Annotated in this window: 102 protein-coding genes and 4 tRNA genes (2 of these 106 only partly in view); 69 read left to right on the top strand and 37 right to left on the bottom strand. The window is 70.4% G+C overall.

The features are described 5' to 3' along the window. The 4 genes from RLT58_RS14925 to RLT58_RS14910 form a co-directional block, all read left to right on the top strand. Window positions 1-786, top strand: the 3' portion of a protein-coding gene (locus tag RLT58_RS14925) for a menaquinone biosynthetic enzyme MqnA/MqnD family protein (protein ID WP_311310860.1). The gene continues 93 nt to the left of window position 1, outside the view; the window shows 786 of its 879 coding nt (coding positions 94-879); the start codon falls outside the window, past its left edge; it ends in the stop codon at window positions 784-786. Between the two features lie 271 nt (window positions 787-1,057). Then, complete coding sequence (locus RLT58_RS14920; RefSeq protein WP_311310859.1) at window positions 1,058-2,773, top strand: serine/threonine-protein kinase; 1,716 nt, start codon at window positions 1,058-1,060, stop codon at window positions 2,771-2,773. A gap of 72 nt (window positions 2,774-2,845) precedes the next feature. Continuing rightward, a complete protein-coding gene (mqnC, locus tag RLT58_RS14915; protein ID WP_311310858.1) occupies window positions 2,846-4,045 on the top strand; it encodes a cyclic dehypoxanthinyl futalosine synthase in 1,200 nt (399 codons plus the stop codon). 7 nt (window positions 4,046-4,052) lie between these two features. Further along, window positions 4,053-4,697, top strand: a complete 645-nt coding sequence (locus RLT58_RS14910) for a hypothetical protein (RefSeq protein WP_311310857.1) — start codon at window positions 4,053-4,055, stop codon at window positions 4,695-4,697. Between the two features lie 13 nt (window positions 4,698-4,710). Here RLT58_RS14910 and RLT58_RS14905 read toward each other — a convergent pair whose 3' ends face one another. Beyond that, window positions 4,711-5,403: a DUF3152 domain-containing protein gene (locus RLT58_RS14905; RefSeq protein ID WP_311310856.1), complete on the bottom strand. Its 693-nt coding sequence runs from the start codon at window positions 5,401-5,403 to the stop codon at window positions 4,711-4,713. Window positions 5,404-5,568: 165 nt separating this feature from the next. Here RLT58_RS14905 and RLT58_RS14900 point away from each other — a divergent pair, with 165 nt between their 5' ends. Further along, window positions 5,569-6,261 (top strand): demethylmenaquinone methyltransferase, encoded by a 693-nt coding sequence (locus RLT58_RS14900; RefSeq protein WP_311310855.1) that lies wholly within the window; start codon window positions 5,569-5,571, stop codon window positions 6,259-6,261. 142 nt (window positions 6,262-6,403) lie between these two features. Beyond that, a complete protein-coding gene (locus RLT58_RS14895; RefSeq protein WP_311310854.1) occupies window positions 6,404-7,687 on the top strand; it encodes a geranylgeranyl reductase family protein in 1,284 nt (427 codons plus the stop codon). A 92-nt stretch (window positions 7,688-7,779) separates the two neighbouring features. Here the strand turns inward: RLT58_RS14895 and RLT58_RS14890 are convergent, their stop codons facing one another. Next, on the bottom strand, window positions 7,780-8,625 hold the full coding sequence (locus RLT58_RS14890; RefSeq protein WP_311310853.1) for a C40 family peptidase: 846 nt from the start codon (window positions 8,623-8,625) through the stop codon (window positions 7,780-7,782). A 781-nt stretch (window positions 8,626-9,406) separates the two neighbouring features. Between RLT58_RS14890 and RLT58_RS14885 the strand changes: the two genes are divergently transcribed. From RLT58_RS14885 to recQ, 15 genes are all read left to right on the top strand, one after another. After that, on the top strand, window positions 9,407-9,766 hold the full coding sequence (locus RLT58_RS14885; RefSeq protein ID WP_003992243.1) for an NADH-quinone oxidoreductase subunit A: 360 nt from the start codon (window positions 9,407-9,409) through the stop codon (window positions 9,764-9,766). A 17-nt stretch (window positions 9,767-9,783) separates the two neighbouring features. Further along, the gene (locus RLT58_RS14880) at window positions 9,784-10,338 is read left to right on the top strand and encodes a NuoB/complex I 20 kDa subunit family protein (RefSeq protein ID WP_311310852.1); all 555 of its coding nucleotides are present in this window, start codon (window positions 9,784-9,786) and stop codon (window positions 10,336-10,338) included. Then, on the top strand, window positions 10,335-11,048 hold the full coding sequence (locus tag RLT58_RS14875) for an NADH-quinone oxidoreductase subunit C (RefSeq protein WP_311310851.1): 714 nt from the start codon (window positions 10,335-10,337) through the stop codon (window positions 11,046-11,048). The genes RLT58_RS14880 and RLT58_RS14875 overlap by 4 nt, the downstream gene beginning before the upstream one ends. Beyond that, a complete protein-coding gene (locus tag RLT58_RS14870; protein WP_311310850.1) occupies window positions 11,048-12,370 on the top strand; it encodes an NADH-quinone oxidoreductase subunit D in 1,323 nt (440 codons plus the stop codon). Before RLT58_RS14875 ends, RLT58_RS14870 begins: the two co-directional genes overlap by 1 nt. 29 nt (window positions 12,371-12,399) lie before the next feature. Then, a complete protein-coding gene (nuoE, locus tag RLT58_RS14865; RefSeq protein WP_311314524.1) occupies window positions 12,400-13,215 on the top strand; it encodes an NADH-quinone oxidoreductase subunit NuoE in 816 nt (271 codons plus the stop codon). Beyond that, on the top strand, window positions 13,215-14,579 hold the full coding sequence (nuoF, locus tag RLT58_RS14860; RefSeq protein WP_311310849.1) for an NADH-quinone oxidoreductase subunit NuoF: 1,365 nt from the start codon (window positions 13,215-13,217) through the stop codon (window positions 14,577-14,579). Before nuoE ends, nuoF begins: the two co-directional genes overlap by 1 nt. Next, window positions 14,576-17,080, top strand: a complete 2,505-nt coding sequence (locus tag RLT58_RS14855) for an NADH-quinone oxidoreductase subunit G (protein ID WP_311310848.1) — start codon at window positions 14,576-14,578, stop codon at window positions 17,078-17,080. Before nuoF ends, RLT58_RS14855 begins: the two co-directional genes overlap by 4 nt. Beyond that, window positions 17,077-18,480, top strand: coding sequence for an NADH-quinone oxidoreductase subunit NuoH (gene nuoH, locus RLT58_RS14850; protein WP_311310847.1), 1,404 nt, complete (start codon window positions 17,077-17,079; stop codon window positions 18,478-18,480). Before RLT58_RS14855 ends, nuoH begins: the two co-directional genes overlap by 4 nt. After that, window positions 18,473-19,096 carry an NADH-quinone oxidoreductase subunit NuoI gene (nuoI, locus tag RLT58_RS14845; protein WP_311310846.1) on the top strand — a complete coding sequence of 208 codons (624 nt, stop codon included), beginning with the start codon at window positions 18,473-18,475 and terminating at the stop codon, window positions 19,094-19,096. Before nuoH ends, nuoI begins: the two co-directional genes overlap by 8 nt. After that, window positions 19,093-19,923 (top strand): NADH-quinone oxidoreductase subunit J, encoded by an 831-nt coding sequence (locus tag RLT58_RS14840; RefSeq protein ID WP_311310845.1) that lies wholly within the window; start codon window positions 19,093-19,095, stop codon window positions 19,921-19,923. The genes nuoI and RLT58_RS14840 overlap by 4 nt, the downstream gene beginning before the upstream one ends. Then, window positions 19,920-20,219 (top strand): NADH-quinone oxidoreductase subunit NuoK, encoded by a 300-nt coding sequence (nuoK, locus tag RLT58_RS14835; protein ID WP_018101339.1) that lies wholly within the window; start codon window positions 19,920-19,922, stop codon window positions 20,217-20,219. The genes RLT58_RS14840 and nuoK (RLT58_RS14835) overlap by 4 nt, the downstream gene beginning before the upstream one ends. 16 nt (window positions 20,220-20,235) lie before the next feature. Continuing rightward, window positions 20,236-22,137, top strand: coding sequence for an NADH-quinone oxidoreductase subunit L (gene nuoL, locus RLT58_RS14830; RefSeq protein ID WP_311310844.1), 1,902 nt, complete (start codon window positions 20,236-20,238; stop codon window positions 22,135-22,137). A gap of 4 nt (window positions 22,138-22,141) precedes the next feature. Continuing rightward, window positions 22,142-23,713, top strand: coding sequence for an NADH-quinone oxidoreductase subunit M (locus tag RLT58_RS14825; protein ID WP_311310843.1), 1,572 nt, complete (start codon window positions 22,142-22,144; stop codon window positions 23,711-23,713). Beyond that, window positions 23,710-25,374, top strand: coding sequence for an NADH-quinone oxidoreductase subunit NuoN (gene nuoN, locus RLT58_RS14820; protein ID WP_311310842.1), 1,665 nt, complete (start codon window positions 23,710-23,712; stop codon window positions 25,372-25,374). The genes RLT58_RS14825 and nuoN overlap by 4 nt, the downstream gene beginning before the upstream one ends. A gap of 136 nt (window positions 25,375-25,510) precedes the next feature. Further along, window positions 25,511-27,553: a DNA helicase RecQ gene (gene recQ / locus RLT58_RS14815; protein WP_399131533.1), complete on the top strand. Its 2,043-nt coding sequence runs from the start codon at window positions 25,511-25,513 to the stop codon at window positions 27,551-27,553. A gap of 34 nt (window positions 27,554-27,587) precedes the next feature. Here the strand turns inward: recQ and RLT58_RS14810 are convergent, their stop codons facing one another. The 4 genes from RLT58_RS14810 to RLT58_RS14795 form a co-directional block, all read right to left on the bottom strand. After that, on the bottom strand, window positions 27,588-28,229 hold the full coding sequence (locus tag RLT58_RS14810) for a GOLPH3/VPS74 family protein (RefSeq protein ID WP_311310841.1): 642 nt from the start codon (window positions 28,227-28,229) through the stop codon (window positions 27,588-27,590). Beyond that, a complete protein-coding gene (gene fahA, locus RLT58_RS14805) occupies window positions 28,226-29,455 on the bottom strand; it encodes a fumarylacetoacetase (RefSeq protein WP_311310840.1) in 1,230 nt (409 codons plus the stop codon). The genes RLT58_RS14810 and fahA overlap by 4 nt, the downstream gene beginning before the upstream one ends. Before the next feature lie 110 nt (window positions 29,456-29,565). Further along, window positions 29,566-31,560 (bottom strand): CocE/NonD family hydrolase, encoded by a 1,995-nt coding sequence (locus RLT58_RS14800; RefSeq protein WP_311310839.1) that lies wholly within the window; start codon window positions 31,558-31,560, stop codon window positions 29,566-29,568. Between the two features lie 8 nt (window positions 31,561-31,568). Continuing rightward, window positions 31,569-33,068, bottom strand: coding sequence for a peptide MFS transporter (locus RLT58_RS14795; protein WP_311310838.1), 1,500 nt, complete (start codon window positions 33,066-33,068; stop codon window positions 31,569-31,571). Between the two features lie 156 nt (window positions 33,069-33,224). Here RLT58_RS14795 and RLT58_RS14790 point away from each other — a divergent pair, with 156 nt between their 5' ends. The 5 genes from RLT58_RS14790 to RLT58_RS14770 all read left to right on the top strand — a co-directional run bounded on the left by RLT58_RS14790 (window position 33,225) and on the right by RLT58_RS14770 (window position 38,442). Continuing rightward, on the top strand, window positions 33,225-34,235 hold the full coding sequence (locus tag RLT58_RS14790) for a polyprenyl synthetase family protein (protein WP_311310837.1): 1,011 nt from the start codon (window positions 33,225-33,227) through the stop codon (window positions 34,233-34,235). 217 nt (window positions 34,236-34,452) lie between these two features. Continuing rightward, window positions 34,453-35,676: a LolA family protein gene (locus RLT58_RS14785; protein ID WP_311310836.1), complete on the top strand. Its 1,224-nt coding sequence runs from the start codon at window positions 34,453-34,455 to the stop codon at window positions 35,674-35,676. A gap of 88 nt (window positions 35,677-35,764) precedes the next feature. Then, window positions 35,765-36,754, top strand: coding sequence for an ABC transporter ATP-binding protein (locus tag RLT58_RS14780; RefSeq protein WP_311310835.1), 990 nt, complete (start codon window positions 35,765-35,767; stop codon window positions 36,752-36,754). Next, window positions 36,741-37,631: an ABC transporter permease gene (locus RLT58_RS14775; protein WP_311310834.1), complete on the top strand. Its 891-nt coding sequence runs from the start codon at window positions 36,741-36,743 to the stop codon at window positions 37,629-37,631. The genes RLT58_RS14780 and RLT58_RS14775 overlap by 14 nt, the downstream gene beginning before the upstream one ends. Before the next feature lie 220 nt (window positions 37,632-37,851). Beyond that, the gene (locus RLT58_RS14770) at window positions 37,852-38,442 is read left to right on the top strand and encodes a TetR/AcrR family transcriptional regulator (RefSeq protein ID WP_311310833.1); all 591 of its coding nucleotides are present in this window, start codon (window positions 37,852-37,854) and stop codon (window positions 38,440-38,442) included. Window position 38,443: 1 nt separating this feature from the next. Here RLT58_RS14770 and RLT58_RS14765 read toward each other — a convergent pair whose 3' ends face one another. From RLT58_RS14765 to RLT58_RS14755, 3 genes are all read right to left on the bottom strand, one after another. After that, on the bottom strand, window positions 38,444-39,250 hold the full coding sequence (locus tag RLT58_RS14765) for an HAD family hydrolase (RefSeq protein ID WP_311303825.1): 807 nt from the start codon (window positions 39,248-39,250) through the stop codon (window positions 38,444-38,446). A gap of 209 nt (window positions 39,251-39,459) precedes the next feature. Beyond that, window positions 39,460-40,014: a GNAT family N-acetyltransferase gene (locus RLT58_RS14760; RefSeq protein WP_311310832.1), complete on the bottom strand. Its 555-nt coding sequence runs from the start codon at window positions 40,012-40,014 to the stop codon at window positions 39,460-39,462. Window positions 40,015-40,063: 49 nt separating this feature from the next. Next, window positions 40,064-40,843 (bottom strand): NAD(P)H-dependent oxidoreductase, encoded by a 780-nt coding sequence (locus RLT58_RS14755; RefSeq protein WP_311303824.1) that lies wholly within the window; start codon window positions 40,841-40,843, stop codon window positions 40,064-40,066. A 156-nt stretch (window positions 40,844-40,999) separates the two neighbouring features. On the opposite strand from RLT58_RS14755, the gene RLT58_RS14750 reads away from it, so the two are divergent. After that, on the top strand, window positions 41,000-41,887 hold the full coding sequence (locus RLT58_RS14750; RefSeq protein WP_311303823.1) for a helix-turn-helix transcriptional regulator: 888 nt from the start codon (window positions 41,000-41,002) through the stop codon (window positions 41,885-41,887). Window positions 41,888-41,904: 17 nt separating this feature from the next. Here RLT58_RS14750 and RLT58_RS14745 read toward each other — a convergent pair whose 3' ends face one another. Then, window positions 41,905-44,742: an eCIS core domain-containing protein gene (locus RLT58_RS14745; RefSeq protein WP_311310831.1), complete on the bottom strand. Its 2,838-nt coding sequence runs from the start codon at window positions 44,740-44,742 to the stop codon at window positions 41,905-41,907. Window positions 44,743-45,108: 366 nt separating this feature from the next. Between RLT58_RS14745 and RLT58_RS14740 the strand changes: the two genes are divergently transcribed. The 3 genes from RLT58_RS14740 to RLT58_RS14730 all read left to right on the top strand — a co-directional run bounded on the left by RLT58_RS14740 (window position 45,109) and on the right by RLT58_RS14730 (window position 48,633). Next, the gene (locus tag RLT58_RS14740) at window positions 45,109-45,549 is read left to right on the top strand and encodes a hypothetical protein (protein ID WP_311310830.1); all 441 of its coding nucleotides are present in this window, start codon (window positions 45,109-45,111) and stop codon (window positions 45,547-45,549) included. 133 nt (window positions 45,550-45,682) lie between these two features. Then, complete coding sequence (locus RLT58_RS14735; protein WP_311303819.1) at window positions 45,683-46,366, top strand: ABC transporter ATP-binding protein; 684 nt, start codon at window positions 45,683-45,685, stop codon at window positions 46,364-46,366. Beyond that, on the top strand, window positions 46,363-48,633 hold the full coding sequence (locus RLT58_RS14730; RefSeq protein WP_311310829.1) for an ABC transporter permease: 2,271 nt from the start codon (window positions 46,363-46,365) through the stop codon (window positions 48,631-48,633). The genes RLT58_RS14735 and RLT58_RS14730 overlap by 4 nt, the downstream gene beginning before the upstream one ends. An 84-nt stretch (window positions 48,634-48,717) precedes the next feature. Here RLT58_RS14730 and RLT58_RS14725 read toward each other — a convergent pair whose 3' ends face one another. The 6 genes from RLT58_RS14725 to RLT58_RS14700 all read right to left on the bottom strand — a co-directional run bounded on the left by RLT58_RS14725 (window position 48,718) and on the right by RLT58_RS14700 (window position 55,007). Continuing rightward, the gene (locus tag RLT58_RS14725; protein ID WP_311303817.1) at window positions 48,718-49,176 is read right to left on the bottom strand and encodes a VOC family protein; all 459 of its coding nucleotides are present in this window, start codon (window positions 49,174-49,176) and stop codon (window positions 48,718-48,720) included. Next, window positions 49,157-49,837, bottom strand: coding sequence for a class F sortase (locus tag RLT58_RS14720; RefSeq protein ID WP_311310828.1), 681 nt, complete (start codon window positions 49,835-49,837; stop codon window positions 49,157-49,159). The genes RLT58_RS14725 and RLT58_RS14720 overlap by 20 nt, the downstream gene beginning before the upstream one ends. Next, a complete protein-coding gene (locus RLT58_RS14715) occupies window positions 49,834-51,300 on the bottom strand; it encodes a hypothetical protein (RefSeq protein WP_311310827.1) in 1,467 nt (488 codons plus the stop codon). The genes RLT58_RS14720 and RLT58_RS14715 overlap by 4 nt, the downstream gene beginning before the upstream one ends. Before the next feature lie 56 nt (window positions 51,301-51,356). Beyond that, window positions 51,357-52,928: an FAD-dependent monooxygenase gene (locus RLT58_RS14710; RefSeq protein ID WP_311310826.1), complete on the bottom strand. Its 1,572-nt coding sequence runs from the start codon at window positions 52,926-52,928 to the stop codon at window positions 51,357-51,359. Between the two features lie 65 nt (window positions 52,929-52,993). Then, entirely contained in the window at window positions 52,994-53,998 is a 1,005-nt protein-coding gene (rarD, locus tag RLT58_RS14705; protein WP_311310825.1) for an EamA family transporter RarD, read from the bottom strand. Window positions 53,999-54,146: 148 nt separating this feature from the next. Next, window positions 54,147-55,007: an SDR family oxidoreductase gene (locus tag RLT58_RS14700; RefSeq protein ID WP_311310824.1), complete on the bottom strand. Its 861-nt coding sequence runs from the start codon at window positions 55,005-55,007 to the stop codon at window positions 54,147-54,149. Between the two features lie 110 nt (window positions 55,008-55,117). Between RLT58_RS14700 and RLT58_RS14695 the strand changes: the two genes are divergently transcribed. Further along, window positions 55,118-55,504 carry a winged helix-turn-helix transcriptional regulator gene (locus RLT58_RS14695; protein WP_311303811.1) on the top strand — a complete coding sequence of 129 codons (387 nt, stop codon included), beginning with the start codon at window positions 55,118-55,120 and terminating at the stop codon, window positions 55,502-55,504. Window positions 55,505-55,567: 63 nt separating this feature from the next. Here RLT58_RS14695 and RLT58_RS14690 read toward each other — a convergent pair whose 3' ends face one another. From RLT58_RS14690 to RLT58_RS14670, 5 genes are all read right to left on the bottom strand, one after another. Continuing rightward, window positions 55,568-56,626, bottom strand: coding sequence for a 2-oxoacid:ferredoxin oxidoreductase subunit beta (locus RLT58_RS14690; protein ID WP_311310823.1), 1,059 nt, complete (start codon window positions 56,624-56,626; stop codon window positions 55,568-55,570). Beyond that, a complete protein-coding gene (locus RLT58_RS14685; RefSeq protein ID WP_311310822.1) occupies window positions 56,619-58,574 on the bottom strand; it encodes a 2-oxoacid:acceptor oxidoreductase subunit alpha in 1,956 nt (651 codons plus the stop codon). Before RLT58_RS14685 ends, RLT58_RS14690 begins: the two co-directional genes overlap by 8 nt. 293 nt (window positions 58,575-58,867) lie before the next feature. Continuing rightward, window positions 58,868-59,527: a response regulator AbrC3 gene (locus RLT58_RS14680; protein ID WP_311314522.1), complete on the bottom strand. Its 660-nt coding sequence runs from the start codon at window positions 59,525-59,527 to the stop codon at window positions 58,868-58,870. Window positions 59,528-59,686: 159 nt separating this feature from the next. Further along, window positions 59,687-61,042 (bottom strand): sensor histidine kinase AbrC2, encoded by a 1,356-nt coding sequence (locus RLT58_RS14675; protein ID WP_311310821.1) that lies wholly within the window; start codon window positions 61,040-61,042, stop codon window positions 59,687-59,689. Between the two features lie 245 nt (window positions 61,043-61,287). Further along, window positions 61,288-62,454, bottom strand: a complete 1,167-nt coding sequence (locus RLT58_RS14670) for a sensor histidine kinase AbrC1 (protein ID WP_311310820.1) — start codon at window positions 62,452-62,454, stop codon at window positions 61,288-61,290. Between the two features lie 169 nt (window positions 62,455-62,623). Between RLT58_RS14670 and RLT58_RS14665 the strand changes: the two genes are divergently transcribed. The 14 genes from RLT58_RS14665 to RLT58_RS14600 all read left to right on the top strand — a co-directional run bounded on the left by RLT58_RS14665 (window position 62,624) and on the right by RLT58_RS14600 (window position 74,773). After that, window positions 62,624-63,025, top strand: a complete 402-nt coding sequence (locus RLT58_RS14665; RefSeq protein ID WP_311310819.1) for an NADH-quinone oxidoreductase subunit A — start codon at window positions 62,624-62,626, stop codon at window positions 63,023-63,025. Beyond that, window positions 63,016-63,687 carry an NADH-quinone oxidoreductase subunit B gene (locus RLT58_RS14660; protein ID WP_311310818.1) on the top strand — a complete coding sequence of 224 codons (672 nt, stop codon included), beginning with the start codon at window positions 63,016-63,018 and terminating at the stop codon, window positions 63,685-63,687. Before RLT58_RS14665 ends, RLT58_RS14660 begins: the two co-directional genes overlap by 10 nt. Further along, the gene (locus RLT58_RS14655; protein ID WP_311310817.1) at window positions 63,684-64,691 is read left to right on the top strand and encodes an NADH-quinone oxidoreductase subunit C; all 1,008 of its coding nucleotides are present in this window, start codon (window positions 63,684-63,686) and stop codon (window positions 64,689-64,691) included. Before RLT58_RS14660 ends, RLT58_RS14655 begins: the two co-directional genes overlap by 4 nt. Next, window positions 64,688-65,656, top strand: coding sequence for a complex I subunit 1/NuoH family protein (locus tag RLT58_RS14650; RefSeq protein WP_311310816.1), 969 nt, complete (start codon window positions 64,688-64,690; stop codon window positions 65,654-65,656). The genes RLT58_RS14655 and RLT58_RS14650 overlap by 4 nt, the downstream gene beginning before the upstream one ends. Beyond that, on the top strand, window positions 65,656-66,213 hold the full coding sequence (locus RLT58_RS14645) for a NuoI/complex I 23 kDa subunit family protein (RefSeq protein WP_311310815.1): 558 nt from the start codon (window positions 65,656-65,658) through the stop codon (window positions 66,211-66,213). The genes RLT58_RS14650 and RLT58_RS14645 overlap by 1 nt, the downstream gene beginning before the upstream one ends. Continuing rightward, entirely contained in the window at window positions 66,210-66,854 is a 645-nt protein-coding gene (locus RLT58_RS14640; protein WP_311310814.1) for an NADH-quinone oxidoreductase subunit J family protein, read from the top strand. The genes RLT58_RS14645 and RLT58_RS14640 overlap by 4 nt, the downstream gene beginning before the upstream one ends. Beyond that, window positions 66,854-67,285, top strand: coding sequence for an NADH-quinone oxidoreductase subunit NuoK (nuoK, locus tag RLT58_RS14635; protein WP_311310813.1), 432 nt, complete (start codon window positions 66,854-66,856; stop codon window positions 67,283-67,285). The genes RLT58_RS14640 and nuoK (RLT58_RS14635) overlap by 1 nt, the downstream gene beginning before the upstream one ends. Beyond that, window positions 67,282-69,282 carry an NADH-quinone oxidoreductase subunit 5 family protein gene (locus tag RLT58_RS14630; RefSeq protein ID WP_311310812.1) on the top strand — a complete coding sequence of 667 codons (2,001 nt, stop codon included), beginning with the start codon at window positions 67,282-67,284 and terminating at the stop codon, window positions 69,280-69,282. Before nuoK (RLT58_RS14635) ends, RLT58_RS14630 begins: the two co-directional genes overlap by 4 nt. A 27-nt stretch (window positions 69,283-69,309) precedes the next feature. Further along, entirely contained in the window at window positions 69,310-70,860 is a 1,551-nt protein-coding gene (locus RLT58_RS14625) for a complex I subunit 4 family protein (RefSeq protein ID WP_311314521.1), read from the top strand. Then, entirely contained in the window at window positions 70,857-72,383 is a 1,527-nt protein-coding gene (locus RLT58_RS14620; protein WP_311310811.1) for an NADH-quinone oxidoreductase subunit N, read from the top strand. The genes RLT58_RS14625 and RLT58_RS14620 overlap by 4 nt, the downstream gene beginning before the upstream one ends. A gap of 94 nt (window positions 72,384-72,477) precedes the next feature. Further along, complete coding sequence (gene mscL, locus RLT58_RS14615) at window positions 72,478-72,942, top strand: large conductance mechanosensitive channel protein MscL (protein WP_311310810.1); 465 nt, start codon at window positions 72,478-72,480, stop codon at window positions 72,940-72,942. A gap of 193 nt (window positions 72,943-73,135) precedes the next feature. Beyond that, on the top strand, window positions 73,136-73,999 hold the full coding sequence (htpX, locus tag RLT58_RS14610; RefSeq protein ID WP_311310809.1) for a zinc metalloprotease HtpX: 864 nt from the start codon (window positions 73,136-73,138) through the stop codon (window positions 73,997-73,999). Further along, a complete protein-coding gene (locus RLT58_RS14605; protein ID WP_311310808.1) occupies window positions 73,996-74,388 on the top strand; it encodes a YccF domain-containing protein in 393 nt (130 codons plus the stop codon). The genes htpX and RLT58_RS14605 overlap by 4 nt, the downstream gene beginning before the upstream one ends. 112 nt (window positions 74,389-74,500) lie before the next feature. Beyond that, window positions 74,501-74,773, top strand: coding sequence for a GlsB/YeaQ/YmgE family stress response membrane protein (locus tag RLT58_RS14600; RefSeq protein ID WP_311310807.1), 273 nt, complete (start codon window positions 74,501-74,503; stop codon window positions 74,771-74,773). Between the two features lies 1 nt (window position 74,774). Here RLT58_RS14600 and RLT58_RS14595 read toward each other — a convergent pair whose 3' ends face one another. From RLT58_RS14595 to RLT58_RS14585, 3 genes are all read right to left on the bottom strand, one after another. Then, a complete protein-coding gene (locus RLT58_RS14595) occupies window positions 74,775-75,446 on the bottom strand; it encodes an alpha-ketoglutarate-dependent dioxygenase AlkB family protein (RefSeq protein ID WP_311310806.1) in 672 nt (223 codons plus the stop codon). After that, a complete protein-coding gene (locus RLT58_RS14590; protein WP_311310805.1) occupies window positions 75,446-75,955 on the bottom strand; it encodes a methylated-DNA--[protein]-cysteine S-methyltransferase in 510 nt (169 codons plus the stop codon). Before RLT58_RS14590 ends, RLT58_RS14595 begins: the two co-directional genes overlap by 1 nt. A 146-nt stretch (window positions 75,956-76,101) precedes the next feature. Next, the gene (locus RLT58_RS14585; protein ID WP_311310804.1) at window positions 76,102-76,590 is read right to left on the bottom strand and encodes a YajQ family cyclic di-GMP-binding protein; all 489 of its coding nucleotides are present in this window, start codon (window positions 76,588-76,590) and stop codon (window positions 76,102-76,104) included. 214 nt (window positions 76,591-76,804) lie between these two features. Here RLT58_RS14585 and RLT58_RS14580 point away from each other — a divergent pair. Further along, a tRNA-Tyr gene (locus tag RLT58_RS14580) sits at window positions 76,805-76,886 on the top strand. A gap of 105 nt (window positions 76,887-76,991) precedes the next feature. On the opposite strand, the gene RLT58_RS14575 is transcribed toward RLT58_RS14580, so the two are convergent. Both RLT58_RS14575 and RLT58_RS14570 read right to left on the bottom strand, forming a co-directional pair. Continuing rightward, window positions 76,992-77,648: an SDR family oxidoreductase gene (locus RLT58_RS14575; protein ID WP_311310803.1), complete on the bottom strand. Its 657-nt coding sequence runs from the start codon at window positions 77,646-77,648 to the stop codon at window positions 76,992-76,994. Between the two features lie 34 nt (window positions 77,649-77,682). Beyond that, complete coding sequence (locus RLT58_RS14570; protein WP_311310802.1) at window positions 77,683-78,954, bottom strand: amidohydrolase family protein; 1,272 nt, start codon at window positions 78,952-78,954, stop codon at window positions 77,683-77,685. A 244-nt stretch (window positions 78,955-79,198) separates the two neighbouring features. Between RLT58_RS14570 and RLT58_RS14565 the strand changes: the two genes are divergently transcribed. The 8 genes from RLT58_RS14565 (at window position 79,199) to RLT58_RS14530 (ending at window position 83,986) form a co-directional block, all read left to right on the top strand. Then, a tRNA-Thr gene (locus RLT58_RS14565) sits at window positions 79,199-79,271 on the top strand. Window positions 79,272-79,316: 45 nt separating this feature from the next. Continuing rightward, window positions 79,317-79,389: transfer RNA gene (locus RLT58_RS14560), tRNA-Met, on the top strand. Window positions 79,390-79,477: 88 nt separating this feature from the next. Further along, window positions 79,478-79,642, top strand: coding sequence for a 50S ribosomal protein L33 (rpmG, locus tag RLT58_RS14555; protein ID WP_003956487.1), 165 nt, complete (start codon window positions 79,478-79,480; stop codon window positions 79,640-79,642). 102 nt (window positions 79,643-79,744) lie between these two features. After that, window positions 79,745-80,197 (top strand): FAS1-like dehydratase domain-containing protein, encoded by a 453-nt coding sequence (locus RLT58_RS14550; RefSeq protein ID WP_311310801.1) that lies wholly within the window; start codon window positions 79,745-79,747, stop codon window positions 80,195-80,197. Then, window positions 80,197-80,625 (top strand): MaoC family dehydratase, encoded by a 429-nt coding sequence (locus RLT58_RS14545; protein WP_311310800.1) that lies wholly within the window; start codon window positions 80,197-80,199, stop codon window positions 80,623-80,625. Before RLT58_RS14550 ends, RLT58_RS14545 begins: the two co-directional genes overlap by 1 nt. A gap of 132 nt (window positions 80,626-80,757) precedes the next feature. Beyond that, a complete protein-coding gene (locus RLT58_RS14540) occupies window positions 80,758-81,306 on the top strand; it encodes a TetR/AcrR family transcriptional regulator (protein ID WP_311310799.1) in 549 nt (182 codons plus the stop codon). A 76-nt stretch (window positions 81,307-81,382) separates the two neighbouring features. Next, a complete protein-coding gene (locus RLT58_RS14535) occupies window positions 81,383-82,837 on the top strand; it encodes an MFS transporter (protein WP_311310798.1) in 1,455 nt (484 codons plus the stop codon). A gap of 93 nt (window positions 82,838-82,930) precedes the next feature. Beyond that, entirely contained in the window at window positions 82,931-83,986 is a 1,056-nt protein-coding gene (locus RLT58_RS14530; protein WP_311310797.1) for a UDP-N-acetylmuramate dehydrogenase, read from the top strand. Between the two features lie 19 nt (window positions 83,987-84,005). Here RLT58_RS14530 and RLT58_RS14525 read toward each other — a convergent pair whose 3' ends face one another. Continuing rightward, window positions 84,006-84,641, bottom strand: a complete 636-nt coding sequence (locus tag RLT58_RS14525; RefSeq protein WP_311310796.1) for an NAD(P)-dependent oxidoreductase — start codon at window positions 84,639-84,641, stop codon at window positions 84,006-84,008. Between the two features lie 86 nt (window positions 84,642-84,727). Between RLT58_RS14525 and RLT58_RS14520 the strand changes: the two genes are divergently transcribed. After that, window positions 84,728-85,333 carry a TetR/AcrR family transcriptional regulator gene (locus tag RLT58_RS14520; RefSeq protein WP_311310795.1) on the top strand — a complete coding sequence of 202 codons (606 nt, stop codon included), beginning with the start codon at window positions 84,728-84,730 and terminating at the stop codon, window positions 85,331-85,333. Between the two features lie 22 nt (window positions 85,334-85,355). Here RLT58_RS14520 and RLT58_RS14515 read toward each other — a convergent pair whose 3' ends face one another. Next, window positions 85,356-86,378 carry an adenosine deaminase gene (locus RLT58_RS14515; protein WP_311310794.1) on the bottom strand — a complete coding sequence of 341 codons (1,023 nt, stop codon included), beginning with the start codon at window positions 86,376-86,378 and terminating at the stop codon, window positions 85,356-85,358. Between the two features lie 120 nt (window positions 86,379-86,498). Beyond that, window positions 86,499-87,725 (bottom strand): pyridoxal phosphate-dependent aminotransferase, encoded by a 1,227-nt coding sequence (locus RLT58_RS14510; RefSeq protein ID WP_311310793.1) that lies wholly within the window; start codon window positions 87,723-87,725, stop codon window positions 86,499-86,501. 236 nt (window positions 87,726-87,961) lie between these two features. On the opposite strand from RLT58_RS14510, the gene RLT58_RS14505 reads away from it, so the two are divergent. The 10 genes from RLT58_RS14505 (at window position 87,962) to RLT58_RS14460 (ending at window position 101,264) form a co-directional block, all read left to right on the top strand. After that, window positions 87,962-88,034, top strand: a tRNA-Trp gene (locus tag RLT58_RS14505). Between the two features lie 106 nt (window positions 88,035-88,140). Next, window positions 88,141-88,428, top strand: a complete 288-nt coding sequence (gene secE / locus RLT58_RS14500) for a preprotein translocase subunit SecE (protein WP_037687986.1) — start codon at window positions 88,141-88,143, stop codon at window positions 88,426-88,428. A 75-nt stretch (window positions 88,429-88,503) separates the two neighbouring features. Next, window positions 88,504-89,400, top strand: a complete 897-nt coding sequence (gene nusG, locus RLT58_RS14495) for a transcription termination/antitermination protein NusG (RefSeq protein WP_311310792.1) — start codon at window positions 88,504-88,506, stop codon at window positions 89,398-89,400. Between the two features lie 176 nt (window positions 89,401-89,576). Next, complete coding sequence (gene rplK, locus RLT58_RS14490; RefSeq protein WP_311310791.1) at window positions 89,577-90,011, top strand: 50S ribosomal protein L11; 435 nt, start codon at window positions 89,577-89,579, stop codon at window positions 90,009-90,011. A 79-nt stretch (window positions 90,012-90,090) separates the two neighbouring features. Next, on the top strand, window positions 90,091-90,813 hold the full coding sequence (gene rplA / locus RLT58_RS14485) for a 50S ribosomal protein L1 (protein ID WP_311310790.1): 723 nt from the start codon (window positions 90,091-90,093) through the stop codon (window positions 90,811-90,813). Between the two features lie 157 nt (window positions 90,814-90,970). Next, entirely contained in the window at window positions 90,971-91,879 is a 909-nt protein-coding gene (locus RLT58_RS14480; protein WP_311310789.1) for an SCO4651 family lipoprotein, read from the top strand. A gap of 250 nt (window positions 91,880-92,129) precedes the next feature. Then, window positions 92,130-92,660 carry a 50S ribosomal protein L10 gene (gene rplJ, locus RLT58_RS14475; RefSeq protein ID WP_311310788.1) on the top strand — a complete coding sequence of 177 codons (531 nt, stop codon included), beginning with the start codon at window positions 92,130-92,132 and terminating at the stop codon, window positions 92,658-92,660. A gap of 111 nt (window positions 92,661-92,771) precedes the next feature. Then, window positions 92,772-93,155 (top strand): 50S ribosomal protein L7/L12, encoded by a 384-nt coding sequence (gene rplL / locus RLT58_RS14470; protein ID WP_311310787.1) that lies wholly within the window; start codon window positions 92,772-92,774, stop codon window positions 93,153-93,155. A 594-nt stretch (window positions 93,156-93,749) separates the two neighbouring features. After that, window positions 93,750-97,235, top strand: a complete 3,486-nt coding sequence (gene rpoB, locus RLT58_RS14465) for a DNA-directed RNA polymerase subunit beta (protein ID WP_311310786.1) — start codon at window positions 93,750-93,752, stop codon at window positions 97,233-97,235. A 129-nt stretch (window positions 97,236-97,364) separates the two neighbouring features. Beyond that, a complete protein-coding gene (locus RLT58_RS14460) occupies window positions 97,365-101,264 on the top strand; it encodes a DNA-directed RNA polymerase subunit beta' (RefSeq protein WP_311310785.1) in 3,900 nt (1,299 codons plus the stop codon). 90 nt (window positions 101,265-101,354) lie between these two features. Here RLT58_RS14460 and RLT58_RS14455 read toward each other — a convergent pair whose 3' ends face one another. From RLT58_RS14455 to RLT58_RS14430, 6 genes are all read right to left on the bottom strand, one after another. Beyond that, on the bottom strand, window positions 101,355-102,398 hold the full coding sequence (locus RLT58_RS14455; RefSeq protein ID WP_311310784.1) for a M48 family metalloprotease: 1,044 nt from the start codon (window positions 102,396-102,398) through the stop codon (window positions 101,355-101,357). A gap of 25 nt (window positions 102,399-102,423) precedes the next feature. Then, window positions 102,424-102,963 carry a Pycsar system effector family protein gene (locus tag RLT58_RS14450; RefSeq protein WP_311310783.1) on the bottom strand — a complete coding sequence of 180 codons (540 nt, stop codon included), beginning with the start codon at window positions 102,961-102,963 and terminating at the stop codon, window positions 102,424-102,426. Further along, the gene (locus RLT58_RS14445) at window positions 102,960-104,291 is read right to left on the bottom strand and encodes a hypothetical protein (RefSeq protein WP_311310782.1); all 1,332 of its coding nucleotides are present in this window, start codon (window positions 104,289-104,291) and stop codon (window positions 102,960-102,962) included. Before RLT58_RS14445 ends, RLT58_RS14450 begins: the two co-directional genes overlap by 4 nt. 31 nt (window positions 104,292-104,322) lie before the next feature. Beyond that, window positions 104,323-106,509: a hypothetical protein gene (locus RLT58_RS14440; protein WP_311310781.1), complete on the bottom strand. Its 2,187-nt coding sequence runs from the start codon at window positions 106,507-106,509 to the stop codon at window positions 104,323-104,325. After that, complete coding sequence (locus RLT58_RS14435; protein WP_311310780.1) at window positions 106,506-107,294, bottom strand: hypothetical protein; 789 nt, start codon at window positions 107,292-107,294, stop codon at window positions 106,506-106,508. The genes RLT58_RS14440 and RLT58_RS14435 overlap by 4 nt, the downstream gene beginning before the upstream one ends. A 108-nt stretch (window positions 107,295-107,402) precedes the next feature. After that, window positions 107,403-108,152 (bottom strand): Crp/Fnr family transcriptional regulator, encoded by a 750-nt coding sequence (locus RLT58_RS14430; RefSeq protein ID WP_311303768.1) that lies wholly within the window; start codon window positions 108,150-108,152, stop codon window positions 107,403-107,405. Between the two features lie 381 nt (window positions 108,153-108,533). Between RLT58_RS14430 and rpsL the strand changes: the two genes are divergently transcribed. The 4 genes from rpsL to tuf all read left to right on the top strand — a co-directional run bounded on the left by rpsL (window position 108,534) and on the right by tuf (window position 112,901). Continuing rightward, window positions 108,534-108,905 carry a 30S ribosomal protein S12 gene (rpsL, locus tag RLT58_RS14425; protein WP_003948652.1) on the top strand — a complete coding sequence of 124 codons (372 nt, stop codon included), beginning with the start codon at window positions 108,534-108,536 and terminating at the stop codon, window positions 108,903-108,905. A 2-nt stretch (window positions 108,906-108,907) separates the two neighbouring features. Further along, on the top strand, window positions 108,908-109,378 hold the full coding sequence (gene rpsG, locus RLT58_RS14420) for a 30S ribosomal protein S7 (RefSeq protein WP_014047773.1): 471 nt from the start codon (window positions 108,908-108,910) through the stop codon (window positions 109,376-109,378). 38 nt (window positions 109,379-109,416) lie between these two features. Further along, window positions 109,417-111,546, top strand: a complete 2,130-nt coding sequence (gene fusA / locus RLT58_RS14415) for an elongation factor G (protein ID WP_311310779.1) — start codon at window positions 109,417-109,419, stop codon at window positions 111,544-111,546. 161 nt (window positions 111,547-111,707) lie between these two features. Beyond that, a complete protein-coding gene (tuf, locus tag RLT58_RS14410) occupies window positions 111,708-112,901 on the top strand; it encodes an elongation factor Tu (protein WP_250299265.1) in 1,194 nt (397 codons plus the stop codon). Between the two features lie 93 nt (window positions 112,902-112,994). Here tuf and RLT58_RS14405 read toward each other — a convergent pair whose 3' ends face one another. Both RLT58_RS14405 and RLT58_RS14400 read right to left on the bottom strand, forming a co-directional pair. After that, complete coding sequence (locus RLT58_RS14405) at window positions 112,995-113,465, bottom strand: GNAT family N-acetyltransferase (protein ID WP_311310778.1); 471 nt, start codon at window positions 113,463-113,465, stop codon at window positions 112,995-112,997. 12 nt (window positions 113,466-113,477) lie between these two features. Beyond that, window positions 113,478-114,805, bottom strand: the 3' portion of a protein-coding gene (locus RLT58_RS14400) for a poly(A) polymerase (RefSeq protein WP_311310777.1). It continues 946 nt past the right edge of the window; only the last 1,328 of its 2,274 coding nucleotides appear in the window; its start codon lies off the right edge, out of view — the gene reads right to left on this strand; the stop codon is at window positions 113,478-113,480.

Raw genomic sequence — 114,805 nt, 5'->3', positions numbered from 1 at the left:
TACTGGGGGCTCGCACGGACCGGAACCCTGCTCGACCTGGAGCTGTCCAAGGACACCCCGGAGAAGCTCAGCGAGCAGCTGATCAGGGGCGATCTCGACATCGGCCCCGTCACCCTGGTGGAGTACCTGCGCAACGCCGACGACCTGGTCGCCTTCCCCGACATCGCGGTCGGCTGCGACGGGCCCGTCATGTCGTGCGTGATCGTCTCCCAGCGCCCGCTGGAGGACCTCGACCGGGCCCGGGTCGCCCTCGGATCGACCTCCCGCACCTCCGTACGGCTGGCGCAGCTGCTGCTCGCCGAGCGGTACGGGGTCACCCCCGACTACTACACGTGCCCGCCCGACCTCGGCGTGATGATGCAGGAGGCGGACGCCGCCGTCCTCATCGGAGACGCCGCCCTGCGCGCCAACCTGCACGACGCCCCCCGCCTCGGGCTCCAGGTCCACGACCTGGGCGCCATGTGGAAGGAGTGGACGGGGCTCCCCTTCGTCTTCGCCGTCTGGGCCGCGCGCAAGGACTACCTGGCCGCCGAGCCCACCGCCGTGGCGAAGGTCCACGAGGCGTTCCTCGCCTCACGGGACCTCTCGCTGGAGGAGGTCACCAAGGTCGCGGAGCAGGCCGCGCGCTGGGAGGCCTTCGACGCGGAGGTACTGGAGCGCTACTTCACGACCCTCGACTTCCGCTTCGGGCCCGCGCAGCTCGCCGGCGTCCGCGAGTTCGCCCGCCGGACCGGCCCGACGACGGGCTTCCCGGCGGACGTCACCGTGGAGCTGCTCGGGGGATGAGGGGGGCGCGCGGGAATGCCCGGCCATTCCGGCGCGGATACGGATTCGGGTGAACGCGTGCCGAATGGCCGATTGCGGGAGCGCCGGGGACAGGTCTCCGACGCCTCCCGCAATCGCCCCGGGGAGGGCGCATTCACGCCTTTTGTTGCGGTGAATGACGTCATTCGTTCCCTTGGGGCCGAAATCGGCGGATGGTTTCCTCTGTGACCCGATGACCTTCGCCTCTAGGCTTCGGTCGGAGGTCCGGCCGGTCCACAGGGGGAGTCCTTATATGCAGCCGCTGGAAGCCGGCGAACCGCTGAGCATCGGTGCCTACCGGCTGCTCGGCAGACTCGGTGCCGGCGGCATGGGCCGCGTCTATCTCGGGCGCAGCGCCGGCGGCCGTACCGTCGCCGTCAAGGTCGTCCATCCGCACTTCGCGCTCGACGAGCAGTTCCGGGCCCGGTTCCGGCGCGAGGTGGACGCGGCCCGGCGGATCGGTGCCCAGTGGACCGCGCCCGTCCTGGACGCCGACCCGGACGCCCCGGTGCCGTGGGTGGCCACCGGCTATGTGGCCGGGCCGCCGCTCTCGTCCGCCGTCACCGAGCACGGCCCGCTGCCCGAGCACGCGGTACGCACCCTGGGCGCCGGGCTCGCCGAGGCGCTCGCCGCCGTCCACCGGCAGGGCCTGATCCACCGGGACGTGAAGCCGTCCAACGTCCTGCTCGCCCTCGACGGCCCCCGCCTGATCGACTTCGGTATCGCCCGGGCCGTCGACGCGACCGCCTCGCTCACCTCCACCGGCGTCTCCGTCGGCTCGCCCGGCTACATGGCGCCCGAGCAGATCCGGGGCCTGGAGATCTCCGGCGCGGCCGACATCTTCTCGCTGGGCGCGGTCCTCGCGTACGCGGCGACCGGTGCCGCGCCCTTCCTGGGCGACTCCTCCGCCGTCCTCCTCTACAAGGTGGTGCACGAGGAACCGGAGCTGGGCGACCTGGAGGGCGGGCTGCGCGAGATCATCGGCTCCTGCCTGGCGAAGGACGCGGCGCTGCGGCCGACCCCGGCGGAGCTCGCCCGGGAGCTGGCACCCGACGGGGCGGCGGTCGCGGTGGCGGCGGGCTGGCTGCCCGGACCCCTGGTGCGCGAGGTCAGCCGCTCGGCGGTCGCCCTGCTGGACCTGGAACCGCAGGACGCGCCGCTGCGGTCCGGGCCGGTGCCCTTCAGCAACGCCTCGTTCGGCGCGGGCGCGCCGGCCGGAGCCCTCGGCGTCTTCGGGCCGCCGCCCGAACCGCTCCCGCAGACCCCGCCCCCGCCGGGCCGGCCGCCCGCCACCGGGACGGACGGGGTGCCGGGGCAGCGCACCGGCGACTCCCGGTTCGCCGTCACCATGAGCGCCGACTCCCGGCCGGGCGAGCACCGGGGGCGCCGGCTGAGCTGCACCGTCGCCCTCGCGGTGGCCGGGGCGCTCGCCGCGGTGACCGTGGGCAGCGCCTTCCTGTTCGACCTGATGCCGGGCGGCGGCGGGAGCGACCACGCCGAGGGCGGGGCCGCCCAACCCCCGCCCGCCGCCACCTCCTCCGCCGGTCCGTCGGCGCCCTCGGACACCGCGACCGGGGAGCCGGAGCGGGGCGCCGAGGTCCCCGCCGACTTCGTCGGGACCTGGCGGGGGCCGCTCACCGAGAAGTCCAACGGCAACCCGCACGGCACGCTCACCGCCGTCTTCGTCAAGGGCGGGAAGGGCGCCGACGTGGTCCGGATGACCACCTCGCTCTCCACCCTCGGCGTGGACATCGACTGCTACAGCGTCGCCACCCTCACCTCCGCCACCGACAGGGAACTGACGCTCCGGGAGCGCGCCGACCCCGACCGGAGCAGCACGGAGGGGCTCTGCACCACCACGCCCGCCGACATCCACTTCACGCGGGCGGCGGACGGCACCCTGCGGTTCCGGTCCGAGGAACGGGGCGCCGGACTTCCGTACGGCACGCTGACCCGGTCCGGCGGCTGACCCCTGCCGGGGCTGGCGTACGCTGAACCGGTCCGTAGATCCGTTGAAAAACCGCCGAAAGGTGACAGCCCGGTGACCGAGAAGGCCGACCTCCAGCCCATCCTCGACCGAGCCGCCGAAGGCGGCCGGATCACTCCGGCGGAGGCCCTCGACCTCTACCGGTCGGCGCCCCTGCACGCCCTGGGCGCGGCTGCGGACGCCGTGCGCCGGCGCCGGTACGCGGGCACGGAGCACATCGCGACGTACATCATCGAGCGCAACATCAACTACACGAACGTCTGCGTCACGGCGTGCAAGTTCTGCGCGTTCTACGCCGCGCCCAAGGACACCGCCAAGGGCTGGTCCCGCGACCTCGACGACATCCTGCGCCGCTGCGCGGAGACGGTCGAACTGGGCGGCACGCAGATCATGTTCCAGGGCGGGCACCACCCGGACTACGGCGTGGAGTACTACGAGGAGCACTTCTCCGCGATCAAGAAGGCGTTCCCGCAGCTGGTCATCCACTCCCTCGGCGCCTCCGAGATCGAGCACATGGCCCGGATCTCCAAGGTCTCCGCCGAGGAGGCCATCAGCCGTATCCACGCAGCGGGCCTCGACTCCTTCGCGGGCGCCGGCGCCGAGCTGCTGCCGGCCCGGCCGCGTACCGCCATCGCCCCGCTCAAGGAGTCCGGCGAGCGCTGGCTGGAGATCATGGAGATCGCCCACGGCCTCGGGGTCGAGTCGACCTCCACCATGCTGATGGGCACCGGCGAGACCAACGCCGAGCGCATCGAGCACCTGAGCATGATCCGCGACGTGCAGGACCGCACCGGCGGCTTCCGGGCGTTCATCCCGTACACCTACCAGCCGGAGAACAACAAGCTGAAGGGGCAGACGCAGGCCACGCTCTTCGAGTACCTGCGGATGATCGCCATCGCCCGGCTCTTCCTCGACAACGTCGCCCACATCCAGGGCTCCTGGCTGACCACCGGCAAGGAGGTCGGCCAGCTGTCGCTGCACTACGGCGCGGACGACCTCGGCTCGATCATGCTGGAGGAGAACGTCGTCTCCTCCGCCGGTGCCAAGCACCGCTCCAACCGGCTGGAGATCATCGACCTGATCCGCAAGGCGGACCGGGTCCCGGCCCAGCGCGCCACCACCTACGAACACCTCGTCGTCCACGACGACCCGGCGAACGACCCGGTCGACGAGCGCGTCGTCTCGCACATCTCGTCCACCGCGATCGAGGGCGGCACCGCCCACCCGGAGCTCAAGCTCCTCAACGCCAACTAGGCGCGCCTTGCTGACGATCCATGCCGCCGCCCTGCTGCTGCCGGGCGGCGGTCGCGCACCCGTGCCCGGCGGGGCGGTCGCCGTGCGGGACGCGGTGGTCGAGGACTTCGGACCGTACGGCGAGCTGTCCGGCGCCCATCCCTCGGCCAGGGTGCGGCGATGGCCCGGGGTGCTGACCCCGGGCCTGCTCCAGCGCGACGCGGTCCGGCTGCTGGAGGAGTCCTACTTCCCCGATCCGCGCGAGGCGGACACCCTGGGCACCGAGCCGCTGACCGGCGCCGCGCTCGCCGCGCTCGGTCCCGACGACACCTGGCGGGCGGGCAGTGTCCGGCGCGGGCTGCACCGGATGCTCCGGCACGGCACGACCGCCGTCACCGCCGCTCCCGGCACCTCGCCCGCCCTGCTCACGGCCGTGCGCCGGTCCGGGCTGCTCGTCATCGGATCCGCCGCGCCCGCCGGCGACGGGCCGTGGATCGATCCGCTCGCCGGGGCCGCGTCCGCGGCCGACGCGATGGCGGCGCCGCTCGCCGCCGGGGCACGGGCGGACCTCGCCGCCTTCGACGCGCCGGACGAGGCCGCGCTGCTCGCGTCGGGCGGGGCGAGCTGTGTGGCGACGGTGGCCGGGGGCCGGCTGGTGTACCGGGGCCGGTAGCCGGACGCGGGGGCTACGGCACCGAAGGGCCGCCCAGGTAGCGGCCCTTGGCGTCGTACGGCCAGGCGTTGGCGACGCAGCCCTTGAGGCCGTCGATCTGCTGCATCATCGCCGGCGCGGGCCGGCCCCTGCCGGGGCAGGTCTCATGGCCGTGGCCCAGCCAGTGCCCGACCTCGTGATTGATGATCAGGGCGCGGTAGTCGGCCAGCGGGCCGTCGAACTCCGTCGAACCCGTCCGCCAGCGCTTGAGGTTCACCATGACGTCCGCCCCGACCCGGCAGTTCACCTCGCCATGGGTGTTGAGCCCGCTCTTCCCGCAGATGCGGTCGGTGGTCTCGGGGGTGGCGATCCGGATGACCAGACCCGCAGGGCCCTCGGCGACCTGCCGGAAGGTGTGCTCGCCGTGGTGGGACCAGCCCCGGGGCGCGGCCAGGATGCGCGCGACCTCGGCGGCGGCCTTGTCCGCGTCCAGCCCCGAGCCCTCCTCCACCTCGACCCGGTAGGCGTTCCCGCTCCCGGAGCCCGTCGCGCCCGCCCGCGCCACGGTGAAGGACCCCGAGGGGCCGTGGCCGTCCGCCTGGTCGCCGTGCCACCGCAGCCCCACGACGGCCGCCGCGACCAGCACGACCGGGGTGACGGCCATGACGAACAGCCGGTTCCGGCCGCCCTCCCGTTCCCCGCGCCGGCGCACACCTCGTCCGCTCATCCCCGCCCCTCCCCAGTCCTCACGTGTTCCACTCCCCGCTGTAAGGACCGGCGCCGGGACCAATTGGTTCAGTCCACATGCATATGAGGTCGCCGGGCGGGGAGCGCCGCACCGGAATCCGGGCCCGCCCAGGTGCCTTCCGGCCGGGCTGCTTGAATGGGAGGCGTGACCCGAGCCTCCCTGGACAAGCAGCCGCACGAAGTCGCCTCGATGTTCGACGACGTGGCGGCGAACTACGACCTCACCAACGATGTGCTCTCGCTCGGCCAGGCCCGGCTGTGGCGCAAGGAGGTCGCCAGGGCGGTGCACGCCCGCCCGGCGGAGAAGGTCCTCGACCTGGCCGCCGGGACGGCGACGTCCTCGCTGCCGTTCGCCGCGACCGGGGCGTACGTCGTGCCGTGCGACTTCTCCATCGGCATGCTCCGCGAGGGCAAGAGGCGCAACTCCTGGCTGCCGTTCACCGCGGGCGACGCCACCAGGCTCCCGTTCCGCGACGAGACCTTCGACGCGGTGACCATCTCCTTCGGGCTGCGCAACGTCCAGGACACGGACGCGGCGCTGCGCGAGCTGTACCGGGTGACCAAGCCGGGCGGCCGGGTCGTCATCTGCGAGTTCTCCCAGCCGGTCCTGGCACCGTTCAGGACCGTCTACACCGAGTACCTGATGCGGGCGCTGCCGCCGGTCGCGCGCGCGGTGTCGTCCAACCCCGACGCGTACGTCTACCTCGCCGAGTCGATCCGCGCCTGGCCGGACCAGCCCGGCCTCGCGGCCAGGCTCCAGCGGGCCGGCTGGTCCCAGGTCGCGTGGCGCAACCTCACCGGCGGCGTGGTCGCGCTGCACCGGGGCGTACGCGCCTGACGCCGGGGTGGACCGCGAAGACGGGGGCCGGCCTCCGCCGACTTCGGGGGAGCCCTTCTGGGAGTTGGGCGACGGGCCCCCATAGACTGCACGGGACATGTGCCGCGCGGCACACGAATTCGAGTCTTCGGGAGAGCCGACCGTGTCCGAGCCCCTGTCCGAACACAGCGCGGACGTGATCGTCGTCGGGGCGGGCCCAGCCGGCTCCACCACCGCGTACTACCTGGCCAAGGCCGGACTCGACGTCCTCCTGCTGGAGAAGACCGCCTTCCCGCGCGAGAAGGTCTGCGGTGACGGCCTCACCCCGCGCGCCACCAAGCAGCTCGTCTCCATGGGCATCGACATCTCCGAAGAGGCCGGCTGGCTGCGCAACAAGGGCCTGCGGATCATCGGCGGCGGCGTCCGGCTCCAGCTGGACTGGCCGGACCTCGCCTCGTACCCGGACTACGGACTGGTCCGCAAGCGCGACGACTTCGACGAGCAGCTCGCCCGCCAGGCGCAGAAGGCCGGTGCCCGGCTGTACGAGCGCTGCAATGTCGGCGCCCCCGTCAAGGACGACCGCACCGGCCGGATCACCGGGGTGCACGCGAAGCTCGGCGAGGAGAAGACCCCGGTCACCTTCCACGCCCCGCTCGTCGTCGCCGCCGACGGCAACTCCACCCGGCTCTCCCTCGCGATGGGCCTGCACCGCCGCGAGGACCGCCCGATGGGCGTCGCGGTCCGTACGTACTTCACCTCGCCCCGCCACGACGACGACTACCTGGAGTCCTGGCTGGAGCTGTGGGACCGGCGCGGCGCCGAGGACCGGCTGCTGCCCGGCTACGGCTGGATCTTCGGCATGGGCGACGGCACCTCCAACGTGGGCCTCGGCATCCTCAACTCCTCGTCCGCCTTCAAGGAGCTGGACTGGCGCGAGGTGCTCAAGGCGTGGTGCGCCTCGATGCCGGAGGACTGGGGCTACACCCCGGAGAACATGACGACGCCGATCCGCGGCGCCGCTCTCCCGATGGCCTTCAACCGCCAGCCGCACTACACCAAGGGCCTGCTGCTCGTGGGCGACGCGGGCGGCATGGTCAACCCGTTCAACGGTGAGGGCATCGCGTACGCCATGGAGTCGGGGCAGATCGCGGCGGACGTCATCGTCCAGGCGCACGCCCGCGCGACCCCGGCCCAGCGCGAACTGGCCCTGAACAACTACCCGAAGGTGCTCAAGGAGACCTACGGCGGCTACTACACGATGGGCCGCGCCTTCGTGAAGCTGATCGGCAACCCGAAGGTCATGAAGATCGCCACCCAGCGCGGTCTGACGCACCCGCTGCTGATGAAGTTCACGCTGAAGATGCTCGCCAACCTCACCGACCCGGCGGGCGGCGACGCGATGGACCGCATCATCAACGGTCTGGCGAAGGTGGCCCCGAAGGCCTGACCCGGGCGCACCGCACACGCCGAAGGGCCGTCACTCCCGAGCGGGGGAGTGACGGCCCTTCGTGGTGCGCCGGGGCGCTTGTGAATCCGTGCTCAGAGGACGCGGACCGCGCCGGTCGGCATGTCGTAGTCCAGGGGGCGCTGCACCACACCGGTGGAGGAGTTCTGCGCTCCGACGAACTGGCCGCCGCCCACGTAGATCCCGACGTGGTACGCGCTGCCCGCGCCGCCCCAGTACAGGATGTCGCCCGGCTGGAGGTTGCTCAGCGAGACCTGGGTGCCGGCGGTCGACTGGCTCTGCGAGACACGCGGCAGGTCGACGCCCACCGTGCGGAACGCGGCCTGGACCAGGCCCGAGCAGTCCCAGGAGTTGGGGCCGGTGCCGCCGGACACGTACGCGTCGCCGACCTGCGCCTGCGCGAACGCCACGACGGAGGCCGCGGAGCCGGTGGCGTTGGAGGAGTACGACGGCGTGGCGGACGACGAGGAGCCCGTGGAGGAGCCGGAGGACGAGGAGCCCGACGTGGTGCTCAGCGTCGTGCGTGCGGCGCTGCGGGAGGCGCGCGCGGCGGCCTCCGCCTTGGCCTTCGCGGCGGCCTCGGCCTTCTTCTTGGCCTCTGCCTTGCGGACGGCCTCGGCCTTGGCCTTCTTGGCGGCCTTGGCGGCCGTCGTGGCGGCGGCCTCCTCGTGGGCCTGCGTCTCCAGGTCGAGGGCGACCTGCTGCGTGGCCTCGGCGGACGCCGCGACAGTGGTGGAGAGACCCGCCGTGATGGTGGGCATCTCGATCGTCTGGGTCACCGGCTCGGCCTGGGCCGGACCGGCGGCGCCTGCGACCGCGATGGTGCTGAGGACGCCACCGGCAACTCCGGCCCGCAGCGCCGTCTTCGAGGCGTTTCGGCGGGGCTTCCGGTGGCTGGGTATGAGAGCGGTGTGGGACATGGGTACTAGCGCTATCAGGGCCTCCCGGGTCCCATCAAGAAACGTGTGTTGCGACACAGTTACGTCCGGAATCTGTGAATCCGCTTTCTGGGCGCCTTTATTGACGCCGTAACGGGCAAATCGGGCAGGCGTGATCACGGCCTTGATCATGGGTTTTCAGCAATACGCCCGAATTGCCCGCCACTTACCATCCGTTCACACGGATGGCCAAGCCCGCTTGTGTGGCGGGTTGAGCGACGTGACGCAGGTCACAGCATGGTCTCGCTGTGACGGGCATACGAGCACCCTGCGCGCGGGACGGGGTGCGCGTGCGGAACTCGCGGTGGGCGGCGGCCCATTCGCCCGATAGGGCGTGTATGCCGGAATGCGTCCACTTCATGCACCGGCACTCCCCGAGCGGGTGACCCCGGGCGGCCCCAGAGTGGGGCAGATTCCTTTATCACCCCATCGCGTCCATCGCCAATTTGGCGCGGTGCCCTGCGGCTTGATAGGGCGACACCTCTTTGACCAGCGGTAACAGCGCTGGATGTCACCTCTCGTGATCACTCGGCCGCTTCGTGTACGAAGATCACCGCTCATCCGACTTCATGATCGTTCGTCAGGTGGTGGAGATCACAAAGTCGTTGTCGTACCCCGTGTCGCAGATCACAGGACGGCGGGCATAGGATGCGGGGCAGTCGGGCTTGTGAACTGCCTCACATGTGCACGATCTTGGTGAGGCGGCGAGCCAGGTCGCCCGATGCGGTCCAACGGTCAAGGACGACTGGAAGGAGCGAGGAGCGTGAATGCCTACGCGCCCATCCTCGTGCTCGGCGCCCTCGGGGCAGGGTTTGCGATCTTCTCCGTGGTCATGGCCACGCTTATCGGCCCCAAGCGCTACAACCGGGCAAAGCTCGAAGCGTACGAGTGCGGTATCGAACCCACACCCACGCCGGCCGGTGGCGGCCGCTTCCCCATCAAGTACTACCTGACGGCGATGCTCTTCATCGTCTTCGACATCGAGATCGTCTTCCTCTATCCCTGGGCGGTCACCTTCGACGCCCTGGGCATCTTCGGGCTCGTCGAGATGCTGCTCTTCGTGCTCACCGTCTTCGTCGCCTACGCGTATGTATGGCGTCGCGGCGGCCTGGAATGGGACTGAGGGGCTGAGGGGCACACATGGGACTCGAAGAGAAGCTGCCCAGCGGCTTCGTGCTGACCACTGTCGAGCAGGCCGCCGGCTGGGTGCGGAAGTCCTCCGTCTTCCCGGCCACCTTCGGCCTCGCCTGCTGCGCCATCGAGATGATGACGACCGGGGCCGGGCGCTACGACCTGGCCCGGTTCGGCATGGAGGTCTTCCGCGGCTCGCCGCGGCAGGCGGACCTGATGATCGTGGCGGGGCGGGTGAGCCAGAAGATGGCGCCCGTCCTGCGGCAGGTCTACGACCAGATGCCGAACCCCAAGTGGGTCATCTCCATGGGCGTCTGCGCATCATCGGGCGGAATGTTCAACAATTACGCCATTGTTCAGGGTGTTGATCATATTGTTCCGGTTGATATCTATTTGCCGGGCTGCCCCCCGCGGCCCGAGATGCTGATGGACGCGATTCTCAAGCTCCACCAGAAGATCCAGGGCTCCAAGCTCGGGGTCAACGCGGAGGAGGCCGCCCGCGAGGCGGAGGACGCGGCGCTCAACGCACTGCCCCTGATCGAGATGAAGGGGCTGCTGCGATGAGCGACCAGGAGCAGAACGGCAGCGGCGTCCCCGCCCCGCGCGACGAGCACGGCGAGGTCATCGGCGTACGCAAGGGCATGTTCGGCGCCAACAACGGCGGCGACACCTCCGGCTACGGCGGGCTGATCCGTACCGTCGCCCTGCCGGGCGCCACCGCGCGCCCGTACGGCGGCTGGTTCGACGAGGTCGCCGACGAGCTCGAAGGGGCCCTGGAGGAACAGGGCCTGCTGCCCGGCAACGCCATCGAGAAGACGGTCGTCGACCGCGACGAGCTCACCTTCCACATCGCCCGCGAGCACCTGCCCGCCGTCGCGAAGACGCTGCGCGACGACCCGGCCCTGCGCTTCGAGCTCTGTACGGGGGTGAGCGGCGTCCACTTCCTCGGTGACAAGGGACGCGAGCTGCACGCCGTCTACCACCTGCGCTCGATCACCCACGGCCGGCTGATCCGGCTGGAGGTCTCCGCGCCGGACAGCGACCCCCACATCCCGTCCCTCGTCGCGGTCTACCCGACCAACGACTGGCACGAGCGCGAGGCCTACGACTTCTTCGGGCTCGTCTTCGACGGGCACCCGGCCCTCACCCGGATCATGATGCCGGACGACTGGCAGGGCTTCCCGCAGCGCAAGGACTACCCGCTCGGCGGCATCGCCGTCGAGTACAAAGGCGCCCAGATCCCGGCTCCGGACCAGCGGAGGTCGTACTCCTGATGACCACTCCCCATGCGACACCACGCGCCACGACCGAGGGGACTGTATATACAGTCACCGGCGGCGACTGGGACGAGGTAGTCGAATCGGCGGCCGCCTCCGACGACGAGCGCATCATCGTCAACATGGGCCCCCAGCACCCGTCCACGCACGGGGTGCTCCGGCTGATCCTGGAGATCGACGGCGAGACCGTCACCGAGGCCCGCTGCGGCATCGGCTACCTCCACACCGGCATCGAGAAGAACCTCGAATTCCGGAACTGGACGCAGGGCACCACCTTCGTCACGCGCATGGACTACCTGACGCCGTTCTTCAACGAGACGGCGTACTGCCTGGGGGTCGAGAAGCTCCTCGGCATCGAGGACCAGATCCCCGACCGGGCCGGCGTCCTGCGCGTGCTGCTGATGGAGCTCAACCGGATCTCCTCGCACCTGGTGTGCATCGCCACCGGCGGCATGGAGCTCGGCGCCACGACGATCATGATCTACGGCTTCCGCGATCGTGAACTCGTTCTCGATCTCTTCGAGCTGATCACCGGCCTGCGGATGAACCACGCGTTCGTGCGCCCCGGCGGACTGGCCCAGGACCTGCCCCCGGGCGCGGTCGACCAGTTGCGCGAGTTCGTGAAGACCATGAAGAAGAACCTGCCGGAGTACGACGCGCTCGCCACCGGCAACCCCATCTTCAAGGCCCGTATGCAGGACGTCGGCTACCTCGACCTGACCGGCTGCATGGCGCTCGGCGCCACCGGCCCGGTCCTGCGCTCCGCCGGACTCCCGCACGACCTGCGCAAGACCGACCCCTACTGCGGGTACGAGAACTACGAGTTCGACGTCCCCACGGCGGACAGCTGCGACGCCTACGGCCGCTTCCTCATCCGTCTGGAAGAGATGCGCCAGTCGCTGCGGATCATCGAGCAGTGCATCGACCGGCTCGCCCCGGGCCCGGTCATGGTCGCCGACAAGAAGATCGCCTGGCCCGCGCAGCTCGCGCTCGGCCCGGACGGCCTCGGCAACTCGCTCGACCACATCAAGAAGATCATGGGCACCTCCATGGAGGCCCTGATCCACCACTTCAAGCTGGTGACCGAGGGCTTCCGGGTCCCCGCCGGGCAGGCGTACACCGCCGTCGAGTCGCCCAAGGGCGAACTCGGCGTGCACGTCGTCTCCGACGGCGGCACCCGCCCCTACCGGGTCCACTTCCGCGACCCGTCCTTCACCAACCTCCAGGCCATGGCGGCGATGTGCGAGGGCGGCCAGGTCGCCGACGTCATCGTCGCCGTCGCATCCATCGACCCCGTGATGGGAGGCGTCGACCGGTGACCGAAGCACGTCAGGAAGTCAGTCTGGGGATGCCGCAGCTCCCCGCCCCCGCCTACCCGGCCGAGGTGCTCGCCAGGCTCGAGACGGATGCGAAGGAGGTGATCGCCCGCTACCCCGGCAGCCGCTCCGCGCTGCTGCCGCTGCTGCACCTCGTGCAGTCCGAGGAGGGGTACGTCTCCCGTACGGGCATGGCCTTCTGCGCCGAGCAGCTCGGCCTCACCACCGCGGAGGTCACCGCGGTCGCCACCTTCTACACGATGTACCGGCGCAAGCCCAGCGGCGACTACCAGGTCGGCGTCTGCACCAACACGCTCTGCGCGGTGATGGGCGGCGACGCCATCTTCGACCGGCTCAAGGACCACCTCGGCGTCGGCAACGACGAGACGACCGAGGACGGCAAGGTCACCCTCGAACACATCGAGTGCAACGCGGCCTGCGACTTCGCGCCCGTCGTGATGGTCAACTGGGAGTTCTTCGACAACCAGACCCCGGAGAGCGCGACCCGGCTCGTCGACGACCTGATCGCCGGCCGCACCGTCGAGCCGACCCGCGGCGCCCCGCTGTGCACGTACAAGGAGACCGCCCGCATCCTGGCCGGCTTCCCCGACGAGCGCCCCGGCGCCGTCGCGGCCACCGGCGGGGCCGGTCCCGCCTCGCTGATCGGCCTGAAGCTCGCCAAGGGCGAGGCCGTGCCGCAGGCCCGCGTGGTCGGCCCGCGCGGTGAGGCACCGCGCGACGAACCGCAGAAGGGCGCCGAGCACCTCAGCTCCCATGACGCGCCACAGCAGACCTCGGCATCAGACCCGGACCACCCGGCCGGTCCCGCCGCCGAGGAGGGGGAGTGATGACGTTGGCCGCCGAAATCGACAAGAACGGGACCAGTCCCGAGAAGCTTCTCGCGCCTGTCCTGTCCGCCTTCTGGGACCAGCCGGAATCCTGGACCCTGGAGACCTACCGCCGCCACGAGGGGTACGAGGGGCTGCGCAAGGCCCTCACCATGTCCCCGGACGACCTCATCGCGTACGTCAAGGACTCCGGTCTGCGCGGCCGGGGCGGCGCCGGCTTCCCGACCGGGATGAAGTGGCAGTTCATCCCGCAGGGCGACGGCAAGCCGCACTACCTGGTGGTCAACGCCGACGAGTCGGAGCCGGGGACCTGCAAGGACATCCCGCTCCTGTTCGCCAATCCGCACAGCCTCATCGAGGGCATCGTGATCGCCTGCTACGCGATCCGCTCCTCGCACGCCTTCATCTATCTGCGCGGCGAGGTCGTCCCCGTCCTGCGGCGGCTGCACGAGGCCGTGCGCGAGGCGTACGAGGCGGGCTACCTCGGCACGAACATCCTGGGCTCCGGACTCGATCTGGAACTCACCGTGCACGCGGGCGCCGGCGCGTACATCTGCGGTGAGGAGACCGCGCTGCTCGACTCGCTCGAAGGACGCCGCGGCCAGCCCCGGCTGCGCCCGCCCTTCCCCGCGGTCGCCGGTCTGTACGCCTGCCCCACCGTGGTGAACAACGTGGAGTCCATCGCCTCGGTTCCCTCGATCCTGAACAAGGGCAAGGACTGGTTCAAGTCGATGGGCAGCGAGAAGTCCCCGGGCTTCACGCTCTACTCGCTCAGCGGCCATGTCGCGGGACCCGGCCAGTACGAGGCCCCGCTCGGTATCACCCTGCGCCAGCTCCTCGACATGAGCGGCGGGATGCGCCCCGGCCACCGGCTGAAGTTCTGGACCCCGGGCGGCTCCTCCACCCCGATGTTCACCGACGAGCACCTCGACGTGCCCCTCGACTACGAGGGTGTCGGCGCCGCCGGGTCCATGCTCGGCACCAAGGCGCTCCAGTGCTTCGACGAGACGACCTGCGTGGTGCGGGCCGTCACCCGCTGGACCGAGTTCTACGCGCACGAGTCCTGCGGCAAGTGCACGCCCTGCCGCGAAGGCACCTACTGGCTCGTCCAGTTGCTCCGTGCCATCGAAAGCGGGGCCGGCACCCTCAGCGACCTCGACAAGCTGAACGACATCGCCGACAACATCAACGGCAAGTCCTTCTGCGCCCTCGGCGACGGCGCCGCCTCGCCGATCTTCTCCTCGCTGAAGTACTTCCGCGAGGAGTACGAGCAGCACATCACCGGCAAGGGCTGCCCCTTCGATCCCGCCAGGTCGACCGTCTGGGCCGATGACAAGAACGCATCCCAGGGGGTGAACGCATGACAGTCACCACGAGTGCGCCCTCCGGGGGCGGCGAGGCGGCGCTCCCGCCCGAGGACCTCGTCACGCTGACCATCGACGGCATCGAGATCAGCGTGCCCAAGGGCACCCTGGTCATCCGCGCCGCCGAACTCCTCGGCATCGAGATCCCGCGCTTCTGCGACCACCCGCTCCTCGACCCGGCCGGCGCCTGCCGCCAGTGCATCGTCGAGGTCGAGGGCCAGCGCAAGCCGATGGCGTCCTGCACCATCACCTGCACCGACGGCATGGTCGTCAAGTCGCAGATCACCTCGCCGGTCGCCGACAAGGCCCAGCGCGGCGTGATGGAGCTGCTGCTCATCAACCACCCGCTGGACTGCCCCGTCTGCGACAAGGGCGGCGAGTGCCCGCTCCAGAACCAGGCGATGTCGCACGGCGACGCGACCTCCCGCTTCGACGGGAAGAAGCGGACGTACGAGAAGCCCGTCCCGATCTCCACCCAGGTGCTGCTGGACCGCGAGCGGTGCGTGCTCTGCGCGCGCTGCACCCGGTTCTCCAACCAGGTGGCGGGCGACCCGATGATCGAGCTGATCGAGCGCGGCGCGCTCCAGCAGGTCGGCACCGGCGAGGGCGACCCGTTCGAGTCGTACTTCTCCGGCAACACCATCCAGATCTGCCCGGTCGGGGCGCTGACCTCGGCGGCCTACCGGTTCCGCTCCCGCCCCTTCGACCTGGTGTCCTCGCCGTCGGTCTGCGAGCACTGCGCCGGCGGCTGCGCCACCCGCACCGACCACCGGCGCGGCAAGGTCATGCGGCGCCTCGCCGCCAACGAGCCCGAGGTCAACGAGGAGTGGCTCTGCGACAAGGGCCGCTTCGGCTTCCGCTACGCCCAGCAGCGCGACCGGCTCACCACCCCGCTGGTCCGGGGCGAGTCCGGTGAACTGGAGCCGGCGAGCTGGCCGGAGGCGCTGGCCGCGGCGGCGGCCGGACTCGCGGCGGCACGCGGCAGGACCGGTGTCCTCACCGGCGGCCGGCTGACCGTCGAGGACGCTTACGCGTACAGCAAGTTCGCGCGGATCGCCCTGGACACCAACGACATCGACTTCCGGGCCCGGGTGCACAGCGACGAGGAGGCCGACTTCCTGGCCGCCCGCGTCGCGGGACGCGGCCGGGACCTGGACGGTTCGGGTGTCACCTACACCTCGCTGGAGAAGGCGCCGACCGTGCTGCTGGTCGGCTTCGAGTCCGAGGAGGAGGCCCCCGGCGTCTTCCTGCGGCTGCGCAAGGCGAACCGCAAGCACGGCCAGCGCACCTTCTCCGTCGCCTCGCACGCCACCCGCGGCCTCACCAAGGCGGGCGGCACGCTGCTGCCCGCCGCACCCGGCACCGAGACCGAGTGGCTGGACGCCATCGCGGGCGGTGTCGGCCTCGACGGCGACGGAGCCGCCGCGGCCGAGGCGCTGCGCGGCGAGGGCGCGTTGATCGTGGTCGGCGAGCGGCTGGCCGGGGTGCCCGGCGGGCTGAGCGCCGCCGTCCGTACGGCGACCGCGACCGGCGCCGCCCTGGTGTGGATCCCGCGCCGGGCCGGCGAGCGCGGCGCGGTGGAGGCGGGTGCGCTCCCGTCGCTGCTGCCCGGCGGCCGGCCGGCCACCGACCCGCGGGCCCGGGACGAGGTGGCGGCCGTCTGGGGCGTCGCCGAACTCCCCTCCCGCTTCGGCCGCGACACCGGCCAGATCATCGAGGCCGCGGCCACCGGCGAACTGGGCGCCCTGCTCGTCGCGGGCGTCGAGGCCGCCGACCTGCCGGACCCGGCCCGGGCCCTGGAGGCCCTGGACCAGGTCGGCTTCCTGGTCTCGCTGGAGCTGCGGCCCAGCGAGGTCACCGACCGCGCCGACGTGGTGTTCCCGGTCGCCGCGGTCGCCGAGAAGTCCGGCACCTTCCTCAACTGGGAGGGCAGGGCGCGGATGTTCGAGGCCGCGCTCAAGCCCGAGCAGATGACCCGCAACCTGGCCCCGGGCGACGCCCGGGTGCTGCACATGCTGGCCGACGCCCTGGACGTCCACCTCGCGCTGCCGGACCTGCGGTCCGCACGCCGGGAGCTGGACCGGCTCGGCGGCTGGCAGGGCTCGTACGCCGACGACCCGCGCGCCTCGGCGCGCCCGCTGCCCAGGCCCGGTGACGGCGAGGCGATCCTCGCGGGCCACCGGATGCTGCTCGACCTGGGCCGGCTCCAGGAGGGCGACACCGCGCTGGCCGGCACCCGGCACGCCGCGGTCGCCCGGCTCTCCGCCGCCACCGCGGCCGAGACCGGCGTCAAGGACGGCGATCTGCTGGCCGTCACCGGCCCGGCGGGCAGTGTCGAACTCCCGCTCCGGGTCACCGAGATGCCGGACCGGGTGGTCTGGGTGCCGCTGAACTCCGTCGGGCGGGGCGTGCCGGCCGACACCGGGGCCCACCCCGGCGGTCCGGTCCGGATCGGCCCCGCCGCCGGTACTCCCGACGTCACACCGGAGGTGCGGGCGTGACCGCCTTCGCTCAACTGGCCGCGGCCCCGCACGGTGCGGTGCTCGCCGCCGAGGACCTGTCGATGTTCGGCAACGACCCCTGGTGGCTCGTCGTCATCAAGGCGGTCTTCTGCTTCGCGTTCCTGATGCTGACCGTGCTCTTCTCCATCGTGTGGGAGCGCAAGGTCGTCGCCTGGATGCAGTTGCGCATCGGCCCCAACCGGCACGGCCCCTGGGGCATGCTCCAGTCGCTCGCCGACGGCATGAAGCTGATGCTGAAGGAAGACGTCGTCGTCAAGCGGGCGGACAAGGTCGTCTACATCCTCGCCCCGATCGTCGCGGCGATCCCGGCGTTCATGGCGATCGCGGTGATCCCCTTCGGCCCGTCCGGCAACGAGGTCTCGATCTTCGGACACCGTACGGCGATGCAGCTCACCGACCTGCCGATCGCGATGCTCTACATCCTCGCGGTCGCCTCGGTCGGGATCTACGGCATCGTGCTGGCCGGCTGGTCCTCCGGATCGACGTACCCGCTGCTCGGCGGACTCCGCTCCTGCGCGCAGATGATCTCCTACGAGATCGCTATGGGCGCCGCCTTCGCCTCGGTCTTCCTCTACTCCGGGTCGATGTCGACCTCGAAGATCGTGGAGGCGCAGCAGGACCGCTGGTTCATCATCCTGCTGCCGGTCTCCTTCATCATCTACATCGTCACGATGGTCGGGGAGACCAACCGCGCCCCGTTCGACATGCCGGAGTCCGAGGGCGACCTCGTCGGCGGCTTCAACACCGAGTACTCGTCGATCAAGTTCGCGATGTTCATGCTCGCCGAGTACGTCAACATGGTCACCGTCTCCGCGGTCTCCACGACCCTGTTCCTGGGCGGCTGGCGGGCCCCGTGGCCGATCAGCACCTTCTGGGAGGGGGCGAACCACGGCTGGTGGCCGATGCTCTGGTTCGTCATCAAGGTCCAGCTGCTGCTGTTCTTCTTCATCTGGCTGCGCGGCACGCTGCCCCGCGTCCGCTACGACCAGCTGATGAAGCTGGGCTGGAAGGTCCTGATCCCGGTCTCCGTCGTCTGGCTGATGCTGGTCGCGACGGTGCGGGCGCTGCGCAACGAGGGCTACGACTTCTCGAAGATCCTGCTCTATGTGGCCGGGGCCGTGATCGCGGTGCTCCTGATCTCCTTCGTCGTGGACATCTTCCGCGACAAGAAGGTGAAGGCCGCCGCCGCGAACGCGGAGCCGGAACCGGCGTTCGACCCGATGGCGGGCGGATTCCCGGTGCCGCCGCTGCCCGGACAGACCCTGCCGCCCGTGCCCCGGCGCAGGCCCCGCCGTGAGCGTGAGCTCGTTGTCAGTGGCGGAGTGGATACTCAGAGTGACGGAATCCCGAGTGACGGAAAGGAGGCCGACGGTGTCTGAACAGTCCCCGGAGGACAAGTTCCAGAATCCGGTGGCCGGCTTCGGCGTGACCTTCAAGGCCATGTTCAAGAAGCGGCTGACCGAGCAGTACCCGGAGACGCCGAAGGTGACGGCGCCGCGCTTCCACGGCCGGCACCAGCTCAACCGTCACCCGGACGGTCTGGAGAAGTGCGTCGGCTGCGAGCTGTGCGCCTGGGCCTGTCCCGCCGACGCGATCTACGTGGAGGGCGCGGACAACACCGAGGAGGAGCGCTACTCCCCGGGCGAGCGCTACGGCCGCGTCTACCAGATCAACTACGCGCGCTGCATTCTCTGCGGACTGTGCATCGAGGCGTGCCCGACCCGGGCGCTCACGATGACCAATGAGTTCGAGCTCGCCAACACCACCCGCGAAAGCCTCATCTACACCAAGGACGAGCTGCTCGCGGGCCTGGAGGAAGGCATGGTCGACAGCCCGCACGCGATCTTCCCCGGCACGGACGAGCAGGACTACTACCGGGGCCTGGTCACCGAGGCCGCCCCCGGTACGGAACGCCAGCTCGCCGTCTCCAAGGGCGAGAAGCCCTCCGACGAGGCCGGCGAGAGCAACGGCGCGGCACGGGAGGTGGACGCATGACCGGCCTGGCCGCAGCGGCCTCGCAGACCTCGACGGGTGAGGCCTTCCAGTTCTGGGTGCTCGGCACGGTCGCGGTGATCGGCGCCCTGTCCACGGTGCTGATGAAGAAGGCGGTGCACAGTGCGCTGAGCCTCGCCGGGACCATGATCATCCTGGCGGTCTTCTACCTCGCCAACGGCGCCTACTTCCTGGGCATCGTCCAGATCGTCGTCTACACCGGCGCGATCATGATGCTGTTCCTCTTCGTGGTCATGCTCGTCGGTGTCACGGCGGCGGACTCGCTGAAGGAGACGCTCAAGGGCCAGCGCTGGCTGGCGGCTGGCTGCGGGGTCGGCTTCGGCGTCCTGCTGATCGCCGGCATCGGCAACGCCTCGCTCACCAGCTTCAACGGCCTCGGCACCGCCAACGCCGAGCACGGGGGAAACGTGGAGGGGCTCGCCAGCCTCATCTTCACCAAGTACGTCTTCGCCTTCGAGATCACCGGCGCCCTGCTGATCACCGCGACCGTCGGCGCGATGGTGCTCACGCACCGCGAGCGCACCGAACGGGCCAAGACCCAGCGGGAGATGTCCGAGGAGCGCGTACGCAGCAGCCATCTGCCGCCGCTGCCCGCCCCCGGCGTCTACGCCCGGCACAACGCGGTGGACATCGCCGGGCTGCTGCCCGACGGCACACCGTCCGAACTCACCGTCATGCAGACGCTGCGCAAGCGCGGCCAGATGCGCGACGTGTCCCACGAGTCCCTGGCCGGCCTCAAGGCGCTGGAACAGCGCTCCGAGGAGCGGCTCGGCCGGGCCGACGCGGATGAAGAGGAGGTCGCCAAGTGAATCCGGTCAACTACCTCTATCTCGCCGCTCTGTTGTTCACCATCGGCGCGGCCGGGGTCCTGATCAGGCGGAACGCGATCGTGGTGTTCATGTGCGTGGAGCTGATGCTCAACGCCTGCAACCTCGCGTTCGTCACCTTCTCCCGTATGCACGGCAACCTCGACGGCCAGATCATCGCCTTCTTCACGATGGTCGTCGCCGCCGCGGAGGTCGTGGTCGGGCTGGCGATCATCGTGTCGCTGTTCCGTTCCCGTCACTCGGCCTCGGTCGACGACGCCAGCCTGATGAAGCTGTAGAGGGGCGCTGGACCCAATGAACGCAGAGAACCTGATTGCGCTGCTCGTCGCGGCGCCCCTGCTCGGAGCGGCGGTGCTGCTCTGCGGCGGCCGGCGGCTCGACCGCGCGGGCCACTGGCTCGGCACCGTGCTCGCCGCCGCCTCGTTCGTCGTCGCCGTGGTGCTCTTCACCGACATGCTCGGGAAGGGCGCCGAGGACCGCGCGCTGCACCAGAAGCTGTTCAGCTGGATCCCGGTCGAGGGCTTCCAGGCCGATGTGGCCTTCCAGCTCGACCAGCTGTCGATGACGTTCGTCCTGCTGATCACGGGTGTGGGCACGCTGATCCACATCTACTCGATCGGCTACATGGAGCACGACGAGCGCCGGCGCCGCTTCTTCGGCTATCTGAACCTGTTCCTCGCGGCGATGCTGATCCTGGTCATCGCCGACAACTACCTGCTGCTGTACGTCGGGTGGGAGGGCGTCGGTCTGGCGTCGTACCTGCTCATCGGCTTCTGGCAGCACAAGCCCAGCGCGGCCACCGCCGCCAAGAAGGCGTTCCTGGTCAACCGGGTCGGCGACATGGGCCTGTCGATCGCGATCATGCTGATGTTCACCACCTTCGGCACCTTCGCGTTCGGCCCGGTCCTGGAGGCCACCGGCGGGACGAGCGAGGGCAAGCTGACGGCGATCGGCCTGATGCTGCTGCTCGCCGCGTGCGGCAAGTCCGCCCAGGTCCCGCTGCAGTCCTGGCTGGGTGACGCGATGGAGGGCCCGACCCCGGTCTCGGCCCTGATCCACGCCGCCACCATGGTCACCGCGGGCGTCTACCTGATCGTCCGGTCCGGCGCGATCTTCAACGCCGCCCCGGACGCCCAGCTGGTCGTCGTGGTCGTCGGAGCGGTCACGCTGATCTTCGGTGCGATCGTCGGTTGCGCCAAGGACGACATCAAGAAGGCCCTCGCCGGGTCGACGATGTCGCAGATCGGCTACATGATCCTGGCCGCCGGGCTCGGCCCCATCGGCTACGTCTTCGCGATCATGCACCTGGTGACGCACGGCTTCTTCAAGGCCGGGCTCTTCCTCGGCGCCGGTTCGGTCATGCACGGCATGAACGACGAGGTGGACATGCGGAAGTTCGGCGGCCTGCGGAAGTACATGCCGGTCACCTTCGTCACCTTCGGGCTCGGCTACCTCGCGATCATCGGCTTCCCCGGCCTGTCCGGCTTCTTCTCCAAGGACAAGATCATCGAGGCGGCCTTCGCCAAGGGCGGCACCGAGGGCTGGATCCTCGGCGCGGTCACCCTGCTGGGCGCCGCGATCACCGCGTTCTACATGACGCGCGTGATGCTGCTGACGTTCTTCGGCGAGAAGCGCTGGCAGCCGGACGCGGAGGGACACGAGCCGCATCCGCACGAGTCCCCGAAGTCCATGACCATCCCCATGATCGTCCTGGCCTTCGGCTCGGTGTTCGCCGGCGGGTTCTTCTCCATCGGGGACCGCTTCCTGCACTGGCTGGAGCCCGTCACGGGACACAGCCACGGGGACGCCCCGGTCAGCGCGACCACGGTCACCGCCGCCACCATGGTGGTGCTCGTCATCGGTGTCGCCGTCGCCTGGCTGATGTACGGGCGCAGGCCGGTGCCCGCGGTCGCCCCGCGCGGCTCGCTGCTCACCCGGGCGGCCCGCCGCGACCTCCTCCAGGACGACTTCAACCACGTGGTCCTGGTCCGCGGCGGCGAGCACCTCACCCGCTCCCTGGTCTACGTCGACCACACCCTGGTCGACGGCGTCGTCAACGGCACGGCCGCGTCCATGGGCGGGCTCTCCGGCCGGCTGCGCAAACTGCAGAACGGCTACGCCCGCTCCTACGCGGTCTCGATGTTCGGCGGTACGGCGGTTCTCATCGCCGCGACCCTGCTGATGAGGGCGGTCTGATCACATGTCCTTTCCCCTCCTGACAGCGACGGCGGCGCTCCCGGCGATCGGCGCGATCGCCACCGCCGCGGTCCCGGCCGCCCGGCGCACCGCCGCCAAATGGCTGGCGCTGGCCTTCTCGCTGGCCACGCTGGTCCTGGCGGGCATCGCGCTCGCCCGCTTCGAGCCCGGCGGCAGCCGCTTCCAGCTCACCGAATCGCACGCCTGGATCAAGGACTTCGGCGTGCGGTACGAGCTGGGGGTGGACGGCATCGGGCTGGCGCTCATGGCGCTCACCGCCCTGCTGATCCCCTTCGTCATCCTGGCCGGCTGGCACGACGCCGACCCCCTGGAGACGAACTCCTCGCGCTGGCGGCCCACCCAGGGCTTCTTCGCCCTGATCCTGATGGTCGAAGCGATGGTGATCCTCTCCTTCGAGGCCACCGACGTCTTCCTCTTCTACATCCTCTTCGAAGCCATGCTCATCCCGATGTACTTCCTCATCGGCGGCTTCGGGGACCGGGCGCACGCCGGCAGCGACGAGAACGCGGCGGCCCAACGCTCGTACGCGGCCGTCAAGTTCCTCCTGTACAACCTGGTCGGCGGGCTCATCATGCTGGCCGCGGTGATCGGGCTCTACGTGGTCGCGGGGACGTTCTCGCTCTCCGAGATCGCCGAGGCCCGGGCCAACGGCACGTTCTCCATGGCGACCGGCACCGAGCGCTGGCTGTTCCTCGGGTTCTTCTTCGCCTTCGCGGTGAAGGCCCCGCTGTGGCCGCTGCACACCTGGCTGCCCAACGCGATGGGGGAGGCGACCACCCCGGTCGCCGTGCTGATCACCGCCGTCGTCGACAAGGTCGGCACCTTCGCGATGCTGCGCTTCTGCCTCCAGCTCTTCCCGGAGGCCAGCAAGTGGGCCACCCCGGTGGTCCTGGTCCTGGCGCTGATCAGCATCGTCTACGGGGCGCTGCTCGCCGTCGGCCAGCGCGACATCAAGCGGCTCATCGCCTACGCGTCGATCTCGCACTTCGGCTTCATCATCCTGGGCATCTTCGCGATGACCAGCCAGGGCCAGTCGGGCGCGACGCTGTACATGGTCAACCACGGCATCTCGACGGCCGCGCTGATGCTGGTGGCGGGCTTCCTGATCACCCGGCGCGGCTCCCGGCTCATCGCCGACTACGGGGGAGTGCAGAAGGTGGCCCCGGTGCTGGCCGGCACCTTCCTGATCGGCGGTCTGGCCACGCTGTCGCTGCCCGGACTCGCCCCGTTCGTCAGTGAGTTCCTGGTCCTGGTCGGCGCGTTCGCCGCGTATCCGGTGGTCGGCATCATCGCCACCACCGGGATCGTGCTCGCCGCGATCTACGTCCTCGTCCTCTACCAGCGGACGATGACGGGCCCGGTCAAGGCCGAGGTGCAGGGCATGGCGGACCTCAAGGTCCGTGAGCTCGCGGTGGTCGTCCCGCTGATCGCTCTGCTGATCTTCCTGGGCGTCTACCCGAAGCCGCTGACGGACATCGTCAACCCGGCGGTGCGCCACACCATGTCGGACGTACAGAAGAAGGACCCCCAGCCCGAGGTGGAGGCCGCCAAGTGAGCGCAACAGCTGTCCACAGCCTGTGGACAATGGCGGGCGGGGTGACATCCGCCGCCCCGGACGAGAAGTTCAAGGCGCCGGTCATCGAGTACGCCCAGCTGACCCCGGTCCTCATCGTGATCGGTGTCGCCGTCCTGGGCGTGCTCGTCGAGGCCTTCGTGCCGCGCCGGGCCCGCTACTACACGCAGGTCTTCCTGACCGTCGTCGCCCTGGTCGCCGCGTTCGCCGCGGTGATCGGCCTGGCGGCCGGCGGATACGGTACGACAAAGGCGCACATCGCCGCGATGGGCGCCATCGCCGTCGACGGACCGGCCCTGTTCCTCCAGGGCACGATCCTGCTGACGTCGCTGGTCGCCGTCTTCACCTTCGCCGAGCGGCGGCTCGACCCCGAGTCGCACGGCAACCGCGTCGACTCGTTCGCCGCGCAGGCCGCATCGGTGCCCGGCAGCGACAGCGAGAAGGCCGCCGTCCGGGCCGGGTTCACCACCACCGAGGTCTTTCCGCTGGTCCTGTTCTCGGTGGCCGGCATGCTGGTCTTCCCGGCGGCCAACGATCTGCTGACGCTCTTCGTGGCCCTGGAGGTCTTCTCGCTCCCGCTCTACCTCCTGTGCGCCGTCGCCCGCCGCAAGCGGCTGATGTCGCAGGAGGCCGCGGTGAAGTACTTCCTGCTCGGCGCCTTCTCCTCGGCGTTCCTGCTCTTCGGGATCGCCCTGCTCTACGGCTACGCGGGCTCCGTCTCGTACGCGAGGATCGCCGCCGTCGTCGACGGGTCCGTCCAGCAGATCGACCCCGCGCTCGCCGACACCATGGGCAACGACGTGCTGCTGCTCATCGGCGGCGCGATGATCCTGACCGGCCTGCTCTTCAAGGTCGGCGCCGTCCCGTTCCACATGTGGACCCCGGACGTCTACCAGGGCGCCCCGACCCCGGTCACCGGCTTCATGGCCGCGGCCACGAAGGTCGCCGCGTTCGGCGCGCTGCTGCGCCTGCTGTACGTGGTGCTGCCGGGCCTCACCTGGGACCTGCGGCCGGTCATGTGGGGCATCGCGATCGTCACGATGGTGGGCGGCGCGGTCGTCGCCATCACCCAGACCGACATCAAGCGGCTGCTGGCCTACTCCTCGATCGCGCACGCCGGATTCATCCTCGCCGGTGTCATCGCGGCCACCCCGCAGGGCATCTCCTCGGTGCTCTTCTACCTCGGGACGTACTCCTTCGTGACGGTCGGCGCCTTCGCCGTCGTCACGCTGGTGCGGGACGCGGGCGGCGAGGCCACGCACCTGTCGAAGTGGGCCGGGCTGGGCCGGCGCTCGCCGCTGGTCGCCGCGGTCTTCGCGGTGTTCCTGCTGGCCTTCGCCGGTATTCCGCTGACCTCGGGCTTCTCCGGGAAGTTCGCGGTGTTCAAGGCGGCGGCCGAGGGCGGCGCGGGAGGCCTGGTCGTCGTCGGTGTGATCTCCTCGGCGATCGCCGCGTTCTTCTACATCCGGGTCATCGTGCTGATGTTCTTCAGCGAGCCGAAGGCGGACGGCCCCACGGTCGCCGTCCCGTCCCCGCTGACGATGACCACCATCGCGGTCGGTGTCGCGGTGACGCTGGTGCTGGGCCTGGCCCCGCAGTACTTCCTGGACCTGGCGAGCCAGGCGGGAGTGTTCGTGCGGTAGGCGGACGCACCACCGTTTCGACGGCGCCGGACGGGCTTGGAAGTCAAGCCCGTCCGGCGTTGTCGTAGGCGGCGCCTATCGTGGCAGGGGAGAGCACAGGGACAGAAACGGGACCAGCCGTCGGGGGAACAGCGCGATGAGCATGACGGGCGGGACAGGCGTGACGGACATGACCACGGGCGTGACGGAGAGCGAGGCGCGGCGGACGCTGCACCGGGTCTTCGGGTACGAGACGTTCCGCGGCGAGCAGGAAGCGGTCGTCGACCATGTGGTGGCCGGCGGGGACGCCGTCGTGCTCATGCCGACCGGTGGCGGGAAGTCCCTCTGCTACCAGATCCCGTCCCTGGTCAGAAGGGGCACGGGCATCGTGATCTCCCCGCTGATCGCCCTGATGCAGGACCAGGTGGACGCCCTGCGGGCGCTCGGTGTGCGGGCCGGTTTCATCAACTCCACGCAGGACTTCGACGAGCGGCGCTCGATGGAGTCCCAGTTCGTCGCCGGCGAGCTCGATCTGCTCTATCTGGCCCCCGAGCGGCTCCGCCTGGACTCCACGCTGGGCCTGCTCTCCCGGGGCGAGATCTCCGTCTTCGCGATTGACGAGGCGCACTGCGTCGCCCAGTGGGGCCACGACTTCCGCCCCGACTACCTGGCCCTGTCCGTGCTGGGCGAACGCTGGCCGGACGTCCCCCGCATCGCCCTGACGGCGACGGCGACGGACGCCACGCACCGCGAGATCACCCAGCGCCTGGGCATGCCCGACGCCGAGCACTTCGTGGCCAGCTTCGACCGGCCCAACATCCAGTACCGCATCGTGGGCAAGTCCGATCCCAAGAAGCAGCTGCTGACCTTCCTCAAGGAGGAGCACGCCGGCGACGCGGGCATCGTCTACTGCCTCTCGCGCGCCTCCACGGAGAAGACCGCCGAGTACCTCTGCCGCAACGGCATCGAGGCCGTCCCGTACCACGCGGGGCTGGACGCGGGCACCCGCGCGATCCACCAGTCCCGCTTCCTGCGCGAGGAGGGGCTCGTCGTCGTCGCGACGATCGCCTTCGGCATGGGCATCGACAAGCCGGACGTCCGCTTCGTCGCCCACCTCGACCTGCCCAAGTCCGTCGAGGGGTACTACCAGGAGACGGGCCGCGCCGGCCGTGACGGAGCCCCGTCCACGGCCTGGATGGCGTACGGCCTCCAGGACGTCGTCCAGCAGCGCAAGCTCATCCAGGGCGGTGAGGGCGACGAGGCGTTCCGCCGCCGGGCCGCCGCGCACCTGGACTCCATGCTGGCGCTCTGCGAGACGGTCCAGTGCCGCCGCGCCCAGTTGCTGACGTACTTCGGCCAGGAGCCCACCGCGGCCTCCTGCGGCAACTGCGACACCTGCCTCGCCCCGCCCGAGACCTGGGACGGCACGGTGGTCTCCCAGAAGCTGCTGTCCACGGTGGTCCGGCTGAAGCGGGAGCGCGGCCAGAAGTTCGGCGCCGGCCAGATCATCGACATCCTGCTCGGCCGCAAGACGGCCAAGGTCATCCAGTTCGACCACGACCAGCTCTCGGTGTTCGGCATCGGCGAGGAGCTGGCCGAGGCGGAGTGGCGCGGCGTGGTCCGCCAGCTGCTGGCCCAGGGCCTGATCGCCGTCGAGGGCGAGTACGGCACGCTGGTGCTCACGGAGGAGAGCGGCTCCGTCCTCGGCCGGGAGCGCGAGGTGCTGCTGCGCAAGGAGCCCAAGAAGCCCACGTCGTCCCGCTCCTCCGCCCGGGGCGAGCGCAAGGGCAAGGCGGCCGCGGCCGCCGACCTCCCCGAGAGCGCCGTCCCGGTCTTCGAGGCCCTGCGCGCCTGGCGCGGCGCCCAGGCCAAGGAGCTGGGCCTCCCGGCGTACGTGATCTTCCACGACGCGACGCTCCGCGAGATCGCGACCCTGCGCCCGGCGTCGCTCACCGAGCTGGGCGGCATCAGCGGCCTCGGCGAGAAGAAGCTGGCGACGTACGGAGAGGGCGTCCTGGAGGTCCTGGCGGGCCTCCCGGCCGAGGCGGACGCCGGGGCCCCCGCAGAGCCCCCAGCGCCCCGGGCAGCGGCCCCGGCCGGCCTTCCCGCTCCGTCCGCCCAGGCCGCGCCACCGGCCCCCGCCGCCCCGCCCGCCGACCCGGAGTTCGGCTGGGACGAGGAGCCGCCGGAGTACGAGTGAGGCGGGGACGGGGGAGGGGGAGGGGCGACAGGCCCTAGTTCCCCGCCTGGTTCGCCCGGTCCTGGCGGATGTTGCGCTGCACCGCGAAGGCCGGCCAGCTCTCCCGGATCACGCGCCGCATCACACCCCGGTCGGCCCGGCCGCCCCCGGCGTTGCGGGTCAGGCCGACCGCCCCGACGAGCGCGGCGAGCGCCCGGCTTCGGGGGTCGGGGAAGCCCGCCTGCTCGGCGGCGGTGTAGCGCCAACGGGCCTGCGCGGCCAGGTCCTTGGCCACCACCGGATGGCGGTGGTAGGGCAGGAGGCCGAGGAAGCGTCGGGTCTCCCGGCGCAGGATGCCCCGCTGCACCAGGGACTCCAGATACATGCCCCCGACCTGCCGTGCGGCGCGCCGCACCCAGCTCTTGGCCGAGGCGCCGCGCCCGCCCTTGTCCGGCGGGGGCAGGCTCCGCATCAGGGCGGCCAGCAGCGGATCCGGCGGCTCCAGCGGGTTGACCACCTGGATCCGCCCGCGCTGCTCGGTGACGCGGCCCTGGAGCTCCAGCTCCGCGAGGGCCGCCCCGGCCATTGCGTACTCCAGGAAGCGGTTGCGGCAGTACGGCCTGCCGCGCTGCGGGTCCAGCGCGAGCAGGAGCAGTTCCTCGGGCAGCGTCGGCCCGGCGGCGGGAGGCTGGGTCACGGCGCCGGCACGATCCGTCCGGTCACCTCGCCGAGACCGACGCGGGTGCCGTCCGGCCCCGGGGCCCAGGCGGTGATGGTCACCGTGTCGCCGTCCTCCAGGAACGTCCGCTTGCCCTCGGGGAGTTCCAGCGGGTCGCGGCCGTTCCAGGTGAGTTCCAGCAGGGAGCCGCGCTGGCCCGGCTCGGCGCCGCTGATGGTGCCGGAGCCGTAGAGGTCGCCGGTGCGCAGCGAGGCGCCGTTGACCGTCATCTGCGCCAGCTGCTGGGCGGCCGTCCAGTACATCGTGGTGAACGGCGGCTCCGCGACGACCTGGCCGTTGATCGCGACGGAGAGCCGCAGGTCGAAGCCGCCGGGCTCCTCCTCGTCCGTGTCGTCGAGGTAGGGCAGGAGCGGGAGGTCCCGGGCGGGCGGCGCGGTGCGGGCGGCGTCCAGGGCCTCCAGCGGGGTCACCCACGCCGAGACGGAGGTGGCGAAGGACTTGCCGAGGAACGGGCCCAGCGGGACGTACTCCCAGGCCTGGATGTCGCGCGCCGACCAGTCGTTGAGCAGCGACAGACCGAAGACGTGCTCGCGGAAGTCGGCGAGCGGCACGGGCCGGCCCTGCTCGGAGCCCGTACCGACGACGAAGCCGACCTCGGCCTCGATGTCCAGCTTCACGGACGGGCCGAAGACCGGCGCCGGGTCCGCGGGCGCCTTGCGCTGGCCGGACGGGCGCACCACGTCCGTACCGGAGACGACGACCGTGCCCGCCCGGCCGTGGTAACCGATCGGCAGGTGCTTCCAGTTGGGGGTGAGCGCGTCGCCGTCGGGGCGGAAGATCCGGCCGACGTTGGTGGCGTGGTGCTCGCTGGCGTAGAAGTCCACGTAGTCCGCGACCGTGTACGGCAGATGGAGCGTCACCGACTCGACGGGGTGCAGCAGCGGTTCGATGTCCGCGCGGTGGGCGGGGACCGTCACCCACGCGGTCAGCGCCCGGCGCACATCGCTCCAGGCGGTGCGGCCGGCGGCGAGCAGGGCCGTCAGGTCGGGCTGGGCCAGCAGTTGCGCGTACGGGGAACCCAGGGTGAGGGCCGCCGCACCCGCGTCCAGGACGTGGTTGCCGATGCGGACGCCGACACGTCGCTCACCGGGCCGGTCGGACGCGGAGAAGACACCGTACGGGAGGTTGTGCGGACCGAAGGGATCGCCCTCGGCCAGATCGAGCGGGCTGCTCTGCTCGGGCATCTGTTGCTGCCTCGCTTTCCAGGTCGCTTGGGGGACACGTTACGTGGGGGACACCACCTGGCGGCAGTGCCCCAACCATCCCCGATGCCCCGGAAAGTGCGGCGGCAGCCCTATCCCGCCGTGCGCGGAATGCGCTTCTCCCAGGTGCGGTGGAAGACGACCTCGCCGCCCTCCTTGCAGACCACCTCGTTGGAGGTGATGAAGTCGGTGGCGTCGGCGGAGATCTCGGAGCGCGTCTCGACCAGCACGTCCCAGGACATCTCCGGCCGGTGCAGCCTGATCGTCCAGTCGGAGCGGGTGCGCGCGGACAGCGGGTCGCTCTCCTGGATCGTGTACGTCTCCACCGCGTCCTCGGTGAACTCCAGACCGTCCGGGTAGACCCGGGTGCCGCCGTAGCGCGGGTCCACCTCCATCCGCCACTCGCCCTTGGCGACATCGCGGACGACCAGGCGCTCGGGGCGCTGCTCGTCGAGCGTGACGGGATAGACGACACCGAGCGGCTCGGACTGCTCGGGCTCCTCGAAGTGGATCGAGGGGTCCTCGGTGTGCCGGCGCACCGGCAGCTCGACGAAGCTGCCGTCGGCGTCCAGGGTGAATCCGTCCGATCCGGCCTGCGGCCAGACCCACGGCCAGTACGAGGACGAGACGGCGAGCCTGATCCGGTGGCCGGGCGGGAAGGTGTGGCCGATGCCGTTCAGGTCGAAGGTGACGTCCTCGGTCGCACCGGCCGGCCAGTCCTCGGTGCGGTCCCGGCCGTGCCGGGCGGCCAGATTGAGGACGCCCCGGGTGACGAGGGTGGAGGAGCCGTCCGGGGCGACGTCGCAGAGCCGGGCGACGGCCTGGCCGCGCGGCACGTCCATCGAGATCCGCAGCCGGACCCGGGGCCGCCCCAGGATCTCGATCGGCGCGGCCTCGACGGGGAACTCGAAGCACACCGACTTGGCGTCCTCGTCGCGCTGGTCCGGCGGCAGGTCGGCGTCGTTGCCGAACGGGAAGAAGCGCCCCGCGTCCACCCCGGTCTGCTGCGGCGAGCGCACGATCTGCGGCCCGCCCTGGAGGGCGTACGCGACCGGCTCGACGTTCTCCGACGGCCAGCTGGTGTCCCCGACCCAGCGCCCCGGCAGCGTCTCGTAGACCGTGGCGGGCCGGTGCGACTCGCTGATCCAGGACCGCAGCAGCGGCTCCGCCATGACGCCGGTGTCCTCGTCCTTGAGATGCTGGTCCCACCAGCGCAGCGTCTCCTGGAGGAAGCCGATCCCCGGTCCGGGCGGCAGCCCCCGGTCGGGGTACTGGTGCGACCAGGGCCCGATCAGCCCGCGCACCCGCGCCGGATCGAGGTGCTCGACCAGCCGGAGCACGGTGTCGCGGTACGGGTCGTGCCAGCCGCCGACCGCGAGGACGGCGGCCTTGATCGCGGAGTAGTCCTCGCAGACGCTGCCGTGCTTCCAGTAGGCGTCGCGGCTCTGGTGGGCCAGCCAGGTGTGGATGAAGGGGTCCACGGCCTCCAGCCGGGTCAGCCACATCTCCCGCCAGTCGTCCCCGACGTCCGCCGGGTCCGGCGGCCGGCAGACGAAGGCGAGCATCGTCGCCGCCCAGGCGTGCATGTCCACGGCGAGGACCGAGCCGCCCATGTAGTGGACGTCGTTGTCGTAGCGGTCGTCGGCCGAGCACACGGTGACGATCGCCTTCAGCGGCTCGGGGGCGAGCGCGGCGATCTGGAGCGAGTTGAAGCCGCCCCAGGAGATCCCGAACATGCCGACCCGGCCCGAGCACCACTCCTGCTGGGCCAGCCAGTGGATGACGGCTACCCCGTCGGCCAGCTCCTGCGCGTCGTACTCGTCGCCCGGCAGCCCCTCGCTGTTGCCGTGCCCGCGCACATCGACCCGGACCGAGGCGTAGCCGTGACCCGCGTACCAGGGGTGGCGCTGCCAGTCCCGGGGCGCGGTCCAGTCGCTCAGCCGGTAGGGCAGGTACTCCAGCAGCGCGGGGACGGGCTCGTCCGTGACCGGCCGCCAGATCCGGGCGTACAGCTGGGTGCCGTCCGGCAGCGGGATGTAGAGGTCCTCGCGGGTCGTCTCGTACGGGAACGCGGTCTCGATGTGCATGGGCTACCTCAGTGGACGGGGTGCATGGTGCGCCTGAGCCAGGGGGCGGCGGCGATGACGGCCACACCGGCCGCCACCGCGATGGCGCCATTGACACCGAAGTAGGCGGGGTTGGAGACCTCGCCGTACAGCTTCACGATCTGTGCCTGGATGCCGTTGGCGAGGGCCAGCGAGAGGAACCAGAGCGCCATCGTCTGGCTGGCGAACGCCTTGGGGGCGAGCTTGGTGGTCGCGGACATGCCGGAGGTCTCCAGCAGGATGTCGCCGAGCCCGAGCAGCAGGTACGAGCCGACGATCCACCAGGCGGCCATCTTGTACGTGTCCGAGGAGTGCCCGGAGGTGGGCAGGACCATCAGCAGGAACGAAAGACCGCCGAGGATCACCCCGATCGCGATCTTGTTGGACGCGTGCGGCTGGCGGGGCCCCATCTTCGCCCAGACGGCCGCCACCACCGGGGCGAGCGCCACCTCGAAGGCGCCGAGCGCGGAGGCGTACCAGCTGGCCGGGAAGTGGAAGCCGAAGATCTCGGTGCGGGCGTTGGTCGACGCGAGCAGCATCATCGTCGAGTACGCCTGGAAGAGGATGAAGTTGAACACGACGGAGGCCAGGAACAGCACCACGTACGGGCGCAGCCTGCCGCGCTCCTCCGGGGTGACCCGGGGGCTGCGGAACATCACCACGAAGTAGACGACCGGCGCGATCACCGAGATGAGGGTGAGCAGGTCGACGAAGCGGTCCATGGTGAGCCAGCCCGCCAGGGCCAGGGCGGTGGCGAGCGCGGCGACGACGAGGGCGCCGAGCACGATGAGCCGGACCGCCCGGCGCATGGCGGCGGGGGCCAGCGCGAATTCGGCGGCGCCCTTTCGCCCGGCCAGGTGACGGCGGCCCAGGACGTACTGGATCAGGCCGAGCGTCATACCGAAGGCGGCGGCCGAGAAGCCCCAGTGCCAGCCGGCGTGGTCGCCGAGCCAGCCGGTGATCAGCGGGCCGAGGAAGGCGCCGATGTTGATGCCCATGTAGTAGAGGGCGAAGCCGGCGTCCCGGCGCTCGTCGTCGGTGCGGTAGAGCTTGCCGACCATGGTGGCCACATTGGGCTTGAGCAGGCCCGTTCCGGCGCTGATCAGGCCCAGGCCGACCCAGGTCATGGCGTCGGTGGGCACCGCCATGGCGTAGTGCCCGCAGGCGATGAGGATGCCGCCGTACAGGACGGCCCGGTACGAGCCGAGGATCCGGTCGGCCAGCCAGCCCCCGGCCACGGAGACCAGGTAGACCAGCGTGCCGTAGGCGGCGGAGACGGAGGCGGCGGTCCCGGCCTCCATGCCCATGCCGCCGTGGGCGACGGTGTCGGCGAAGTAGAGGACCAGGATCGCCTGCATGCCGAGGAACGAGAACCGCTCCCAGACCTCCAGGCCGGAGAGGGTCATCAGGCCCCGCGGCTGGCCGAAGAAGGCGTGGTCGTCGCCCGGCGGCGGCTGGGCCGGTTCGGTGTCTGTCGCGGTGTGGGACAAAGGGGCAACTCCTGATCGTATGAGCTGATCCCGAACATACCGGCGGTGGCGGGAAGGCGCCCACGGTGATCCAAAGGGGACCGGATACGCTGACTTGAGTGATGACAGCGACACATCGACATTCCGTGTGATCGTCAGCAGACAGGAGATCCCCTCGTGACCGTCGTCGGGCCGTTCGGACTGAGCGTGCGGGACCAGGCTCTTGAGGCCGGTGTCCAGGCCGGTTTGGCTGCTGTCGAGTCGGGGCTGCTCGATGCCACCAAGAGCGACGTGCCCTTCATCACGGAGGCCGCACAGCACCTGGTGCGCGCGGGCGGCAAGAGGTTCCGCCCGCTGCTGGCGATGCTCGCCGCCCAGTTCGGTGACGCCGACGCCCCGGGCGTGGTGCCCGCCGCCGTCGTCGTCGAGCTGACCCACCTGGCGACGCTGTACCACGACGACGTGATGGACGAGGCCGACGTGCGCCGCGGGGTGGCCAGCGCCAATTCCCGCTGGGGCAACTCGGTGGCCGTGCTGACCGGCGACTTCCTGTTCGCGCGCGCGTCGCACATACTGGCCGACCTCGGCCCGGAGGCCGTCCGGATCCAGGCCGAGGCGTTCGAGCGCCTGGTCACCGGCCAGATCCTGGAGACCGCAGGCCCGCGCGACGGCCGGGACCCGGTCGAGCACTACCTCGACGTGATGCGCGGCAAGACCGGCTCGCTGATCGCGGTGGCCTGCCGGTTCGGCGCGATGATGGCCGGGGCCGACGAGTCGGCGACCGACATCCTCACCCAGTACGGGGAACGGCTCGGCGTCGCCTTCCAGCTCGCCGACGACGTCCTGGACATCGCCTCCGACTCCCACGAGTCCGGCAAGACCCCCGGCACCGACCTCCTCGAAGGCATCCCGACCCTGCCCGTCCTGCACCTGAGGGCGCAGGCGGCGGCCGACGGCAAGCCGGACGACCTGGAGCTGGTCGAGCTGCTCGACGGGGACCTGAGCGACCCCGGCACGCTCTCCGAGGCCCTGCGCCGGCTGCGCGCCCACCCCGCGCTCGCCCAGGCCCGCCGCGACACCGTGCGGTACGCCCAGGAGGCGCGGGCCACGCTGCGGCCGCTGCCCGAGTGCTACGCCAAGCTCGCGCTGGAAGAGATGTGCGACGCCGTGGTGCACCGCGCGGGCTGAGCCGCCGGCCGCCCAACCCCTACTGGACGGCGGAGGAATGCCCCCTCGGTGTCATACCGAAGAGGTAGGCGGAGTTGCACCCGGGGGCTGACGCCTGAAGCCGCCCGATTTGGTCAGATGGAGAACAACCACTCCTGACCAAAACGGGTGAGAATGGCGGCACGGAGTGGACGAGTGCATCCGGACGGAAGCCGCCGACCACGGAGGTAGGGCACACATGGCACCGAACGACAGCGCAGAGACCAACGGCACGGCCGCGACCGCGGCCACCGGCGCGGGCCGCCGCAAGGCGGTGCGCTACATCGTCCCGGTCGCGGTGGCGGGGGTGGCGGCCGCGACGATCGGCCTGGTCCCGGCGCTCGCCAGCTCGGGCGACCCCGATCTGCCGAAGATCACCGCACAGGAACTCATCGAGAAGATCGCCGCCTCGGACACGCAGCAGCTGTCCGGCACGGTGAAGATCAGCACCGACCTCGGCATCCCGTCGATGGGCGGGCTGGCCGGCTCCCTCGTCCCGGACGCGGGCGGCAAGGACGGCGCGAGCGCCGACCCGCAGACCAAGCTCACGGAGCTGGTGTCCGGCACGCACACCCTGCGGGTCGCCGCCGACGGCCCCGACAAGCAGCGCGTCTCGGTCCTGGACCAGGCGTCCGAGTACAGCGTCATCCACAACGGCGACCAGGTCTGGGCGTACGACAGCAAGTCGAACGAGGTCTACCACGCCGAGCAGAGCGCGGCGGACCACGCGAAGCGCGGCGAGCACCCGGCCGCGCCCGAGGGCGTACCCACCACCCCCAAGGCCCTCGCCGAGCAGGCCCTGAAGGCCGCCGACGGCACCACGTCCGTCACGGTGGACGGCACCGCGCGGGTCGCGGGCCGCGATGCGTACCGGCTGGTCCTCAAGCCGGAGCAGAGCGGTTCCACGATCGGCTCGATCACCGTCGCCGTGGACGCGGAGAACGGCGTGCCGCTGAAGTTCACCCTGCAGCCCAGCAGCGGCGGCAAGGCGGCGGTCGACGCCGGGTTCACCTCGGTGGACTTCAAGAAGCCCGCCGCGTCCTCCTTCGCCTTCACCCCGCCCAAGGGCGCGAAGGTGACCGAGGCGGACGAGGCCGGGGGCCACGGAAAGGCCGAGGCCGAGAAGGCGAAGGGCGGCCTGAGCGCGTTCGAGGGGACGAACGTGATCGGCAAGGGCTGGAACACGATCGCCGAGATCAAGGCACCCGGCGGCGCGGCCCTCCCGTCGAAGGATTCGGCCGACGTCCCGGCCGAGGCGCAGCAGTTCCTGGACGCGCTCGGCGACAAGGTCACAGGGAAGTTCGGCTCGGGCACGGTCTTCAAGACCCGCCTGGTCAACGCCCTGATGACCGACGACGGCCGGGTGTACGTGGGCGCGGTCACCAAGGACGCGCTGGTGAAGGCCGCGGACAACGCGGGCTGAGCCACGCCCGTACGCCATCGCGTGACGTATCCGCCCGCCCCGCCGTAGCCTCCGTACGGCGGGGCGGGCGCGATTGTGGGGAGCAGACATGACAAGGGCGGACACCGTGCCCGTGAGCGGGCCCGTTCCGGTGGGCGGGCCCGCGCCCGTGATCGAGACGCGGGGGCTGACCAAGCGCTACCGGGGCGGCCAGCTCGCCGTGGACGGGCTCGACCTCACGGTCCCCGGCGGCAGCGTCTTCGGGTTCCTCGGGCCCAACGGCTCCGGGAAGACCACCACCATCCGGATGCTGATGGGCCTCATCGAGCCGACGTCCGGCACGGCGAGCGTCCTCGGCAGCCCCATGCCGCGCGCGGCGCGCACGGTGCTCCCGCAGGTCGGGACGCTGATCGAGGGGCCCGCGCTGTACGGGTTCCTGAGCGGCCGGGACAACCTGGTGCGCTACGACTGCGCCGACCCCACGGCGGACCCGCGCACCCGCCGTACACGCGTCGGGGACGCCCTGGAGCGGGTCGGGCTCGCCGCCGCGGCCGGCAAGAAGGCCCGGGCGTACTCCCTGGGCATGAAGCAGCGCCTCGGCCTCGCCGCCGCCCTGCTCCGGCCCCGCCGGCTGCTCGTCCTGGACGAACCCACCAACGGCCTGGACCCGCAGGGCATGCGCGAGATCCGCGCCCTGGTCCGCGAGCTGGCGGCCGACGGTACCACGGTCTTCCTCTCCTCCCACCTCCTGGACGAGATCGAGCAGGTCTGCACGCACGCGGCGGTCATGGCCCGGGGCCGGCTCATCACCCAGGGCCCCGTCGCCGACCTCGCCGCCGGCACCCGGGGCCGGCTGGCCGTCACCACCCCGGACCCGGGCGAGGCCGCCCGCATCCTGAAGGAGCACGGGATCACGGGCATCACCCAGGACGGCGACCGGGTGCGGGCCGACGCCCCGCCGGGGACCGTGGAACCGGCGGACCTGACGGCCGCGCTCGTCCGGGGCGGCGTCCGGGTCCGCTCCTTCGGCGTCGAACGGGCCTCGCTGGAGGACGCGTTCGTCGCCCTGACCGGAGAGGGATTCGATGTCGCAGGCTGAACTCGCCCCCGCCGGGGCCCGTCCGCTCCGGCGCAACCCGCTGTGGACCCTGGGCATCCTCCGCTCCGAACTCCTCACGACCCTGCGCCGCTGGCGCACGCTGGCCCTGCTCGGGGTGCTGGCGGCCGTGCCCGTACTGATCGGGATCGCGGTCCGGATCGAGACGGCGGACGGCTCCGCTGCCGGTCCGGGCGGCGGCGGGGGCGGCCCCGCGTTCCTCTCCCAGGTGACCAACAACGGTCTCTTCCTGGTCTTCGCCTCCCTCGCCGCGACGCTCCCGGTCTTCCTGCCGATGGCCGTCGGCGTCATCGCCGGCGACTCGATCGCGGGGGAGGCCAACGCGGGGATGCTGCGCTATTTGCTGGTCGCCCCGGCCGGCCGGACCCGGCTGCTGCTCGCCAAGTACGCCTCCACGCTCGCGTTCTGCCTGATCGCGACGCTCGTGGTGGCGGCCTCGGCACTGGCGGTGGGGGCGCTGCTGTTCCCCGTGGGGGAGGTCACCACGATCTCCGGGACCCGGATCGGCTTCGGCGAGGGGCTGGTGCGGGCGGGACTGATCGCGGTGGCGGTCGCGGTCTCCCTGACCGGTTTCGCGGCGCTCGGACTCTTCGTCTCGACGCTCACCAACAGTGGGATCGCGGCGATGGCCGCGACGGTCGGGGTGCTGATCACCGTACAGATCCTGGACACCATCCCGCAGCTGAGCGGAATCCACCCCTACCTGTTCCCGCACTACTGGCTGTCCTTCGCGGACCTGCTGCGCGACCCCGTCTACTGGGACGAGGTCATGAAGAACCTGGGGCTTCAGGCGTTGTACGCGGCGGTGTTCGGCTCGGCGGCCTGGGCACGGTTCACCGCGAAGGACATCACGGCCTGAACGGTTCGCACGGGCCGGCCGCTCCGGTACGGGAGAGGCACCCGCACCGCCGGCCGGGCGAGCCGTCCCCCGATCGGCTCGTCGCGGCACGAACGGCGCGAACGGTGCGAAAGCGAAAGAACGAGCCGACACGCTACGTTCCGTTTCCGCCTGTGCATTGTTCGACTTCTGGCGACGGACTGTCAACAAGGATTGGCTCGAACAGCCCTATGCTCACCGAATGATCACATCGCCGAGTTCGCTGCGCCGCAGTGAGAGCTCACGCAGGGCGACGCTGGAAGCCGCCCTCGACCTGTGCACGGAGAAGGGATACGGCCGGGTGACGGTCGAGGCGATCGCGGCCCGGGCGGGGGTCAGCAAGAAGACGATCTACCGCTGGTGGCCCTCGAAGAGCGCGGTCCTGCTGGAGGCGTTCACCGAGGCGTTGGTCACAGCGACGCCGTTCACGGACACCGGGGACATCGCCACCGACCTGCGGACGCACGTCACGGGCGCGGTCAACGTCCTGTCCATCCCGCCCTACGGCCCGGCCTACGCCGGCATACTCTCCGAGATCCACCACGACGACGCACTGGCGGAGACGGTACGCACCCAGCTGATCGAGCCCCGCGTCCAGGAGGCGGTCGACCGCCTGCGCAGCGCCCAGGACCAGGGCCAGATCCCCCCGGGCGCGGACCTGGGCCTCGCGGTGGAGATGCTGTACGGCCCGGTCTACTACCGTCACGTCCTGCGCAAGCCCATGCAGGACGAGGAAGCGGTGGCCAAGCTGGTCGACCACGTACTGCGGTCATTGGGGGCGGCGCCCGCCTGAGTCAGCCGAAGACCCGCTCCAGCACCGCGGCAACCCCGTCGTCCTCATGGGACGACGTCACCTCGTCGGCGGCGGCCCGCAGCTCCGGGTGGGCGTTGCCCATGGCCACGCCGTACCCGCACCGCCGGAACATCGGCAGATCGTTGGGCATGTCACCGAACGCGATCGCCTCGCCCGGGTCCACCCCCAGGTACTCCCCGGCCAGAGCGATCCCGGCGCCCTTGTCCACCCCGTACGGCTGGAGTTCGACCATCCCCGGACCGGAGTGCGTCACGGTGGCGAGATCCCCGACGACCGTCCGGGCGGCCGCCGCGAGCGCGTCGTCGCCCAGCGAGGGATGGCGCAGGAGCACCTTCACGACCGGCGCCGCCCACAGCTCGTCCCGGTGCCGGGTCCGCTGGGCGGGCAGGGACGCGTGCGGCATCAGATACCCGGGCTCGATGAGCGTGCGCCCCTCGTCCCCGCCCTGGTCGACCGCCGCGAAGACGGACCCCACCTGCGCCTCGATCTTCCCGAGCGCGGCCTCGGCCGCCTCCCGGTCGAGCGCGACCGCCCGGACGGTGCGCCCCGCCCCGGCGTCGTACAACTGAGCCCCCTGCCCGCACACGGCCAGCCCGTCGTACCCCAGCCCCGCCAGCAACCCCCGCACCCCCGGCACGGCCCGCCCGGTCACCACGAGATGCCGTGCCCCGGCCGCCCCGGCGAGCCGGAGCGCGGCCCGGGTCCGGGGACTCACGGTGTCGTCGCGGCGCAGCAGCGTGCCGTCGAGATCGGTGGCGACGAGGGCATATGCGGGAGGCGGGAGCATGCGGCAAGGGTAGGGCCCGCCCATTGGACGATGACTGGACGGTGCCTGGAGGGGTCTGGCCGGCCTCCCCCGGGCACCGCGACGCCGCGCGGAAGTCGTCGAGGGCGGGGACCGGTTCGTGGGCCGCGAGGCGGAAGGCGGAGCGGTCCAGCAGACCATGCCGTTCGTCCTGCGGAAAGGCCCTCCGACCTGTCACGACGGGTGTGACATCAGCGCGCCGGGCCCGGGGCGGGGCCCGGCTTCCACTCCTGGGCCAGGAGGCCGAGCAGCACCTCGTCCACGAACTCGCCCAGCACCCATCCCGAGGAGCGCAGGACGCCCTCGCGGACGAAGCCGTTGGTCTCGGCGGCGCGGAGCATCGCGGGGTTGTCCGCCAGGGTCTCGATCTGCAGACGGTGCAGGCCGCGCACGGTGAAGCCGTAGTGGCACAGCACCGCGACCACGTCCGTGCCGTAGCCCTTGCCGCGTGCGGACGGGAGCAGGCCCGGACCGATGTGCGCCGAGCGGTTGTGCGTGTCGATGCCCCACAGGCTCGCGACGCCGATCAGCGTGCCGCCGTCCCGCTCGATCACGGAGAACGGGACACGGTCCTGCTTCTCGTCGTCCACCGTGAACGGGGGATTCGAGGAGTTCGCCGCGACCGGGCGCCATGGAGCGCCCCCGGAGCGCGAGGCGTTGACCACGTCGTTGTAGAGCTCGGCCGTCAGGACCGGGATGTCGTCCTCGTGACGGGCCCTGAGCCCGACCTTGCTGCCTCTGAGCATGCGAGCTTCCTACCCGACCGGTCCGGACGGCGGCAATCGAAATACGCGGTCAGGCGCGGACGTGCAGTCCGAATCCCGTGCGGCCCTCGGCCTCCAGGCCCTCCTTCAGGTGCAGCGAGGGGATCTCGTAGTCGCCGAAGTTCTGCCGGCGGAACGCGATCGGCTCCGTCGACTCCAGCGTGAGCAGCCGCTGTTGCCACGCCTTGGCGGCGTCCTGGAAGTCCTCGCCGGTCATCCGGTCGGTGCCGTACAGCACGAACGGCGGCAGCACCTCGATCCCCGGGTAGTAGAGGATGCCGTGCTGGATCGGGAACAGCAGGTCGTCGATGGGGCCGTTGATGCCGCGCGCGGCGTAGTGCGACTCCTGGCCGCCGACCGTCACCGACAGCAGGGCCCTGCGGCCCGCGAGGGTGCCTTCGCCGTAGCGCTCGCCGTACTTGGTGTCGCTGTGCTCGCCGACGCCGTACGCGAAGTGGAAGGTGAACACCCGGTCCACCCAGCCCTTGAGGATGGCGGGCATCGAGTACCACCACAGCGGGAACTGGAAGATGACCGTGTCCGCCCACAGCAGCTTGTGCTGCTCGGCGAGGACGTCCGGGGTGAGCGTCCCCGCGTCGAAGGCCCGGCCCGAGTCACGGGCGACCTGGAGCGGGCTCGACGCGTCGGGGCCGTAGTCCGTGGCGTCCACGGCCGGCTTCCAGTTCATCGCGTACAGGTCGCTCACCCGCACCTCGTGCCCGGCGGCCTCCAGCGTGGAGACCGCGAGGTCCTTGAGCGAGCCGTTGAGCGACTTCGGTTCCGGGTGGGCGTGGACGATCAGCGTCTTCATGAGGTGTCCTTCGGGTCGGGTGCCGGGTGGTGGCGTCTGCCCTCGATTCAAGGCGCCGTGACGCCCGCTGTTCAGGGGCGCCCCGACCGTCGGACGGGACTTCCTGGTATCGGCAGGACCACCCTCGCCGGCCGTACCGCGGCAATACTGGAGGGCATGGACGATCTCGCGGGCTTCCTGCGCACCCGGCGTTCCCGGGTCGACCCGGCCGCCGTCGGCATCCCCACCGACAGCCGCCGCCGGGTCGAGGGGCTGCGCCGCGAGGAGGTCGCCCACCTGTCCGGGGTCAGCGTCGACTACTACGTACGCCTGGAGCAGGGCCGCGCGACCCAGCCCTCCGAGCAGGTCCTCGACGCGCTCGCCCGCGTCCTCGGCCTCGACGACACCGAGCGCGGACATCTGCACCGCCTCGCCCGGCAGCGCCGCCGCCGCGCGAAGGTGCCGGGCGGGCGGGTCCGGCCGGAGGTGCTGCGCGTCCTCGGCCTGGTCCCCGACGCACCCGCGCTGATCATGGACCACCGTCTGGACGTCCTCGCCGGGAACCGCCTCGCCGGGCTCCTCTACGGCCGCCCGCTCCCGGGCCTGAACACCGCCCGGCACATCTTCCTGGAGGAGGCCGAGCGCGGCCTCTACGCGGACTGGGAGACCTGCACCCTCGACGTCGTCGGGCACCTGCGCCTGGCCGCCGGCACCTACCCCGACGACCCCCGCCTCGCCTCGCTCATCGGCGAGCTGGCGATGGGCAGCGAGCGCTTCCGCCGCCTCTGGGCCCGCGCGGACGTGCGCGCCCGCACCCACGGCCGCAAGGCCTACCGGCACCCGCTGGTCGGACTGCTGGAACTGCACCAGGAGAACTTCGCGCTGCCGGACGAGCCGGGCCGCGAGCTGCTGGTGCTCTCCGCCGCCCCCGGCAGCCCCACCGAGGACGGGCTGCGCCTCCTGGCGGGCCTGGGCGCGGACAGCGGGACCCCGGGCGACGACGGGGACGGCGCGCGTCCGGCGGCGCGCGCCGCCGGACGCCGGGAGCGCCGCTCAGAGGACTGACGGCCGCGCCCCGGTCCTCACACCTCCGTCGCGCAGACGTGCTCGTACCAGGCGCTGCCGCCCTTCGTCGGGTCGTGGCTCGCGTCCTGCTTCCACTCGCTCTTGGTCACCTTGAAGCTGGCGCCCGGCATGAGCAGGACCTCGGCCTCGGTGCCCAGGTAGCGGTGGAAGGGCTCGATGTCACGGCCGTACTTCCCGGTGAGCGTCAGCTCCAGCAGGATCCGGTGCGTCACCGTGCCCGAGACCTGCTGGTCGCGCATGAATCCCATGGCCACCGGCTCGTCCCTGCTGGTGCTGTCGAAGGAGCTGGTGAAGACGGCGCCCGGCCGGTAGTTCAGCGCGGCCTGCTTGCCGAACTGGTAGACCGACTCGTCCCCGCCGGCGTTCCAGTCGCCGCGGAAGACCTTGCCGGTGGCGGGAGGCAGCCGGTGCAGCGCCTCGATCGTCATGTCGGCGTGCGCCTTCATCTCCTCGAAGAGCACGGGGGCCAGGACGTCGATGCGTGCGTTGATGACGGTGATCGCCGCCTGCTTGGCCACGGGGTTCGTGCCCCGGGCGTCCGCGAGCTGCGGGGCGACCACCGGGTCCTCTTCGAGCGTGGCCACGAACTCGCTGGAGGGGTCCTGGGCGGCCCAGCGGAGCTGCTTCTTGATCTGCTGAAGCGAGAGGGCCTCGGCGCCGGCGGTGGCCAGGCCGACAGTGCCGTACGGTGCGTACGCCTCGGGCAGCAGCCGGCTGCGCACCACCGAGTTGATCATCTGGTGCGCGCCGCCCGTGTAGGCCATCAGCGCGGTCGCGTGGGCGGGCTTGAGCTTCTCGGCGACGGCCGCGGTCGAGGCGTTGCCGTTCCTCGTCTTCCATTGCGCGATCTCCGCCGTGGGCGCGGTGTCGCCCGCCAGGAAGTCGTTGTACTTGGCTGTCACCTCACCGGCTGTCGTCTGGCCGGGCTCCATGAACCCGCTCGCCGCCGGGTCGACCGCACGCGGCTTGTTGGCCTCGGCGAGATACATCAGCTCGTGCGGGAACTGCCCGTCGACGCAGACGTTCCGCCGCAGCTCCTCCTCCGTGAAGGGCGCGATCCTCTGGTACATCAGCGCCGCGCCCTTGCCCGCCTGCGCGGCGGACTCGCCCGGCCCCTTGACCCCGGCCGCCCAGGAGCCGCGCAGGATCTCGTAGAGCGAGTGGTCCCAGGACGGCAGCATCCAGCCCATCACGGCCATCCGGTAGTCGAAGACGTCCACCCCGGGCACGTTGATCCACTGGAAGGTCTTGAGCATCCGGGTCGTGGTCCCGGACATGCCCGCGACGATCGCGATGCCGCGCTCGGCGTTCGCCTTCGGCCAGGCCTCGTTCTGCTGGATCTCCCAGTAGGCGGTGCCCTCGTTCCAGGGCAGCTTGTCGTCCGGGCCGGGCTTGCCGACGAAGTCCAGTTCGCGCTGGCTGAGCGGGGCGCCCCGGTTCTCGTAGTCGCGGGGCGTCTTGCGGTGGGCCTCCTTGTCGGCCTCGCTCCGCTCCTTGCGCGGCCCCTGACTGCTGATCATTTCGAGGGTGTCGCCCGCCATGGCCTCCGAGTCCGACTGCCACAGCAGCCCGCCCAGCGCGTACGGGTCCTTCTCGTAGTTGTAGCCCTTGCCGACCAGGTTCGCCGCGGCCCACAGGGGCGGCCGGGACCAGCCGTTGAGGAATGCGGAGTGCTTCTTCAGCTCCTCCTCGTTCATGCCGAGGGTCGAGGCCAGCTGCGGCTTGGGCCCGATGATGCCGTTGAGGATGTCCTTGAGGGAGAGCTTGGCGCCCTTGTTGTAGTACGCCGCGTTGTAGACGGCCGTGATCAGCTCGCGGACGTTGCCGTCCCGGGAGAAGAACGCGTTGATCTGGGCGGTGGTCATCTTGTCGCCCACCTGCCCGGCGCTCGTCTTGTCGTCCTTGAAGAACGACTTGTTGGCGAGCGCGGTGTCCTTGTGCTCCGTGCGGGCGTAGTTGATGAGCAGCTGCTTGAGCCGGTTCACCGTCTTGCGTGCCGCCGCGAGCGCCCTCGGGTGCCCGAAGGAGTACGCGCCGAGCCGCTTCTCGAACTCCTCGGCCGACGCCTGCCAGCCCGTGTTCGCGTAGTACTGCGCGTGGTCGAAGGGCGCCTCGCCGTCGCCGAAGCGCTGGACGGCGATCTCCCCGCCGGTACGGGACGGCGCGGCGGCCGTCCGCTGCACCGGCGCCGCCCCGGTGGGCGCGGGACCGGACAGGACCCGGCGGGCGTTCTCCTCCGCCGCGCGCTCGAAGCGGTCGGAGGGGTCCGAGACCCTGAGCCCCGAGCCGTTGTCGGTGCCCGCCACCGGCCCCTGGCGCTGCTGGATGACATGGGTCAGCTCATGGGCCAGGGTGTGCCGGTCCGCGCCGCCGGCGCCGATGACGACATGGCTGCCGGAGGTGTAGGCGCGCGCCCCGACCTCGGCCGCCGAGCGCTGGGCGCTCGGCCCGGTGTGCAGCCGTACGTCGGAGAAGTCGGCGCCGAGCCGCGCCTCCATCTCCGTACGGACCGGCCCGTCCAGCGGCCGTCCGGCGGCCCGCAGTACGTCCGGCACGGACGAACGCTGCACGGGGGCGGAGTCGTCGTGGCCGCAGGATGCACCGTGTCCGTGGCCCTCGGCCTGCCGCCGCCGTTGCAGCGCCTCGACGGCCGCGGCGTTGCCGGCCGTGCGCTGCAACGCCAGGAGTTCCAGGGCCGCCGGGCCGGCGGCCGGCCCCGCCAGCCCAACGGGCCCGGCGGACAGGGCCTGACCGGCGGTGTCGGCCGTCTGCGCCCCGGCGGGCGCGGTCCGGGCGCGACGGGCAGCGGTGTCCTGCTGGTCCTGTAGACGCATGGTCCGATCATCGGCCATCGCACCCGGGCCGAACAGGCCGTCCGGCCTGCTACTGGACGCAGAACTCGTTGCCCTCCGGGGCACCCCGCGCCCCGGTCCCGTGCACGTCCCCCTGTTGTCCCGCAATCCACTGCGGATGACGACCGTCTCCGGACGGACGGCCTCGTCAGCCATTCCGAATAGCCTGAAGGCGGGAGCGAAATGAGTGGTCGAAGTAGTGCGACCAGGAGTGTCCGACATTCCGCCACGGGTGCGGCGGCATACCCATGTGAAGGTGAATTCCCTTGAGTGTTACGGTCTTTGGGCTTGTCGGACCGGGCTGACGAAGACCGGCCCGGCGAGGAGCACACTCAACGGGAGGAAAGCATGAAGCGCACGATAGCGATCGGAGCCCTGACCTGCGCCCTGTTCGCAGGAGGAGTCGGTGTCGCCTTCGCGGGGGCGAGTGGTGGAACGGAAGCCACCGCCTCTTGGCACAAAATCTCCACACGCAAGAGCAGCGGAGTCTCCTTCCATTCGGGCTCGTACAAGTTCGAGCCCAAGGGTGCCAATCACGGCGCCTTTCATTGGAAGGGCTGGCTGAAGGACACCAACTCCGGTGACGGCCACAACGTCTACGTTCAGGTCCGCGTCGAGGGATACAGCTGGGGCCGCTTCAACGGAAAGCAGAAGAAGTCCGTGTGGAAGGACAAGCTGTCGTACGACGGCGCGGCCCTCTACACCAACGACGCCTGGATCAGGGCGTGCCGTGACCGCGGTTCGTTCCATCCGGACAACTGCTCGCCGACGAAGTACTACAAGCGGTAAACCGGGAGACACGCGCCGCCCCGTCCGGTAGTGAAGGGCGGCATCGTTCACCCCTGGTGAGGGTCCCGGTCGGGCAGGCGGCTCCCGCCGCGTGTACCGCCGGGGCCCCGCCGGGTCTACTGGGGAAGACATCATGGATACGACAGACGTGCTGGCGGCACGGGGAGTTGACCTCTCCTACGGCTCCACACCCGCGGTGCGTGACGCGCACCTCTCGGTCGCGCGCGGTCAGGTGACCGCGATCACCGGTGCCAGCGGTTCGGGCAAGTCGTCACTGCTCTACTGCCTCGCCGGGGTGCTTCCGCCCGAGCGTGGCGAGGTCTGGTTCGAGGGCCAACCGTTCAGTGAGCTGGACGACGAGGAGATCAGCTCCCTGCGTCGCGAACGGTTCGGTTTCGTCTTCCAGTACGGTGAGCTGCTGCCGGAGCTGACCGTGGAGGAGAACACCGCGCTCCCCCTGCGACTGGCGGGCCGCCGTAAGGGGCCCGCGCTCAAAACGGCCGTGGAGGTGCTGGACCGGCTCGGTATCGCCGCCCTCCGCGACCGGCGTCCGTCACAGATCTCGGGCGGGCAGAGTCAGCGGGTGGCCGTGGCCCGGGCGCTCGTGCATCAGCCGTCCGTGGTGTTCGCGGACGAGCCCACCGGTTCACTGGACAGCGCCAACGCGAGTGCGGTGCTGCAGGAGTTCCTCTCCCTGGCCCGTTCGCAGAACGCGGCCGTTCTGCTGGTCACCCACGACCCCGGTGTGGCTGCGTTGGCGGATCAGCGCTGGACCATGACCGACGGCATTCTGTCCGCGGCGGGGGGCGGGGCGTGAGGGAGTTCCTTCTGGGGCTGCGTCTGCTGACGGGCTCGGGGCGTGGTGTCCGGGCCCGCTTCTGGCTTATGACGCTGGGCAGTTCGCTCGGGGTGTGCTGCCTCGCCCTCGTCCTGACGATCCCGGCCATCCTCGACGCCCGCGACGGCCGTGCCGCCGACCGGAGCCCGGTCGTCCACTCCGGCAAGCCGGCCTCCGGCAGCACTCTCGTTCTGGAGCGGACAGACCCGCACGGATCGCGCCCGTTCAGCCGGGTATTCATCGCGCGCGGCAGCCGGGACACTCCCGGACCACCCCCTGGAATCAGCGAACTTCCTTCTCCTGGTGAGGTGTTCGTCTCTCCGGCGCTGCGAGATCAGCTACGCCGCGAGCCGGGTCTGAAGGGACTGCTCCCGGGGACTGTGAAGGGTGTCATCGCCCCGTCCGGTCTCACCGACCCCACCGAGTTGTACGCCTATGTCGGGGTCGACCGGGCCGGCCTCACCGATCCCAATGCCACCCGCGCCCTGAGAAGCTGGGGCAAGGGCTATTCCCCGAACCCCGCTGTCGATCCCTCCACCCTCGACATCCTGCGCTTCACCTTGGCCACTCTGGTGCTCTTGCCGCTGGGCGTCTACCTCTCGGTCTGCGCCAGGCTGTCGGCCGCCAGCCGCAACCGCCGACTTGCCGCGCTGCGGTTGCTGGGGCTGAGCGCGAAGGGAACTCAGCGGGTCAACGCCGCCGAGACCGTGGTGGCCGCGCTGCTCGGCGCGGTGCTGGGCATCGCCGAGTACTGGCTGCTCAACCAGATCATGGCCCGTACCGGGCTGCCGGGCCTCAAGTGGTACTCCGGGGACGGCGCTCCGACCCCGGGCACGCTCGCGCTGTGCCTGCTCGGCTGCCCCGCACTCGCCTGGTTCGTCGGCCGTGCCAGCGCCCGTGCCGCCGCAGCCGACCCACTGAGCACGCGCCGCACGGCCGTGCCCCGCACCCCCAGGATCTGGGGTGGCCTCGTCCTGGTCACCGGTCTCGGCATCGTCACCGGGTACAGCCTGACGGGTATGACCTCGCGCCCTGCGGACAGCTCCGGCCTCAACGCCCTTCTCGTGCCCCTCGGGGTGCTCATGACCGGCCTCGGCCTGGTCCTGGCGATGCCGCTCCTCTCGTATCTGCTGGCCCGCCGCCTCGCCGGCGTCCGGTCGCTGGCGCTCAGCCTCGCCATGCGCCGCAACGAGGTCGAGCCGGGCAGCGCGATGCGTGTCGTCAGCGGACTCGTCCTGCTCGTCTTCTCCGCGTCCCTCGCTCAGGGAGTCCTGGTCGAGGAGTCCCAGATCACCCGGTCCTCCTCACCGGTACAGGAGTACGGGGTCCCACTGGCCGGACTCAGCGCGCAACAGCGCGCGGAACTGGTCGCCATTCCCCAGCTGCGCGCCCACGCCCTCATCATGGAGCCTCCCTTCGACCAGGACGCGGCGGGCCCGCGCATTCCGGCCCGTGCCCTGGTCGCCACCTGTGCCCAGTTGGAGCGGATCGTGCGGCATGCGGAGGGATGCGTCGAGGGCAAGGTACTCCGGCTGACCGACCCAGAGGTGACGACGGAACCCGTGGCGCCCTCCACGATCCGGCTGCGGCAGGGCGATCGACAGGTGTCGTTGCGGATCGAGGTGCCCTCGCAAGGGGTGCTGTTCTCCGGGTACGACGTCACGTCCGTGGACACTCCGGTGCTCTATCCGCCGTCCAAGCTGCCGCCCGGCGCCGTTCCGGTCACCGGCACGCTGGTGCTCGTCAGCGCGTCAACCCCGGGTACGGTCCGGGCGGTGCTGGACCGGATCGGAGCCATCGCCCCCACGGCGGATGTCGATCCGGTCGGGGTCAACGTCGACGGACTCCAGCAGATCCGTGTCATCGAGACTCTGCTCGCCCTGGGCATGGTGATGGGGCTGATCGTCGGGGTGGCGGCGTTCCTGGTGTCCGCGACCGACCGCGCGGTGGAGCGGCGGCCTCAGGTGACTGCTCTCGCCCTGATCGGCGCCCGGCCGCGCTTTCTGCGCCTGGTGCAGTGCGCACAGGTGGTGCTGCCCCTGCTGGTGGGGCTGGTGCTGGCCCTGGCCACCGGCAAGCTCGCCGAGACCGCGTACCTGGTGACCGGGGGCGGCGAGGTGTTCTGGGACGGAGCCGGTGTGCCACTGCTCGTGACGGCGAGCATCACCGTCCTCCTGTTCACCGTGGGCGGCACCCTCCCTCTGGTGGGCCGCAGGATCGACCCGGAACTGATCCGACGCGACTGAGCGGACAGGGGCCCGGCGCGGGCGGGGCGCAACCGCCGTCGGAACCGGCCGGCGGCGCAACTCTGCTCAGAGCCCCTCGGCCTGCTACTGGACGCAGAACTCGTTGCCCTCCGGGTCACTCAGGACTGTCCATGTGCCGCCCGGCTCCTCGACCTTGCGGAGCACCTTCGCGCCCAGCGCCTCCAGCCGGGCCACCTCCGCGTCGCGGCGGTCCGGGCCCGCGTGGAGGTCCAGGTGGAGGCGGTTCTTCACCGTCTTCGGCTCCGGGACGCGCTGGAACAGCAGCCGGCGCCCGTGCCCCGTGCCGCTGTCCTCGTCGTACGGGTCGTCCGGGTGCCGGACCGCCGCGAGGTCGAGCCAGGCGCGCCGGCCGTGGGCCGTCGTCGTGAGCGACTCCGGTACGGCGTTGAGCCCCAGGAGGCGTTCGACCAAGGGGCTGTTGTCCTCGATCTCGTAGCCGAGGGCCTCGGACCAGAAGCCGGCCTGGGCGTGCGGGTCGGCGGCGTCGATGACGACTTTCCACTCAAGAGTCATGGGAGACATTCTTCCCCGGAAGGGTGGATTCCGGTGGCTGAACCGAGACCAGGCGCGCGAACGCCACCACGTTGGACTGATAGCCGCCCGCCGCCGGGTCGTAGGCGCCGCCGCACGTGAGCAGGCGCAGCTCGGCGTCCCGCGACGGACCGTAGACGCGGTCGCTCGGGAAGTCGCGCTTCTCGAACTCCTCGACCGCGTAGATCCGGAAGGCCGCGGTGGTGCGGTCCGCCCGGCGTACGTCGACGCGCGCGCCCGGACGCAGCGTGTCGAGCCCCGCGAAGGCGGCCGGACCGGTCGGGGTGTCGACATGGGCGACCACAACGGCGGTGCCGGGGGAGCCCGGCATCACCCCGTCCCGGTACCAGCCCGCCAGATCGCGGTCCGCCGGGTCGGGCACGCCCAGCTTGCCCCCGCTGTCCAGGGTCAGGTCCACCAGCGGGGCGCTGACACCGAGTGCGGGGATCTCGACGCGGACCGGGCGGACCGGGGCCGGGGACGCAGTGGCGCCGGGGCCCGAGCGCGCGGCCGGGCCGGAGCCGGGCTCCGCGAGGGGGGAGACCGGGAGCAGGGTCAGGGCCGCGACGGCGGCCGGGATCAGCCCGGCCGCTGCGATGCGGCGCGGGAGGGGCCGCCGTGACGGCCGCTCCCGCGAGGCGCGCGCGCTCAACCGCGTCGGCGCCTTGCCGTGCGGAGCCCGGCGAGTGCGGCGGCCGTCATCGCCAGCAGACCCGCCGCCGCGGCCGCCAGGCCCGTACCGGACAGGCCGTCGGAGCCGGTGGCGGTCAGGGCGGTGGAGCCGTCGCCCGCGTCGACCGGGCCGCTGGGCATGGGGCCGTTGCCATGCCCGCCGCCCCCGTGCCCGCCCCCGTGCCCGCCGCCGTGCCCGCCCCCGTGGCCGGGCGGGGTCGGCTTCGGGTGGTGGGGGTGCGACGGCGAGGGCGACGGACTCGGTTCGACGCCGGCCGCCGTGATCCGGGTGGCGGCCGTCGCGGTCACTCCCGTGGGCAGCGGGCCCTCGACGCCCGCGACGGCGACGGTCAGTTCGGTCGCCACGTCGAGCCGGCCCGTCGGCGCGCCCTCCGCCGCGGCCAGGGTGAACGCCGCTCCGGCCTTGCCGCCCGGCTCCAGCGTGCCGCCCGCGCGGAGGTTGGTCCGCAGCTCGCCGGTGAGCGTCCCGTCCGTCTCCTGGGTCAGGGGGACCGCGGAGCCCTCGGAGACGACGGTCAGCTGGTCGGCCCGCAGCCCCGCCGGGCCCTTGAGCTCCAGGCGGGTGCCGATGCCCGGGTACTCGGGCCCGTCCGCCGGGTCGCTGTAGGAGACGTCCGCCGGGCGGGGGCCGTCGCCCGCCTCGATCGCCTCGGGCACGGTGAGCGCCGCCGAGGCGCGGCCGGTGACCGCGAAGTCCCAGGTGGTGCCCTGGGCGGTGATGTTGTCGACGTAGGTGTTGAGCGTGCCGTTCGCGTCGCCGAGCCGGCCGATGTTGGCGATCACGCCGTACGCCCCCTCGCACGCCTCGACGAAGTGCGACAGCGGGGCGTCGCCGCCCGCCGGGATTCCGGCCACCGCGCGCGAGGTGCGCATCACGGAGTCGGCGGTGAGGTGGTACTTCTGCCAGGTGTCCGGCTTCAGCGCCTCGCCCCGCGCGTCCGTGTTGGCGCCGGGCTCGAACGACAGGGTGGTGAAGCCGCCGCAGGAGGCGGGGAGTTGGAGATTGGCGCCGATGTCGGTGACGCCGGAGCCCTCGGTGGCGGTGTACGCCCAGTACGAGAGGCCCGCGTCCAGCAGCGGCTTCAGGGGCAGCGGCGTCCACGTCTCGTTGAAGTAGTGGGCGGCCTGGGCCTGCTGGCCGGCGCCGATGGCCAGGTGCAGGCTGCCGTTGAGATGGACCGGGTCGGGCTTCGGGGCGACCTCGTGGAGGCCGGGGTCCCGCTCGGGCGTCGTCTCCTGGAGCCGGAACCAGGGACCCGCCGGGCCGAGGCCCGACGGGTTCACGGTCCGCGTGGTGTCATCGGCGCCCGAGGCGGGGGCGAACCCGCAGGCGAGGACCGACAGGACGGACAGTGCGGCGGTGGCGGTCGCGGTGCGCAGGAGCGTGCGGGACGGTCCGGACGCGCGCAGGGGTGGGGTCATAAATGTGAGGAAAATATAAACAGCGCGCTATCGCCGTATTGCCCGGAGTGACGCGCTCAAGCTCGCTCCAATGCCGCACCGTTCGGAGCTGTCGCCCCGTTCAGATAGGCGCCGACCGCCCCCGCCTCCCCGGCCGGGGCGATCAGGCCCACGTGGTTGTCCGGCCGGACCAGGACCAGCAGGTCCTCGTCCGGCCCGACGCCGTAGGCCGCGCGGGCGTGGCCCCCGTCGTCGGCCAGACCGCCGGCGCCGCCCGCGTCCACTCCGTACGCCCGCAGTTCGCCGGCGTGCGCCGCGGCCGCCTCGCGCAGGGCCGGGGCCGTGCCCGTACCGAATCCGAGCAGGGTGAAGTGCGGTCCGGCGAAGACCTCGAACAGCCGGCGCGGGGCTCCGGTGGCGGCGTCCCGGCAGGGCGCGTCCGGGGCCCGGTCGCCCGCCCGCAGCCGGGGTGTGGCGCCGGGGGACGCGGCCAGGGAACTCCAGCGGTAGCCGCTGCCCAGGCCGTCGGTCCCCGGGCCCACCGCCGAGTCGAGCCCGCCGCCGGGCTTCTTGATCGCCTCCAGCGTGGCCCGCAGCCGCTCCGCGCTGATGTCCAGGACCTCGGCGGCGACCGGCAGCCGCTCCTCCTCGTAGGTGTCGAGCAGCGCGGGGCCCGCCTGTCCGGAGGCGACCCGGGCGAGCTTCCAGCCGAGGTTGTACGCGTCCTGGATGCCGGTGTTCATGCCCAGCCCGCCCGCGATGGAGTGCACATGCGCGGCGTCCCCGGCGAGGAGGACCCGGCCGGCCCGGTAGCGCTCGGCCATGCGCTCGTTGACCCGGTACGCCGAGAGCAGGGTGGCCGCCGTCAGCAGGTCGCCCGGCAGGCGCGTGTGCTTCGCGAACAGGCGGCGGAAGCTCTCCAGCGACGGCGGTACGGGAGCGCCCGAGGCGTCCGTCTCGGGACCGGCCTGGAACCACCAGCCCGACCGGGTGCCGGGGATCGGGCAGAGCATCACGGCCCCGTCCTCGTCGAACCACTGGTGCCACAGCCCGCGGTCCGGGCCCTGCACCTCGACATCGCCGCAGACCATCATCTGTGCCTCGTCCGTCTTCCCCTCGAACGGAATGCCGAGCAGCTTGCGGACCGCGCTGTGGCCGCCGTCGCAGCCGACCGCGTACCGCGCCTCGATCTCCCCGCCGCCCGCGAGCGCGGCGGTCACCGAGCTCCCGTCCTGGGCCAGCCCCACGAGCTCCGTGCCGAGTTCGACCCGGACGCCGAACTCCGCGAGCCGGGCCCGCAGCACCTCCTCCAGGCGCCACTGGGCGACGAGCCGGGGGCGGTCGTGCGGCGCGTCCGGGGCCGGGCGCGCCTCGGCGTACGGGTCGGCGTCGGAGATGGCCACCCCGCCCCGGTACTTGCGCATCGGCAGCGGCGCGGACCCGGCGGCCAGCACCTCGTCGATCACCCCGAGGTCCTCCAGGACCTCCAGGGAGCGCGGGTTGGGGCCCTTGGCCCGCGAGGTGCGCGGGAAGTCCGGGGCCTTGTCGATGATCCGTACGTCGACGGCCCGCCGGGCGAGATCGACGGCCAGGGTCAGCCCGGTCGGGCCGGAGCCGACGATCAGCACGGTGGTCGGGGATGTGCGCATGCGGACGTACTCCTCGGTCGTGGTTTCCGTGAGACCAGGAAAACGTAACCGAGTTAAAAAAGCAACTAGGTTGTACTGGTGGAGGGGGCGGGTGTCCCGGCCTCCTGCGGCCTTTCCGCCCCCGCCGGTCCCGCCGGGGCGGCCGTCGCCGTGGCGGCCGGACGGGCGGCTTCCGCCTCGGCCCTCGTGCGCCGGGAGGTCCGCAGCGCGTCCCAGGTCAGCAGCGCCAGCGCCAGCCAGACCAGACCGAACCCGGCCCACCGCTCCGGCGGCATCGACTCGTGGAAGTACACGATCCCCAGCAGGAACTGGAAGACCGGGGCCAGATACTGGAGCAGTCCGAGCGTGGACAGCGGTACGCGGATCGCGGCCGCCCCGAACAGGATCAGCGGCACCGCCGTCACCAGCCCCGTCGCGGCGAGCAGCGCCGCGTGCCCGGCGCCGCCGGAGACGAAGGTCGCCTCGCCCCGGGCGCCCAGCCACAGCAGATAGCCGAGCGCGGGCACGAAGAGCACCGCGCTCTCGGCGGTCAGCGACTCCAGGCCGCCCATGTTGACCTTCTTCTTGACCAGGCCGTAGGTCGCGAAGGAGAACGCCAGCACCAGGGAGATCCAGGGCGGCTGCCCGTAGCCGATCGCCAGCACGAGGACCGCCGCGACGCCGGTGTCGACCGCCACCCACTGGGCGGGGCGCAGCCGTTCGCCCAGGAGCAGAACGCCCATGGCGATGGTGACCAGCGGGTTGATGAAGTAGCCGAGGGATGCCTCGACCACATGGCCGTTGTTCACGGACCAGATGTACAGGCCCCAGTTGACCGTGATCACGGCCGCCGCCACCGAGATCAGTCCCAGCTTCCGGGGCTGCCGCAGCAGCGTGCCGATCCAGGACCAGCGGCGCAGGACCAGCAGGGCGAGCGTGACGACGCCGAGCGACCAGACCATGCGGTGGGCCAGGATCTCGATGGCGCCGGCCGGCTTCAGCAGCGGCCAGAAGAGCGGGACGATCCCCCACAGGCCGTAGGCGCCGAATCCGGACAGGAGTCCGGCCCGCTGCTCGTTCTTCCCCTTCACGGGCCCCTCCTGGCAGGTGTGCGTCAACGGCTCCGCCGACCGGACGACCGTAACGTCGAAAGAGCCCGGTGTCATAGCCGTATCGTCAGACGGTCATGACACCGGGCCGGGGCTCGCCGCCGAGCGGGGCTTACGGGGCTTCTGGGGCCTACTGGGCGGCGACCGCGGCCGCCACGGTCTGTGCGAGCGGGGTCGTCGGGCGGCCGATCAGGGCGGCCAGCTCGCCGCTGGTGCCGGCCAGCCGGCCGCGCCGGACGGCCTCGTCCACGTCGACCAGGATCGCCGCGAAGCCCTCGGGCACACCCGCGCCGACCAGGATGTCCTGGTGCACGGCGGCCGGGACGTCGTTGTGGACGATCTCCTTGCCGGATGCCTTGGCCACCTCCGCCGCGTACTCCGCGAGCGACCAGGCGACGTCGCCGCTCAGCTCGTACGCCTTGCCGAGGTGGCCCTCGCCGGTCAGGACGGCGGCTGCCGCAGCCGCGTAGTCGGCGCGGGTGGCGGAGGCGATCCTGCCGGCGCCCGCGTTGCCGACGACGGCACCGTGGGCGAGGACCGGGGCGAGGTTCTCGGTGTAGTTCTCCGTGTACCAGCCGTTGCGCAGGAAGGTGTACGGCAGGCCGGAGTCGAGGATCAGCTGCTCGGTCGCCTTGTGCTCGTCGGCCAGCGTGAAGTCCGCGTCGGGACCGCCGAGGATGCCGGTGTATGCGAGCTGCGCCACGCCCGCCTCCTTGGCCGCGTCGATGACGGCCGTGTGCTGGGCGACCCGGGCGCCGACCGCGTTGCCGGAGATGAGCAGTACCCGGTCGCCGGAGGCGAAGACGCCGGTCAGGGTCTCGGGGCGGTCGTAGTCGGCGATCCGCAGCTCGACCCCGCGGGCGGCGAGGGCGGCGCCCTTCTCCTTGTCGCGGACGACGGCGACGACGTCGCTCGCGGGGACGGTGGTCAGCAGCTGCTCGACGACGAGGCGGCCGAGTGCTCCGGTGGCTCCGGTGACGACGATGCTCATGGGGTTTTTCTCCTCTTTAGGTGCTCATGTTTCTGTTCGTGCGTTCTGATACTCACCCTAGGGGTAGCGCTAACCAAAAGAAAGTACCCACTTTGAGGTAAGGTACGGGCATGAGCGTAAGTGGCGTGGAGTCCCTGCCGGACGTACGGGAGCCGATGTGCCCCTCCCGGCTGGTGCTGGAGCATGTGACCAGCCGCTGGGGCGTTCTGGTGCTCGCCGCCCTGCTGGAGCGCCCGTACCGCTTCAGCGAGCTGCGCCGTGAGGTCGGCGGGGTCAGCGAGAAGATGCTGACGCAGACCCTGCGGACCCTGGAGCGCGACGGATTCGTGGACCGCGACGCCAAGCCGGTGATCCCGCCCCGGGTGGACTACGCGCTCACCCCGCTGGGCCGCGAGGCCGCCGAGCAGGTCTGGGCGCTGGCGCGCTGGTCGGAGCGGAGCCTGGACGCGGTGGGCGCGGCGCGGGCGGCGTACGACGCGCGCAAGCGGGAGGCCTAGAAAGCGATGCGCCGGCCCCGCCCCTGCGGGCGGGGGCCGGCGCATCGGGGCGGCCGGCCGGCGTCAGCCGACGACCGTCCAGTTGTCGTTGCCCGCGAGCAGGGCGCCGAGGTCGCCCTTGCCCTGCTGCTCGATGGCGGTGTCGAGCTGATCGGCCATCAGCGTGTCGTACACCGGCCGCTCCACGCTGCGCAGCACCCCGATCGGGGTGTGGTGCAGCGTGTCCGGGTCGGCGAGTCTCGACAGGGCGAACGCCGTGGTCGGGCTCGGGGCGTGCGCGTCGTGGACGAGGATCCGTGACTTGTTCTCCTCGGTGACCGCGACGACCTGGAGATCGCCCGTCAGCGAGTCCCGCACGACCCCCTTCGCGCCGTCCGCGCCGAAGACGATCGGCTGCCCGTGCTCCAGCCGGATCACCGCCTCCTGGGCCTGGTCCTTGTCCTTCAGGACCTCGAACGCGCCGTCGTTGAAGATGTTGCAGTTCTGGTAGATCTCCACCAGTGCCGTGCCGGGGTGGTCGGCCGCCGCCCGCAGCACGCTCGTGAGGTGCTTGCGGTCGGAGTCGACCGTGCGCGCCACGAAGGACGCCTCCGCGCCGATCGCCAGCGACACCGGGTTGAAGGGCGCGTCCAGCGAGCCCATCGGCGTCGACTTGGTGATCTTCCCGACCTCGGAGGTGGGGGAGTACTGGCCCTTGGTGAGCCCGTAGATCCGGTTGTTGAAGAGCAGGATCTTCAGGTTCACATTGCGGCGCAGCGCGTGGATGAGGTGGTTGCCGCCGATGGACAGGGCGTCGCCGTCGCCGGTGACGACCCAGACGGACAGATCGCGCCGCGAGGTGGCGAGACCGGTCGCGATCGACGGGGCGCGGCCGTGGATCGAGTGCATCCCGTAGGTGTTCATGTAGTACGGGAAACGGGAGGAGCACCCGATGCCGGAGACGAAGACGATGTTCTCCTTCGCCAGGCCGAGTTCGGGCATGAAGCCCTGGACGGCGGCCAGCACCGCGTAGTCACCGCAGCCGGGGCACCAGCGCACTTCCTGGTCGGACTTGAAGTCCTTCATGGACTGCTTGGCCTCGGTCTTCGGCACCAGCTGAAGGAGCTCGTTGGTCTCAGGCATCGATGGCCTCCTCGAGGGCCGTCGCAAGCTGCTCGGCCTTGAACGGCATGCCGTTGACCTGGTTGTAACTGTGCGCGTCCACCAGGTACTTGGCCCGGATGAGCGTGGCCAGCTGCCCGAGGTTCATCTCGGGCACGACCACCTTGTCGTAACGCTTCAGCACCTCGCCGAGATTCCGCGGGAACGGATTGAGGTGGCGCAGATGTGCCTGCGCGATGGGGCGCCCGGCGGCGCGCAGCCGGCGCACGGCCGCGGTGATGGGGCCGTACGTCGAGCCCCAGCCCAGCACCAGCGTCCTCGCCTCCGCGGGGTCGTCGACCTCCAGGTCCGGGACCTCGATGCCGTCCACCTTGGCCTGCCGGGTGCGGACCATGAAGTCGTGGTTGGCGGGGTCGTACGAGATGTTGCCCGAGCCGTCCTGCTTCTCGATGCCGCCGATGCGGTGTTCGAGCCCCGGGGTGCCGGGGACCGCCCACGGCCGGGCCAGCGTCTGCGGGTCGCGCTTGTAGGGCCAGAACACCTCGGTGCCGTCGGCCAGTTCGTGGTTCGGGCCGCCCGCGAACTGCACGCGCAGGTCCGGGAGGCTGTCGGTCTCCGGGATGCGCCAGGGCTCGGAGCCGTTGGCCAGATAGCCGTCGGAGAGCAGGAAGACCGGGGTCCGGTAGGCCAGGGCGATCCGGGCGGCGTCCAGCGCCGCGTCGAAGCAGTCGGCCGGGGTCCGCGGAGCCACGATCGGCACCGGGGCCTCGCCGTTGCGCCCGTACATCGCCTGGAGCAGGTCGGCCTGCTCGGTCTTGGTGGGCAGTCCGGTGGACGGGCCGCCGCGCTGGATGTCGATGATGAGCAGGGGGAGTTCGAGGGAGACCGCGAGGCCGATGGTCTCCGACTTGAGGGCCACCCCGGGCCCTGACGTGGTCGTCACCGCGAGCGCACCGCCGAAGGCGGCGCCCAGGGCGGCGCCGATGCCCGCGATCTCGTCCTCGGCCTGGAAGGTGCGCACGCCGAAGTTCTTGTGCTTGCTCAGCTCGTGCAGGATGTCGGAGGCCGGAGTGATGGGGTAGGAGCCCAGATAGACCGGCAGGTCCGCCTGCCGGCCCGCGGCGATCAGGCCGTAGGACAGCGCCAGGTTCCCCGAGATGTTGCGGTACGTGCCGGTGGGGAACGCCTGCGAGGCGGGGGCCACCTCGTAGCTGACCGCGAAGTCCTCCGTGGTCTCCCCGAAGTTCCAGCCGGCCCGGAACGCCGCCACGTTCGCCTCGGCGATCTGCGGCTTCTTGGCGAACTTGGCCCGCAGGAAGGTCTCGGTGCCCTCGGTCGGCCGGTGGTACATCCAGGAGAGCAGCCCGAGCGCGAACATGTTCTTGGAGCGCTCGGCCTCCTTGCGGGAGAGCCCGAACTCCTTCAGCGCCTCGATCGTGAGCGTGGTCAGCGGCACCGGATGGACGTTGTACGCCTCCAGCGAGCCGTCCTCCAGCGGACTCGTCTCGTAGCCCACCTTCGCCATCGGCCGCTTGGTGAACTCATCGGTGTTGACGATGATTTCGGCGCCGCGCGGCACATCGGCGATATTGGCCCTGAGCGCGGCCGGATTCATCGCCACCAGCACGTTGGGCGCGTCACCGGGGGTCAGGATGTCGTGGTCGGCGAAATGGAGCTGGAACGACGAAACCCCCGGCAGGGTGCCTGCGGGGGCGCGGATCTCGGCGGGAAAGTTCGGCAGCGTGGAGAGGTCGTTCCCGAAGGACGCCGTCTCGGAGGTGAACCGGTCACCCGTGAGCTGCATGCCGTCCCCGGAGTCACCCGCGAAGCGGATGATCACCCGGTCCAGACGGCGGACCTCTTTCTCACCGGCTCCTGCTGCTGCGGACTGGGGGGCACGCTGTCCCCCTACGAGCGCCTCACTGGCCTCGTCGGCCTGTTCGGCTGGGCTACTGACCTGGCTGGTCACTTACTGGACCTCCCTCGGCGCGGCAACTCGGAACCGTCCGGCCCGCCGGCGGTCCCGAGCCCCACCCTACGTCTGTAAGGGTCGCCTACCTCTGGCCGATCACATGATGGACGGCGTTTTGAGACGCTTTTCGGTGCTGTTCCGCCATGATTCACCAGCTCCCTGGTTCCCCGTCGGACCCTCGCTGGAGACACCCGGGAGCGGATTACCTGACAGGGTGTCAGATCAGCCGCGATTCCGGATACTCTCCCGCGTCCTTCCGGGGCCGGGTCCCGCTCCGCCGCGGTCCCGGCTCAGGAATTCAGATAGGTCAGTACGGCCAGCACGCGCCGGTGGTCGCCCTCGCTCGGGGACAGCCCCAGCTTCAGGAAGATGTTGCTGACGTGCTTCTCCACCGCGCCGTCGCTCACCACCAGCTGCTTGGCCACCGCGGAGTTCGTCCGCCCCTCCGCCATCAGGCCCAGCACCTCGCGCTCGCGCGGCGTCAGATTGGCCAGCACATCCTGCTTGCGGCTGCGGCCCAGCAGCTGCGCCACCACCTCGGGGTCCAGCGCCGTCCCGCCCTGCGCCACCCGGACCACCGCGTCCACGAACTCCCGGACCTCGGCGACCCGGTCCTTGAGCAGATAGCCCACGCCCCGGCTGGACCCGGCCAGCAGCTCGGTGGCGTACTGCTCCTCGACGTACTGGGACAGGACCAGCACCCCGATCCCCGGGTACTCCTTGCGCAGCCGGACCGCCGCGCGCACGCCCTCGTCCGTGTGGGTCGGCGGCATCCGCACATCGGCGACCACCACATCGGGGAGCGCGTCCTGCCCGGCCAGATCGCCGATCGTCTTGATGAGCGCCTCCGCGTCACCGACCCCGGCCACGACGTCATGCCCGAGATCGGTCAGCAGCCGGGTCAGGCCCTCCCGGAGCAGTACCGAATCCTCGGCGATGACCACGCGCACTCTGTCCTCCACCACGACGCTGATTCCCCCGCTGCTCGCTGTTGCCGCCCGTATGCCGTCCAGCATCCCAGTATCGGCAGTGACGCGGTGAGCGTTCGCGGGGTTGACCACGCCCCGGGAGCGGCCTCCCGGGGCGGTTGTACGAAGACGGGGCCGGGGTCAGCCGCGCCAGGGCAGCTCCGCGGTGACCCTGGTCGGGCCGCCCGCCGGGGAGTCGACGACCAGGACACCGTCCACCGCGTCGAGGCGCTCGGTCAGCCCGGCGAGCCCGCTGCCCGCCGTCAGGTCGGCGCCGCCGCGTCCGTCGTCGGTGACCTGGAGCAGCAGCCGGTCCTCCGTGCGCCACACGTCGACCGTGGCGCGGGTGGCGCGGGCGTGCTTGCTGACGTTCTGGAGGAGTTCGGAGACGGTGAAGTAGGCGATGCCCTCGATGGCCTGCGCGGGCCGGGAGGCGAGGTCCACGTCGACCGTGACGGGGACGGTGCAGCGGGAGGCGATGGCGGAGAGTGCGGCGTCGAGTCCGCGGTCGGTGAGGACGGCGGGGTGGATGCCGCGGGCGAGGTCGCGGAGTTCCTGGAGGGCGACCTTGACCTCGCCGTGGGCCTCGTCGACCATCTTGGCGGCGGCTTCGGGGTCGTCGGTGAGCTTCTCCTTGGCCAGGCCCAGATCCATGGCGAGGGCGACGAGGCGGGCCTGTGCCCCGTCGTGGAGGTCGCGTTCGATGCGGCGCAGGTCGGCGGCGGCGGTGTCCACGACCACACCCCGGTCCGACTCCAGCTCCGTCACCCGTGTTGCCAGCCGCGACGGGCCCAGCAGCCCGGACACCATCAGCCGGTCCACGGTCGCCAGACCCCGGATCACCCACGGCGAGACGAGGACGATGCCCAGGCCCATGACGGCCGTCAGGGCCAGGTCGGTGGCCGAGTCCAGATAGACCTCGTGCTGGGTGTCCCCGTACAGCTGGATGCCCGTGACGCCCGCGTGGGAGGGAACGGTCCAGTGCCACAGCGGGTACGTGAGCGCTGCCCAGCCCCACGCCTGGAGGGTCAGCGAGACGCAGAAGGCGAAGACCGCCCACGGGAAGTGCAGCAGCGCGTAGAGCAGGTGCCGCCAGGACACCCCGCTCTTCAGGACCGCCCCGACCCAGGACAGCAGCCCGCCGGTCCGCCCGCGCACCGGCGCCGGTGCGGCCACGTCCAGCCGCAGCAGGGCCCGGGCCCTGGCCCGCTCCAGCATCCCGAAGCCGCGGCACATGGCAAGACCGGCGGCCATGACGGGAATCCCCAGGAAGGTCACGAGCAGACCGGCGCTCAGGGACGTCATGGTGACGGCGAAGGCGAACAGCACGGTGCTGATCGGCAGGCTCAGCAGCAGATAGCCGAACTCGCGCCAGGTCCGGCCCGAGACGGGGGCGCGCAGCGCGGCCGGCAGGACGTGGCGCGTCGAGGGACGGCCCCCGGGACCGCTGTCCTGCCGCTGGTGGTCCCGGGTGTCCGGTCCGTATGCCGTGGCCATGGGTTTCCGTCCGTTTCTTCTTCGTCGGCTTCCGCTGCGTACCGTGCGGGTGTGCTTCCAGACTGCTGGGCCGTGCGCCCACGCACCATGAGGCCGGTCTCCCTCTTCGACCGGGGGTTTTCCCCACCCCACCCCTGTACGGGTTAGGGGGTGTCGTCGAACTGGCGTCGTCGCCCGAAGGGCGGCCGGTGCGGCGAGAGTGCGTGCATGGCGTCGCACGGCAGACGCCAGTTCGACGGCACGCCCTAGGGGGTGTCCCGCCAGGGCAGCTCGGCGGTGACGGTTGTGGGGCCGCCCACCGGGGAGTCCACGACGAACAGCCCGTCCACGGCGTCCAGCCGCTCGGCCAGCCCCGACATCCCCGTACCGCCGTCCATCGAGGCCCCGCCCCGCCCGTCGTCGCCGACCTGGATGAGCAGCCGGTCGTCCTGGCGCCACACGTCGACGGAGGCCGTACGCGCCCCGCTGTGCTTGCTGACGTTCTGGAGGAGCTCGGAGACGGTGAAGTACGCGATGCCCTCGATGGCCTGCGCCGGCCGCCCGGGCAGATCCACCGCCACGGTCACCGGGACGGTGCAGCGGGAGGCGATGGCGGAGAGTGCGGCGTCGAGTCCGCGGTCGGTGAGGACGGCGGGGTGGATGCCGCGGGCGAGGTCGCGGAGTTCCTGGAGGGCGACCTTGACCTCGCCGTGGGCCTCGTCGACCATCTTGGCGGCGGCTTCGGGGTCGTCGGTGAGCTTCTCCTTGGCCAGGCCGAGGCCCATGGCGAGGGCGACGAGGCGGGCCTGTGCCCCGTCGTGGAGGTCGCGTTCGATGCGGCGCAGGTCGGCGGCGGCGGTGTCCACGACCACACCCCGGTCCGACTCCAGCTCGGCGATACGGCGTTCCAGATCGTCGGAGGGCGAGAGCAGCCCGCGCACCATGCCCCGGTCGGCGTTGCCCATGAGCCGTGCCGTGTAGGGGAGCGCCGGCCACAGGACGAGGCTCACGAGGGTCACCGCGAAGGTGACGACCCCCCACGGCAGCCGGATCAGGGAGTACAGCGCCGCCCGCCAGGCCACCGGGTCCTTCAGGCTCGACCAGAGCCAGGCGAAGAACCCGTGCTCCCGGCGGCCCCGGGCCATGGCGCTCGGCTCGTCGATCCGGACACCGAGCAGCGCACGCGCCCGGCCCCGCTCCGCCCGCCCCAGCAGCCTGGATCCCTGCAACCCGCCCGCCAGCAGCGGCAGCCCGACCACGGTGACCGCGAGACCCGCCCCGACGGCGAGCATCACCACGGTGTAGACGAAGCCGACGATGGTGATCGGAAGGTTGGCGAGGAGGTGGGCGACCTCCTTCCACGTCCACCGGTCGAAGGCGAAGCGGACGGGAGGCGGCCCGTCGTGGTCGGGCACCTGGGGGCTCATGGTCATGCACCCAGCCTGCCGGGCCGGACATGCGGATGCCATGGGGCTCGTGGGTGGGGTGAAGTAGGGATATCCCTACCAGTTGTCCCACGCAACTGCTTACCCTCCCTTTACAGGGCCTAGACTCCCGTGCGTACAGATCGTCGAACGGGTTCTGAGGGAGCGAGGGGCGGACGTGACGGACGCGGCGGGACCGGACGTTCTCGCGTCGGAGTACTTCCACAGCTACTCGGTGGTCGGGCTGCTCGCCGTGATCGGCGTGCTGTTCGTCGCCGTCGCGTTCGGGGCGGGCCGGCTGCTGCGGCCCGTGGTTCCGACGCCGGAGAAACTCCTCACGTACGAATGCGGCGTGGACCCCGTGGGGGAGGGCTGGGCCCACACCCAGGTCCGCTACTACGTGTACGCCTTCCTCTATGTGATCTTCGCCGTCGACTCGATCTTCCTGTTCCCCTGGGCGACCGTCTTCGCCGCGCCCGGATACGGCGCGACGACGCTCGTGGAAATGTTCATCTTCCTCGGTTTCCTGGCCGTGGGACTGCTCTACGCATGGAAGAAGGGCGTCCTCGAATGGACGTGACGAGCCCGTCGTCCGCCGAGGCGGGGGCCGAACCCGCCCCCGTACCCACGTTCCTCCCGGAACCGAAGCGCCTGGGCGTGCTGTCCCGGCTCGCGCCCGAGCCGATGAAGGTGGTCCTCAACTGGGGCCGCCGCTACAGCCTCTGGGTCTTCAACTTCGGACTCGCCTGCTGCGCCATCGAATTCATCGCCGCCTCCATGGCCCGCCACGACTTCATCCGGCTCGGCGTGATCCCCTTCGCCCCGGGCCCCCGGCAGGCGGACCTCATGATCGTCTCCGGCACGGTGACGGACAAGATGGCCCCGGCGGTGAAGCGGCTGTACGAGCAGATGCCCGAGCCCAAGTACGTCATCTCCTTCGGTGCCTGCTCCAACTGCGGCGGCCCCTACTGGGACTCGTACTCCGTGACCAAGGGCGTCGACCAGATCATCCCGGTCGACGTGTACGTACCCGGCTGCCCGCCCCGGCCCGAGGCGCTGCTCCAGGGCATCCTCAAGCTCCAGGAGAAGATCGCGAGGGAGTCGCTGGGCGAGCGGTACGCGACGGGGACCGGCAACGGCCCGTCCGCGGCGGCACTCCGCAGCGGCCTGATCGCGCCCCCGGTGCCCCCGCAGCCGCCGGAGACCCCTGGCTCCCCGGATGCGCCGGGGGCGGAGAAGTGACCGCGCCCGAGAGCTACGACCGCCTGCCGGAGGCCGTCACCGAGATCTTCGGCGAGGAGGCGGCGGCGGAGTCGGCCTACGACCTCCTGACCGTGGACGTGCCGCCCGCCTCCTGGACCACCGCGCTGGAAACGGCGCGCGACGAACTGGGCTGCACCTACTTCGACTGGCTCAGCGCCGTCGACGAGCCGGGCACCGGTTTCCGGGTCTGCGCGCACGTCGCCGCGCTGCCGGTCCCGGGCGGACGCGTCCGCCGGCTCATGCTCCGTACGACCGTTCCGCACGAGGCGGCCGTGCTGCCCACGGCCATCGGCGTCTACGCGGGCGCGGGCTGGCACGAGCGCGAGACCCACGAGATGTTCGGCATCGGCTTCGACGGCCACCCGCACCTGGTCCCGCTGCTGCTGCCCGAGGGCTTCGAGGGCCACCCCCTGCGCAAGGACTTCGTCCTCGCGGCCCGCGTGGCGAAGGCCTGGCCGGGTGCGAAGGAGCCGGGCGAGTCGGAACACGGCGGCCCGAAGCGCCGCACGATGCTCCCGCCCGGCGTCCCCGACCCGAACGAGTGGGGCCCCCTGAAGGGCCAGCTCCCCCCGGCCCCGGCCCGTCCGGCCCGAGGAGCGAGGGCCGCCGGGACCGACCGCCCCGCGCGCCGCACCCGCTCGGCGAGCGAGGCGACTCCGCCGGCCGAGCCCGGCCCGACCGCCACGCCGGCCGAGCCCGGGCCCGAGGCCCCGGCGGCGCCACCGGCGCGCCCGCGCCGCAACCGCACCGCGTCCCAGGGCTCGGCGAGCCAGCAGCCGCCGGTGCCCCCGGGCCCGGAGAACGAACCGCCGACGGACGCCGCACCCCCGGCGCCCCCGGCCCCGGGCGCATCGCAGGACGCGCCGTGGCACGCGGCCCGCCCGGCGTTCGACGAGCCCCGGCCCCCCGCCGAGAACACCCCGCCCGCCGAACAGCCCCCCACACCCCCCGACACCCCCGACTCCGGAGGCGACCCCGAGTGAACGACGTACTGGACGTCGCCCTCCGCCTCGTCATCGTCTTCGCCGCGTTCATGGTCCTCCCCCTTCTCGTGGGCCAGGCCGAGCACAAGGTGATGGCCCACATGCAGGGCCGCCTCGGCCCCATGTACGCCGGCGGCTTCCACGGCTGGGCCCAGCTCGTCGCGGACGGCGTGAAGTTCGCGCAGAAGGAGGACATCGTCCCGGCCGAGGCCGACCGCAGGGTCTTCCAGCTCGCGCCGGCCGTCGCGTTGCTCCCGTACCTGCTCGTGCTCGTCGCCGTCCCGATCGGTCCCGGCGAGGGCGCGGTCGGCCAGGTCGTCGACGCCGGCATCTTCTTCGTGCTCGCGGTGATGGGCGTCGGCGTACTCGGCTCGCTCATGGCCGGCTGGGCGTCGGCCAACAAGTTCTCCCTGCTCGGCGGCCTCCGCACCGCCGCGCAACTGCTCGCGTACGAGCTGCCGATGCTGCTGGCGGCCGCCTCCGTGGCGATGGCGGCCGGCACGGTCTCCCTCCCCGGCATCCTCGACGCGTTCGAGTGGTGGTGGCTGCCCTGGCAGATCATCGGCGCCCTGGTCTTCTTCGTGGCCGGCCTCGCCGAACTCCAGCGCCCGCCGTTCGACATGCCGGTCGCCGACTCGGAGATCATCTTCGGCGCGTACACCGAGTACACGGGCCTGCGCTTCGCGCTCTTCCTGCTCGCCGAGTACGCCGGCATCGTCGTGCTGTGCGGACTGACCACCGTCCTCTTCCTCGGCGGCTGGCACGGCCCGCTCGGCGCCGACGGACTCGGCTGGGTCTGGACGCTGCTGAAGGCCGGCATCCTCGCGTTCGTCGTCATCTGGCTGCGCGTGAGCTATCCCCGGCTGCGCGAGGACCAGTTGCAGAAGCTCGCCTGGACCACGCTCATCCCCCTCGCTCTCGCGCAGATCGCGCTCACCGGCATCGTGAAGGTGGCGATCAACTAGTGCCCCCGATCCCCGGCGCAGGCCTGGCCAAGGGCCTCGCCGTCACCCTGCGGACGATGACGAAGAAGACCGTCACCGCCCAGTACCCGGACGTGCAGCCCGAACTGCCTCCCCGCTCGCGCGGCGTCATCGCGCTGTTCGAGGAGAACTGCACGGTCTGCATGCTCTGCGCCCGCGAGTGCCCGGACTGGTGCATCTACATCGACTCGCACAAGGAGACCGTGCCCGCCGCGGTCCCGGGCGGCCGCGAACGCAGCCGCAACGTGCTGGACCGCTTCGCGATCGACTTCTCGCTCTGCATGTACTGCGGCATCTGCATCGAGGTCTGCCCGTTCGACGCCCTCTTCTGGTCGCCGGAGTTCGAGTACGCGGAGACGGACATCCTCGAACTCACCCATGAGCGCGACAAGCTGCGCGCCTGGATGTGGACCGTCCCCGAGCCGCCGGCCCTGGATCCGGGCGCCGAGGAGCCGAAGGAGATCGCCGCCGCCCGCAAGACGGCGGACAAGCTCCGCGCCCAGCAGGAGCAGGAAGCCGCGCAGGAGGACCAGGAGTGACCACCGCCGCCGCCCTCGCCGCGGCCACGAGCCACCACCCCGGCTTCCTCTCCCCGGCCGGCGTCGAGATCGCCTTCGTCCTCGTCGGCATCGCCACCCTCGGCGCGGCCCTGGTGACCGTCACGACCCGGCAGCTGGTGCACGCCGCCCTCTGGCTGATCGTGGCGCTCGGCGGCCTCGCCGTCGAGTACCTCCTGCTCACCGCCGAGTTCATCGCCTGGGTGCAGGTACTGATCTACGTGGGATCCGTCGTCGTCCTCCTCCTGTTCGGCCTGATGCTCACCCGGGCCCCCATCGGCCGCTCCCCGGACGCGGATTCGGAGAACCGCTGGGCCGCCCTCGCGGTGGCCGCAGCCGCCGCCGGCACCCTCGTCTGGGTCGTCGTGGACGCCTTCCGCACCACCTGGATCGAGCTGGACGGGCCCGCCCGGGGCTCCACCGAGGCCACCGGCTCCTTCCTCTTCCGGACCTGGGTGCTCCCCTTCGAGGCACTCTCCGTCCTGCTGCTCGCCGCCCTCGTCGGCGCGATCGTCCTGTCCCGCAAGGGCCGGACGGCCGCGAGCGACGCGGCCGCGAACCGGACCACCACGAACCCGACCACCACGACCCGGACCACCGCGAGCCGAGAGGACAAGAGCTGATGCACCTCGCCTATCCCGCCGTGCTCGCCGCCCTCCTCTTCTGCACCGGCCTGTACGGCGTGCTCGCCCGCCGCAACGCGATCCTGGTCCTGATGTCCGTCGAGCTGATGCTCAACGCCGTCAACCTCAACCTGGTCGCCTTCGACGTCTGGCTCCGCGACGCCCTGCACGGCGGCCAGGCCCTCACCCTGTTCACCATCGCCATCGCGGCGGCGGAGATCGGCATCGGCCTGGCGATCGTCCTCGCCGTCCACCGCAACCGAGGCAGCTCCGACATCGACCGCCTCCGCGACACCGCCGAGACCGACGAGGCCGAAGAACTCCCGGACGACGACGGCGACGCCGAGAGCGACGACCCGACCGGCCACCGCACCGAAGACCAGGCCACTGCTGCGGCAGGGAAGGCAAAGAAGGCAGAGGCCACTCCGTGACCACCACGACCCTCGCCGTCCTCGTCCCCCTCCTCCCGTTCCTGGGAGCCGCGGCCGGCCTCCTCACCGGCCGGAGCGCCCCGGGCTACGTCCGGCCCCTCGCCGTCCTGCCCTCCCTCGCCTCCCTCGTCATCGCCGCCGTCGTCGCCGGGCGCCAGGGCGGCGGGCGGGCCATCGACGCCGCGACCCAGCTCACCCCCACCGGCTCGGTGCCGATCGACCTCGCGCTGCACCTCGACGGCTTCGCCGTCCTCGTCGCCGTCCTGGTCGCCCTCGTCGCGAGCTGTGTGCAGATCTACTCGACCGCGTATCTGCGCGACGACCCCCGCTACCCCTCGTACGCGGCGCTGGTCTCCCTCTTCACCTCCGCGATGCTGCTCGTCGTCTACTCCGGCGACCTGATGGTGCTGCTGGTCGGCTGGGAGATCATGGGCATCTGCTCGTACTTCCTGGTCGGCCACTACTGGGAGACGCCCGAGGCCCGCGCCGCCTCCCTCAAGGCGTTCCTGGTCACCAAGCTCGGCGACGTCCCCTTCCTCATCGGCCTGTTCGCCCTCGCCGCCGACACCGGCACCTTCCGCATCACCGGCATCCTGGGCTCCGTCGCGCACGGCGGCCTCGACCACCCCACCCTGATCGCCCTCCTGCTGCTCGCCGGTGTCGCGGGCAAGTCCGCGCAGTTCCCCCTGCACACCTGGCTGCCCGACGCCATGGCCGGCCCCACCCCCGTCTCCGCGCTGATCCACGCGGCGACGATGGTCGCCGCCGGTATCTACTTCGTGGCCCGGCTCCTCCCCGTCTTCGCCGCGTCCGGCGCGGCCCTCGTCGTCCTCGCCGTGATGGCGGCGGTCACGATGATCGGCTCCGGGCTCGCCGCCCTCGCCCAGGACGACATCAAGCGCGTCCTCGCCTACTCGACCATCGGCCAGCTCGGCTACATGTCCGGTGCCCTGGCCGTCGGCGACCGGGGCGCCGCCGTCTTCCACCTCATCTCGCACGGTGCGTTCAAAGCCGTCCTCTTCCTCGCCGCGGGCGTCGTCATCCACGCCGCCGGCACCAACTCACTGGCCGCCATGTCCCGCATGGGAGGCCTGACCAAGCGCATCCCCGACGCCTACTGGACGATGACGGTCGCCCTCCTCGCCCTGGCCGCCATCCCGCCGTTCGCCGGCTTCTTCTCCAAGGAAGCCGTCCTCGTCGCCGCCGAGCACACCGCCCTCGGCGACCGGCACGTCGCCCCGGCAGCCGCCGGCTGGACGGTCCTGGTCGCCGGACTCCTGGCCGCCGTGCTCACCGCCGCGTACGCCACCCGCCTCTGGCTCCTGGCCTTCCGGGGCCGGGGCGCCGAGGCCCCCGACCACGGCAGGCAGCCCGTCGCGATGACCTCGGTCCTGTGGGTGCTGGCCGTGCCGACCATGGCCTTCGGGCTCACCGTCGGCGTGATCACCGACTGGTTCGACGGCCACAGCCTCACCCCGTCCCTGACCACCGCCGTGCTGTCCACCGGCGTCGGCCTCGTCGGCGGCCTCGTCACCTACGGCGCCTGGCGCCACACCACGGCGCTCGCCGGCCGCACCCCCATGGGCGCGGTCGTGGCCCACCCCGACGAGGAACCCGCTCTCGTCGAGATCGAGGCCATCGAGGCCCGCACCGCCGCCTACGGCGACGCCGGAGACGCTCCCGACCCGGCCGACCCCGGCCGGCTGCTGCTGGGCCCGCTCCACCGCCACGCGGCCACCGGCTTCCATCTGGACGCCCTGTACGCGGCCCTGTTCGTCCGCCCCGTCCAGGCCGCGGCCGGTCTCGTCCGCTTCCTGGACCGCGAGGTCGTCGAGACCTACGTACGCGGCGCCGCCGCCGGGGCGCGCCGGCTCGGCACCGCCGTCCGCCGCGCCCAGACCGGCAATGTGCAGACCTACCTCAGCGCGCTGCTCGCCGGTTCGCTGGTCCTGGCGGTCGCCGCCGTCGTCTTCGCCAACGTCAACGCCGGGTCGTGAGCAGTGATCGATATCAGCGCATCCGTGATGCAGTTCCTTCTGGCGTTCGTCGTGGCCGCCCCGCTCCTCGGCGCCGTCGCCGCCCTGCTCCCGGCCCCGCCCGGGCTGAAGGGCAGGAACCCCGACCAGGCCGTGCTCCGCCACGGCGTGACCGTCACCGGCGTGATCCTCCTCGCCGCGCTCGCGCTGGCCCTGGGCTTCGACCACGACCACCCGTCGAAGATGCAGGCCACCACCGACATCAGCTGGATCCCGGCGCTGGACGTGCGCATCCACCTCGGCATCGACGGCATCTCGCTCCCCCTGCTCGTACTGACCGCGCTGCTGACCTTCCTCTGCGCGCTCTACAGCTACTTCAAAATGCCCGACGGCCCCTCCCCGAAGGCCTTCGTCGCACTGATCCTGGTCCTGGAGTCCGGCACGCTCGCGACCTTCGCCGTCCTCGATCTGCTGCTGTTCTTCCTGGCGTTCGAGATGGTGCTCATCCCGATGTACTTCCTCATCGCCCGCTGGGGCGGTGCCCAGAAGCAGGCGGCCGCCTGGAAGTTCATCCTCTACACCCTGCTCGGCTCGGTCGTCATGCTGCTCGGGCTGCTCCTCATCGGACTGAGGAGCGGCACATTCGACATGGTGGCACTCGCCACTGACAACGGCCGCGGCCTCACCTCGTCCGTGCAGGTCATCGCCGTTCTGGCGATCGGCATCGGGCTCGCCGTGAAGACGCCGATGTGGCCGCTGCACAGCTGGCTCCCGGACGCCCACACCGCCGCCCCGACCGTCGGCTCGGTCCTGCTCGCGGGCGTCCTGCTGAAGATGGGCACGTACGGATTCGTCCGGATCCTGCTCCCCGTCGCCCCCGACGGCATGCACACGTTCGCGCCCTACCTCGCGGCCTTCGCCGTGGCCGGGATCATCTACGGATCGCTCGCCTGCCTGGCGCTGGCCCGGCCCGGCGCCAAGGGCGACCTGAAGCGGCTCATCGCGTACTCCTCCGTCGGCCACATGGGCTTCGTCCTCCTCGGCATCGCGAGCATGACGCCCACCGGCGTCAACGGCGCGCTCTTCGCCAACATCGCCCACGGGCTCATCACCGGCCTGCTGTTCTTCCTGGTCGGCGCGGTCAAGGACCGGTACGGCACCGCCGACCTCGACACCCTCGCCGGAGCCACCGGCGCGGCGCTCTACGGCCGCGCGCCCCGCCTCGGCGCCCTCCTCGCGTTCGCCGCCGTCGCCTCCCTCGGCCTGCCCGGACTCGCCGGCTTCTGGGGCGAGATGCTCGCCCTGTTCGGCGCCTTCGACCCCGCCGACGGGCTGAGCCGGCCCGCCTTCCTGACCTTCATGTCCGTCGCCGCGTTCGGCACCCTGCTCACCGCCGCGTACCTCCTGATCGTGGTCCGCCGCGTCTGCATGGGCGCCAAGCGCGAGGACCCGCACCCGGTCGCCGACGTCCAGCGCTACGAATTCGCCGCCTGGACCCCCCTCGCGGCCCTCACCGTCCTCGCCGGCCTGTGGCCCGCCGTCCTCCTCGGCCTCACCGATCCGGCCGTGCAGAAGCTCCTCGCAGGAGGCAAGTCGTGACCACAGCGGCCGAGAGCACCACCAGCCTCGTCCAGTCCGTCGACTGGCTCGCGATCGCGCCCCCGGTCACCGTCGCCGTCGTCGCCGTCGCCGTCCTGGTCGCCGACCTCTTCGTCCCGGAAGCCCGCAAGCCGCTCCTCGGCTACGGGTCCGTCGCAGGGCTCGCCGCCGCGCTCGCGCTGATCGTCCCGCTGCACGAGGGCGACCGCGCCACCTTCTGCCTCACCACCGGCAGCCGCGCCTGCAGCTACACCGCCGACCACTTCGCCCTGGTCGTCCAGGCCCTCGTGCTCGGCGGCGCCCTGCTCACCGCGCTGCTCTCCCTCGGCGACACCCGCAGGCTCCCGGCCGGCGAGTTCTGGTTCCTGCTGCTGTCCTCCGCAGCCGGCGCCGCGCTCCTGCCCGCCTCCCGCGACCTCGCCACCCTCGTCGTCGCCCTCGAAGTCGCCTCGCTGCCCGCCTTCGCCCTGGTGGGCATCAAGCGCGGCAGCCGCCGCTCCTCCGAGGCCGCGCTGAAGTTCTTCCTGTCCTCCGTCGTCGCGACCGCCGTGATGCTCCTGGGCGTCAGCTTCGTGTACGCGGCGACCGAAACCCTCCACCTCACGGAGCTCGCCGGACGCCTCGACGAGGTCCCGGGGCAGCTCTCCACCCTCGCCGGGGCGGGCGTGGCCCTCACCCTCGTCGGCTTCGCCTTCAAGACGGCCGCCGCACCCTTCCACTTCTGGGTCCCCGACACCTACGTCGGCGCCCCCCTGCCGATCGCCGCCTACCTCTCGGTCGTCGGCAAGGCGGTCGGCTTCTCCGGCCTCATCCTGGTCACCGTGGTCGCCTTCCCGGCGTACGCGGACGTCTGGGGCCCCGCCCTCGCCGTCCTGGCCGCGCTCACCATGACCGTCGGCAACGTCGCCGCCCTGCGCCAGAGCGCCACCCGCGCCCGCAGCGCCGTACGGCTGCTCGCCTGGTCGTCCGTCGCGCAGGCCGGCTACCTCCTGGTGCCGATCGCGGCCGCCGCGTACGCCGGAGACCGGAAGATCGGCTCCACCGTCGCGTACGCCCTCATGTACGCCGTCGTGAACCTCGGCGCGTTCGCGGTGGCCGCCCTGGTCGCCCGTACCCACCCCGGCAACCGCGTCGCCGACTACCGGAACCTGTACGCGACCCGGCCGCTTGCCGCCCTCGCGATGGGTTTCTTCCTGCTCTGCCTGGCCGGGCTGCCGCCGGGCATCATCGGGCTCTTCGCCAAGGTCACGGTCTTCTCCGCGGCCGTCGACGCGGGGCTCGGCTGGCTCGCCGTCGTCATGGCCGTGAACGTGGTCGTCGCGCTGTACTACTACCTCCAGTGGACGGCGGCCCTCTTCCGGGGCACCGCGGCACAGGACGGCACGGAGCGGCCTCAGGCCCCCGCCCGGCCCCGCACCCCGGCCCCGCTCACCGCCGCGATCGTCCTCACCGCCGTCGTCGGCATCGCCCTCTCGGGCGCCCCGCAGACCGTCCTCAGGTTCGCCGCCGTCAACCTGTTCTGACCGCCAAGACCGGCTTGCCCGGAACGGCTCCCACAGGGCAGGGTTTTCCCGCACACGACGCGACGGGCGTTGACATCACAGAGGAGCCAGAGCGGTGCTGAACGGGTTCAAGGACTTCATCCTGCGCGGGAACGTGATCTCCATGGCGGTCGGGCTCGCCGTCGGAGCGGCGTTCACGGCGGTCGTCACCGGATTCAGCAACGCGTTCATCGTCCCGCTGATCGGCATCATCACCCGGGGCGCCGGCGACTTCAGCCAGTCCAAGTTCAAGATCGACGGGGTGACGTTCCCCTACGGCGTCTTCATCAGCGCCGCGATCGCCTTCCTCATCACCGCCGCCGTCCTCTACTTCTGCGTCGTCATGCCCATGGCCAAGGTGCAGGACCGGTTCACCGCCAAGAAGAAGCAGGAGGAGATCGACATCAAGGCCGCCCTGCGCGACTGCCCCCGCTGCTTCACCGAGATCCCGGCCATCGCCTCCCGGTGCGCCCACTGCACCAGCGACGTCGAGCCCGCCCCGGAGGCGCTGGCGCTCGCCAAGCTCCCCGTCCAGCGCTGATCCACCGCGCCCCTCCACCCGTACGGCCTACGGCCCGCTCCGGTACGCACACCCGGAGCGGCCGGGCCCGGCGGCCGTGAGCACAAGGGAACCAGTTCTCCTCGCCTGGCGTTGACCAGTACGGGAGGCTCCACTGGGGAGTGGAGCACCACCCAGCAAGGGTTCCCCTGCTGCACCACTTGGAGGGCGTACCGTGCACCGCCGGCACAACGGGCTGAGAACCGCCGTACTCCTCGGCGGCCTGTCCGCACTCATCATCCTCATCGGCAGCTTCTTCGGACGTACGGGCCTGATCGTCGCGCTCCTCGTAGCCGTCGGCACCAACGCCTACGCGTACTGGAACAGCGACAAGCTGGCGCTGCGGGCCATGCGCGCCCGCCCGGTGAGCGAGTTCGAGGTGCCCCAGCTCTACCGCATCGTCCGTGAGCTCTCCACGGCCGCCCGCCAGCCCATGCCGCGGCTCTACATCTCCCCGACCCAGGCCCCCAACGCCTTCGCGACCGGACGCAACCCGCGCAACGCCGCCGTCTGCTGCACGGAGGGCATCCTCCAGATCCTGGACGAACGGGAACTGCGCGGCGTCCTCGGCCACGAGCTGAGCCACGTCTACAACCGCGACATCCTGATCTCGTCCGTCGCCGGCGCCCTGGCCTCGGTCGTGATGTTCCTGGTCAACTTCGCCTGGCTGATCCCGGTCGGCCGCTCCAACGACGACGAGGGCCCCGGCCTCCTCGGCATGCTGCTGATCATGATCCTGGGCCCGCTCGCCGCGTCCGTGATCCAACTGGCCGTCAGCCGCTCCCGGGAGTACGAGGCGGACGCCTCGGGCGCCCGGCTGACCGGCGACCCGCTGGCGCTGGCCGGCGCCCTGCGGAAGCTCGACGCCGGTACGAAACAGCTTCCGCTGCCCCCCGAGCCGAGGATCGAGACCGCGAGCCACATGATGATCGCGAACCCGTTCCGCCCCGGGCGGGGCATGTCCAAGATGTTCTCGACCCACCCGCCGATGGCGGAGCGCATCGCCCGACTCGAGCAGATGGCAGGTCATCGCCCGTGAAGACAATTCTGAACGTCATTTGGCTGGTCCTGTGCGGCTTCTGGATGTTCCTCGGCTATCTGGTCGCGGGACTCCTGCTCTGCATCACGATCATCGGCATCCCGTTCGGCCTCGCGGCCTTCCGGATCGGCCTCTACGCCCTGTGGCCCTTCGGCCACCGGGTCGTCGACCGCCGGGACGCGGGCGCGCCCTCCTGCGTCGGCAACGTGCTGTGGCTGGTACTCGCCGGCTGGTGGCTGGCGCTCGGTCACATCACCACAGGCATCGCCCTGTGCCTCACGATCATCGGCATCCCCCTGGGCATCGCCAACTTCAAGCTGATCCCGGTCTCGCTGATGCCCTTCGGCAAGGAGATCGTCAGCACCGACGAGCAGTTCGCCGGCTGGTAGGAACGCCGGAGCGCCTTGCGTACGGGCCGTGTTCACCGCCTCTGACCTGCAACCGGCCGCCCGTCATGGACGTCTTGGATTCCAAGACCGAGTGACGGGTAGGTTCGCACGCATGAGCATTGTCAGCTGGATCATTCTGGGACTTGTCGCCGGCGTCATCGCCAAGGTCCTGCTGCCGGGGCGCGACCCCGGCGGCCTGGTGGGCACCACCCTGATCGGGATCGTCGGAGCCTTCCTCGGCGGCTGGATATCGACGCGCTTCCTGGATCGCCCGATCTCCAAGGACTTCTTCGACCCGGCGACCTGGGTGGCCGCCATCGGCGGCTCGCTGGTCCTGCTGATCGCCTACCGGCTGCTCTTCGGCGACTCGCGCGAACGCCGCTGACTCACGCCGGGCGCACGCCGCCGAGACCCGTCTCGCGCAGCGTCAGATTGAGCCGGCCGCCGCTCATCCCCGTCCCGGGACCACCCGTCCCGGGACGGATCCTCGGCACCCCGTGGAACGCGAAACGCGAGGGCCCGCCGAAGACGAACAGATCGCCCGAGGCCAACTCCACGTCCGTCCAGGGCCGCCCCCGGTCCTGGGTGTTGCCGAAGCGGAAGACACAGGTGTCGCCGATGCTGAGCGACACCACGGGGGCGCCGGAGCGCTCCTCCCGGTCCTGGTGCATGCCCATCCGCGCCGTGTCGTCATAGAAGTTGATCAGCGCGGTGTCCGGCGCGTACGACCGCACCGGCCCGTCCTGCCCGTACGCCTCCGCCACCGCCGCCCGGCCCAACTCACCGAGCCACGCCGGGAACGGGGCGACCGGCGCGCCGTTCACATCGTCCGCCGTACGGGAGTAGCGGTACGGCTGCCAGTGCCAGCCCAGGCACACGGACCGCACCGACATCACCCCGCCGCCCGGCAACGCCGTGTGCCGCAGCGGAACGGGCCCGCGCGCCCACTCCCGGCACGCCGCCACCAGCTCCCGCTGCCGCTCCACCGGGAGCCAGTCGGGCACATGCACCGCCCCCGGCGCGACCACCGCCCGGGGCCGGGGGAAGAGCCCCGTCATCAGCGCACCGCCAACGCGCCTTCGAGGCCGAGGAGCTGTTCCTTGCGCTCCACACCGCCCGCGTAACCGCGCAGCGCCCCGTCCGCGCCGATCACCCGGTGGCACGGGCGCACGACCAGCAGCGGATTGCGCCCGATCGCCGTGCCCACGGCCCGCACGCCGGCCCCGCTCGCCCCGACCAGCTCGGCGATCCGCCCGTACGACACCGTCTCGCCGTACGGAAGGCCGTCCAGCGCGGCCCAGACCCGGCGCTGGAACTCCGTGCCCCGCCCCTCCGCGTACACCAGGTCGAAGCGGGTCCTGCGGCCCTCGAAGTACTCACGCAGCTGGGCGGCGACCCCCTCGAACGCCGACGGGGCGTGCACCCAGCCGTCCCGGACGACCGCCGCGCCCTTCTGGCCTGGGAGGGAGAGCGAGAGCAGCGCCACGCCCTTGGCGGGCCCCGCGGCCTCCTCGCCGACCAGCAGCAGCTCACCCAGCGGGCTGTCGACCGTCGCGTACATGGTCATGACTCGTCCCTCTTCTCGTCCGGCGGACGGCCGGACCACCGGCCGTCACGGACCAGTCTGCTGCGCCCGCCGCACGACGACCGGCGGTATTCGGACACGCAGTCCGGACGCGGGGCGAAGCCGCCCCACGCCCGCACGGCGAGGTCCTAGCGGTAGTTCGCGAACTGCACGTCGAAGTCGAAGTCCTTGCCCTTCAGGAGCGCCTGAACGGCCTGCAGGTCGTCCCGGCTCTTCGAGCTGACCCGCAGCTCGTCGCCCTGGACCTGCGCCTTGACGCCCTTGGGGCCCTCGTCGCGAATGATCTTCGCGACCTTCTTGGCGTTCTCCTGGGAGATGCCCTCCTCGATCGTGGCGAAGAGCTTGTACTGCTTGCCGGACAGCTCCGGCTCACCGGCGTCCAGCGACTTCAGCGAGATGCCGCGCTTGATCAGCTTGGACTGGAAGATGTCGAGGATCGCCTTGACCCGCTCCTCGCCGCTCGCCTCCATCAGGATCTTCTCGCCGGACCAGGCGATCGAGGCGTCCGTGCCCTTGAAGTCGTAGCGCTGGGAGATCTCCTTGGCGGCCTGGTTGACGGCGTTGTCGACCTCCTGCCGCTCGACCTTCGAGACGATGTCGAAACTGGAGTCGGCCATGACGTGTGGCTCCTTGTATCGGGGGTGCTGGAAAGGGAAGTACCTACAGGGCGGCCGCGCCCCTGGGGCGCCACGCCGCGCACCAAGCCTAGCCATCCGGGCCCGCCCCGGCCGCTGCTCAATCCGGTGGCGTAGCACCCCTGGGCATCAGGTATCGTTTACGTCGTTGCCACAGAGCGCCGCCGCAAAGCGGGTCTCACTGGCAGCATCCCTTGGCGGTGTGCCCGAGTGGCCAAAGGGAGCAGACTGTAAATCTGCCGGCTCAGCCTACCCAGGTTCGAACCCTGGCGCCGCCACACAGCAAGGCCCCCGTCCTCGGACGGGGGCCTTCTCTGTTGTACGGGGACACGGGGCACGAGGCCACGGGGCGAGGGGCACCGCGAACGCGGTGCCCCCGCCGCTCAGTTCCCCGCGATGTCCTTCACCGCGACCGTCAGCGGGACATTGCCCGAGATCAGTTCCAGCGTCAGACCCGCCGTCGCCGGAGTGTCCAGCAGTTCCAGGAGCGTCGCCGCCACGTCGTCGCGCGGCACCGGGCCCCGGCCCGTGGAGGCCGCGAGCAGGACCTGGCCCGTGCCCGCGTCGTTGGTCAGCATGCCGGGGCGCAGGATCGTCCAGTCCAGACCCGGGCGGGACCGCACGTCCGCGTCCGCCGCGCCCTTGGCCCGCAGATAGACGTCGAACACCTCGTCGCCGGGGTGGTCCGGGTCGGCGCCCATGGACGAGACCACGACGTACCGCCGCACCCCGGCCCGTTCCGCCGCGTCCGCGAAGAGCACCGCGGCCCCCCGGTCCACCGTGTCCTTGCGGGCCGTGCCGCTGTCGGGGCCCGCGCCGGCCGCGAAGACCGCCGCGTCGGCGCCGCGCAGCACCTCGGCCGCCTGCTCCGCGGTGGCCGACTCGAGGTCCAGGACCACCGGCTCGGCGCCGACCGCCCGGAGGTCCTCGCCCTGTTCGGGATTGCGGATGATGCCCGCCGCCTCATCCCCGCGTGCAGCGAGCAGCCGCTCCAGCCGCAGCGCGATCTGACCATGTCCACCTGCGATGACAATGCGCATGAGGTCGACGGTACGCCGGAGCGCGCCCCGGCGCTCACGGCCCGCCGAGCGAATCCGGCCGTCCCTGGCGCGGCAGTCCCGGCCCGCCGCCCGTCTCCGAGTCGCAGTACTCGCGTACCGCACTGGTGCGGGCGACCACCCGGCCCCGGTGGATCACGATCCTGCTGTACGCCAGCGAGAGCACCCCCGCGAGCTGTTCCCCGCGCACCGCGAGCAGTTCGGCGGGGAATCCCGCCTCGACCCGCACCTCGGGCAGCCCCAGCGCCCGCCGGGCCTCCGCGGACACCGCCTCGTACGCGTGCCGGGGCCGCAGCCCGCTCTGCGAGGCGAGCAGGAAGGCGGCCTCCAGGGGGTCGCCCCGCCCCACCGGATTGGCCGGATCCCGCAGCGCCCCGCTGCCGGCCGCGACCCGCACCCCGGCGGCGCGCAGCAGCCGTACGGGGGCGATGCCCCGGCGCTCGGTCCCGCAGCAGATGCCCTGGGGGAGGCAGGTGACGCCCACGCCCGCCGCGGCCAGCTGGTCGGCGGCGCGGGTCACGGCCTCGCCGCCGAGCCGGGAGAGCCCCGCGCAGGGGCCGATGGTCACCTCCTGGCGCATCCCGCCCGCCATCGCGGCGAACCGGGCGAGCCGGGCCGGATCGTCACCGTCCGTGTGCAGGTCCACCGGGCAGCCGTGCTCGGCGGCGACCTCCAGGACGGCCTCCGCGTACCCCATCGGGTCCGGGTCGAGGTCCGGGCGGCCGCCGACCGCGCCGGCCCCCATCTTCACCGCGTCGCGGAGCATCGCGAGGTTCCCGGCGCCCGCGACGCCGGTGAGCAGCCGGGGGACGGCCACCGGCGTGAGATCGGCGAGCCCGCGCAGCGAACGCCGGGCCTGCAGCACGGCTTCGAGCGCGGCGAGGCCCTGTATGTCGCCGATCCGTACGTGCGAGCGCAGGGCGGTCGCGCCGTGGCCGAGCTGGAGCAACGCGGCCTCGGTGGCGCGCCGCTGGATGTCCTCGGGGCGGACGGAGGCCGGTCCCTCGGCGCCGGGTCCGGCGCTCTCGGCGGTGAGGGCGGTGTCGCTGTGGGCGTGCGGTTCGACGGGGGCGGGGAGCAGCAGATGGCCGCGCAGATCCAGGCGCGCGCCGGGTGCGGTGAGGCTGCCGGCGGTGCCGACGGCCTCGATGCGTCCGCCGTGCAGCCGTACGTCCACGAGGCGGCCGTCGGTGAGCCGGGCGCCGCAGAGGGTGAGCGCGGAGCTCTCCGGACCGCCGGTGGCGTCGGCCGCGCGGTCGTCTGGCTGCCGCGCCTGGCTGTCGGACATCGGGCTCCTGGGAGGGGGTCAAGGTGACGGAGAGTGAGTCGAGCCTAGGGGTGGGCCCGGTCCGGTTCGAGGAGGAGGGAAATAGTCGTACCGGCGCGGTCTCCCGGGGCGGGAGGGACTGCTGATCAGCGGCCGTGCGAGCGGTCGCCGGAGGGGTCCGGGCGGCGTCGATCAAGGCCTCGGGATGGGGCTTCGAAACGGATTTGGGCGATCGGCGACCAACCGTGTAATGTCTTCATCGCTCGCCCCAATAGCTCAGTCGGTAGAGCGTCTCCATGGTAAGGAGAAGGTCTGCGGTTCGATTCCGCATTGGGGCTCTGGTGATCGGGAAACCCCGCTTCGGCGAGGGGACTCGTCATCAAAGCGGTGTAGCTCAGTCGGTAGAGCAAGCGGCTCATAATCGCTGTGTCACCGGTTCAAGTCCGGTCACCGCTACTAACAGTAGCCGATTGTGGGGTCGGTCCTTCGATCGGCTACTCTTTTTTGCGTTCATCCGTCCATCGTCCGTCCAAGGAGCACTCACGTGGCTGCCACCGACGTCCGCCCGAAGATCACGCTGGCCTGCGTGGAGTGCAAGGAGCGGAACTACATCACCAAGAAGAACCGGCGTAACAACCCGGACCGTCTTGAGATGAAGAAGCATTGCCCGCGCTGCAACTCGCACACCGCGCACCGCGAAACGCGCTGAATCAGGCTCGTACACGAGGCCGTCCCCATTGGGGGCGGCCTCGTGTCGTTGTATAGGGCTGCACAGCGGCCCATTCGTCTTTCATCAGGAGGTTGCGAGCCCATGGCGCTCGACCAGTCCTTCGTGGGGCGGACCTATCCGCCCACCGCGCCGTACGAGGTCGGCCGGGAGAAGATCCGAGAGTTCGCCGAGGCGGTGGGCGACGCCCATCCCGCGTACGTCGATCCCGAGGCGGCCAGGGCGCTCGGCCACAGCGAGGTGATCGCGCCGCCGACCTTCGTCTTCTCCATCACCTTCAAGGCCGCCGGGCAGGTCATCGAGGACCCGCAGCTGGGTCTGGACTACAGCCGGGTGGTGCACGGCGACCAGAGGTTCGTCTACACGCGCCCGGTGCGCGCGGGGGACCGGCTGACGGTCACCTCGACGATCGAGGCCATCAAGTCCATGGCGGGCAACGACATCCTGGACGTCCGCGGCGAGGTCCACGACGCGTCCGGCGGGCATGTCGTGACGGCGTGGACGAAGCTGGTGGCGCGCGCCGCCGAGGAGGCGTGATGACGGCGAAGGTGAGTTACGACGCGGTCGAGGTCGGTACGGAACTGCCGGCGCAGTCCTTCCCGGTCACCCGGGCGACGCTGGTGCGGTACGCGGGCGCCTCGGGCGACTTCAACCCGATCCACTGGAACGAGAAGTTCGCCGTCGAGGTCGGGCTTCCCGATGTGATCGCGCACGGCATGTTCACCATGGCCGAGGCGATCCGGGTGGTCACGGACTGGGCCGGGGATCCGGGCGCGGTCGTCGAGTACGGAGTGCGGTTCACCAAGCCCGTCGTCGTGCCCAACGACGACAAGGGCGCCCTCATCGAGGTCAGCGGCAAGGTGGCCGCCCTGCTGGACGACCGCCGGGTGCGGGTGGACCTGGTCGCGATGAGCGACGGCAAGAAGGTGCTGGGCATGTCCCGCGCCGTGGTGCAGCTCGGCTGAGGCCGCCGCACGCGAGGTAAGGGGCACGGTCCATGGGGCCGTGCCCCTTACCTCTGGGCGACTTCTGGGCGGCTCGCACCTCCCCGCTTGACGAGGTTAGTGATTGAGTACTAACTTAAGGGCATGGCAAGGATGAGTGCAGATGAGCGACGCGAGAGCGTCATCCGCGCGGCGATCACCGAGTTCGCCCGCGGCGGGTACAGCGCCACCTCCACCGAGGCGATCGCCAAGCGTGTGGGTGTCTCCCAGCCCTACCTCTTCCGCCTCTTCCCCAACAAGCAGGCGATGTTCCTCGCGGCCGCCGAGCGCTGCCTCGTCGAGACCCGGGAGGTCTTCGAGAAGGCGGCCGACGGGCTGGAGGGCGAAGATGCCCTGCACTCCATGGCGCAGGCCTACCAGCGCCTGATCGCCGAGGACCCCGACAAGCTGCTGATGCAGATGCAGGTGTACGCGGCGGTCGCCGCCGCCGAGGCCGCCGGGGACCACGAGTTCGGCACGTCGGTGCGCGCCGGCTGGCTGGAGCTCTACGACTCGGTCAGCTTCTCGCTCGGCGCCGACGCGGACGAGGCCACCACCTTCCTCGCGTACGGCATGCTCGCCAACACCCTGACGTCCCTGGGCTTCCCGGCGGGACACCGGATCTGGTCCGGGTTCTACGACTCCGCGAAGCCCCCCGCCTGACACCGTCCGACCCGGGTTCGGCCCGGTTTTCTGCCCGAAAAAGTTAGTAATCAATAACTAACCCCCTGGGGGAGCAGTGAACCAGCACACAACCGGCCGCGCAGGAGCGGCCTGGGCCCTCGTCATCACCAGCGTCGCCGGCTTCATGGCGGCCCTCGACAACCTCGTCGTCACCACGGCCCTGCCGTCCATCCGCGAGAGCCTCGGCGGAGAGATGGAGGAGCTGGAGTGGACGGTCAACGCCTACACGCTGACCTTCGCCGTCCTGCTGATGTTCGGCGCGGCCCTCGGTGACCGCTTCGGCCGCCGCCGGCTGTTCCTCGCCGGTCTCGCCGTCTTCACCGGCGCCTCCGCCGCGGCCGCCCTCTCGCCCGGGATCAACGAACTGATCGCCTTCCGCGCGGTCCAGGGTGTCGGCGCCGCGATCATGATGCCGCTCACCCTCACCCTGCTCACGGCCGCCGTGGAGCCGGCCCGTCGCGGAATGGCGCTGGGCATCTTCAGCGCCGCGACCGGACTGGCGGTGGCCAGCGGGCCGCTGATCGGCGGCAGTCTCACCGAGCACATCTCCTGGCAGTGGATCTTCTGGCTCAACGTGCCGATCGGTCTGCTCCTGCTGCCGCTCGCCCGCTTCCGGCTGGCCGAGTCCTACGCCCCGAACGCCCGGCTCGACATCCCCGGCACCCTCCTGGTCAGCGGCGGCCTCTTCGGGATCGTCTACGGCCTGGTCAACGCCAACTCCGAGGGCTGGACCAGCCCGACCGTCCTGACCTCGCTCATCGCCGGCACCGCGCTCATCGGCGGCTTCGTCCACCACGGCTTCCGCGCCAAGAACCCGATGCTGCCCATGCGCCTCTTCCGGGACCGTGCGTTCTTCGGGATCAACATCTCCAGCATGCTGATGTACCTCGGGATGTTCGGCTCGATCTTCCTGCTCAGCCAGTACCTCCAGGGCGTGCTGGGCTACTCGCCCACCGAGGCCGGACTGCGGATGCTGCCCTGGACCGGGATGCCGATGCTCGTGGCCCCCATCGCCGGGATGCTCTCCGACCGGTTCGGCGGCCGCCCGGTGGTCGTGACGGGGCTCGCCCTCCAGGCGGTCGGCCTCGGACTGTTCGCCATGGCCATCGCCCCGGACGCCTCCTACGTCTCGCAGCTGCCCGGTCTGATCGTCGGCGGCATCGGCATGGCCCTGTACTTCGCCCCGGCGGCCAGCCTCGTGATGTCGAGCGTCCGGCCCGGCGAACAGGGGATCGCCTCCGGCGCCAACAACGCCCTGCGTGAGGTCGGCGGCGCCCTCGGGGTCGCGGTGCTCGCCACCGTCTTCTCCGCCCAGGGCGGCATCGGCACCCCGGAGTCCTTCACCGACGGCACCGTGCCCGCGGTCTGGATCGGCTCCGGTGTGGTGGCACTCGCCGCCCTCGTCGCCCTGATGATCCCGGGCCGCCGCAGCACCCGGCCCGCGGAGCCCGTCGAGGACACGGCGGTCTCCCCGGAGCAGGCCGATGAGCGGGTGTCCGTACCCGCCTGAGGCGCGGCGCAGGGAACAGCGCAGGACACACCACGCGGATACGGTCCGCGGCCCCGCCCGGGTGGCGGGGCCGCGGACCGTACTCTTGTCCCCGTGCAGGAACTCCACGACGCGCCCCTCGCCCCCCTGACCACCTTCCGGCTCGGCGGCCCCGCCACCCGCCTGTTGACCGCGACGACCGACGCCGAAGTGGTCGAGGCCGTGCGCGAAGCCGACGACAGCGGCACCCCGCTCCTGGTCATCGGCGGCGGCAGCAACCTGGTCATCGGCGACAAGGGCTTCGACGGCACCGCCCTGCGCATCGCCACCAAGGGCTTCGTGCTGGACGGCGCGACGCTCGAACTGGCCGCCGGAGAGATCTGGACGGACGCCGTCGCCCGCAGCGTGGAGGCCGGTCTCGCGGGGCTCGAATGCCTGGCGGGCATCCCCGGCTCGGCGGGCGCGACCCCGATCCAGAACGTCGGGGCGTACGGACAGGAGGTGTCGGCCACCATCACGGAGGTCGTCGCCTACGACCGGCACAGCCGGGAGACGGTCACCATCCCGAACTCCGAGTGCGCGTTCTCGTACCGGCACAGTCGTTTCAAGGCCGAACCCGACCGGTTCGTGGTGCTGCGTGTCCGGTTCGGGCTGGAAGAGGCGGGTGGTCTCTCCGCGCCCCTCAAGTACCCCGAGACGGCCCGCGCGATGGGCGTCGAGGAGGGCGAGCGCGTTCCCGCCGCCGCCGCGCGCGAAACCGTGCTGCGGCTGCGCGCCGGCAAGGGCATGGTGCTCGACCCCGAGGACCACGACACCTGGTCGGCCGGGTCCTTCTTCACCAACCCGATCCTGGAGCAGGCCGAGTTCGAGGCGTTCCTGGCCCGGGTGGCGGACCGGCTCGGGCCCGAGGTGGCGCCCCCCGCCTTCCCCGCCGGCGAGGGACGCACCAAGACCTCGGCGGCCTGGCTCATCGACCGGGCCGGCTTCACCAAGGGATACGGCACCGGCCCCGCCCGTATCTCCACCAAGCACACCCTCGCCCTCACCAACCGGGGCGCGGCGAGCACCGAGGACCTGCTCGCCCTGGCGCGCGAGGTCGTCGCCGGGGTCCACGAGGCCTTCGGGGTCACGCTCGTCAATGAACCGGTGACCGTCGGCGTGAGCCTGTAGGCCCCGGCCTGCCCGGTTCTCAGTAGGACACGCCCACGCCCTGCTTCACCGCCGCCGGGTCGTTGACCAGCGCCAGCATCGCGTGGGCCACGTCGGCCCGCGAGATGGACCGGCCGCTGCGCGGATTGCCGCCGACGACCATCCGGTACGTGCCCGTCCGGGGCCCGTTCGTGAGCTTCGGCGGCCGCACCGACGTCCAGTCCGTGGCCGAGGCGGCCAGGGCGGCCTCCATCGCGGTCAGGTCCGCGTACACCTCCTTCAGGATCACGCCGATCGCCGAGAGCATCATCCGGTCGAGCAGCGGGTCGTCCGCGGGCGTCGGGATGACCGGGGCCGCGCTGACCACGAGCAGCCGCCGGGTGCCCTCGGCCTCCATGGCCGACAGCACGCTGCGGGTCAGCCGCTCGGCCAGCCCGTCGGCCTTGCGGCCCTTGGCGCCCAGCCCGGAGAGGACCGCATCCCGGCCGGCCACGGCCTCGCGCAGCGCCTCCGGGTCGTCGATCCGCGCCGCTGTGTGGACGGTGATGCCGGAGAGCGGCACCGAGAGCCGGGCCGGGTCGCGGACGACCGCCGTCACCTCGTGCCCCGCCTCCGCCGCCTGGCGGACGATCTCCTGCCCGATACCGCCTGTCGCACCGAACACTGTGAGCTTCATGGCACACCCTCCCAGGTGGGTAAGTATTCACTCACCTCTAGAGTGAGTGGATACTCACCCACTCGTCAAGCTTCATTGGAGTGCACATGGAGCAGAAGCCGGCCCGCGCCCGCATCATCGACGCCGCCCATCAGCTGATGCTCACCATCGGGCTGGCCCGGGCCACCACCAAGGAGATCGCCAAGGCCGCCGGCTGCTCGGAGGCCGCGCTCTACAAGCACTTCCCGAGCAAGGAGGAGCTCTTCGTGGTGGTGCTCAAGGAGCGTCTGCCCAAGGTCGACGGCATCCTCAAGCGGCTGATCGCCCACCCGGGGGAGGGTGAGCGCACGGTCGAGCAGAACCTCACCGAGATCGCCCGCCAGGCCGCCCTGTTCTACGAGCAGAGCTTCCCGATCGCCGCGTCCTTGTACGCCGAGCCGAGGCTCAAGGAACGCCACAACGCGGTGATGCGGGAGCTGGGCACCGGCCCCCATATGCCGATCCGCGGCGTGGACGCGTATCTGCGCGCCGAACAGTCCGCAGGACGCGTACGGGCCGACGCCGACACCTACGCGGCCGCCTCGCTGCTGATGGGCGCCTGCTCCCAGCGGGCCTTCGCCTACGACGCCACGGAGACCGGCGGGCCGCCCCAGCCGCTCGACGACTTCGCCGCCTCGGCCGCCCGGATGCTGCTGCGCGGGCTGGGGGAGTAGCGCCCGGGCGGGGGCGGGCGGGTCAGGCGGCCGGCTTGGCCAGCCAGTCGTCGACGCCGGCCAGCAGCTCCGCGCGCACCGCGTCCGGCGCCGCCGAACCCCGCACCGACTGGCGCGCCAGCTCGGCCAGTTCCTCGTCCGTGAACGCGTGGTGGCGGCGCACCAGGTCGTACTGCGCGGCCAGCCGGGAGCCGAAGAGCAGCGGGTCGTCCGCGCCGAGCGCCATCGGCACCCCGGCGTCGAACAGAGTGCGCAGGGGTACGTCGGAGGGCTTCTCGTAGACGCCGAGCGCCACGTTCGACGCGGGGCAGACCTCGCAGGTCACCCCGCGCTCGGCCAGCCTGCGCAGCAGCCGGGGGTCCTCCGCCGCCCGTACGCCGTGGCCCACCCGGGAGGCGTCGAGGTCGTCCAGGCAGTCGCGGACGCTGGAGGGGCCCGACAGCTCACCCCCGTGCGGGGCCGCCAGCAGACCGCCCTCGCGGGCGATGGCGAAGGCCCGGTCGAAGTCGCGGGCCATGCCGCGCCGCTCGTCGTTGGAGAGCCCGAACCCGACCACGCCCCGGTCCGCGTACCGCACGGCGAGCCGCGCCAGCGTCCTGGCGTCCAGCGGATGCTTCATCCGGTTCGCCGCGATCACGACCCGTATCGGCAGCCCGGTCTCCCGGGAGGCGCTGTCCACCGCGTCGAGGATGATCTCGATCGCCGGGATCAGCCCGCCGAGCAGGGGTGCGTACGAGGTGGGGTCGACCTGGATCTCCAGCCAGCCGGAGCCGTCCGCCACGTCCTCCTGGGCCGTCTCGCGCACCAGCCGCTGGATGTCCTCGGGCTCGCGCAGGCAGGACCTGGCGATGTCGTAGAGCCGCTGGAAGCGGAACCAGCCGCGCTCGTCCGTAGCCCGCAGACTGGGGGGCTCGCCGCCGGTCAGCGCCTCCGGCAGCCGCACGCCGTACTTGTCGGCGAGTTCGAGCAGCGTCGTGGGCCGCATCGACCCGGTGAAATGCAGGTGCAGGTGGGCCTTGGGCAACAGCCGTACGTCACGCTCCATTCCAAGATCCTGCCGCACGGACGGGGTGTCGCGGTAGCCGGATTCCCCATCGAGTTGCCCCTCGAACGCGAAAGCGACCCCCGGCGGAAGCCGGGGGCCGCTCGTCCGAGGCGGCGGGGACTAGGCCTTGGCCTCGCCCAGCAGCTTCTGGAGCCGCGAGACACCCTCGACCAGATCCTCGTCGCCCAGCGCGTAAGAGAGGCGCAGATAGCCCGGCGTACCGAAGGCCTCACCGGGGACGACCGCGACCTCGGCCTCGTCCAGGATGAGCGCCGCCAGCTCGACCGAGGTGGCCGGACGCCTGCCGCGGATCTCCTTGCCGAGCAGCTCCTTCACCGAGGGGTACGCGTAGAACGCGCCCTCGGGCTCGGGGCAGAGCACGCCGTCGATCTCGTTGAGCATCCGCACGATCGTCCGGCGGCGCCGGTCGAAGGCGGTGCGCATCTCGGCGACCGCGTCCAGGTTCCCGGAGACGGCGGCCAGCGCGGCGACCTGCGCCACGTTGGAGACGTTGGACGTGGCGTGCGACTGCAGGTTGGTCGCGGCCTTCACGACGTCCTTCGGGCCGACGATCCACCCCACGCGCCAGCCGGTCATCGCGTACGTCTTGGCGACACCGTTGACCACGATGCACTTGTCGCGCAGCTCGGGCACGATCGCCGGCAGCGAGGTGAACTTCGCGTCCCCGTAGACCAGGTGCTCGTAGATCTCGTCCGTCAGCACCCACAGGCCGTGCTCCACGGCCCAGCGGCCGATCGCCTCGGCGTCCGCCTCGCTGTAGACCGCGCCGGTCGGGTTCGACGGGGAGACGAACAGGACGACCTTCGTACGCTCGGTGCGCGCCGCCTCCAGCTGCTCCACGGAGACCCGGTAACCGGTGGTCTCGTCGGCGACGACCTCCACCGGGACACCGCCGGCCAGCCGGATCGACTCGGGGTAGGTGGTCCAGTACGGCGCCGGGACGATGACCTCGTCGCCCGGGTCGAGGATCGCGGCGAAGGCCTCGTAGATGGCCTGCTTGCCGCCGTTGGTCACCAGGATCTGGGAGACGTCGACCTGGTAGCCGGAGTCGCGCAGCGTCTTCTCGGCGATGGCGGCCTTGAGCTCGGGGAGCCCGCCCGCAGGGGTGTAGCGGTGGTACTTCGGGTTGCGGCAGGCCTCGACCGCGGCGTCGACGATGTAGCCAGGGGTCGGGAAGTCGGGCTCGCCGGCACCGAAGCCGATCACCGGACGGCCGGCGGCCTTGAGGGCCTTGGCCTTGGCGTCGACGGCGAGGGTGGCGGACTCGGAGATCGCACCGATGCGGGCGGAGACCCGACGCTCGGAGGGAGAAGTAGCAGCGCTCATGCCCCCCATGCTCCCAGACCGTTTTCCCCGGCGGCACAGGGGTTTCAGGGACCGGACAGCACTCGGACAGCATGCGGACGGAGAACCGGACAGCATCAGACAGGAACGGTCGGGACCTATCTGTTCGACGCAGGGCCGCTGAGCACGTACACTCACCTGTCGTTGGCCTTCACCAGCCGCACCGTTCCTGCACCCGGGGCTTCCGGGAACATGCGGTAGGTTGGTGGAAACCACAAAGGGTCGTAGCTCAATTGGTAGAGCACTGGTCTCCAAAACCAGCGGTTGGGGGTTCAAGTCCCTCCGGCCCTGCTACACACTCCTTCGCCAGGATGTGTGCGCATGTACGTACTTCAATGCACCGCCGTGCGGCTCCACCGGGCGCGGCACGGCCATGACCCGGAATCAGGTGAGAAGCGTGACGGACGCCGTGGGCTCCATCGACATGCCTGATGCCGAGGATGAAGTCCCCGAGTCGAAGAAGAAGACCCGGAAGGGCGGCAAGCGCGGCAAGAAGGGCCCTCTGGGCCGTCTCGCGCTCTTCTACCGCCAGATCATCGCCGAGCTGCGCAAGGTCGTCTGGCCGACACGCAACCAGCTGACGACGTACACCTCAGTGGTGATTGTCTTCGTAGTCGTCATGATTGGCCTCGTCACCGTGATTGACTTCGGTTTCCAGCGGGTCATCAAGTACGTCTTCGGCTGATCCCGCGGAGGGCGCCTCATCGGGCGCCCCTTTCGCATGTTCCACCCATTTTGTATCCAGGAAGAAGCAGCCACCGTGTCTGACCCGAACCTGAACGACGCCGTCGAGCCGACGGCGGGCGCCTTCGAGTCCGCCGAGGACGAGCTCGACATCGTCGAGGCGGCGGACGCTGTGGAGCCGGACCAGGCTGAAGCTGCCGACGCCGCCGCGGGCGAGCCCGCCGAGCAGGACGCCGTGCACACCGAGTCCGACGACGAGGTCGCCGAGGCCGACGCCGCCGGCGAAGAGGCGTCCGACGACGCCGAGGAAGCCACGGACGCGGCCGACGAGGAAGAGGCCGAGCCGGCCGAGCCCGTCGACGCCGTCACCGCCCTGCGCGAGGAGCTCCGCGGCCTCCCGGGCGAGTGGTACGTCATTCACACGTACGCCGGTTACGAGAAGCGTGTGAAGGCCAACCTGGAGCAGCGCGCCGTCTCGCTGAACGTGGAGGAGTTCATCTATCAGGCCGAGGTGCCTGAGGAGGAAATCGTCCAGATCAAGAACGGCGAGCGCAAGAACGTCCGCCAGAACAAGCTCCCGGGCTACGTCCTGGTGCGCATGGACCTGACGAACGAGTCCTGGGGCGTCGTCCGCAACACCCCCGGTGTCACCGGCTTCGTGGGCAACGCCTACGACCCGTACCCGCTGACCCTGGACGAGATCGTCAAGATGCTCGCGCCGGAGGCCGAGGAGAAGGCCGCCCGTGAGGCCGCCGAGGCCGAGGGCAAGCCGGCTCCGTCCCGCAAGGTCGAGGTCCAGGTGCTGGACTTCGAGGTCGGCGACTCGGTCACCGTCACCGACGGCCCGTTCGCGACGCTGCAGGCGACGATCAACGAGATCAACGCCGACTCGAAGAAGGTCAAGGGCCTCGTCGAGATCTTCGGTCGCGAGACCCCGGTCGAGCTCAGCTTCGACCAGATCCAGAAGAACTAGCGTTTCCCGCTCGCTTCTGGACACATGCCTACCGAGCAGGTCAGACAGGCTGTCGAAGCCGGTCTGACCTGCTTGGTTTTTGGTCGCGCAGCTATACCCGTTATCGTTGTGCGGTATGCCTGCATCCGGATGACCGGATGACGGCGAAAACTCTCACTAGGACCCGGAGAGAGCACATGCCTCCCAAGAAGAAGAAGGTCACGGGGCTTATCAAGCTCCAGATCAACGCCGGTGCGGCCAACCCGGCCCCGCCGGTCGGCCCCGCACTGGGTCAGCACGGCGTCAACATCATGGAGTTCTGCAAGGCCTACAACGCCGCGACCGAGTCGCAGCGTGGCATGGTCGTGCCGGTGGAGATCACGGTCTACGAGGACCGCACCTTCACCTTCATCACCAAGACTCCGCCGGCCGCCAAGCTGATCCTCAAGGCCGCGGGTGTGGACAAGGGCTCCGGCGAGCCGCACAAGACCAAGGTCGCCAAGCTGACGGCTGCCCAGGTCCGCGAGATCGCCACGACGAAGCTCCCCGACCTGAACGCCAATGACCTCGACGCCGCGTCGAAGATCATCGCCGGCACCGCCCGTTCCATGGGCATCACGGTCGAAGGCTGATTCAGCCCCACCCCCTCAGTGGTAGGACCAAGCGCTGGTCCGCACCACGACTCCACACCCTGAAACCACAGGAGTAGAAGTGAAGCGCAGCAAGAACCTCCGCGCTGCGGACGCCAAGATCGACCGGGCGCGCAACTACGCCCCGCTCGAGGCCGTCCGTCTCGCCAAGGACACCGCCTCCACGAAGTTCGACGGCACCGTCGAGGTCGCGTTCTGCCTGGGTGTCGACCCTCGCAAGGCCGACCAGATGGTCCGTGGCACCGTGAACCTCCCGCACGGCACCGGCAAGACCGCCCGGGTCCTGGTCTTCGCGACCGGTGACCGTGCTGCGGCCGCGGAAGCCGCTGGAGCCGACATCGTCGGCGCCGACGAGCTCATCGACGAGGTGGCGAAGGGCCGTCTGGACTTCGACGCCGTCGTCGCGACCCCGGACCTCATGGGCAAGGTCGGCCGCCTCGGCCGCGTGCTCGGTCCGCGTGGTCTGATGCCGAACCCGAAGACCGGCACCGTCACCCCCGACGTCGTGAAGGCTGTCAACGACATCAAGGGCGGCAAGATCGAGTTCCGCGTCGACAAGCACTCGAACCTGCACTTCATCATCGGCAAGACCTCGTTCGACGAGACCAAGCTGGTGGAGAACTACGCAGCGGCGCTGGAGGAGATCCTCCGTCTGAAGCCGTCCGCCGCCAAGGGCCGCTACATCAAGAAGGCCACCCTGGCCACCACGATGGGCCCCGGCATCCCGCTGGACGCCAACCGCACCCGTAACCTCCTCGTCGAGGAGGACCCGGCCGCCGTCTGAGCCTCCGCGCTCGTTCGACCGCTGTGTCACGTGTGACATGGACGGGCCCCGCAACCTTTCGAGGTGCGGGGCCCGTCCTCGTATATACGCAGCGATGGCTGTCGGTGCCCTGCGTTAGCGTGGGTCACCGAGAGTCGAACGAGGGGTGGAAACGTATATGAGGACCAAGACCGTACGACGCGTGGGCCTGTCCGTGGCACTGGCGGCGGCACTGACGTCGGTCGCGGCCTGCGGCGGATCCGACGACGGCAAGACCAAGGGCGAGGACCGAGGCGGCTCGGTGCTGCCGGCGGACCCGGTGGCCGCCCTGCTCGCGGTCCAGAAGAAGACCGGCGGGGCCAACTCGGCGAAGATCGAGGGCACCACCTCCATGGGCACGACCATGTCCATGAAGCAGACCGGGGCCCTGGACTGGTCCGACGGCATCACCGGCTCCATGGAGATCACCTACACCGGCGGCACCATGGCCGACTCCATGAAGCAGCTCGGCGGCGACGGCACGATGCAGGCGCGCTACTTCAAGGACGGGTACGCGGCGGACATGGGCCCCGCGATGGCGAAGCAGACCGGCGGCAAGCGCTGGATCAGCTACTCCTACGACGACCTCGCCGAGCTCGGGGGCGCCTCCGGCGCGGCCATGAAGGACCAGATGCAGAACACCGCTCCCGACCAGGGAGTGAAGTCGCTGCTGGCCTCCGGTGACGTGAAGAAGGTCGGCAAGGAGGACGTACGCGGCGTCAGCACCACGCACTACTCCGGCACGGTCGACGTCGCCGATCTGACCGCGAAGAACTCCAAGCTCGACGCCGCCCAGCTCGACGAGCTGAAGAAGCAGCTCAACGACGCCGGGATCACCACGGAGAAGATCGACATCTGGGTCGACGCCAACGACCTGCTGGTCAAGAAGACCGAGCGCGGCCAGATGAAGACCGGCGAGCTCAATTCGACGGTGTTCTACAGCGACTACGGCACCAAGGTGACGGTCGAGCGGCCCCCGGCCGGCGAGACCATCGGCTTCAAGGAGCTGTTCGAGAAGCAGCAGGGCGCCGCCGGAGGCGCCTCCTAGGTCGGATTTGCCCGGCGCGACCCCGGTCGCGTACTCTTCTGCAGAAGCCAAAGACCGCTGGTCGTTGCTTTGAACCCGCAAGGGGGACGGCAACCGAAGGATCCGTTCAGACGGACGACCTGCGCAGGTGACTGTGGAAAGCTCCCGGACTTCGTTTCGGTCGAGCTACGCCCTGGCGCCTGCGCCGGGGCGTTTCGTCTTTCCGGGGCCTTTTGAGCGGTCCTCATCACCCGGAAGGAGGCCGACGCTCATGGCAAGGCCCGACAAGGCTGCAGCGGTAGCCGAGCTCGCGGACCAGTTCCGCAGCGCGAACGCCGCCGTGCTGACCGAGTACCGGGGTCTCACCGTGGCACAGCTCAAGCAGCTGCGCCGTTCGCTCGGTGAGAACGCCCAGTACGCCGTGGTGAAGAACACGCTGACCAAGATTGCGGCCAACGAGGCCGGGATCGACACGCTGGACGACCTGTTCGCAGGTCCGACGGCGGTTGCCTTCGTCACCGGTGACCCGGTGGAGTCGGCGAAGGGTCTTCGTGACTTCGCCAAGGACAACCCCAACCTCATCATCAAGGGCGGTGTCCTTGACGGTAAGGCGCTGTCCGCCGATGAGATCAAGAAGCTCGCGGACCTCGAGTCCCGCGAGGTTCTGCTCGCCAAGCTGGCCGGCGCCATGAAGGGCAAGCAGACTCAGGCTGCACAGCTCTTCCAGGCTCTGCCGTCGAAGTTCGTCCGCACCGCGGAAGCGCTTCGCGCCAAGAAGGCCGAGCAGGGCGGTGCCGAGTAATTCGGCTCGCGCAATGACCGCCGTTCGCTAGAGCGACGGTCGCAGCGGGCCGAACGTACGCCCGCCTTCATATACACCCGGCACCTGCCGAATTAGTGGAAGGACGCCATCATGGCGAAGCTCAGCCAGGAAGACCTGCTCGCTCAGTTCGAGGAGCTCACCCTCATCGAGCTCTCCGAGTTCGTGAAGGCCTTCGAGGAGAAGTTCGACGTCACCGCCGCCGCGGCCGTCGCCGTTGCCGGCCCCGCGGGCCCGGGCGCCCCGGCCGAGGCCGCTGAGGAGCAGGACGAGTTCGACGTCATCCTCACCGCCGCCGGTGACAAGAAGATCCAGGTCATCAAGGTCGTGCGTGAGCTGACCTCCCTGGGTCTGAAGGAGGCCAAGGACCTCGTGGACGGCGCCCCGAAGCCCGTCGTCGAGAAGGTCGCCAAGGAGGCCGCCGAGAAGGCTGCCGAGTCCCTCAAGGCCGCCGGCGCCTCCGTCGAGGTCAAGTGACCCTGCGAGTCTTCTGACTCGTTCGGACCACCGTGCCTCGCGGCACGGCGTCACATCGCGAAAGGCGATCACCCGTACGGGTGGTCGCCTTTCGGCGTTCCCGTGGCGGGTGCCTTGCCCTTCCCGCGCTGACGAGTATGGTGATCTTCGCCGTGCGCCTCTCGCGGGGGCGCCGACGGTGCCGACGGGCGGCGTACGCGGGTCTCGGGGCCCGGTCCCTGCTGGGGGGCCTTGACGAACCGCACGAGGCGCGCAATTCTCAAGGCGCGTCGTCATATCGATCCGAATCCGAGGCATGGATCGATGGCGAAGAGGGCAGTAAAGAAGAGCGCACCTCGCGCAGGGCTAGACATAGGTGTTGAGAACAGCTGTTGAGAGCAACGTGGGTCTCTGAGAACCCCGACTGGACATCAGTGTGCCGCTTGGCTACACTGACCCTTTGCGCTGCCTGTTAGCTGCCTCCTGCCCGTCACCAGGGGCATACCCACCTTGTGCACCGTGGACCGAAGATCCCTCACCTGGGATATCTGTCCACATGTCCAGTTTGGGACCGGTACGCGCGTAGTGAGTCCGAGCCCTCGGAAGGACCCCCTCTTGGCCGCCTCGCGCAACGCCTCGACCGCGAATACGAACAACGGCGCCAGCACCGCCCCGCTGCGCATCTCTTTTGCAAAGATCAAGGAGCCCCTCGAGGTTCCGAACCTCCTCGCGCTGCAGACCGAGAGCTTTGACTGGCTCCTCGGCAATGCCGCCTGGAAGGCTCGCGTCGAGGCTGCTCTGGACAGTGGACAAGACGTCCCCACCAAGTCCGGCCTGGAGGAGATCTTCGAGGAGATCTCACCGATCGAGGACTTCTCCGGGTCGATGTCGCTTACGTTCCGCGACCACCGCTTCGAGCCCCCCAAGAACTCGATCGACGAGTGCAAGGAGCGCGACTTCACGTTCGCGGCCCCGCTCTTCGTCACGGCCGAGTTCACCAACAACGAGACCGGCGAGATCAAGTCCCAGACGGTCTTCATGGGCGACTTCCCGCTCATGACCAACAAGGGCACCTTCGTCATCAACGGCACCGAGCGTGTCGTGGTGTCGCAGCTGGTCCGCTCGCCGGGTGTCTACTTCGACTCGTCGATCGACAAGACGTCCGACAAGGACATCTTCTCCGCCAAGATCATCCCGTCCCGGGGTGCCTGGCTGGAGATGGAGATCGACAAGCGCGACATGGTCGGTGTCCGCATCGACCGCAAGCGCAAGCAGTCCGTCACCGTCCTCCTGAAGGCTCTCGGCTGGAGCACCGAGCAGATCCTCGAGGAGTTCGGTGAGTACGAGTCCATGCGCGCCACCCTGGAGAAGGACCACACCCAGGGCCAGGACGACGCACTGCTCGACATCTACCGCAAGCTGCGCCCGGGCGAGCCGCCCACGCGCGAGGCCGCTCAGACGCTGCTCGAGAACCTCTACTTCAACCCGAAGCGCTACGACCTCGCGAAGGTCGGCCGCTACAAGGTGAACAAGAAGCTCGGCGCCGACGAGCCGCTGGACGCCGGCGTGCTCACCACCGACGACGTCATCGCGACCATCAAGTACCTGGTCAAGCTGCACGCCGGTGAGACCGAGACGACCGGTGAGTCGGGCCGGGAGATCGTCGTCGAGACCGACGACATCGACCACTTCGGCAACCGTCGTCTGCGCAACGTCGGCGAGCTCATCCAGAACCAGGTCCGTACGGGTCTGGCCCGGATGGAGCGCGTCGTGCGTGAGCGCATGACCACGCAGGACGTCGAGGCGATCACGCCGCAGACCCTGATCAACATCCGGCCGGTCGTCGCCTCCATCAAGGAGTTCTTCGGCACCAGCCAGCTGTCGCAGTTCATGGACCAGAACAACCCGCTGTCGGGTCTCACCCACAAGCGCCGTCTGTCGGCTCTTGGCCCGGGTGGTCTCTCCCGCGAGCGGGCCGGCTTCGAGGTCCGTGACGTGCACCCGTCCCACTACGGACGCATGTGCCCGATCGAGACCCCTGAAGGCCCGAACATCGGTCTGATCGGTTCGCTCGCCTCGTACGGCCGCGTCAACGCGTTCGGCTTCATCGAGACGCCGTACCGCAAGGTCGTCGACGGCCAGGTCACGGACGACGTCGACTACATCACGGCCGACGAGGAAGACCGTTACGTCATCGCCCAGGCGAACGCGACGCTCTCCGACGAGCTGCGCTTCACCGAGCCCCGCGTCCTGGTCCGCCGTCGTGGCGGAGAGGTCGACTACGTGCCCGGCACCGAAGTCGACTACATGGACGTCTCGCCGCGCCAGATGGTGTCCGTCGCCACCGCGATGATCCCCTTCCTGGAGCACGACGACGCCAACCGTGCCCTCATGGGCGCGAACATGATGCGTCAGGCGGTGCCGCTGATTAAGTCGGAGGCCCCGCTCGTCGGCACCGGCATGGAGTACCGCTGCGCCACCGACGCCGGCGACGTGCTGAAGGCCGAGAAGGACGGTGTGGTCCAGGAGGTCTCCGCGGACTACATCACCGTGACCAACGACGACGGTACGTACACCACGTACCGGATCGCGAAGTTCATGCGCTCCAACCAGGGCACCTCGGTCAACCAGAAGGTCGTCGTCTCCGAAGGCGACCGGGTCATCGAGGGCCAGGTGCTCGCCGACGGTCCGGCCACCGAGAACGGTGAGATGGCGCTCGGCAAGAACCTGCTCGTGGCGTTCATGCCGTGGGAGGGTCACAACTACGAGGACGCGATCATCCTGTCGCAGCGCCTCGTGCAGGACGACGTCCTCTCCTCGATCCACATCGAGGAGCACGAGGTCGACGCCCGTGACACCAAGCTCGGCCCGGAGGAGATCACCCGGGACATCCCGAACGTCTCCGAGGAGGTCCTCGCCGACCTCGACGAGCGCGGCATCATCCGTATCGGTGCCGAGGTCGTCGCCGGCGACATCCTCGTCGGCAAGGTCACGCCCAAGGGCGAGACCGAGCTGACCCCCGAGGAGCGCCTGCTCCGCGCGATCTTCGGTGAGAAGGCGCGCGAGGTGCGCGACACCTCACTGAAGGTGCCGCACGGTGAGATCGGCAAGGTCATCGGCGTCCGCGTCTTCGACCGCGAAGAGGGCGACGAGCTGCCGCCGGGCGTGAACCAGCTGGTCCGCGTCTACGTCGCGCAGAAGCGCAAGATCACCGATGGTGACAAGCTCGCCGGCCGTCACGGCAACAAGGGCGTCATCTCGAAGATCCTGCCGATCGAGGACATGCCGTTCCTGGAGGACGGCACCCCGGTCGACATCATCCTCAACCCGCTGGGTGTCCCGTCCCGAATGAACCCGGGACAGGTCCTGGAGATCCACCTCGGCTGGCTCGCCAGCCGCGGCTGGGACGTCTCCGGCCTCGGTGACGAGTGGGCCAAGCGCCTGCAGGCCATCGGCGCCGACCAGGTCGCCCCCGGCACCAACGTCGCCACGCCCGTCTTCGACGGTGCGCGCGAGGACGAGATCTCCGGTCTCTTCGAGGCCACGATCCCCAACCGCGACGGCGACCGGCTGGTGCAGCCCTCCGGCAAGGCCCAGCTCTTCGACGGCCGCTCCGGCGAGCCGTTCCCGGAGCCGGTCTCGGTCGGGTTCATGTACATCCTCAAGCTCCACCACCTCGTCGACGACAAGCTCCACGCTCGTTCGACGGGTCCGTACTCCATGATCACCCAGCAGCCGCTGGGTGGTAAGGCCCAGTTCGGTGGACAGCGCTTCGGTGAAATGGAGGTGTGGGCCCTTGAAGCTTATGGCGCCGCATACGCCCTCCAGGAGCTGCTGACGATCAAGTCCGACGACGTGACCGGCCGCGTGAAGGTCTACGAGGCCATCGTCAAGGGCGAGAACATCCCCGAGCCCGGCATTCCCGAGTCCTTCAAGGTGCTCATCAAGGAAATGCAGTCGCTCTGCCTCAACGTGGAGGTGCTGTCCTCGGACGGCATGTCCATCGAGATGCGCGACACGGACGAGGACGTCTTCCGTGCGGCGGAGGAGCTCGGTATCGACCTGTCCCGGCGCGAGCCGAGCAGCGTCGAAGAGGTCTGACGGGTTGGCCGGCCGGATCTCCGTGATCCGGCCGGCTCTCCCCGGACCCGTTCAGACCATTGCTGAAGTGCCCCGATTTCTCGCGTGAAGCGAGGGGGCTCGAACCCCCGAAAGAGGGATTGACGACAAGTGCTCGACGTCAACTTCTTCGACGAGCTGCGGATCGGCCTTGCCACCGCGGACGACATCCGGACCTGGTCCCACGGCGAAGTGAAGAAGCCGGAGACCATCAACTACCGCACGCTCAAGCCCGAAAAGGACGGACTCTTCTGCGAGAAGATCTTCGGTCCGACCCGGGACTGGGAGTGCTACTGCGGCAAGTACAAGCGTGTCCGCTTCAAGGGCATCATCTGTGAGCGCTGTGGCGTCGAGGTCACGCGCGCCAAGGTGCGCCGTGAGCGCATGGGCCACATCGAGCTTGCCGCTCCCGTCACCCACATCTGGTACTTCAAGGGCGTCCCGTCGCGCCTGGGCTACCTGCTGGACCTCGCGCCGAAGGACCTCGAGAAGGTCATCTACTTCGCCGCGTACATGATCACGTTCGTCGACGAGGAGCGCCGCACCCGCGACCTCCCGTCGCTGGAGGCGCACGTCTCCGTCGAGCGCCAGCAGGTCGAGAACCGTCGCGACTCGGACCTCGAGAACCGCGCCAAGAAGCTCGAGACCGACCTGGCCGAGCTCGAGGCCGAGGGCGCCAAGGCCGACGTACGCCGCAAGGTGCGCGAAGGTGCCGAGCGCGAGATGAAGCAGCTGCGCGACCGTGCGCAGCGCGAGATCGACCGTCTCGACGAGGTGTGGAGCCGCTTCAAGAACCTCAAGGTCCAGGACCTCGAGGGCGACGAGCTGCTCTACCGCGAGCTGCGTGACCGCTTCGGCACGTACTTCGACGGCTGCATGGGCGCCGCCGCACTGCAGAAGCGGCTGGAGTCCTTCGACCTCGACGAGGAGGCCGAGCGCCTCCGCGAGATCATCCGTACCGGCAAGGGCCAGAAGAAGACCCGTGCGCTCAAGCGCCTCAAGGTCGTCTCCGCGTTCCTGCAGACCAGCAACAAGCCCAAGGGCATGGTGCTCGACTGCGTGCCGGTCATCCCGCCGGACCTGCGTCCGATGGTGCAGCTGGACGGTGGCCGCTTCGCGACCTCCGACCTGAACGACCTGTACCGCCGTGTGATCAACCGCAACAACCGCCTCAAGCGTCTCCTTGACCTCGGTGCCCCCGAGATCATCGTGAACAACGAGAAGCGGATGCTGCAGGAGGCCGTCGACGCGCTGTTCGACAACGGCCGCCGCGGTCGCCCGGTCACCGGTCCCGGCAACCGCCCGCTCAAGTCCCTCAGCGACATGCTGAAGGGCAAGCAGGGCCGATTCCGTCAGAACCTTCTCGGTAAGCGTGTGGACTACTCCGCGCGTTCCGTGATCGTCGTCGGCCCGCAGCTCAAGCTGCACCAGTGCGGTCTGCCGAAGGCCATGGCGCTGGAGCTCTTCAAGCCGTTCGTGATGAAGCGCCTGGTGGACCTGAACCACGCGCAGAACATCAAGTCGGCCAAGCGTATGGTCGAGCGCGGCCGCACGGTCGTGTACGACGTCCTGGAAGAGGTCATCGCCGAGCACCCGGTTCTCCTGAACCGTGCGCCGACGCTGCACCGCCTCGGCATCCAGGCCTTCGAGCCGCAGCTGGTCGAGGGCAAGGCCATCCAGATCCACCCGCTCGTCTGCACCGCGTTCAACGCGGACTTCGACGGTGACCAGATGGCCGTGCACCTGCCGCTGTCCGCGGAGGCGCAGGCCGAGGCCCGCATCCTGATGCTGTCCTCCAACAACATCCTGAAGCCGGCCGACGGCCGTCCGGTCACCATGCCGACCCAGGACATGGTGCTGGGTCTGTTCTTCCTGACCACCGACGGTGAACTCCGTGACACCAAGGGCGAGGGCCGCGCGTTCGGCTCCACGGCCGAGGCGATCATGGCGTTCGACGCCGGCGAGCTGGCGCTCCAGTCGTCCGTCGACATCCGCTTCCCGGTGGGCACCATCCCGCCGCGCGGCTGGGTGCCGCCGGTCGCCGAGGAGGGCGAGCCCGAGTACCAGCCGGGTGACACCTTCCGGCTGCGCACCAGCCTGGGCCGCGCGCTCTTCAACGAGCTGCTGCCCGAGGACTACCCGTTCGTCGACTACTCGGTCGGCAAGAAGCAGCTCTCCGAGATCGTCAACGACCTCGCCGAGCGCTACCCCAAGGTCATCGTGGCGGCGACGCTCGACAACCTGAAGGCGGCGGGCTTCCACTGGGCGACCCGTTCCGGCGTCACCGTGGCCATCTCCGACGTCGTCGTGCCCGAGGCCAAGAAGGCCATCGTCAAGGGCTACGAGGACCAGGACGAGAAGGTCCAGAAGCAGTACGAGCGCGGTCTGATCACCAAGGACGAGCGCACGCAGGAGCTCATCAACATCTGGACCAAGGCGACCAACGAGGTTGCCGAGGCGATGAACGAGAACTTCCCCAAGACGAACCCCATCTTCATGATGGTTGACTCGGGTGCCCGAGGAAACATGATGCAGATGCGTCAGATCGCCGGTATGCGTGGTCTGGTGTCCAACGCCAAGAACGAGACGATCCCGCGTCCCATCAAGGCGTCCTTCCGTGAGGGCCTCACCGTTCTGGAGTACTTCATCTCCACGCACGGTGCCCGTAAGGGTCTGGCGGACACCGCCCTGCGTACCGCCGACTCGGGTTACCTGACCCGTCGTCTGGTGGACGTCTCGCAGGACGTGATCATTCGCGAGGAGGACTGCGGCACCGACCGCGGCCTCAAGCTGAAGATCGCGGTCAAGGGCGCCGACGGCGTGCTCCGCAAGACGGAGGATGTCGAGACCTCGGTCTACGCCCGCATGCTCGCCGAGGACGTCGTCGTCGACGGCAAGGTCATCGCCCCTGCCAACGTCGACCTCGGTGATGTCCTGATCGACGCCCTGGTGGGCGCCGGCGTCGAGGAGGTCAAGACCCGCTCGGTCCTGACCTGTGAGTCCGCGGTCGGCACCTGTGCCTTCTGCTACGGACGCTCGCTCGCCACCGGCAAGCTGGTCGACATCGGTGAGGCGGTCGGCATCATCGCCGCCCAGTCCATCGGTGAGCCCGGTACCCAGCTGACGATGCGTACCTTCCACACCGGTGGTGTGGCCGGTGACGACATCACCCAGGGTCTGCCCCGAGTCGTCGAGCTCTTCGAAGCCCGTACGCCCAAGGGTGTCGCCCCGATCTCGGAGTCCGCGGGCCGGGTCCGGATCGAGGAGACCGAGAAGACCAAGAAGCTCGTGGTCACGCCGGACGACGGCAGCGACGAGATCCCCTTCCCGATCTCCAAGCGTGCCCGTCTGCTGGTGGGCGAGGGCGACCACGTCGAGGTGGGCCAGAAGCTCACCGTGGGTGCCACCAACCCGCACGACGTGCTGCGGATCCTCGGTCAGCGCGCGGTCCAGGTCCACCTGGTCGGCGAGGTCCAGAAGGTCTACAACTCGCAGGGTGTGTCGATCCACGACAAGCACATCGAGATCATCATCCGGCAGATGCTCCGCCGCGTGACGATCATCGAGTCCGGCGACGCGGAACTGCTGCCGGGCGAGCTCGTCGAGCGCTCGAAGTTCGAGACCGAGAACCGTCGTGTGGTCACCGAGGGCGGTCACCCCGCCTCCGGCCGTCCGCAGCTGATGGGTATCACCAAGGCCTCGCTGGCGACGGAGTCGTGGCTGTCCGCGGCTTCCTTCCAGGAGACGACCAGGGTCCTGACGGACGCGGCGATCAACGCCAAGTCCGACTCCCTGATCGGCCTCAAGGAGAACGTCATCATCGGTAAGCTCATCCCGGCCGGTACGGGCCTGTCCCGCTACCGCAACATCCGGGTCGAGCCGACCGAGGAGGCCAAGGCCGCGATGTACTCGGCCGTCGGCTACGACGACATCGACTACTCGCCGTTCGGCACCGGCTCCGGCCAGGCCGTTCCGCTGGAGGACTACGACTACGGTCCGTACAACCAGTAGGCGAGTCGCCTGATCCGACCGGAGGGCGGTCATCCCGTGTGCACGGGGTGGCCGCCCTCCGGCGTGCCCCAGGCCGGTCCCGGCTGTCGGTCAGTGCTGGGAAGCCAAGAAAGGGCGAAGGCGGTGCAAGCGGGTCGCGTAGTCCGGGTGGGAGGCCAAGAGCGGTGAGCTGAGCTCCGAACGGGCACCGCTCTCTGTGGACATCGCTGCTCCCTGGATCCGTGATGACGGCGGTCCGGCTTTCTCCATGGCGAGCAGCACCTCCACCAGCACAGGTGCGAAGCCGAGCGACGCCGCGTGCAGGTCAGCACGCAGTTCGGCGCGCCTGCTCAGTGCCGCCGCCGCATAGGGAGAAACGAGCAGCGCGAGCGGCACTCCGCCCAACAGCATGGCGGCAGGGCCCAGCAGCATGATGCTGAAGCCGGCCAGCAGGGCTGCGGTGACGAGCCATGACGCACGCAGCGCCGCGCTGGTGGTGCTGACGAGCACTGTGCGTCCGGCCCGGAACGCCGCGCGGCCGGGCAGGCCGTACCAGCGGCCCGCCAGTGTGGACCAGCTGTGTCCGGCTGTGTGGTGGCCCAGTTCGTGGGCCAGTACGGCAGCGAGTTGGGCACTCGAAAGGTTCTCCAAGGCGAAGCGGGTGACGCCGACTATGTGGCCGGCTGCTGCGTACGCGTTGAGATTGTCCGTGTTCTCGATCCACAGGCCATAGCGATTGCCTTCGATCCCCGCGCGTCCGGTCACCTCGTGCCAGACCGGCTCGAGCCTGGCGCGCTCATGGGGGAGCGGATACCGGAACCCCAGTACATAACGGGCGTACAGGTCTTCTGTGGGTCGGTGGAAGACCAGCAGGCCCGCTGCCAGCCACACCAGGGCAGGGAGCCAGAAGGGCATTCCCCAGGCGAGTTCCAGCAGCCGACCGGCGGCAAGGACCGTCCCGAGACTGAACACGAACCCGGGCAGGTACAGCACCAGCCGACCCAGGGTGGCGGCATCCGCTCGGCGCTGGTGGGCGGCGATGTGCAGTCGGTTGCCAGGGGCGTGGAGATATTCGAGGTCGTCCTCCGTGAGGGGCGCGTCGGTCGTCCGGTCTCCGTGGTGAGGGTGTGCACGTTCGTCTGGGGGCTGTGTCATGTCCGTCCTCGGTGATGTCGGTAGCTCAGCCGATGACCACGGATGCGGGGAGCAACAGGGCACCGATACAGAAGGCGACCAGCCCGGCGCGTATCCACTGGTGCTTGCGCGTGACGATCCGGCTTGTCTCCGTCAGTGCTGACAGCAGCGAGGCCATGGGCAGCTGTTCCGTCTCGGCCAGTGCCTGTGGGAGCTTGTTCTGCCTTACCGCACGTCGAATGTCCCCGAAGTAGGTGAGCGGGTCACCGGGAGCCCAGTCGCTGACGCGGTAGCGCGGGGCGACAGCCAGCAGAAGGAACAGCAGGGCCAGGGCCAGGACGGTGATTCCTGCCCACCACACGATGGCACCAGGTGCCGACAGATGGCTCGACGGCCAGTCTCTGCTGACCAGAACACCGCAGACGACGCCGGAGCTCAGGCCGAGCGCAGCGACGACTACGGCCGCCTTGCTGTCGGCACGAGCGATCTCGGCACGCAGATCGACCAGAAGGCGAGCGGCGGTCCTGGCACCGAGGGCCGTGGCCGGAGCAGGTGTGTCCGGGGCTGATGAGGCCGGGCCGGTCATCGGAGGTCCTTGTGTCCGGGGCCATCGTTCCGGGATACGTCGGATGCCGGGGTGGGCCGCCGGCGGGGTTCGGGGAGGAGCGTGCCGCGCGAACCCGAGGCCGCTGAGGTGCCTGCGTCTGACTCGTACGCATCGGGGGTGTACGGATCGGAGCCGGGCGGCGAGGTCTCCACCTGCCCGGAGAGCTCTTCGTCCGGCCCGAAAGCTGGGTCTGCCGCGGTCTCGGGGTCGCCGGGGGGCCATGCGGTCACGGGCAACCGGGGGACCGGTGCCCCACGGCCCGTTTCGTCGGCGGGCAGCTGTTGGTTCAGGATGTCGTGCATGGCGCGCAGCGCGAGCTTCTTGGGGGCTGCCAGCTCGTATCCCTCGGCGTTGTCCCCGTCGAGCAGCTGAGCGACCATGTCGGCCTTGGCCCGGATCATGCTCGCCTGGTCCTGGCGTAGGCTCTGGACGACCAGCCGGGAGTCCTCCGGATGCTCAGCGAGGTGCAGAGCCCAGGCGCGGACACCGCCCTGCTCCAACTGGGCCTGGTAGAAGTCGATCTTTGCGAGTTCGGCCTCCCTCAGTTCCGACCGCCACTTCTGTTGCTGAAGAAGCAGTTCCTGTTGCCGTTCCCCGTACACCAGCGCCCGGTCGGTCTGCACCGCGTCCCGCCGTCGTGCACGCAGGTCCGCCTCGACGTCGTAGGCCATGGCCTGCTGCTCGGCGTGGATGCGTTCTGTGGCCGTGTGGTCGATCGCCTGCATACGCTTTTGATGGTCGACGTTGTCCCGGTCCCGGTGCAGTCTCATAGTCCACCCGACGAGGAGACCCGCGTCTGAGCCGAGAGGGCCTCGGGCGTGCACCGCCCGCAGGACCTCCGCCTCGGCCTCGGCGCTCTTGGCGACGGCGAAGCGACGTGTGACCGAGCGCGCGGCCTGCTCCAGTTCACCCAGCAACAGGCGTGGGACGTCACGGTGTCCGGAGGCAACGAACACTGCGGGGTCGCCCACCTGCCAGGTCACCTCCACGGCGCACTCGAACTCAAGGGCGTCGTTGTCGCTCGGGAGAGCCAGTTCCAGGTGGACGGGATGAATGCCCATGTCCACTTCGTACACAGCGGTGTAGCGCTTGCCGATGATCTCCGTGCGCGCCGGCCGGAGGGGCGGCAGCGACGTGACGTACGCGCCGGACGGCGTCGAGAACACCAGGGCGTGGTCGATGCGGGTGAGCCTTCGGGGGACGAAGCCGAACCGGGAAATCTGGCGCACGGTCAGCACCGGATCCTTCAGCTGCGTGTGACGGCCGGCGGGTTGTTCCCACTCGGGAGGGCGGTGAAATCGGGTCATGCCGATGGGTCTCCTGTGCTCGTGGGGAGGGTCAAAGGAGTGGCAGTGCGCCGAGCAGACGGTGTGCCACAGGTGGCGGTATGCCCTCGTCGCCCGTGACTGTGTGCAGCAGATGACTGATGCGCTGCTGATCGGCCTCGCTCGTCACGAGAACGGACAGCAAGCGAGCGAGAGCCCGTTCGGCTTCGGGGTCGTCTTCGGCGGACAGGACCCACCGGCGCAGCACGTCAAGTACGCGGCGACGGTTGACGCGGTCGTTCAACGCGGTTCGCAGGAGAACGGGGATACCCGCCGAGGCCGGAGCCCGGGCAGCAAGAGATGTCGCGTACCAGTCCAGGACGAGCGGTCGGTCCGGTGAGGCATCGCGGTCTGTTCGTCCGCAGGCATTGAGAAACCCGTTGAGGGCCAGGGCACGGACCTTCTGGTCGTGGTCGAGAGTCCTGAGCAGTTCGCCGAGTACCTGATCGCCGACCTGGGAGAGCAACAGAAGCTCCACCGACTCGGCCAGCACCTCGGACAGCTTTTCGTCGTTCCCCTCGGCCAGTCCGTCCGGATCCGGGGCTTCGTCGATTTCTTCCCGGCGCGCCGCGGTACGCAGCGCCGCCATGGTCTCCATCGGACGTTCGGGACCGATCAATCCATGCGTGCGGATCGCCACCCAGCGCAGATGGGGGACATTGCTGTCGCACCAGGCATCGAGAATGCGTGGCACGTTCGGCGTGCCGACGTGATGGGCGAGGGTCAGCGCATGCACTGCCACCGTCCGAGGGCCGAAGAGCGGGGACGCGGCCCAGGGTTCGATGACTAGGGCCATGGCGGAGGGGAGATCGGTATGGGCGAGGACAGCCGCGGTGGAGGAGGCGCGGGTGCGGACCAGCGGTCTGCCGTCCTTCGCCAGGTCCTGGAGCCACTGCACCAGCGCCGGCCGTGCCGATGGATGCCCGGTCCACACCTCTCGCAGGAGAACGAGCGAGGTCCGGTCGTCCAGGTAGGCCGCTTTCACTTGCTGCACGGGGCCCCATTCGGTGCGCTCCGCGGCCTCGTAGCGATGAGCCCGTGCCAGCTCGAGGCGCTTGCCGATGTGTGTGCCGAACACCGGCACAGCGGCCGGCCGTTGGGAGTCCGCAGTCCGCTGCAGGCGTGCGTACAGACGGTCGCTCACTTCCGCCGTCAGCGCGTACGGTCCGTCGTCGAACGCGGCCAATGCGATGAGGAAGGCCTTCTCCCGCAGGTGCAGAACCGTGTCGTCCTCCTCGAACCACTCACGGACCTGGCCTTCGAGAGCCGCCAGTGAGAAGTTCTCGACCTGCCGCTCATCGGTGTCGCCGGCCGCGTACCCCAATAGGGTCGAGGCGAACTCGGAGGTCTCGCGCGGTTGGTGAGTGCGCGCGAGGAACTCCGTGACCACCGGCAGCGCCAGCAAGGACGCGACGGCATCGGGGTCGAGCCGCGCCCGCAAGTGTGCGGAGAGGACGTCCACTGATGGTGGCGGCTGCCACGCGTCGGTCTTCACATCCTCGAGATGGGCGCGCGGCCCGACAGTGATGACCAGATACGCGTCCCGCTGGGTGAGCCGGTCACGCAGTGCCAGCAGATCCACTTCCCGTAACGGCTTGTTCCGGTCGGTCTCCAGGTCACAGAGAAGGTGGCCTCGTGCCCCGGTCTGCTCCTCGCCGTCCGGAACGAGTGAACTCGGTGCGGTGTCGCGGGCGACGGAGTGCACCGGTGAGAGGCCCAGGCGATGCAGCAGCATGAGCGCGGCGGTCCGCCGTCCGGAGGAATGGGGACCACTGAGCACGAGCACGCGTTCTTTGCGCAGTCGGTCGACGAGTTCGGCGAACGGGGGGCCCGGGTCGGCAAAACACTCCGCCACCTGTGTCAGTGTGACGGCGCGGATTTCGCCCGAGGAGGGCCCTGTGGACAGGCCGCCGAACCCGTAGTGGATATGGGTGGTCGCTCCCAGATGGACGTCGCCGTGGAACGAGCCGCCGCCGATGCCGTGGTTGACGCCGCCCAGGACACCGCCGGCAAGGTGGGTCCCTTCGCCGAACGCCATGGTGCGCGGCGTGTGGTCCACCAGGTCCCACCGTGCCGCCCAGGCCTCCTGCGGCCGGTCCATCACCTTGGCGCCCGCTGCATCGTCCGGATGACCGGTCGGTTCGGCGTCCTCGGGCCGCTCGCCCTCCTCCGGCTGTCCCGCCTCGTTCTCGCTGCTCACCCTCGGTCTCCGAGTTCGCCCCCGAGGTGGACATCGCCGTGGAAGATGCCCCCACCGATGCCTCGGTTCTCGCTGCCGAAGACGCCGCCGTTCACCGTGGCACCGCCGAAGTCGAAGGCGGCCGGAGGCGCTGCGGACGCGGGCCGTTCGCGTGTGGGGTGCGTGGCGCCGGACCGGGCACTCCGGCTCTGATCGCCGGCCTCCTTCCGGGGAAGGGGAACCTGGCTGTGCAGCCAGGCCGGCAGCGGTCCGTTCTTGCTGTCCACGGTGACGGCATGGAACTCGTCGGCCGGCACACCGGGGTGGTTGTGACGTACGACGCCCTGGTAAACGGATTCCGACACGCACAGGGCGAAGTCCCCCCGCTCGTCTCGCAGCGCATGACGCAGTGCGTCGGCGTCGAGCAGGCGGCAGGCGTGGTTGAGGTCGGACCCCACCCAGCCGCCTTCGCCGTCGACAGCGACGTAGCCGGACGCGACGACTCCGCGCAGCCTCATCTGGGCGGAGCTGGACGCCCGGCGGTTGATCGCACGCAACTCCGCCGGAACGAAACTGAGGAGGGTGCGCAGGAGCGTGGTCGACGAGGCGTTGGAGTCGATCAGTTCCATCACACTGTCGCCCCGGTCCGCACGGCGCCGCAGCGTCATCTCGATGCCGGCGGCCAGCAGCGCACGATCGGTGAGATCGAACAGCATGCGACGCAGATAGGCCTGTTCGACATCGTCGCGATGACTGAACTTCTCGATGTCGAGAAGGAGGATAGTGCTGTTCACGGGGTCGGACATGGGTGGGCTGCCTCTCGCCGGGGACGGGTACGGCAAGAGCGTGCCGTCGGCGAGTCTGTGGCGGTGAGTGCAGATGACGCAGTCGGACTGTGACTGCGTGCACAGACGTCAGGGCGTGGGTGTGCTTCGGGGCCGTTCGACGGGTACGGGATGTGCGGCGCGCGCCATCAAGCGCAGAGCGCTCGGACGCACCACTACCAGGGCCCTGCGACCGGTGACGACGATGCCCCTGGTCCTCAGGTCCTTCAGCAGCCGCTGCACCATTTCCCGCGAGGCTCCGACCGCACCTGCCAGCTCCTGCTTGCTGAGGGGTACGGCGATCTCGATGCCTTCGTCGGTCCGGCGTCCGTGAGAGCGAACGAGGTCGAGGAGCAGGACCGCGAACCGCTCCCGGACACTCATGGAGGCGAACTCCAGCCGGCGCCGGTCGGCGGCGCGGTTCCGGTCGGCCGTCAGCCCCAGCAGCTTGAGCGAGACGGTGGGGGAGTGACTGACGAACTCTCGGAACCGCTCGTGCGTGATGGCGACGGCCCGCACCGGAGCCAGAGCGGTCACCGTCGCCGAGCGCGGGCGACCGGTCAACGCTGCCGACTCACCGACTATGTCGCCAGGACCCCGCAGGGCGAGCAGGGCCTCGTAGCCGTTCTCCGACGCGGCGATGACCTTGGTCCAACCGCGCAGGATGAGCAGGACGTGGGACGACGGCTCATACTGTTGCAGGAGAGGCGCGCGAGGAGCGAAGGAGAGTTCCCTGCCCAGCGCGAGCAATGCTTCCCGGTCCTCGCGCTCGAGTCGTGCGAGAAAGGGAACGCGGTCGTCGAGCCCGTCGTCGCCGGGCAGGGCCGCACCAGCCGTCATGGAGTCCCCCGTCCTTCGGCGCGCGGTTCAATGTACTGACGCCGCTGAGGGTGCGGCAGGCGCGTGGCGGGGTTTCGGCCACCCACCGTGCGCGAACGGTTACGGTAAGCCGCAGGTGGTGTGCCTGTGGCGGGGTCCCTGGCCTGGACAGCATTTGTTTTGACCGGAGTCCGTGAGGTAGGTACGCTCAGACCTTGTGCCTGGGGTGTGCCTGGGCTCGTGTGCGTGTCCTCAACCGCACGGCGAGTTCGTCTTTGGCCACCGTGATCTGCGCTTCCACTGCTCCAGGGCAGTGGCCCGCAGCATTCGACACACCCGACCGCGTGGGTCGGCGATGTTCCAGGTTAGTTTCACCGACGGCACACAGAAACCGGAGAAGTAGTGCCTACGATTCAGCAGCTGGTCCGGAAGGGCCGGCAGGACAAGGTCGAGAAGAACAAGACGCCCGCGCTCGAGGGTTCGCCCCAGCGCCGCGGCGTCTGCACGCGTGTGTTCACGACCACCCCGAAGAAGCCGAACTCCGCGCTCCGGAAGGTCGCACGTGTGCGTCTGACCTCCGGCATCGAGGTCACGGCCTACATCCCGGGTGAGGGACACAACCTGCAGGAGCACTCCATCGTGCTCGTGCGTGGTGGCCGTGTGAAGGACCTGCCGGGTGTTCGTTACAAGATCATCCGCGGCTCCCTTGACACCCAGGGTGTCAAGAACCGCAAGCAGGCCCGCAGCCGCTACGGCGCCAAGAAGGAGAAGTAAGAATGCCTCGTAAGGGCCCCGCCCCGAAGCGCCCGGTCATCATTGACCCGGTCTATGGTTCTCCTCTTGTCACCTCGCTGATCAACAAGATCCTGCTCAACGGCAAGCGTTCCACCGCCGAGCGGATCGTGTACGGCGCCATGGAAGGCCTCCGCGAGAAGACCGGCGCTGACCCGGTCATCACGCTGAAGCGCGCGCTTGAGAACGTCAAGCCCTCGCTCGAGGTCAAGTCCCGCCGTGTCGGTGGCGCCACCTACCAGGTGCCGATCGAGGTCAAGCCCGGTCGCGCCGCCACCCTCGCGCTGCGCTGGGTCGTCGGCTACTCCCGCGCCCGTCGCGAGAAGACGATGACCGAGCGGCTCATGAACGAGCTGCTCGACGCCTCCAACGGTCTTGGCGCTGCCGTCAAGAAGCGCGAGGACACCCACAAGATGGCCGAGTCCAACAAGGCCTTCGCGCACTACCGCTGGTAGTCGCTTACCCCATCGAGACCGAGAGAAGATTGAGCCTTATGGCCACCACTTCGCTTGACCTGGCCAAGGTCCGCAACATTGGGATCATGGCCCACATCGACGCGGGCAAGACGACCACCACTGAGCGGATCCTGTTCTACACCGGTGTTTCGTACAAGATCGGTGAAGTCCACGACGGCGCTGCCACGATGGACTGGATGGAGCAGGAGCAGGAGCGCGGCATCACGATCACGTCCGCCGCGACGACCTGTCACTGGCCGCTCAATGATGTTGACCACACCATCAACATCATCGACACCCCGGGTCACGTCGACTTCACCGTCGAGGTGGAGCGTTCGCTCCGCGTCCTCGACGGCGCCGTCACCGTGTTCGACGGTGTGGCCGGCGTCGAGCCGCAGTCCGAGACCGTGTGGCGTCAGGCGGACCGCTACGGCGTTCCGCGTATCTGCTTCGTCAACAAGCTCGACCGCACCGGTGCCGAGTTCCACCGCTGTGTCGACATGATCGTCGACCGCCTTGGCGCGGTCCCGCTCGTCATGCAGCTCCCCATCGGCGCCGAGGCCGACTTCAAGGGCGTCGTCGACCTCGTGTCGATGAAGGCCTTCGTCTGGCCCGAAGAGGCCGTCAAGGGCGAGATGTACGACACCGTCGAGATCCCGGACACGCACAAGGAGGCCGCCGAGGAATGGCGCGGCAAGCTCCTTGAGGCCGTGGCCGAGAACGACGACGCCATGATGGAGCTGTACCTGGAGGGCAACGAGCCCACCGAGGACCAGCTGCACGAGGCGATCCGTCGCATCACCCTCGCGTCGAAGGGCAGCGCCGACTCCGTCACGGTCACCCCGGTGTTCTGTGGCACCGCGTTCAAGAACAAGGGCGTCCAGCCCCTGCTCGACGCGGTCGTGCGCTACCTGCCTTCCCCCCTGGACGTCGAGGCCATCGAAGGCCACGACGTCAAGGACCCCGAGGTCGTCATCAAGCGCAAGCCCTCGGACGACGAGCCGTTCTCCGGCCTGGCGTTCAAGATCGCGAGCGACCCGCACCTCGGCAAGCTCACCTTCGTCCGGATCTACTCCGGTCGCCTCGAGGCCGGCACCGCGGTGCTGAACTCGGTCAAGGGCAAGAAGGAGCGCATCGGCAAGATCTACCGCATGCACGCGAACAAGCGTGAGGAGATCGCGTCGGTGGGCGCCGGCGACATCATCGCCGTCATGGGCCTGAAGCAGACCACCACCGGTGAGACGCTGTGTGACGACAAGAACCCGGTCATCCTGGAGTCCATGGACTTCCCGGCGCCGGTCATTCAGGTCGCCATCGAGCCCAAGTCCAAGGGTGACCAGGAGAAGCTGGGTGTCGCCATCCAGCGCCTCTCCGAGGAGGACCCGTCCTTCCAGGTGCACTCCGACGAGGAGACCGGCCAGACCATCATCGGTGGTATGGGCGAGCTTCACCTCGAGGTGCTCGTCGACCGCATGAAGCGCGAGTTCCGCGTCGAGGCGAACGTCGGCAAGCCGCAGGTCGCGTACCGCGAGACGATCCGCAAGGCCGTCGAGCGCATCGACTACACGCACAAGAAGCAGACTGGTGGTACCGGCCAGTTCGCGAAGGTGCAGATCGCCCTTGAGCCCATCGAGGGTGGCGACGCCTCCTACGAGTTCGTCAACAAGGTCACCGGTGGCCGCATCCCCCGTGAGTACATTCCCTCGGTGGACGCGGGTGCCCAGGAAGCCATGCAGTTCGGCATCCTGGCCGGCTACGAGATGGTCGGCGTCCGCGTCACCCTTCTCGACGGTGGTTACCACGAGGTCGACTCCTCGGAGCTCGCCTTCAAGATCGCCGGTTCGCAGGCGTTCAAGGAGGGTGCCCGCAAGGCGTCCCCCGTGCTCCTCGAGCCGATGATGGCCGTCGAGGTCACCACGCCCGAGGACTACATGGGCGATGTCATCGGCGACCTCAACTCCCGCCGTGGCCAGATCCAGGCCATGGAGGAGCGCAGCGGCGCTCGCGTCGTGAAGGGCCTCGTGCCCCTCTCGGAGATGTTCGGCTACGTCGGAGACCTCCGCAGCAAGACCTCGGGTCGCGCAAGCTACTCGATGCAGTTCGACTCCTACGCCGAGGTTCCGCGGAACGTCGCCGAGGAGATCATCGCGAAGGCCAAGGGCGAGTAACTCTCCCGAGTACACGCTTTAGGCTTGTCACCGGAGCCCGGTGGGGCATTTGACGCGGCGCGCAAGCAATGCGGCGAATGCCCCCGGGACCCGGCATCCCAGCAAAGATCACCTGGCGCCGATGAAGCAAGGCGTACAGAACCACTCCGCAGGAGGACCCAGTGGCGAAGGCAAAGTTCGAGCGGACTAAGCCGCACGTCAACATCGGCACCATCGGTCACATCGACCACGGTAAGACGACCCTCACGGCCGCCATTACCAAGGTGCTGCACGACGCGTACCCGGACCTGAACGAGGCCTCGGCCTTCGACCAGATCGACAAGGCTCCTGAGGAGCGCCAGCGCGGTATCACCATCTCCATCGCGCACGTCGAGTACCAGACGGAGTCGCGTCACTACGCGCACGTCGACTGCCCGGGTCACGCCGACTACATCAAGAACATGATCACGGGTGCGGCGCAGATGGACGGCGCCATCCTCGTGGTCGCCGCCACCGACGGCCCGATGCCGCAGACCAAGGAGCACGTGCTCCTGGCCCGCCAGGTCGGTGTCCCGTACATCGTCGTCGCGCTGAACAAGGCCGACATGGTGGACGACGAGGAGATCCTGGAGCTCGTCGAGCTCGAGGTCCGTGAGCTCCTCTCCGAGTACGAGTTCCCGGGCGACGACCTTCCGGTCGTCAAGGTCTCGGCGCTCAAGGCTCTTGAGGGTGACAAGGAGTGGGGCCAGACCGTCCTCGACCTGATGAAGGCCGTCGACGAGTCCATCCCGCAGCCCGAGCGTGACGTCGAGAAGCCGTTCCTGATGCCGATCGAGGACGTCTTCACGATCACCGGTCGTGGCACCGTCGTCACCGGCCGTATCGAGCGTGGTGTCCTCAAGGTCAACGAGACCGTCGACATCGTCGGTATCAAGACCGAGAAGACCACCACCACGGTCACCGGCATCGAGATGTTCCGCAAGCTGCTCGACGAGGGCCAGGCCGGTGAGAACGTCGGTCTGCTCCTCCGTGGCATCAAGCGCGAGGACGTCGAGCGCGGCCAGGTCATCATCAAGCCCGGTTCGGTCACGCCGCACACCGAGTTCCAGGCCCAGGCCTACATCCTGTCGAAGGACGAGGGTGGCCGTCACACCCCCTTCTTCAACAACTACCGCCCGCAGTTCTACTTCCGTACCACGGACGTGACGGGCGTGGTGACCCTTCCCGAGGGCACCGAGATGGTCATGCCGGGTGACAACACCCTCATGGACGTCGCGCTGATCCAGCCGGTCGCCATGGAAGAGGGCCTGAAGTTCGCCATCCGTGAGGGTGGCCGGACCGTGGGCGCCGGCCAGGTCACCAAGATCCTCAAGTAAGTCCTTGAGCGTCTGACCTGGTTGCTCACACAGAGCACCGAGAAGGGCCCCGTCCCACCGCGCGAGCGGTGAGGCGGGGCCCTTCGCCTTTTCTCAGGCCGTGGGTACGGGCCGGCGCACCATGAAGACATCCACCGGGTCCTCGCGCTCCACGGTGAACCCATGGCGCTCGTACAGCCGCCGGGCCGAGCTGCCCTGGAGCACATTGAGGCGTACGACGGCGCCCTCGGCGTCCGCACGGGCCAGCAGGGTGCTCAGCACGGCCGAGCCGATGCCCCGGCCCTGGAGCTCCTCGGCGAGGAAGAAGCTCTCCAGGCACAGGCCGTCCTCGAAGGGCCGCAGCGTGACGCTGCCGCTGAAGCGGCCCTCGACGCTGATCACCGAGGTGTACTCGGGGAGGTAGGAGTCGCGCAGCCGCCGGCGCACCCGGTGTTCGTCGAAGCGGCCGAGCCTGACCAGGTCGGGCCGCATCACGACGGCCCGGATCTCGACGATCGACTCCAGGTCCCCGGGGGTCGCGGGGCGCAGGCTCCAGCTCTGGGTGGTGTGTACACGTACAGACATGGCCGGAGTCTGTCAGAGCGCGAACGCGGGGTCCCCGGACGACCGGAGAGCGGACGGTGCGACCGGGGCGAGGGCCGCGTCCGGGAGGCCGCGCAGCAGTTCACGGCCGATCTCGGCCAGCCGGTGGGCGTCGGGCGGGGTGGTGCCGAGCCCGATCGCGTACCCCGTCAGCGCGCCGGCCGTGAGCGGGCGCGGCCAGACGCGCGCGTCCGGGGCGCCGGCGTCGGCGAGGGCGGCGGCCAGGGCCAGGAGCCGGCCGCGCAGCCGGTCCTGGTCCGGGCCGGGGCGTGCGGAGGCGAGGGCCCAGGCCGGTTGCTGCTCGGCGAGGGAGGGCGGTGCGGCCAGCGCGGTACGGGGGTCGGTGCCGTCCGGGGCCGCCTCCAGGATCTCCCAGGCGCGGAAGAGCTCGGCGGTGAGGAGATCGCGGCCGGCGGGGGAGACCTGGGTGGTGCAGGAGCGGACGGGGGCGGACGGCGTGAGCACGGTGACGGGGGCGGCGGTCCCCGTCCCGTGCGGCACGGGGAGGCGCCAGTCCCATGCCGCCCAGGTCGCGAAGAAGTGCCGGAGCAGGGCGAGCGGCGGCAGGCCGCCGGCCGCGTGCGCGGTACGGGCCGCGAGGACGGCCCAGGCCAGTCCGGGCAGTCCGCCGCAGGGTGCGGAGTCGAGGCCCCGCGCCCGCGCCCATGCCTTGACGTCCCGGGCGAGGGCGGTGAAGGCCTCCCGGTGGGGCCCGGCCGTCGCGAGCACCGCGTCGGCGTCGCTGACCGCGCTCAGCGCGACGGCGGCCGCCTCGCCCAGTTCGGTGCGGCGGGCCACCGCGTCGGCGGGGGACAGGGCGCCGGTCGCCACGGTGACCAGGTCGATGCGGAGCCCGTCCAGGTGCCAGCGCAGGCCGGGCACCCGGGCGCCCGTGACCTCGCGCAGCTCCTGGGCGCCGGGGAACGCGGCGGCCAGGAGCTGCCGCAGCCCGGCCGGGCCGGCGGCGCCCGGCAGCGCGGCCACCAGGTCCAGATCGGCGTCGGGCAGTGCGCAGCCCATCCGACGGGAGCCGGCGATGTGGACCTGGGAGCCGGGGAGGGCGGCGGCGACGCGTGCCGCGAGGCTCTCGTCATCGGGGAGGGCGGGGTCGGGGAGGGCTGCGTCCGGGAAAGCGGCGGTCCGTTTCTTCGCCGCTGCGGGTGCGGGAAGGGGCGGGCCCAGCTCCACGCGTACGCCGTAGTGGTCGGAGACGTACAGGCCCGTCGGGTCCGGGGTGTCGCCGGTCAGGGTCGCGGTGCGGGCGCGCAGCCTCTCCGTGCGCAGCAGGACCCGGTCCAGCCGGGAGACGCGGCCGGACAGCG

The organism is Streptomyces sp. ITFR-16 (genome assembly GCF_031844705.1).
GTDB lineage: Bacteria > Actinomycetota > Actinomycetes > Streptomycetales > Streptomycetaceae > Streptomyces.
Note: the sequence above shows the minus strand (reverse complement) of the source record. Positions and strands in the feature narration are given on the sequence as shown.

Excerpts from the sequence above, each read along its gene's own strand:
- RLT58_RS14920 (WP_311310859.1), top strand. The coding sequence starts at position 1,058 with ATGCAGCCGCTGGAAGCCGGCGAACCGCTGAGCATCGGTGCCTACCGG.
- RLT58_RS14905 (WP_311310856.1), bottom strand. The coding sequence starts at position 5,403 with ATGAGCGGACGAGGTGTGCGCCGGCGCGGGGAACGGGAGGGCGGCCGG.
- RLT58_RS14890 (WP_311310853.1), bottom strand. The coding sequence starts at position 8,625 with ATGTCCCACACCGCTCTCATACCCAGCCACCGGAAGCCCCGCCGAAAC.
- RLT58_RS14880 (WP_311310852.1), top strand. The coding sequence starts at position 9,784 with ATGGGACTCGAAGAGAAGCTGCCCAGCGGCTTCGTGCTGACCACTGTC.
- RLT58_RS14875 (WP_311310851.1), top strand. The coding sequence starts at position 10,335 with ATGAGCGACCAGGAGCAGAACGGCAGCGGCGTCCCCGCCCCGCGCGAC.
- RLT58_RS14870 (WP_311310850.1), top strand. The coding sequence starts at position 11,048 with ATGACCACTCCCCATGCGACACCACGCGCCACGACCGAGGGGACTGTA.
- nuoE (WP_311314524.1), top strand. The coding sequence starts at position 12,400 with ATGCCGCAGCTCCCCGCCCCCGCCTACCCGGCCGAGGTGCTCGCCAGG.
- nuoF (WP_311310849.1), top strand. The coding sequence starts at position 13,215 with ATGACGTTGGCCGCCGAAATCGACAAGAACGGGACCAGTCCCGAGAAG.
- RLT58_RS14855 (WP_311310848.1), top strand. The coding sequence starts at position 14,576 with ATGACAGTCACCACGAGTGCGCCCTCCGGGGGCGGCGAGGCGGCGCTC.
- RLT58_RS14840 (WP_311310845.1), top strand. The coding sequence starts at position 19,093 with ATGACCGGCCTGGCCGCAGCGGCCTCGCAGACCTCGACGGGTGAGGCC.
- nuoL (WP_311310844.1), top strand. The coding sequence starts at position 20,236 with ATGAACGCAGAGAACCTGATTGCGCTGCTCGTCGCGGCGCCCCTGCTC.
- RLT58_RS14825 (WP_311310843.1), top strand. The coding sequence starts at position 22,142 with ATGTCCTTTCCCCTCCTGACAGCGACGGCGGCGCTCCCGGCGATCGGC.
- recQ (WP_399131533.1), top strand. The coding sequence starts at position 25,511 with ATGAGCATGACGGGCGGGACAGGCGTGACGGACATGACCACGGGCGTG.
- fahA (WP_311310840.1), bottom strand. The coding sequence starts at position 29,455 with ATGCCCGAGCAGAGCAGCCCGCTCGATCTGGCCGAGGGCGATCCCTTC.
- RLT58_RS14800 (WP_311310839.1), bottom strand. The coding sequence starts at position 31,560 with ATGCACATCGAGACCGCGTTCCCGTACGAGACGACCCGCGAGGACCTC.
- RLT58_RS14785 (WP_311310836.1), top strand. The coding sequence starts at position 34,453 with ATGGCACCGAACGACAGCGCAGAGACCAACGGCACGGCCGCGACCGCG.
- RLT58_RS14780 (WP_311310835.1), top strand. The coding sequence starts at position 35,765 with ATGACAAGGGCGGACACCGTGCCCGTGAGCGGGCCCGTTCCGGTGGGC.
- RLT58_RS14775 (WP_311310834.1), top strand. The coding sequence starts at position 36,741 with ATGTCGCAGGCTGAACTCGCCCCCGCCGGGGCCCGTCCGCTCCGGCGC.
- RLT58_RS14770 (WP_311310833.1), top strand. The coding sequence starts at position 37,852 with ATGATCACATCGCCGAGTTCGCTGCGCCGCAGTGAGAGCTCACGCAGG.
- RLT58_RS14765 (WP_311303825.1), bottom strand. The coding sequence starts at position 39,250 with ATGCTCCCGCCTCCCGCATATGCCCTCGTCGCCACCGATCTCGACGGC.
- RLT58_RS14760 (WP_311310832.1), bottom strand. The coding sequence starts at position 40,014 with ATGCTCAGAGGCAGCAAGGTCGGGCTCAGGGCCCGTCACGAGGACGAC.
- RLT58_RS14755 (WP_311303824.1), bottom strand. The coding sequence starts at position 40,843 with ATGAAGACGCTGATCGTCCACGCCCACCCGGAACCGAAGTCGCTCAAC.
- RLT58_RS14750 (WP_311303823.1), top strand. The coding sequence starts at position 41,000 with ATGGACGATCTCGCGGGCTTCCTGCGCACCCGGCGTTCCCGGGTCGAC.
- RLT58_RS14745 (WP_311310831.1), bottom strand. The coding sequence starts at position 44,742 with ATGCGTCTACAGGACCAGCAGGACACCGCTGCCCGTCGCGCCCGGACC.
- RLT58_RS14740 (WP_311310830.1), top strand. The coding sequence starts at position 45,109 with ATGAAGCGCACGATAGCGATCGGAGCCCTGACCTGCGCCCTGTTCGCA.
- RLT58_RS14735 (WP_311303819.1), top strand. The coding sequence starts at position 45,683 with ATGGATACGACAGACGTGCTGGCGGCACGGGGAGTTGACCTCTCCTAC.
- RLT58_RS14725 (WP_311303817.1), bottom strand. The coding sequence starts at position 49,176 with ATGTCTCCCATGACTCTTGAGTGGAAAGTCGTCATCGACGCCGCCGAC.
- RLT58_RS14715 (WP_311310827.1), bottom strand. The coding sequence starts at position 51,300 with ATGACCCCACCCCTGCGCGCGTCCGGACCGTCCCGCACGCTCCTGCGC.
- RLT58_RS14710 (WP_311310826.1), bottom strand. The coding sequence starts at position 52,928 with ATGCGCACATCCCCGACCACCGTGCTGATCGTCGGCTCCGGCCCGACC.
- RLT58_RS14700 (WP_311310824.1), bottom strand. The coding sequence starts at position 55,007 with ATGAGCATCGTCGTCACCGGAGCCACCGGAGCACTCGGCCGCCTCGTC.
- RLT58_RS14695 (WP_311303811.1), top strand. The coding sequence starts at position 55,118 with ATGAGCGTAAGTGGCGTGGAGTCCCTGCCGGACGTACGGGAGCCGATG.
- RLT58_RS14690 (WP_311310823.1), bottom strand. The coding sequence starts at position 56,626 with ATGCCTGAGACCAACGAGCTCCTTCAGCTGGTGCCGAAGACCGAGGCC.
- RLT58_RS14675 (WP_311310821.1), bottom strand. The coding sequence starts at position 61,042 with ATGGCCACGGCATACGGACCGGACACCCGGGACCACCAGCGGCAGGAC.
- RLT58_RS14670 (WP_311310820.1), bottom strand. The coding sequence starts at position 62,454 with ATGACCATGAGCCCCCAGGTGCCCGACCACGACGGGCCGCCTCCCGTC.
- RLT58_RS14660 (WP_311310818.1), top strand. The coding sequence starts at position 63,016 with ATGGACGTGACGAGCCCGTCGTCCGCCGAGGCGGGGGCCGAACCCGCC.
- nuoK (WP_311310813.1), top strand. The coding sequence starts at position 66,854 with ATGCACCTCGCCTATCCCGCCGTGCTCGCCGCCCTCCTCTTCTGCACC.
- RLT58_RS14625 (WP_311314521.1), top strand. The coding sequence starts at position 69,310 with ATGCAGTTCCTTCTGGCGTTCGTCGTGGCCGCCCCGCTCCTCGGCGCC.
- RLT58_RS14600 (WP_311310807.1), top strand. The coding sequence starts at position 74,501 with ATGAGCATTGTCAGCTGGATCATTCTGGGACTTGTCGCCGGCGTCATC.
- RLT58_RS14595 (WP_311310806.1), bottom strand. The coding sequence starts at position 75,446 with ATGACGGGGCTCTTCCCCCGGCCCCGGGCGGTGGTCGCGCCGGGGGCG.
- RLT58_RS14590 (WP_311310805.1), bottom strand. The coding sequence starts at position 75,955 with ATGACCATGTACGCGACGGTCGACAGCCCGCTGGGTGAGCTGCTGCTG.
- RLT58_RS14585 (WP_311310804.1), bottom strand. The coding sequence starts at position 76,590 with ATGGCCGACTCCAGTTTCGACATCGTCTCGAAGGTCGAGCGGCAGGAG.
- RLT58_RS14575 (WP_311310803.1), bottom strand. The coding sequence starts at position 77,648 with ATGCGCATTGTCATCGCAGGTGGACATGGTCAGATCGCGCTGCGGCTG.
- RLT58_RS14570 (WP_311310802.1), bottom strand. The coding sequence starts at position 78,954 with ATGTCCGACAGCCAGGCGCGGCAGCCAGACGACCGCGCGGCCGACGCC.
- RLT58_RS14550 (WP_311310801.1), top strand. The coding sequence starts at position 79,745 with ATGGCGCTCGACCAGTCCTTCGTGGGGCGGACCTATCCGCCCACCGCG.
- RLT58_RS14545 (WP_311310800.1), top strand. The coding sequence starts at position 80,197 with ATGACGGCGAAGGTGAGTTACGACGCGGTCGAGGTCGGTACGGAACTG.
- RLT58_RS14540 (WP_311310799.1), top strand. The coding sequence starts at position 80,758 with ATGAGTGCAGATGAGCGACGCGAGAGCGTCATCCGCGCGGCGATCACC.
- RLT58_RS14525 (WP_311310796.1), bottom strand. The coding sequence starts at position 84,641 with ATGAAGCTCACAGTGTTCGGTGCGACAGGCGGTATCGGGCAGGAGATC.
- RLT58_RS14520 (WP_311310795.1), top strand. The coding sequence starts at position 84,728 with ATGGAGCAGAAGCCGGCCCGCGCCCGCATCATCGACGCCGCCCATCAG.
- RLT58_RS14515 (WP_311310794.1), bottom strand. The coding sequence starts at position 86,378 with ATGGAGCGTGACGTACGGCTGTTGCCCAAGGCCCACCTGCACCTGCAT.
- RLT58_RS14510 (WP_311310793.1), bottom strand. The coding sequence starts at position 87,725 with ATGAGCGCTGCTACTTCTCCCTCCGAGCGTCGGGTCTCCGCCCGCATC.
- rplK (WP_311310791.1), top strand. The coding sequence starts at position 89,577 with ATGCCTCCCAAGAAGAAGAAGGTCACGGGGCTTATCAAGCTCCAGATC.
- RLT58_RS14480 (WP_311310789.1), top strand. The coding sequence starts at position 90,971 with ATGAGGACCAAGACCGTACGACGCGTGGGCCTGTCCGTGGCACTGGCG.
- rplJ (WP_311310788.1), top strand. The coding sequence starts at position 92,130 with ATGGCAAGGCCCGACAAGGCTGCAGCGGTAGCCGAGCTCGCGGACCAG.
- rplL (WP_311310787.1), top strand. The coding sequence starts at position 92,772 with ATGGCGAAGCTCAGCCAGGAAGACCTGCTCGCTCAGTTCGAGGAGCTC.
- RLT58_RS14455 (WP_311310784.1), bottom strand. The coding sequence starts at position 102,398 with ATGACACAGCCCCCAGACGAACGTGCACACCCTCACCACGGAGACCGG.
- RLT58_RS14450 (WP_311310783.1), bottom strand. The coding sequence starts at position 102,963 with ATGACCGGCCCGGCCTCATCAGCCCCGGACACACCTGCTCCGGCCACG.
- RLT58_RS14445 (WP_311310782.1), bottom strand. The coding sequence starts at position 104,291 with ATGACCCGATTTCACCGCCCTCCCGAGTGGGAACAACCCGCCGGCCGT.
- RLT58_RS14435 (WP_311310780.1), bottom strand. The coding sequence starts at position 107,294 with ATGTCCGACCCCGTGAACAGCACTATCCTCCTTCTCGACATCGAGAAG.
- RLT58_RS14430 (WP_311303768.1), bottom strand. The coding sequence starts at position 108,152 with ATGACGGCTGGTGCGGCCCTGCCCGGCGACGACGGGCTCGACGACCGC.
- rpsG (WP_014047773.1), top strand. The coding sequence starts at position 108,908 with ATGCCTCGTAAGGGCCCCGCCCCGAAGCGCCCGGTCATCATTGACCCG.
- fusA (WP_311310779.1), top strand. The coding sequence starts at position 109,417 with ATGGCCACCACTTCGCTTGACCTGGCCAAGGTCCGCAACATTGGGATC.
- RLT58_RS14405 (WP_311310778.1), bottom strand. The coding sequence starts at position 113,465 with ATGTCTGTACGTGTACACACCACCCAGAGCTGGAGCCTGCGCCCCGCG.